This is a genomic window from Desulfosporosinus acididurans, from assembly GCF_001029285.1.
In the GTDB taxonomy this organism is placed as follows: Bacteria; Bacillota; Desulfitobacteriia; order Desulfitobacteriales; family Desulfitobacteriaceae; genus Desulfosporosinus; species Desulfosporosinus acididurans.
The window spans coordinates 1-112,888 of record NZ_LDZY01000016.1; the positions used below are offsets into that span (position 1 = coordinate 1).

A 112,888-nucleotide genomic window follows, 5' to 3' on the forward strand; every position below is an offset into this window, starting at 1 on the left:
AATTGTGGAAGCTTACCGATTTCGTGGTTACAATAAGGGAGCCCGCGGTATTTACATGCGGCTTCTTCATATGGCTCCTCCGGTGCACATGAACATTAAGAAAATCCGACGTTTGATGAACAAATATCGACTTTTCTGTCCTATTCGCAAAGCAAATCCGTACCGGAGAATGGCCAAAGCACTGAAAACCAACAATGTGGCTCCCAACCTACTGAACCGGGAATTTGAAACACACGGCCCCCGCGCTGTTCTGCTGACGGATATTACCTACATAATTAATGGAAAGGCGCCACGGTGCTATATGTCTACTATCATTGACGCCTGTACAAAAGAGTTGCTCGCTTGGGTACTGAGTGAATCTCTCGAAATTGATTTTGTTCTGGAAACTGTGAACCAGCTCGTCAAGAATTATGGTATCTCTTTGACAGCTGAGACCCTGATTAATTCGNATCAAGGGTCACACTACACAAGTATAAAGTTTATCCAACTGATAAAGGACAGTGAACTGAGGCAGTCTATGTCCCGAAAGGCAAATTGTTGGGATAACGCTCCGCAGGAATCCTTTTACGGTCACATGAAAGATGAAATTGACATTTCTCAATGCACAACATTTGAAGGAATTCACCAAGTGATCAATGTCCACTCCGATAACAATACTTCTTTCAGAAAGTTGCTTTAGTTTCTCGTTTTGTGTAAAATTCATTTGGGATGACCTCCGTTATTTTGATTGGATTCTGTTGGCCAACAGCCCTTTCAAATTGTAACGTGAGGTCTTCTTTTTGACAAAGCTCATTTTTTCCTACTACAGGAATGCTCCTCATATCCTCTCTTGAACAGATACAAGGATATAGGTTATGGTTTATGCCTGCAATGGATTTTGCAATACTATGGAATTTCCAATTGCAATACTATGGAATTTTTACTTGCAACTTTCGGTACTTTTATCTTACAACAAACAGTTTGGATATATCTGAAATAAGGAATCTTGACGATAAAGAATATCCAGAGAAGATTGAAGGCATTGAACAATTTGTCTCACAAAATATTGGAAAATGTATAGAATTATCTGATGTTCACCTATATAATCCTGCAAATGGGGTGAATAATTTTAACTTTCTAAAGGTTCAATTAGTAAGATATTTAAGTCTTATAATGCATCCTGGTTTAATTAGTCCAACACACCAGGAACGATGCATGCAAATAGCATATAACGCAAAATTGAATTCTGGATGTTTGTCTCGCCAAGTGGGAGTGGTTGTAACCGATGAGGACTATTCTGTAAAATCTATTGGTTGGAATAGTGTAGCAGAAGGACAAACCCCTTGTAATCTCCGCGATGTATTTTCACTTATTTCTAGAAATAATCTAGATGGATTTAGCAATTTTGAAACTAACGATGAAGACTTTTTCTCGTTTCTTATAACGACGTTGAAAAGTCAAAAAGTAACTGAAGATAGTTTAAACGGAAGAACTTTATCCTATTGCTTTAAAGATGCCTATAATGCCTCTGCGAAAAAAAATCAAGTTCATACTCGTGCTTTACATGCAGAAGAAAATGCGTTTTTACAAATTTCTAAATATGGTGGGTACAGCATAAAAGGTGGGTATCTATTTACAACCGCTAGCCCCTGTGAGCTCTGTGCAAAAAAGGCCTATCAACTAGGGATCAAAGTAATCTTTTTCATAGATCCTTACCCAGGAATTTCGAACAGCCATATACTTAAATGTGGAACTAATAGACCCGAATTGAACTTGTTTTATGGAGCTATTGGAAGAGCCTATCATCAATTTTATACACCGATTGTACCATTAAAGGACGAGTTAGAAATGGTTGCTAACTTAAAGTTTTGATAATTTAGACCAAATATACAATTTAATTGTTAAGAGATTCTTCTATGATGCCAGTAAATACCTAGAGTTTATTATCGTTAAGAAAATCATCCCTCACCGCCCCCCGCCAACTTCAAGAAGAAATAGCTTCCTTGATATAATGGCTAGCTTGTGGTCTTGTGCCAAGAACGTGTTCGAAGAACACAATGCTGTATCAGTGATGAAGGTAGGTCCTTCAAAACGGTTTATAGGAATTGGTTTCAAACAGCCGAAGACTACCCAACAGTGTTGCTCTATAGAATTATTCATCTTGGCTTTCTGCCTAAGCTGGCGGAGGCCTTTTTTGATGGGAAACTGTGATGTGTGGTGTGAATGGGGGAAAAGGTGGAGATAACATCAAAGTCTTACCTATCCTTATTATTTTATGTAAATATAGGAGCAAGCATCAGAGAGAACATTTTTAAGCAAAGTTACAGTGAATTGATTAATAGCTACTATATAAATGGCAAAACTGATTAATTGGTTTGACTTAGACGCAATATTCTAAGTGAATAGCTAGAAAGAGTTAGGGCCGGCTGGGGTGATTAAAGTTTACCTAGGTCGACTATTTTTTAACCTATTATGTATTTCGAAAGTTGATATAAGCCTAAAGGGGACAAATTGCTTTCCGTTTTATCGAGAAAAGTTACGAATTTATACTCAAATATTCCAACATGAGGTAATAAGTAAATGCACAAAACTTTATTGACAAAATAGTTTAGGTCAATTATTATTTACTTAATAAACAAGAAGGTGAATATATGAGTAATGATTCTAACACCATGATGGAAAATACCGATTATTTACTGCGGGTGGTTTGGTCCAAATACCAAGAGTACCTGATTCCTCCGAGCGGTGATTTATCAGTGCATCAGATCTTCTTTTTGCGGTTTCTGGAAAGAAGGCAAATCTGTACTCCCTCAGAAATTTCTCAGGAGTTTGGTATTACCCTTGGAGCGGTTACGGGCTTTGTGGATCGGCTTTATAAACTGGAATTGATTGCCCGTACCCGTAGTGAGGAAGATCGACGTTTGGTCTTGGTGAGTTTGACAGAAAAGGGAAAAAGCCTATTGGAAGAACTTGGCCAGCAAAGAGCTGATAAGACTAAACGGTTGCTAACAGCTCTAGGTGAAAATGAATCAAAACAACTAAATCAAGCTCTGGAAAGGTTGCAAACCGTTTTAACGAAGTTATTGTCTAAGGAGTGATAGGAATGGGAATCAAGAGGTTGGCGATTAGAGGTTCCTTTTCACTGATGACTCGTTATTATTTTCGGCAGTTTGTGAGACAAACCCGGCAAGCGGGGAAGCTCAATCGACAGGTTTTGCGGGAAGTCCTTCGAGCTAATGCCCAGACTGAATATGGTCTGGCCTATAAATTTGCTGGGATAAAGAACGAGGAAGAGTACAAACAGCTTGTGCCGCTGCAAGTCTATTCGGATTACGAGCCCTACCTGGAGAGGATGCTTCTAGGTCATGAGAATATACTCACCGCGGAACCGGTAAAATATTTCGGACTGAGTTCGGGTACCACAGGCAAACAAAAACACATCCCTACAACTGCTAAAACTCAGCGCAAAATGAATATGAGCATGATGTTTCTTCAACAAGGACTGCTGAATCAGGCGTTGCCGGCAGCTAAACGGGCAGACAAAGGTCTGCTGTTAATGAACATGGTACAAGGAGGAACGACACCCGCCGGAATCCCTACGGGTTCCGGGACTTCTGGAGGTGCCAATTCGATGCGTCGGATTTTTCCGTATTTCTGGACTTCACCGCTTGAGGTTTTGCAACTTTCTGATCAGCAGACAGCAACCTATTTGCATTTGTTATTTGCCTTAAAGGAACGCGGTCTTGCCTATATTGGCGCACCCTTTGCCTCTGGCATTGTCCAGCTGTTTGCTGTTCTGGAAGAACGCGGGCCGGAACTAGCTGAGGATATTACCAAAGGGAGAATTTCCCAAACGTTGGTCTTGGAGCCGGAAACCAGAGCGTGCTTAGAACAAGGCTTAAAGCCAGACCCACTCCGGGCAGAGGAAATACTCAGGGAATTGGCCAAGGGGGCTGCGGGCATAGCCTCCAGGCTCTGGCCCCAAATGGTATATCTTAGCTGTGTAACTAGCGGCTCTTTCAGCATTTATCTGGATAAACTGCATTTTTATTGTGGTGATCTGCCTATTTTTTCTGCCGTGTACGGAGCTACGGAGGCATTAATTGGTGTGGCTACCGAAGTTAATAAACCTTACTACGCTGTTACTCCAGGGGTTGCCTATTATGAATTTATTCCTATTGCTGAGGCCGATTTACCGCAACCACGAACCCTTAATCTTGATCAACTGGAAAAGGGCCAAAGCTACGAAATTGTAGTGACGAATTTTTCTGGTTTTTATCGTTACCGAATCGGAGATGTAGTAAAAGTTGTTGATTATTATTTCAACACCCCGTTGCTTGAATTTGGTTACCGCAAGGGACAATTGCTGAATTTGGCTGGTGAAAAGACCTCCGAACGGGCTGTCATCGCTGCGGTACAAGACGCAAGTTTAAGGTTAGGATTGCTGTTAGAGGATTTTACGGTGGTTCAGGATTTGGCAGGCTCTTTAGGAAGCTACCAGTTCTATTTAGAAGTTGCTGATGTTTCGGCAGCAACAGGGAAAGGTGTGAAAATAAGGCAGGCATTGGATGAATGCTTGGCGCAGGCCAACCCACGCTATCTGGCGGCCGTACAAGACAGACGTCTTGCTCCGCTAGGACTAAATCTGGTTGCCAAGGGGACATTTGGGAAAATCCGTAAAATGTTAGTTCAAAGGGGAGCATCAAACAACCAGGTAAAAGTACCTCGGATGGTCCGAGATGACGCTCTAATTAATACACTTAGGCACAATGTAGTTTGTGAAATAAGAGGGATATATCATGAAAGATAAGCAGACAAAACCTTTAGCTATTCTATTCGTGATTCAGTTCCTGGTGATGGTGGGATTTGGTATAGTCATTCCGGTTTTACCCTTTTTTGTGAGTAAGTTGGGGGGCACACCCATTACTCTCGGGGTATTCATGGCGGCCTATTCTATCATGCAGTTTTTCTTTGCTCCTTTTTGGGGGAGATTATCTGATCGTATTGGGCGTAGGCCTGTATTACTCATTGGTTTATGTGGTTATGGGTTCACCTATTTTTTGTTCGGCTTTGCCAGTAATCTTTGGGTGCTAATTTTTATCAGAGCCTTGTCCGGGATGATCTCCTCGGCTACCCTTCCAACGGCGATGGCTTATCTAACAGATATCACTGAAGAGGGACCGGAACGTTCCAAAGGTTTGGGCCTGCTCGGTGCTGCTATGGGATTGGGTATGATCTTTGGACCAGCCATAGGAGGCTGGCTTGGTCAATACGTCTTTACTGCGCCTTTCTTCGTAGCGGGTGGTTTGTCTTTGCTTGTAGTGCCTTTTGCCTGGTTCTTCTTAGAGGAAACCCTAGGCTCGCCAAGGCCAATGGCTCAGCGAGCCCGGTCTAAAATGACCCTGGAAGTAATTAAAGACCCGCTGTTCGTTCTCTTCTGCTTTAACTTTGTGATCACTTTTGCCATGTCGATGTTTGAGGCGACTTTTGCCTGGCTGGTTGCAGCTAAGGTAGGTTTTGGCCCAAAGGAGATTGGAATTGTATTTGGAGTAGCCGGGGTATGCGGGGTGATTATTCAAGGAGGCCTTATGGGTAGGTTAGTAAAGAAATTTGGTGAATCTACCCTGGTAGTCTCCGGCGCCTTTCTATGTGCTTTAGGGCTCATGTTAATAATGAGTTCGGCAACGGGATTAACCATAATACTTGCTACTGTAGTCTACATGGCTGGCACATCTCTAGCTGGACCCACAAGCTCGAGTCTCGTCACTAAGTATGCTACCGAGGGGCAGGGCGTGTCTTTAGGGCTATTCCAGTCTTTCGGAAGTTTAGGCAGAATGTTGGGTCCAATAGTTGGCGGTGCCCTATATGGCCTTTGGATTGGCCTGCCTTATGTCGGTGGGGCAGGGATATTAGTGTTAATCATAATAATGTATGGCAAGCGGATTTTAGGATACTCCGTGAAGCATTCCATTTAGGTGATTCGAAGTTAATTACTGCAAATCATTTTGCATAACTCACGACCCCACCGCCCTCCAGCTAACCTCAAAGACCCGTATAAAGCCTAGCCGCTGGTCATGTGGCGGGGAAAAGAAAATCCTAATAGCTAATGCTACGAGATGCTCTTACCTATCCAAAGGCGCTCACCGAACCGGAAAGCAGATGGCTGAGGGATGCGTCACATCGAGTCTTGCGTCCGGGGTTAAAGGAGCTGCCATTCTAGCCGGAGGGCGGTGGGGAGACGGGAAAAGATTATTTGTTGCAGATTCATATTAGGAGTCGCTTTCCCAAGTAAAATAGTGTGAGTCATATAGATTTAAATAATAAAATAAGTCTAGCAATTATTAAAAGGCGGTGTGAATATGCCATTTTTGAGGTTTAAGGGCTTCGAAAAAAGTATTGTAAAAAAAATATCTCCATTCATAATAGATGAATTTTCTAATATCGTTAGCATTCCAAGGGACATGGTAAAAATAGAACTTCTTCATGTTGAACAAGTAGCAAACTCTCCATTATCTGTGGAAATTTTTATGTTTCAACGACAGCAAAAAGAACATGACGCACTTGCTTCAATGATATATAAAAAGTTATATGAGTATGGCTATAAAAATCCTCATATCTTTTTTGTGATATTAACCCCTTCTCTTTACTATAAAGAAGGTAAGCCGTTGAATGAAATACCAAAAAATTTATTAGCTAACAAAACTTACAATGTTGAGGCCAACAAAACCTTTCATAATCGTTTGACCAGCAAACGTTCCAACGGCAGAGGAAGAAAGTCCGGAGGCCAAGAGAGCAATACCAAAGGCGCCGCTGGATAAGGAACCAAGTAACGGTGAGAGAGACTGATGAGCCCGCTCAATCGAATCAACAACCATTCCGTTCCCCCTGTGTTAGGATAGTTGACGTAGGAGTAATGAGAAAGTATCCTTGAAGGAACACAGGAGGGGAAAACGAAATGAGATATCCCAAAGAGTTGAAAAACTCTATTATTGCAAAGATGTTACCGCCAAACAATCAGTCTCTTAGTCAGATTCAACAAGAGACGGGTGTTCCGGAAGGGACATTGAAGTTGTGACGGAAGGAAATTCGGGGAAAGGGCCTTGCAGCCCCCGCTGGAGAACAACAAACTGAGCAATGGAGCACACGTGACAAGTTCCTTATTGTGGTTGAGACATCCACTCTCAGTGAAATTGAACTAGCCCTCGCACAACGGCGAGAAAAAGAAGTAGAAAAAGAGCTAAAACAAGTTAAAAAAGAACTTCAGAGAAAAGAGTCAGCCTTGGCTGAAACAGCAGCTCTGCTTGTACTAAGAAAAAAAGCCGATGCGATTTGGGGACTAAAGGACGAGGAAGTCTGACCAGCACTGCGAATCGCGACATAATTATTAAGCTGGTAGAAGAAGCCGTCACAAGCGGAGCATCCCAACAGAAGGCTTGTGAAGAAATTGGCATATCTGTTCGAACTCTACAACGTTGGTGTCAGGCCGGAGCCCCTAAAGCCGATCAACGACCCTTTTCAAAACATCCTGAACCAGCAAATAAACTCTCAGCAGACGAATGCGAGGAAATTCTAGACTTAGTCAACCAACCCGAATATCAAAGTCTACCGCCCAGCCAGATTGTCCCGATTCTTGCGGATCAGGGTATCTATATCGCCTCCGAATCAACCTTCTATCGGATCATGCGTCAAGCCGGTGAACAGAATCATCGGGGTCGCAGTAAGCCTCCCTCCAACAAGCCTAAATCCACTCATTGTGCTACTGAACCGAATCGTGTGTGGTCGTGGGATATTACGTATCGTGCGCCCATAACAGGGTGCTAAGAGAATCTGCGTTAGCACGCAGTAGACCAGTACTACAAAGGTCTATTGTCAACCAGCTTACTGAAAGGTGGAAACGCCAATCAGGAAAATAGCATGCTGGTAAAGCCGTAAGTCAGCCGATGGTTAGGCTGCGACTGAACGGGCAAGACAAAAGTTTTGAATGAGGATAAAAGCTATACTGCTTGAACGACAGCTCGAAGGGCCAAAGATGTATCGGCAGCGAAGCAACCATTGAAACGCTGCAAGGGATAGCGCCATGTCTTTATGATACGGAGATATGGCAGTACTACGTATCCCTCCTGCTTGAGTATTCATGAAAGAGCGAAAATCGTATCCGACATCAAGACAAGCTGTTCTCTTAGCACCTAAATGGGGATTGCCTAAAGCAAGCGTTCTTGCCATGGCAACGGAGCATTCGTAGTAGTCTGAGATGGGGAAAGCCCATTACATGGCGAAGGGAGGCAGTCTACCAAAGTTCAGAAACTATGGAGGATGCGAGAGGCATTGAGAAATCCAATAGCGATCATGAACAATCTCAAAAAGCATGCAAAAACCGAGAGCTATGAATACAAAAGGATCTACAGGAGCCTGTATAATGAAGAGCTCTTCTTGTTAGCGTACAACAAAATCTATGCAAAACCGGGCAACCTGACAAAAGGAGCCGACGGACAAACAATCGACGGAATAAGCCTTGAAAGAATTAATGACATAATAAACCAGCTTAGAAACGGAACCTATAAACCAAATCCAGCACGCCGGACGTATATTCTAAAAAAGAACGGAAAGAAACGCCCGCTGGGTATTCCTTCAATTGATGACAAGCTGGTGCAGGAAACAACAAGGATGATTCTTGAGAGCATATGGGAAGATACATTCCTTCATTGTTCCCACGGGTTTAGACCACAAAGAAGCTGTCATACGGCACTACAACAAATTCAAAGTACATTTAACGGGGTAAAATGGTTCGTCGAGGGTGACATTTCTGCTTATTTTGACACAATCGATCATAGCATCTTGGTAAGAATACTGCGTAAGCGAATAAAGGACGAACGATTTATTCAACTCATCTGGAAATTCCTTAAAGCAGGCTATCTGGAAGACATGCAATATCACGTCACTTACAGCGGCACTGCCCAGGGGTCGATCATCAGTCCAATTCTAGCCAATATATACTTGAATGAACTAGACAAACACATGATGGAAATTAAAAAGTCGTTCGATATGGGGAGCGCACGCAGGAGAAATTCTGAGCATCGAAAAGCAGAAGCTCAGAAATACCGTATTAGAAAGACGTACAATCCCACATGGATAACCTTAGATAGAGCAGAAAAGTCTAAAATCCGTAAACAAGTCAAAGCGCTAGAACAGACAATGGTCAATATTCCGTATGCGGATCCATTTGACACTCAATACCGAAGACTCTCCTATGTAAGATATGCTGACGACTTCCTGATAGGAATCATTGGAAGTAAAAACGATGCTCTACGAATAAAAGACAACATAGCAAAGTTCCTATCTGACCAATTGAGTTTGAAGCTATCAGCCGAAAAAACGCTCATAACACACTCGGCTAAACGAGCAAAATTTCTCAGCTTCGACATAACCGTCGCACGTAACAATAATCCCCGACGCAACTCGAAGGGAACCTTGACACGCACTCATAACTACTGCGTCAAGCTGCTTATACCTAAGGAGAGCTGGGTAAAAAAACTACATGCATACGAAGTAATCAAGATCCGACCTCAAACACTAAACGAACCAGAAAAATGGCACCCAATTGCCCGAAATAAAATCGCTAACAAAACGGACCTCGAAATCCTTCAACAATATAACCAAGAAGTTCGAGGGCTCTATAATTATTACAGAATAGCCAACAACGCTTCAGTTCTACATAAATTCAACTATTTTATGTACTACAGTCTGTTAAGGACACTCGCCAAAAAGTATAAGAAGTCAATGAAACAAATCAGAATCAAGTATGACATCGATGGCAAATTGGGTGTTCGGTACAAAGCAAAGAATGTAGAAAGAACCATGCTGTATTATCACGATGGATTCCGTAGAGACAAGTCTGTCAAGGTAAATTACGAAAATGATATTAAAATCGAATACAAATATCCCTTTGGCAGATATAGCCCGGCGTATAAACTTAAGCAAGGCATCTGTGAACTCTGCAAAGCGGTAAACGTCAGAATTTTGATCCATCATGTGCGTAAGTTAAACAGCCTCAGAGCAGATACACCGTGGAATATTCGCATGCTTGAACTAAAGCGGAAAACACTTCCTGTATGTGAGCATTGTTTCGGTCACATCATCCATGCTTCATGATAATTTAATGGTAGATGGAGAGCCGTATACCTTGAGAAAGGTAAGTGCGGTTCGGAGGAAAGTGTTCGGAAACCTGCTCATAGATGAACAAGGCGCCGAATGCTTATCCTACTGCCCGGACCTGCTAAAGGTCTCTACTTTTACTTATACCTTATCCTAGATATCTTTAGCCGTGACATTGTCGGTTGGGAAGTCTGGCTTGAAGAATCGGCAGAACATGCTAGTCAACTCATTCGGCGGGCAGTGATGGCCCAGAATATTACCCAAAAAGAAGGTCCCTTGGTACTCCATTCAGATAATGGAAGTCCGATGAAAGGGTCATCCATGCTGGAAACACTGTATCAATTGGGAATTACGCCTTCTAGGAGTCGTCCGAGGGTTAGCAATGACAATCCATATTCGGAGTCCATTTTTAGAACCTGCAAATACCGTCCAAGCTATCCCATCGGAGGATTCGCAACGCTCAATGAAGCAAGACTATGGGTCAAAGAATTCGTCCATTGGTATAACTACAATCATCACCATAGTGGTATTAAATTTCTAACGCCACACCAGCGTCACAGTGGCCAAGGTGAAGAAATACTTAAGAAGCGACACTTGCTCTATGAGGCTGCAAAGGCTCGACATCCGGAACGCTGGACACGACACACAAGGAACTGGACCTTACCCAACGAAGTATGGCTTAATCCAGAAAAGACCCAGATGGAAGATCATATTGAGTCCAAAACAGATGCGTCATAAGTCAATTTAATGAAGTAATGAGTTAAGTGTCAGGGTACCACGCGGGATACCGGAGGACCGAAGGGCCGAGGATATGCGCGCTGGTATCCCAGTGACACTAGCACACAAATAAGCTGAAGGACCGAAGGGACTTTTTGATCCGCAGATCACAAAAGTTCCTTCTGGCAAGCGCCGAGCGTCTCGTTACCTTCAAGTAGGTCATGATTAGTACATTTAGTCATTTAGTTATTTTGGTCAAATGCGACAACTATCTTGACAACCGCCGACCGGGAGGATGGACAATTCGGCAAGTTGTTCATCATATTGCAGATAGTCATATGAATGGTTACATCAGATTCAGACTCGCACTGACTGAGGATACGCCTACAATAAAACCGTATAACGAAGCCTTATGGGCAGAGCTTGAAGACGCTCGAACCTTGCCAGTCGAGGTTTCTTTGAAGCTTGTTGAAACTCTACATAAACGATGGTCTGTTCTACTAAGGTCGTTATCAAGCACTGAACTTAATCGTCAATTTCGCCATCCAGAGTCCGGAGACTTAAGTATTAAAAAGGCAATTGGATTATATGCTTGGCATGGTAATCATCATTTGGCACATATCACAAATTATAGAAAGAGTATAGGTCTATAAACGCCTTTGGTCGCTTTTGTATTATTCTGGAACCCCGTTAACCCAAAACCCCCTCGCCTCTTGCGCCCCTGCCCTCCGTCAACCCCCCGAACTCCTTCAATTCCGCAGGATGGATGTGGTTGCCCAGGTGGATATGGAGGAAGGTGTGGGCGCATCGTTGCAATGATAGATGACTACAGAAAATAGCAAGGAGTTGCATTCTTTGAAATTGAAAGAGATAAGTGAAGTTATCATTAGAAAGGCTACTAAATCGGATGCTAAGTCATTGATAGATTATCTTGATATAATTGGCGGAGAGTCCGATTTTTTAACTTTTGGACCGGGACAGTTTGGAAGGAGTGTTGAGCAGGAAGAAGAATTCATTCAGTCTGTTTTGACGAAAGAGAATGCCCTCTTTATTGTTGCTGAAGTTGAAGGAAAGCTTGTTGGAAATTTGAATTTTTCTGGTGGGCCTAGGCAAAGAAATGCTCATGTTGGAGAATTTGGAGTAAGTGTCCTCAGGGAATGTTGGGGGAACGGTATCGGTGAAAAACTAATACAATATTTGATTGCATGGAGTAAAGATTCAGGGATAATTAGGAAAATTAATTTAAGGGTTAGGAGCGACAATACACGAGGTATATGCCTTTACAAGAAACTAGGATTTAAAGAAGAAGGAATAGCAAAGAGAGATTTTTTAATTCATGATAGATTCTATGACTCTATAATTATGGGATTGCCAATTGATTAACATTTCGGATTCAGCGAATTCATTATATTACCCCAGCACCCCAGCTACCTTCAACCTCAAACGCCATCCTCCGCGATAACCACCATCTCCCAGCCAAACCCACCGAACTCCTTCAATCCCGCAGGATGGGATGTCCTTACCTCGTGGATAACCGAACAGGAAAGCTGGAGTGATGAGTCAAATGGAGTGGTGAATGAGGGGTAAAATCAGAAAAGACACAAATCGGAGGCTTATATTTATATGACAACGACTGTTGATTATCAGAACCATGTTATAGATTTTAAGATTATTACTGGCCTAGACAGACTTGAAGAAGTTAAACAACTTTTTTTAGAGTATTCTCAGTCGCTCGATATAGACCTTGCTTTCCAAGATTTTGAAACAGAATTTAAAACTTTACCGGGAAAGTATGCACCACCTGACGGGGCTTTAATATTAGCCTTAGTTGACGGTAGAGAAGCAGGGTGCATTGCCTTTCGCAAGATTTCTGAAGGCATATGCGAAATGAAAAGGTTATATGTTAGGGATGAGTATAGATGCCTAGGTATAGGCAAAAAACTTATAACTATAATGCTTGAAGAAGCTAAAAAAATTGGGTATCAATATGTTAGGCTTGATACGCTTCCAACAATGAAAATGGCACAAGCTTTATATATGAAATTCGGGTTTTATGATATTGAGCCTTATGTTTATAACCCAATTAAAGGGACGAGATTTATGGAATTAAAACTAAGGGCCTACTTTGATTATATTGGCTGATACCCAATCCACTCCGCCGACCTACGTCCATTGCTACCCTCACCCCCAAATACCCATAAACCTCAGCCCCCAGTCAAACTACCGAACTCCTTCGATCCCGCAGGATGGGAATGTGGTTGCCTGGTGGATATCGGGAGTGTGAGTTGGATAGCGTCGCTGAGTCCGAGAATGGGTCCCTTATATAGAGAGAGCGGTTGAGTTGAGACGGAGGAATTAAGTAAAAATGAAGAAAGCTTATGCCAAAATTGTTATAGTCATTGTTATTTTGATAGTCGCAGTTTGGTATTGCTATTTTGGCGGTTATAGATTTACTCCTTTGGAGGCAGCACATTTTGATATTGGCGAGAACTCAGTACCTTTTGGAAATGTTGATTTCGGCTGGGGGAAAGTAATCCTATTCAATACGCCAAATGGTCCACGGACTGTATTGGCAATTAGAAGCGGTTTTTTATGGAGAGCGCCAGATGTTTGCACACTTGATAAAGTATCTTCAGATAAGATTAACACAGTTGGTTGGATGAGTTATAATAGCAGCAAAAATCAGGCTACAGTATTAGCGGTGCAAACATCTGATCCTAATGTTGCATTCATTAAAATGGGTTCAGCTAATGAACAAGAGAAAAAAGTAGTAAAAACGGGAACGCCAGTAATCTTTTCTTGGAATAAGCTAATCCAGTACTATGATTTAAAACCCACAGCACTTTCAAAAGATGGTACTCCTCTATATGAATATAGGTATCCGAAGAATACAAATGTTATTAGTAGTAATGATCTAAAATGGTATCCGGTAAATGGGGATAAATAAGACTTTTAGATAAGTCTGAATTCTTTTTTCTATACAAGATCCAATCTCTAAACCTCTCCCTCGGCTAACCCCCAATCCCAAATCCCAGCCTCTCTATAAAACCCCAGACCCCCGTCAACCCACCGAACCCCTTCAATCCCGCAGGATGTGGTTGCCTGGCTGGTTATGGGGGAAGGTGGGGGATGTTTTGCATTCGATAGCTAAGTGTTCTACCATGAACCGGGGACTTACTAAGATGTAGAATAATATGAAAGCATTATTCACAGAAAAATAGGAGGCGGGTGTATGTGAGTTTTTATATTTATTTGATTTCGATATCGTTACTCTATTTATGTATAGGAATCATATTAACTAGAAGAGAATCTAGGAAATCTATTAAGCGAGGTTTTGTGTGCAGCTATTTTTTTACACTGTTAACATTTTTTGTAGCTGTTGATTCCTCTTTTAGAAAATATTCATATCTTGTGGTGATGATCACATCGTTAACTTTGTACAATATCTATTTACTTAAGTTTGGCAAGAACGATTAGAGTTAGTTTGGCCTAAAGAGTGAGAACAAGCAACGTGGAAATGATTGTTTATATAAGAAGTTAAAGTTTTTAACATGTGAGAATAACTTATTATGCCCGTGAAATACCCTCCATGACATAACCCTAGCCCCCCGTCAACCACCGAACTCCTTAAATCCCGCAGGATGGATGTGCTTACCTATTGGATAACCGAACCGGATAGTTGTGGATGGGGAGTCTGATTAGACGGTAAGGAAAACTTGTACATTTGTAAGATATTGCGAAACAAGTAATGAAGATTGTAAGAGGGGGGATGTGTTAATTGACAATAGTTTATATTTTATTATTCTTAGTTATACTATGCTTCTTCATTGCAATTACAGTAACTTGTCTTAATTTTAATAAAGCAGCCAATAATAGTGGCCAAAAAAGAGATGTCATCATTGTACTTGGTTATCCTGCAAAAAAGGGCGGAAGCATATCCCCTATTTTACGTGAACGAATAAATGAAGCGTCAAAGCTATATCATGAAGGAGTTGCAGGAACCATTATTTGCACTGGTGCTGCAGTAGCTAACAACTATATTGAAGCAGATATCATGGCTCAAGCCCTGATTGAATTAGGAGTGCCAGATTACTGTATAATCCGTGAAAAATTGGCTAAAGGTACATATGAGAATTTAGTAAACTCAAGAAAAATTATGCAGGATAGAAAACTTAATACAGCGGTTATAGTATCTTCACCGTGGCATTTACGAAAAGCTAGTTCCTATGCCTTCAAGCTTGAAATTGACCATACAGTAGAAAAATCAAAATTTCCGCATGAATACTTATTGATAGGAATCGGTATGATTTACCTTTATATATACACACAGATGTTTATAAACATTTTAAAGCATTATCAAAGTAGAAAAAACATAAACAGGATATAATGACGAAATATTCAAACATTTAGTATTGAGATAGGGTTCCAAATTTTTGTATCTAATGGCTTGTTCCAGATATTACGTATCACCGCCCGCCAATCATGATCCCAATCCCAAATCCCCATAAACCCCAGCAACCAGTCAAGCTACCGGACTCCTTCAATCCCGCAGGATGGATGGGCTTACTTATTGGATAACTGAACTGGAAAGCTGAGGGATGCGTCACATGAGTGTTGGGTGGATAATTAACCTTCATCTATAATTTAGAACGGGAGGAACCTGCATGAGAGTAAAGCTTCTAATGGCGGCTTTTCTTGTAATGATAATAATTTTAGATGGATGTGCTAATGAACAAACTGCAAGCACCAATACTAATACGCCGAATACAGTAACAGCCAATGCAAACAGAGATAGACAGTCGAAAAATATAACCCTTTCACAGGGGGCGGCGGGAAATACTGATAATGAAATTTTTAGAGAGATGTTAATTACGGCTGTTGATCCATATATTCAACAGTCTGTCACGAAATATTACAAAAAAGATGTATTAGCTCCGCCTTATATGGTGAGGGTCATAGAGGCAAGAAGACCTAGTTCAGATCAGGTTTATGAGGTCAGTTTTGAAGTGGAACCTTATATCGGAGCTCATATTGAAGTAGGCATTGATCATGTCACATTGCGGGTAAGTCCTACTAAAATTGAGGTTATCAACTTTGAGCATATCAAAAGTTTCCCATTGCCAAGCAACTTGTAGTCACATTGAACATAGCGGGTTGAAAATTACAACCCCTATCATTTTATTAAACATTCCAGACACTTCATCTATGCCAAATCACTCACGTCACCCCCAGCTAACCTAAAGAATAAATAGCCATCATAAAAAAAGTTACAGGTGGATAGTGCTGATTGGTGCGGAGGTCTTGAATAGCCAGAGCAAAAGGAGCCCCAACAGCCAATGCCGCGGGCTATCCTTACCTATCCAAAGGCGCTCACCGAACTGGAAAGCTGGAGGGGTGCGTTGGATGTAGTTTTACACATACCGGAACGTTTTGTCGTTTCCGGTTTTATAGTTTATTGTCCGCCTTATGCAGGGAATTGGAACTAATTATGGAAATAACTAATGAGTGTTCTTTATTGAAAATCCGAAGTATTTAATGTTGGGAGGAAGAGTATGGGAATCGAAAATCTTTTATTAAAGCCGGTTGTTTATCAAGTTTCCGGAATGGAGAATGTAACTGTACAGAAGAATATTGGATATTAACCTAAAGGGGGAAGGGGTCACTGATTTAATCAGTGGCATTACCCCCATCAGTTTATTTCAATAAATCGCACAAAGTTTAATCAAGAAAATTAAAATGAGTAGGATGCAACTATTCATTAAATTGATATTTAATGCATAGTTGATAGAGGCTAATTACGCATGTGGTTAGGTCAATATCTCTAATGAGTTAATTCATAGATCAAATAACTATTGATAACGCAATTCGTTTAGTCAACATCAATCGAATCTTATAGAGTTCTGATTTTAGTGCTGAAAACTGATTCATATTTATGGATTATATTCAAGGCTTTATATAAGCTCCTGTAGCTATAGTTTACTCAGATTAGTCCAATCCATACTAGGCATTAGTTTCTAAAGCCTTACAGAGCATTCTAGAGGCTGGCTTTTTAGTCGCTGTTATCGTAAACCCTTGTAAAAGGGTTTACTGGGCTAGTAAATTCCAAACTCGACGATTAACCTAGCAGATGAATAAGTTAGAGTTGGTAATTGATTTTATCCAAAATGTATAATATAAATTCTCGGAATCGGTTAAACACTGATAGCCTAAAAATAGCTAATGCGGACAATTTGGTTTATAAATCCGCATTAGCTATTTTTAGGCTGTTATTAGTATTATCCCCTAGGCGTATTTTATACTCTACTTTACATAATATCTATTATAGGACCCAAATTAATATCTGCATTTGCCTATGATTGCATTTGTTTTGTGTGAATTAATTTTGTAATTGTTTCTTCTATATAAATATAAATCAATAAATCAGATTCTAGCCCCAGTATTTCATTCAGAAAATCTTAAGTGAAATACTGGGGCAATATTCATCATCTTATTCAAACGTCCACACCACAGCTATTTAAATGAGGTATATGAAGTGATTTTAATTTGATATAATATAATTTCAATTTTTACTGTTTCCTGATTGATATTCTCAATCCTGTTTCTCAGCCCTACATTTAGTAGCAACCACGATAACCACATTTATATAATAGCCTAGGCCTTACAGTTCAATCTAGTAAGCATTTAAATAATTCAAATTCAAAAATAGGCTTTTGATTAGAAGCACTTTTGCAATAAATTATCGTCAGAAACTTCAATGAACTCTCCCCCACCACTCCCTAAAATCTGTACTAAACTGATTCTGAACAGTACATTTACTTAAACGTTTGCCTTCTGCCTTCTCTTTCAACCTTTTCGCCCAGTTAACCCAGTTAAATGGATAGATTCACGCCTGTTTTGGAAACATTTACAATCGAACTAGCAGTAACTGAAGGCAACTGTCCTTCCTCTTGAATTTCCAAGTTAATTTGATCTTTAACTTGAGTAATATCCGGATATAATGTAAATCTAGTCACGCCATAATGTTCGAGTTCGGCAAGGATTTCAGAAACTCTGTTAGCAGCAACACAGATCTCAACTAAATTAATTTGATGCAATCCGCAAAAAGATTTAATGGGATAACCCTTCCCTATCAATGAAGGGAAAACTTACAGTAAAAAACCCCTTTTTGCGCCACAATGTGGGGGTTATTTAAAGGGCCAATAACTGCGGCGGGTTTTTTGCTTTCAAGGATTTTGGCATTCGGACCAAAGTAGAGGTCAACAATTTCTTCATCCACATTAGGTATATAGCCTGGCTTAACGAAACTATGGAAGGAAAATGCTTCATTGAGACGAACAGGGTTTAGAATCCAAACTGCGGCATCTGGTCTACCATCATTTGAACTCCGCCCATCCAAAGCAAAGAAAAGACCAGTCAGGGCATCGCGACTCCAATCCATAATTCGGGTTGGAACTCCATAATGCTGCATCATAAAGAGCCAGTGCCAATAAGCAGCCTGACCATTCGGAATTGGAAAAGAGGGTAATTCTTGTACAAAAGGAATAGCATAGGATTTAAACTTCGACAGATAGATAATCTCCATAAGGGGATTGCGCGGACTTCGAGCGATGCTGGGAATTAGGTCCCATCGAATTGGTTTTGTTGGTTGATTTAATTCGTTTTGACCACGGTACCATAGTTCACATCTCCCAGTCATGGGACAGATTTTAGCAAATGCCTTATCTACGGCATTTAAATACTCTTCGACACTTGTAACACGTGTAAAGCAACTAGTAACTGGACCTGTTGGCTGTAGTTCAACTGTCATTTATCCCACCTCCCCTATAAAATATGATGGGAAGTGTATGTTCGGAAACAAGGAATCCTTTCATTCAGTTCGCGATTTTTTCGCATTCCCCGAAATATGCTGCCAATTCAAAACTGCCGAAGTGTTTGCGTAACGCTTCGGCAGTTTATATTTGTCTATTTATCCTTATTTAGCATTTAGCAAAATGGATTTACTTAGCGGCATATTTCGGAAGCGGTTGATGAATCTTTTTCTTCTTTTCGTATCTGTGATACATCCAAAATGCTACGACTGTGAAGAATACTGGCCCTGAAATCATCCAAATCGTTGATTGCAGATCCCCTTGAGTAGCCGGTTGAATAATCGTAAAGAAATTAGCAAAACCAACTGTAAAAGTCACAATAATTGTTACTAACAATGCAGATTTGTAGCTTTTAAATACTACAAAGGGTTTCGCAATATCAGTCTTTTTCTTAAAGGCTGCATAGGCTCCCGAAATGAACATACAGGGGATAGTCATGGCTACATTTGTCATCAACACCAATTTATTAAAGAAAGCTGATGCTGCCTGTCCACCAAACGATACAATAAAGATCATGACAATGACAACGAGGCACTGAATCCACATAGCGTTTAAAGGCATACCATTCTTTACTTCACTCATTTTCCCAGGCCATAATTCGGCAGGTGTCCCTTCAATCATTTGCTTTAGGGGAGCATAAATCAATGTGAAAAACGCTCCGGTCAAGGCCAGAAACATGGATAACCCTACAAGACGAGCGACCCAGGCACCAAGTGTTAGAGCAGATACCTCATTTAGGCCTAAACCATGACCGACCTGATAGCCTAGATTTTGCATTACAATATAGGCAACATTGGCCATATTAACATTATTCGAAGCTAGTACATGATTCCAATTAATAAAAATACCTATTAAGAAGATGCCTAATGAATATGCAATGGCAATAATTATGGCAGAAATGGTAACCGCTTTAGGAAATACTACTTCAGCTTTTTCCGTCCGGTCTACTAATCCTCCTACAGCTTCAATTCCTCCATAGGCAAATAATGCAAAAACAATAAAGGAGAGCATTGCTATTGGAGTTCCGTAAGAGTGGTTCGGTGATTTTATAAAGGACTGAGCAGAAAGAATAGGTTGTGCAAAATGACCGTGATTAGCTGCAAGAACAAATAACGCACCCACTAAAAGAACAATATTTAGCAAGGCGACAGCTGTACCGCCGATAGATGTTACCTTAGTAATTTTGTCCAACCCTTTGGAAGCAATAAAAGTAACAAGAATAATCCAGACCATTCCTAATAAACCTAAAGTTTGTGTAGAACTTAAACCGAATAGAGTCCATGTTGAAGTTGTATCTTTACCGAAGATAGAGTTAGATAAGGGGATCCAGATCGCAGATGCTACATTAACCATCCAAACTACATAAGAAGCATACCACATAAAAGTGCCTATAAAGGCGTACTTGGGTCCAATTGATTCCTCCATCCACGAATAGATTCCGCCCTTTTTGTTTTTAAATGCGGCGCCATATTCCGCTAACATAAAGGCATACGGAAGAAAGAAAGTAATTCCAGACAGTAGATACCAGGGAATAGCACCGTACCCCATTAAGTAAAAGGATCTCGGCATATTCGTGAAACCAAAGACGGACGTGAAAATCATTAAAACTAATGGTAACAAAGTTAACTTACTTGTGGTTTTTTCTTTTGCTGCCATCCTGATATCCCCCTTTGGAATAAATTAATGTAAACTTAATTATAATTATTTCGACAAATAATACAATACCTTTGCGTTAATTTTAAATAATAATATTATTGTATGTTTATTACAAGGACAGATGTTTTCAATTCAGAGATACGTAATATGATTAATTTATAAATCAATTAACTGTGTTATAAAAATGCAATGTAAATATGCTAAATTCAAACGAAATAATTTTTATTGTTTATACCAAACAGATAATTATAATAAAAATAGTATGTAGATCGGTACTTTTACAGTGATGATAGTAATACGTATCTATCAAACTAAAAAGCGACCCAATATGGGCCGCTTTCGGATGCAGTCGGAAGATCCTCCGCAGTAGCGCTGGAACGTACGGCATGGGCGTCTTTTTCACCAAGCTTTGTGAGATAATATGTGATCTCCCCTTCTATATCTTGAGAAATGGGAATTCTTTCAATGATCGTGCGGATCTTCGCGCTGATTTCGCTTATTTTTTCCTATCTTCCGCCTTAAGAAAAATCAATGTATCCAATAAGGTGTTAGGCTCTCTATTTTGTCTTAAAAACCTGATAAAAAAACGCTGCCTTTTCATAAAGACAACGTCTTCTATATAAAAATTTTATAAATTTGTTGATTATAGGATATATTCACGATTTTTTTAGTTGATAAACAGGATCATGGTTTCATAGGCTATCTAATTTATATGCTAAATTCCTTTTTCGACAATATGTTTTACTAAGTCAACAACTCGGCATGAATATCCCCATTCATTATCATACCAAGCCAACACTTTAACCATATGATCACCAAGCATCGTCGTTGACAGTCCGTCTACTATGGCACTGGCCGAATTACCGTTAAAGTCATGAGAAACAAGGGGTAATTCTGTATAGTCTAGATATCCTTTCATGTGGCCCTCTGCAGCTTCCCGCAAGCAAGTATTTACTTCTTTTTTGGTCGTGGGTTTAGTTAGTACAGCAACAAAATCGACCAAGGATACATTCGGTGTAGGTACCCGAACAGCTATACCACTCATCTTACCGGCTAATTCAGGTATAACAAGAGTTACGGCTTTAGCTGCTCCTGTTGTTGTGGGAATCATTGATTGATAAGCGGCGCGAGATCTCCGCCAGTCTTTATGTTTAACATCAACTGTTCGTTGATCGTTAGTAACTGAGTGGGTCGTAGTCATCATTCCTTGTTCAATTCCAAAATTGTCGAGCAAAACTTTCGCAACAGGTGCAAGGCAGTTTGTTGTACAAGAAGCATTAGAAATAATATGATGATTTAATGGATCATAGTTATCTTCGTTAACTCCCATAACAATTGTAATATCTTCGTTTTTTGCTGGAGCAGTAATAACAACCTTTTTAGCCCCGGCAGTCAGGTGTTGGGCAGCTTTGTCACGTTGTTTGAATTTACCTGTACACTCTATAACAATATCTACTCCAAGGTCTCTCCAAGGTAAATTTAGAGGGTTTCTATCGGCTACAATTTGAATTCGTTTTCCATCAATAATTAACGAGTTACCATCTGCTTCAACCGTTTGTGAAAGAGTACCATGAAATGTGTCATACTTAAGTAAATGAGCTAACATATCGGGACTGCCCATATCATTAATGGCTACAATCTCAAAAGGAAGGGCTTGACTAAGGGCAGCACGCAGTGTTAAGCGACCAATTCTACCAAAACCAGTGATTGCTACGCGGAAACTCACTTTTTAACCTCCTCAAATCAGATCGATCTATGTTGATATCACAGAACATAATTCTGCGTATATGATCAAAATTCCTTCTTTGAGGATAATTATTTTCTTATTCTTTTGTATTAAAGCCCTAATAATAGTATTTGAAATTTATATTGATCAACATAAATATACTAATGTGATGAATATTTTCCTAAAAATGTTTTTGAGGTACATATCAAAATCATAAGCTCAGAAGTGGGGCCTTATAATTGGATGAACCTTAATAATTTACGAGCTCGTGGGCCTGGAGTATAAAAATAATTTGATCGTTATCGTTGATGGTGATGGAGTTAAAATTTTATATTTCTGTTTAAATTATTAGAACTAGGTTTTATCAAGCCTGGTTTTAAGAAGTCATTGACTTGAGTGACGATTTTATCAAGAATCGCCGAAGCTAATATTAATGTTATAATCATTGCAAAGCCCAAAAGAATAAGAATCTCCCCTATTCCCTTTGCTTGATGCAACAACGTTGATTTAAAAACAACATATTTGATAATAAAACCATGTAACAAATAAACTGACATTGTACGTGATCCCATTTTTGTAAAAGGCATTTTGAATTGTGGAATTAAGGCCAATATTCCCAGAGAATTCAAAAATGAAATCAAATAAACGACAAATCGATATATCCATGTCCATTGATTAACAATCGTTAAGCTTGAATAGGCATAGCTCCCATAAAACCAACCGGGGTTATTCAGGTTTAATCTATAAATAAATAAAGGAGTTAAACTTAGAAACAATATGCTGATAAATTTTATTGCTGAATGTTGAAGTTTGTTAAACCACTCTCGTTTTGCATAGAAACCAATTAAAAAGAATGGAAAAAAGGTAATTGTTCTAGATAAACTCATAAAATAGCCAATGTGAAAGGTATATCCACTAACTAATGCCAGAACAATTGTCAGTAAAATCGGATGCTTAAGCCTTATAATATAAGGAGTTAACATTTGCCACAAAATTGAACTCATTAAAAACCACATAAGCCAAATTGGAATTAAAAAGTCGATCCTTAAATCTTGCCTTAATGTTATAACGTAAAAAACCCAGAACAATACGTCAAAAATCAGATAAGGAATTATAAGTTGTTTGAAAACTTTTAGAAGGCGCTGATGAAATGAGAGTTTGACCGTTTTTTTATAGAAATATCCTGAAATAATTATAAAAGATGGCATGTGAAAGCTATAAATTGTTAGATAAATATTCATTAGCATTGAGTTCTGGTTAATAAGGGGCTCTATTAAATGTCCAAAAACCACAAAAACAATTAAGATAAATTTTGCATTATCAAAATAAAAATCTCTTTCCAGAATATGTTTGCACAATGTAGTTTCATCCTTTAATAATTTATACCCATTACTATAATCGACATTTCTGAATTAAATCTGTATGCCTGCTGAATTTGAGTTGAAATTGATCCAACTCGAAAAGAAAAAAGTCCAGTATTACTGAACTTTTATACTGAACTTACTATATTTCTCCAGTTTTTAAGCCCCCCCACTTCTATAAGTGGGGGGGTCCCTCGTTAACTTCAGGTGGGGTAGAGTCCTCCTTCGCCGCTAAGTATTCCTATTGGGAAAGGCGGCTCGGCAATAATGTCCACTGGACATTATTGTATCTGAAGCCCCGATGTTCAGCTTTAGCGTAAGCGAGTTCACTATAGAATTGAATAAGTTTTCTTTTTATGGAGGAATTTAAAATAAAAATTGACATTTGAGAATGAGTCTTTGGCAATGATATGTTATTTAGAGCTGATTGCTGCAATTTAAGACATCTTTAATTTTATGCTTAACCATGTTTTTAATGGCTTCTCTTGCGGGTTTAAGATATTGACGTGGGTCAAAGTCAGCCGGATTGACCGCTAAATGTTCACGGACAGAAGCAGTCATGGCAAGGCGAAGATCAGTATCAATGTTTATTTTACATACCCCCATTGTTCCTGCCTTGTGGAGTAATTCCTCAGGTACACCTTGAGCTCCTTTGAGTTCTCCCCCATACTCATTACATTTGGCTACGAACTCTGGCAATACGGTCGATGCTCCATGCAATACCAATGGAAAACCGGGAAGCAGAGCAGTAATCTCTTGGAGGCGTGGAAAATCAAGTTTTGGTTCTCCCTTGAATTTATAGGCTCCGTGACTGGTTCCTATGGCGACAGCCAGGGAATCACAGCCAGTTTGATGGACAAATTCAGCGGCTTGCTGGGGATCAGTGTAACTACTATCCTTAGCACTAACATTTATTGCATCTTCAACTCCGGCAAGTCTTCCCAATTCGGCCTCGACGACAACACCTTTAGCATGGGCATATTCTACAACTTTTTTTGTCAAAGCAATATTTTCGGCAAAAGGCAGCTTCGAGCCATCGATCATGACGGAAGTAAAACCACCATCAACACAAGCCTTGCAAATCTCAAAATCTTCCCCATGGTCTAGGTGCAAGGCGATAGGTAAACCAGTGTCCGCTACAGCGGCTTCTACTAATTTCATTAAGTAAATGTGCTTAGCATATTTTCGAGCTCCTGCCGAAACTTGGAGAATAAGCGGGGCATTTTCTTCCTTAGCTGCATCCACGATTCCTTGAATAATTTCCATATTGTTAACATTAAAAGCTCCGACAGCACATTTTCCATAAACTTTCTTAAACATTTCTGTTGTCGTTACAAGTGGCATTTAATTCCCTCCTATGAAGTTAATTTTTGGGTCAAGATAGTATAATTCAACTTTGTTTTTTTGAGTTCACTCTTGTACTCTTTTTTCCTTAACATCTTCGGCACAAACTAACGATTTCCTGCGTCTCCTTAAGCACAAAACAAAAAACTATACTCTTTTAGCAGAAAAGTATTTAACATAAATTCACTTTCCCCATTTACCAGATCTTCTATTCCTATTTCTTATACTGCTTTAAAGTTTCTAAGCCTTCAAATACTTCATCCATCGGCAAATTTCCTTTTTGAAGTTCAACTGGGTCTTTCTGGGATAATCGTTTATAAAAGGCCATTCCCTGCCTTAAAACAGCATCATTTTGCTCATCCGTTTTTAGCAGATTAAAAAGAACATCCTCTGCCTTCCCATAGTTTTGAATGAGTTCGTAATATTGAAACAACAATAATTTGCTTTCCTTAGGTAAATTATGCCATCCAATTTTCTCGAGGAGTTCATCAACCTTGTTATTCGATTCTGATATGGGATCTTTTTGTTCCATTAAAACATTTAGCATCATATTTAGACTCTTTATGTATAAGTTTTTTGCTCTCAAAGTCTCTCCTTTAAGTTCATATATATCTGCTTGCTGTATTAATAATTCACTGAGCATGAGATGTTTTTCGGAATTAATAGTATTTCCGCTTATCTTATGGATCAAGATATCATAAGGAAGCGCTTCAATTACTTTTATATCCAAGTCAGTAAAATACTTTAATGTATCATTAAGAACTTCTTGACTTTCTTCAGTGTTCTTCTCTGCCTTTAACCCGGCAAGCTTACTGATTGCTGCAGTGAACTCTTTAACCATTTTCATTAAATAATCTTTTTCTTCAAACATTTCTTTACTCCAATTCCCAGAATTTATTTATAGCTACAATTAGTATATCCTTATTTCTTTAAAATTTCTTTAAAGATTTCTGCAGTTTTCCAGGTATAACATATACAAATAAATGAACGAATGATGAATAAGAAATTGTTAAAAATAAGACGATGATCGATACGAATTCATTTCGTTTGATTCAATGTAAAGATTACAAAGGAGGAAATAATTTAATGAACCTCAAGACAGTTGAGCTTACTAGGGGCATACTTGAAGTTGATCCAACGAATATCTCCTGTGAAGAAATCGCAACAATTAATGCCAACTTGCACCGGGGTGCCAGTTTGGTTGACCTAGAATCTAAGGGGGGGAAATTAATATTTACCATTGAAAAAGAACATAAAACTTCAGCGGCCAAAAAGTCCCCTGAATGAACACAAAGAAAAATAAACCAGGTTTTCAGACCCGGTTTATTTTTAAATGGAATAAGAATTTTAAAACAGATTATTTTATAGCCTACCACCAAAAGCCGCCCCAGAAAGGTCGCCAAAATGGTCTAAAGCCAAATCCGAAACCCCATCCCCATGGTCCAAAAAACATTTGTATCACCTCCAACATTATTTCACTCCAATATATGGTAAATGAATATATGTGTTCCATATATTGCTGCTCAATTAAATTGGAAGTATACGCTCTATAAAGTTAAATGGTTACGCAATGTTTTTGACAGATTGCTCCGGTTTTGCAAGAGATAATATGATCCCGAAAATTACGAGAACAAAACCCGCCCAGTGATAAAAGGATAAGGATTCACCAAGAATAAAGATACTTAAAACAATGGTCAGTACTGGTTGCAGGTTGCTTAAAATTGTAGCCTGCCCACTGCCAATAAGATTAATTCCCACGAGATTAAGGAAAAAAGCAAAGCCTGTCACAAAACATCCCATATAAATGATCATTAGAAAATCGAATAATGTAAGATGCCAAGGCTTTGTGGTAAGCTGCCAAACTCCAGGAGGAATAAGCAAGAAGGTGCCAAAGGCAAGAGCGTAGATGGAGGTTACGACTGAGGAGAGTTTTTCCATGATTTTTTGGCCAAGAACATAGAATATTGCCATTGACGAGACATTGATAAAAAGAATAATATCTCCAAGACCTAATTTTAAGGTGAGCAGATGATGTAAGGATCCTTCAGTAAATACAATTAAAAGTCCTAAAAATGAAGTTATAATACCTAAAATCTGTAGTTTATTCAACTTTGCTTTAAATCCAATGACTAAAAGGGTATTGGTTAAGGCGGGAGACGTCGCCGAGATGATTGAAGCATTAGTACCTGATGAGTATTTCATACCGACAATGAACGTTAGATATGCGAGGGTAATGCCGAAAAAACCCAGAACAAAAAGCTGGAACAAATCCTTTCTGCCAGGTCTTGTTGCTGTTTTAACACGTGACCACGTCAGAGGTACGATGATCAGAAGTCCAAGAACTCCCCGCAACGCGGATAAACCTGCGGAAGGAACATGACCGGCAATTAACTTCCCCGCAATGACATTCCCGGCATATAAGATTGAAGAAATAATCAGAACGGAATAAGCCTTAATTCGTATATGGGGAGTACTTCGCCTTGTACCTTGTATAGTGGATGTAGTAGATGCTTCCATTGTTATTTGCCTCGATTAATTTAATTAAGATAAGTTAGGACTCATATATAGTTTTCTCATTACAAGTTGTTTGGATGTTTTGCTTCTGGCATGCTGATTAGTTCATATATTACCATATTTCTTTTCGCTTTCGGAGAGTAAATCATAAAAATATAAGATAATCATATTAAAACAATCACTCCCGTATAAACTTCAACCATAAATTCCCTCTTGTCGTTCAAGCTTCTAACACATACATTAGATTAAATATTATTGTATTTGTGCAGAGGAGAATTAAGATGGGAATTCACGTAATTAAGTCCGGTGAAACCTTAAGTAAAATTGCCAAACACTATGGGGTTTCATTGGATACTATCGTTTCTGCCAATCAAGTTCCGGATAAAGATCGTTTAGTAGTCGGCCAAACTTTAGTTATTCCTACTACTAGTCATCAAATTTTCAGTGCCAAACCTACCATTGATGTCAGCGCGTATTTAGATCCCAGAATCACGGGGAATCTCTCAGGTCAGACGATAGACCGAGTAGGACGTGATCTGACGTATTTAGCAATCTTTAGCCATGCGGTAAATCTGGACGGAAGTCTTAGTCCACTCGATGACCAAGGCCCTATTGCAGCAGCCAAAAGAAACCGGGTTGCTCCTTTATTAGTGCTCACTAATTATGTTGGCGGGCAATTTAGCAGGGATTTGGCAACAGCTATCTTTAATGATGTGAATTTACAAGATTATATCTTAGATCAGGCTCTCTATTTAATGGAAGAAAAAGGATATCAAGGATTGGATTTTGACTTTGAGTATCTGGGCGGAGACAACAGATTAGGATATCTTCATTTTTTGCAGAGAGCGGCTGCCAAAGTAAAACCCCATGGCTATTTTTTGTCGGCCGCTGTGGCACCTAAAGTGAGCGGAGAACAACGAGGAATCTTGTATGAAGGGCATGATTATACGGGAATCGGCCAGATTGTAGATTTTATGTTCATCATGACTTATGAATGGGGTTGGTCAGGTGGTGAGCCCATGGCTGTTTCTCCGATTAATCTTGTGCGAAACGTCATGAACTACGCTGTGAACGTTATACCAAGGAATAAAATTATGATGGGAATTCCCCTATACGGTTACGATTGGATCCTGCCGCATGTACCAGGAAAATGGGCTCGCTCCATTAGTTCCCAACAAGCCTTGAAGTTGGCAATTCAGTATGGAGTTCAGATTCATTTTAATAAAACAGCACAAGCTCCCTGGTTTAAATATCGTGATCTCCAAGGCAGACATCATGAGGTTTGGTTTGAAGATGCCCGCAGCATCCAAAGTAAGTTTGATTTAGTTAAACAGTTGGGAATTCTAGGCTTTTATTATTGGGTATTGGGCCATGAGTTTCCACAGAACTGGTTATTACTCGAAGAAAATTTTACGGTTCGGAAATGGTAAATTTGATTGAAGTATAAAAGCATAGTTAACCAGACAAATAGGAAGGTTAACTATGCTTTTTGAAAATTCTCATTTTTAACTTGCCATTCGTACTCTTAGAATTTACGTTGGCTTTTCATCAATAATTAAGAATACTTGGAAAAAGTATTAATAGAAAAATGCGTAATACAAGCATTGAGCCCTAACCGTTAAAAAAAGATTTCAGGTTCTTTTCGTGAAGAAAACTCTATTTCTAATTCTTCTTTATGTCTTAAATAATTCTCATCGTCATAATACTTAGCATTAGAAGGGCACTTTTTGATACATGCTCCGCACTTAATACAAATGCCGATTAATTTTGCAACGTCTTCAGGATCAATTGAACCCATCGGGCAAACAGAGACACAAAGTTTACATTTAGAACAATCTTCATTTGTTTTGGGGGTAACCTTGCGAATATCTACAGGATTTCCCTCTTTATTTTTCGGCATATAATATTTTCTGTAAGGCTGATTTCCTTTGACATTGACGATAGTAAGCTCCTCAGGCGACGTTATTTTTTTTGCGATTTCATTTGCGAATTCATCTACAATCTTCATATCTTGTTCATCAGGTCGATTTTGGGCAAGAATTTTTGAGAACGAATGCTCACCAATAAAAGCCCCTCCGGCTATTACTTTGAAACCATTATTAGTAAGGATATCTCTTAATTCAATTAAGGAATCATCGTAATTTCTATTTCCATAGAGAACAACCGCAATTGCTATGGCACCATTGCCAATAATAGTATTCAAATAGTTTAATAATACATTCGGAACTCTACCTGCATAGACAGGAACTCCAAGAATCACAATATCGTCTGCAGTAAATGCGATGGGCTTAAATCTTACTTCAGGCAAGGTAAAATCAATGGAATGTGTTTGACGATCAATTTTCTTTGAAATACTCCCTGCTATTCCCGTAACGATCTTTTCAGTAGTGCCTGTAGGACTAAAATAGATGGCGTTGATAACTTGACTCATGGAAACCCCTCCCCGTAAATTAAAAAGTTCTTAGTATATGTCCTTAGAGACAACTATAGTCTATTTGTACGGCGAAAAATGACGAAGTAACAGATTTGGAATAAAAAAAGCTTTTTAACCGGCAATTTGAGTCCACCCAACTCTTTTAAGTTTATCTATAACTTTGAGATTGGTTGTAGTTAATATTATTTGCCTTGAACATGCTAGATCAGTTAAGTATTTAATAATGTTATTCCAGAGGCTCTGGTCATCAGACATTTTTCCAATAGAGAAGATCATAGGAACTTTTGTGTTGTAGTTAAGAGCTAACTGAGCAATCGCCATTCGATATGCAAAATATTCACTCTTTGCCATGTCCAGATCACTTTGAGGTTCCCTTGTTTCTCGCTGATTGAAGAATTCTCTTAAAATCTTTGCCGCTTCATACTTTAAAGCATTACCGTTATTTACTTGCCAGGTGTTCATTGAGGTTTCAAATAAGTTTTGGGCGTCATTAAAGGCTTGCAGCAAACTTTCATAACTCATCCATTCCTTTTTAACAGTCTCGATCTCTTCTTCTAAAGCGACTAAAGAAGGACGCTTTTGCAATAATTTTAAACGCTGTTCTGCCAGTAACCGTTTACTGCTCATCTCAGACAGTTCCTTTTGCCAAGAGGTCAGTGATTCAAGACGATTTTCGTCCGAAATCAGTGCTTCTTTTTCTAATTCAGCTAAAGGTTCCAATTTTTCGAAAAGATCATCTAAGCTTCGATTACTGAGCATAGTCTGCAATTTGGCTGAACACTCACTTAATCTTCTTTCTGCGCGATCTTTTGTTCTTAGTATATGAGCGGCTTTAAAAATTGCAGTTAAGACATCTTCCCGATCGGTTACAGGTATATTCCAGCCGATGAGCTTTTCTTGAAAGCCTATAGTGAAGGAGTGTAATGAATTGGTTTCTATCTTAGAACGTTCAATTAACGTTTGTCGTTTTTTATGAAGATGGGATAACTGAAGCCTTTTACGGTTGCAGCTGTTCCATCCATCAAGCCATGACGAAAAATCGGCGGCATTTGTGATAAAAAATGCTTGATTTAATAATTCATTGTGTGAATGAACGATCTTAAGCAGGGCTTCTTCATTGTCAATTTTATTTTGTAATTGAGTTATTTGCTCCTGAGTTGTCTCAACAATTTTTTTTTGATCACGAAACTTCATGAGCCGATTCTGCAACTCCTTGGAATTTTGAACATGAAACCTCTCATAAAATTGGTTAAGACGAGATTTGAACTTTTCCTCGATACTTTTTCTGCCTAAATGGTTTTTTAAGGTACGATCAATTGGCCTGCTGATTTTAGAGGTTTGCCACTTTTTCAATTGCTTTTCCCATCGTTCAACTCGATATTGATCGTCTTCTGTTATTGCTGCCATTTCTGCAAATTCCTGAAGGTGAGTAATTTCTTCCGAATATTGTAATCGGGTATTTTTCAAAGCTTCTTGAAGGTTAATGGAATTTTGAAGTTGTTCCTGAGCAGAATTTCTTTCTTCACAAAGTCTGCTTATTCGTTCCTTTTCCTCATTTGAACCTTCATAGCCACAGGTTTCTAAAAAGATTTCATGTTTTGTTATCATATCCGTTAGTTTTTGAATGATATGGTCGTAACGGTTTACTCGTGTTTGAAGATCTGCCCACTCAATACATTCTTCACGCAAACTCTCTAGGAAGCCCCAATCAACAATTGAATCGCTGGTCAAGGATGCTAGATCGATTTCAGCACGGCAGATTTCCTCTTCTGAATTCATAATTTCAGTTTGGAGTCGGCGTAATTCTCGATAGTCTGGGTTTTGGTTTAACAATGACAATCGGCCTTGTATTTTAATAGTTGAGTCAATTTTGTTTGCTAGGATTGCTTCGCCTTCTTGGAACTTATTGATCTCAATGACCAGTAACCGTTCTTCCTCCTGTTGACGGCGAGAGTCTTCCCACTCTTGTCTGAGACTATCGTATTTAGCTTTAACCAGGGCCATTTTTCCCTTTTGTTCATTCAATTTCTGCATTGCACCGCCTAAACAAGCTTTTACTTTAAGGGGTGATAGTTCTTCATCGCCGCTCTGACAAAGGTTATCAATGCGCTGGCGTAGTTGATCGAGATCCTCGATGTCTGACCAGTTAACGATTACCCCCAGTTGAAAGGTTTGCAGTTTTATGTCAAATATGTATTCGCCTAATACTGATGAGTCAGTAAACAACACATTCTGTCCCGTAATTTCATCCTTAATCAAAGCTGACGTAGGAATAAAATCGTTGTTATCCTTCAGATAATTCTGACGGATACAACAATGATTATTTTCATCACTACTGAAGACTAACTCTAAGAAACTTATGTTGTTAAATAGTTTCATACTTCCTTGTGGCGTTTGGGGACTAAATAATTTTAACAATAACTCAATCAGTGATTGTTGCTGGGTTTCTTCTTTGAAAAGCAGATAAGCAGGGCTTGCCGGGAATGTCCAAGTGATATTCCCAAGGCCCTTTAACCGGCTGCCTTTGATATGTTCAATTTTCATAACTTATCCTTCCCTGTTCGAGAGCTGCCAGTCCAATTTTTTTAATTAGCTCCCATTGCTCTTGCTCTGCAGGGGTTATCGCTGTAGATTGATAGTCTTTGATTTTTTGAAAATAAATTTGAGATAAGGAAAGATAATTGCACTCTTCCGGTGAAGTCTTAATCGATGATGAGAAATCAGGCGTCATAAAATCCAACCCGAATTGAGGATCCACCTTAGTTTGAGGGGTATCAACTTCGATAAAACGAAATTTCTCAGCGAGCAGCTTTTGTAAGGTATTTATGTCTGCATCCTTCGGTACCGGATTTGAAAAGGTTATCCTAAATAAATGTTGCTCACGTTCTTCAGAACTTGTTTCGGACAATAATTTTGCAATAATGGCTTTATAGTCATGATGAAACTCAAGATATTTCGTAATATATTGCCGTTGGCCTAATTCTCGAAATTCTAGCTCAACGTCATCTTGATCAAGTTTGCCGACGATCACACCGTGGGGTCCTTGCTCGTTAAAATTTCTGGCTTCGAGAACGCCGCTATCTGCCCAAATAGTCTTTCCTGCATTCTGAATTCCGCTAAAGAATGCTAGATACCCTAAAGCCAGATATACCAACCCGCTGGCTGCAATCTGTTCAGGACTAAGGGGAAAACTTTGGGGACTATTTGAGTCAGCTGTCTTAGAGTGAAGAAGCATAATTGGTATAGTGCCATCGTTTTTTACTCGATACTCCTGATTGAGTATAGTTCCGTCTTGTTGATAAGCAGTCCATCCAGCTCCATATACACTGATATTATGACTTTTTAGGTTAAAGCAACTGATTCCACTGGAAAATATCTGGACATTACTAGGCCATACGGCAAGTCGGTACGCTGACGTCGTAACATAAGGGTCTTTTTCGCCTGGAACAATGAAAACACTCGTCGTTTTTAAAGTGCCCAAAGATTTTGCTACCCGTTCAACCGTTGACTTGCGAGCATATTCTTGCTCGAATAAATTTCCGGTTATAAAAAGCAAATCAATCTTTTCAGATTGACAGATTAAAAGCATAGTCTCAAATGTTTTCCACAAATCCTGATTACGTTGTGAAATCCATTCTTCAGGACCTTCCCAACTGGGACTATCAAAGCGACAACCGGAACATTGTAAAAAACGGATTTGCGGAGACATACCTTCACCTCAATCATGTCATTAGAGGAATAATTTAATTGTACTATAGAACGAAACAAATAAACCATAGGCCATTAAGCTCAGATACTATATAGCTTTATACTTCTAACAATACTATTATTATTATCGAAAAAAATCTTCAAGATATTAAGATCATATCCGAAGATTGAAAACGATGTTTTACCCTCTCCTAACAGAAAAGGGTCCCATCAAATAACTTGACAGGACCCCAAAATCAGGAGGATATAATTAAAGTAACCAATTATGGAATATTCATTCATACCGTCCTTACCTATCGGAAGTCTTCACAATGAAAAGAATCCCTATGAGCTCTTACTTAAGAGACTCTGGGATTCATAGTCTGATGTTTATTTCATATAGTGAAACCCAGTTTCACAATTGTAACAAAGGTCGTATGCTTCCATTGCACGTGCTTGTCTGGGATGTAATTCATTGCTGCTATTCGAATAGATTCCTCGTGCCCCTTCTTCCCAACTGTTAAACTTTACGTTTATTTCTTGAGACCGTGTCCATTCAGAACCCCTTTTTCCTTCCTCTCTCCCATGAGTCATCCTAATCACCTCCTTAAGATATTTCCGGTCGTAAGAAGTCGACAAAATGTTTCATATAATAAAACTGCGTTTTATTATATTTACTATTAGTTATATCTTAACATAGTGGGATTTCCTCTTCAAGTAGCTATTGGATTAACATAAATTGTATTTTATATCTCAATTTTAAAGGAACAAATCAAAAAAGTCAATATATTTTGTAAAATCAGAAGATAAATATTTTTATAACAATGCATTTCATATCTTTATCATGGCATTTTAACTCCTATCGTACACCTCAAAAATAACCAGAAATCTTCTGGCTATTTTTGAGCTTACATTGTTTAGCACCGTTTGTGGAATAATCTCAGGAACCATTGCCTAATGCCTTCTTTGAGAGAAGGTTTTGGTTTCGGTTCTGGTTTGCGACCTGTAATTAGCCCAAAACCAAAGTAGTAAAGGTTTTTTTTCATAAAATTTGCATTGCGTTGAAGTCTTTTATACAAACCGGGTTGATTTTTGATTTTTAGTGGGAGGTCTTTGAGTAAAAGCCAATCCTTCTTAAGTTCACTTAGAATTGTGTTGCTGTTGCTTCTCATAGGCTGAGGATTTTCAATACATACTTCTTCAAATCCTGCGTCTGCTAAAGTATTAATCCATTCCTCATATAACAATGGATTTGTGCTGGAACCGAAACAGTCCTCCATTTGTTTTCGAATTGGTAAAGGTAATTCCTTTATTAAAATCATTTCTAGATCTGCCACTCTGCCGTGTGGTTTTAGAACTCGGTACAATTCTTGATAAACTTCTGCTTTCTTTAAAAAGACTGTTATTGACTCAGCCATAATTACATCAAATGAGTTATCTTGATAAGGAAGGTGGTAAACATCAGCAATCTCGAAGGTTACTAAATGAGAAACTCCTTCCTTTTCAGCTCGTTTTTTAGCTTTTTCTATCATTATTGGATTAACATCGATCCCCACGATTTTACAGCCCACGATTTTAGCTGTATGACAGGCTGTGAGACCGCTGCCACATCCAGCATCTAGAACATAGTCTTCAGCCTTCAATTGCAGAGAAAGCAAATTCTGTCTCGTAGCGGGAAAGCCGCCTGGATGGGAACTGCCTATTCCCAGCCAGGCGATAAGTTCAAAGTAATTCATTTCTTCTACTCGTTTACTGCTTCCCAATGGCTCACCCCCTTTATCCATACCTATGTGGTATATTATTCCAAAGGAACTTCTCCTGAAAGTTGTTTGCCAAAGATAGCATAAGAAAAAGCAACTCAAGCTAAAAAGCCTGAGCTGCTTCGAATTGAATAAGAGTGAATAAAGAATACTAATACCTTTATGTTTTAAGAAAATCATAAATCTTAACCTGACGAATGTTGACTTCATTTTCAAGTTAGCAAACACCAAAAGAAGTATCAATAAATGTAAATAATAATTGCAAAATTAAAGTGACATTTTACCTTTTTAAAATGCAATATTAATCCCTATTGTTCTTTTAGCGAGCATGATAAATTTTTGTAAATTCAGCAACTGCCTTGTCAATATTTGCTTCATGTCCCATTTCGTTAAGAGTTTCCCCTACGATTTGTAATGCTTTCACAAACATGTCTTCTGTGGCATTGCCCATATGACCGATGCGAAAGGCTTTCCCTGCTAATGAAGCCAATGCCCCCGCAATGACCATACCTCTCTCAGCCAGTCGTTTACGAAATTCTACATCGTTAACGCCTTCGGGATAAAGGACACAGCTCAACGTCGGTGCAGCAATAGCCTCAGGAGCCAAAGGCTTCATTCCATAAACCATTAAACCAGCTCTTACAGCTTTCCCTAAGGCAGCATGACGACGGTAGCGTTCGTTTAATCCTTCAGCCATAACAAGTTCCATTCCCTTGTTAAAGGCATAAATCATGTTGACAGGCGGGGTAGCATAATATTTGCCTGGGTCTTTCATAATAGGAAGCCAATTTTTGATGTCTGTATAGTATCCATGAACATCAGCTATCGCTTCACGTGCTGCCAGAGCTCTTGGTCCAAAGGCCACGATGGCAAGACCGGGCGGAACGCCAATTGCTTTTTGCGATCCGGTTAAGACAACGTCAATAGTATAAGAGGGATCACCGTAGGTTTTTTGCATATCTTCTTCAATTGCAGCAGCAGCACAGACTCCATCAAGGATAAAAAGTGCGCCGGCCTTCTTAACAGCTGGAACTAATTCATCCAGGTTGGCCATGATACCAGTCGAGGTATCAACGTGAGTCACTGTTACAGCTTTAAAGTCTCCTGAGGCTAATTTCTCTTCAACAACCTCTTTACGGACATGCTGCCCCCATTCAGCTTGAATCGTTTCGACTTGGATGCCAAACGCCTTAGCTAAAGGAATGAAGCGGTCGCCAAAATAGCCGTGACTAATTACGAGCAATTTTTCGCCGGGAGCAACGGTATTAATAATGGCCATCTCCATGGCAAGCGTTCCTGAACCAGCAACAACAAAGACTTCGCCATCCGTGTTAAAAAGCTTTTTCGTTTGGTCTAAGCTATTTTTGAATACTTTGACAAAGCGCGGATCCGTATGAGCGTAGGTTTCACTGGACAATGCATCATAAATTTCATCCACAACGGGTGTTGGCCCAGGAATGAGCAACATTTCCTTATTTCGCATAATATAACCCCTTCTTTCTCTTTATTCAATCATTTTTAGTATTTCCTAATACCTTTACTATAAATACTAATTGCTATAATTTCTCCTTAAATCGTATATTTCCTGCAAACCGTTTCATTTTTTGTTCAAAGACAGACAATTATGTAAATATTGTATTATGCAATAGAATTAAAGTCCCGTCGGACTTGGTGTTGTCCGACGGGATCTTTTAAGCATACTTTAAATAAGCAGATGAGTTAATATCCCATTAGTTTGAGGTTTCTTCAGGTGCGTCTTCCGGAATATCTTCAATTAAAGCGTTTTCGACCAAAGCACTAAGGTGTTCCATTTTCATTCCAAGTTTATAAAATTTATTCATATCATTAAATTGGTCAATACAGTTGTGACAAGGGATACACCCGATCTTTGCCCCGGTAGCCACTAATTGATCAACTTTCGGCTTGGCCTTAATCATCCGCATTTGCTTCGTTGCTGCTACAGCTAAGGCTCCTCCGCCGGCTCCGCAACAGATGTTGTATTTGCCTTCGGGATTCATTTCGCGATAATCCATAACAGTATTCTTAATAACATAACGTTGAGGTTCATAGACGCCTTCTTTACGAACCGTATTACAAGGATCATGCATGGTTACGGGAACCGTGTTTTTCGTTTTATCGAGTTTTAGTTTGCCTTCTTTAATCCAATCGGCATATATTTCAACAATATGCCGTACTGGAATTGGTTTCCCATCCCAGTAGTTGCGCGCAAACTGTCTTGTTGACCGGAAAGCATGGCCGCATTCCGTTACGATAATTTCTTTAGGGTTTAACCTTTGTGCTTCTTCAAAAAGCGGGCGTGATATTTCACAGAATTCATCATCTTTACCGGTAAACAAACAAATGTTGGTAGCATCCCAGCGTTTGGTGCTAATGGTATAGTTCGCCTTAGCTGCATGGAAAACATGCAAAATGGTTTGTAAATCGGCAGGATAGTGTTTAATTTCACGGGCATTAAAGCAAAACATAAAGTCTGCATTGGGTTTATCAAGAGGAATTTTGTAACTCGGATCCTTAAGCTGTGCTTGAAGCAATTCTTCAATCCACTCTAAGGTCTCAATGTAATCGATTTGTTCGACACCCATTTGATTTCCTGTACGAATATGGTCGTCAGCGATAACTTGTAAATGCCCAGGCGGAACCGGTGTCTTGCCGCGAAACGCTCTCGTAATCGCTGCGATGTTGACTCCCATGGGACATTCAACGGTGCACCGTTCACACATAGTGCAATTCCAAACAAATGGATCATTCTCTGCTTCTTCACGCATGCCGAGTGCTACTTTGCGGATAAATTTGCGTGGATCTTGATCTTCATGCAAATCACTGTAAATACAGCCTGCTGTACACATACCACAGGTAAGGCAGTTTGAGAAATCGTATTTTTTCAAGATCCCGGCGATCTCATGACGTAAGGTAGGATCTAAGCTTTTAACTCTAATAGGTTCTCCCACGATTAATTCACCTCCGGCCTATTATTAATATTCACTAGGAAGATCTTTTAATTGAGCCATTGAAAAGACAGGTCCGTCTTTACAGACATATTCAGTGCCAATATTGCAGCGGCCGCAAATTCCCAGTCCGCATTTCATGCGCATTTCTAATGATGTGTAGATGCGTTCAGGCGGAAAATTCAGCTTTTCCAGGACAGGCAAGGTGAATTTAATCATTGCCGGTGGTCCGCATACTACTGCATAGGTATTAACTGACGAGGGAGCTACTTGCTCGGTGATAGATGGGATAAAGCCAACATGCTTTGTCCAGCCTTCAGCCGGACGGTCGATGGTGGTGACAAGATTGATGTTGGGATTATTTTCCCAGGCAGCTAATTCTTCCTTATAGAGCAATAAGCCGGGGTTTCTTGCTCCGTAGATAACCGTTATATCCCCGTAGTCGCCGCGATGGGCTGGATCCAACATATATACAGCTAAGGCGCGAAGGGTTGTAAAGGCAAAGCCGCCGCCGATAATCACAAGATTCTTTCCTTTAAACTCTTCGACAGGATAATAGTTTCCCATCGGTCCCCGGACGCCTACCATGGTCCCTTCTTCCATCAAGTGAAGAGCATTAGACACACAACCAACTTTAGCAACAGAAAATTTCAAAATGCCAGGTTCGGTGGGAGAAGTCGCAATTCCAAAGGGTGCTTCCCCATAGCCAAAGGCGCTGAGTTCTGCGAACTGGCCGGGCATATATTTGAAGTTTTCCTCATCTTGTTTATTAAGAAATTCCAGGGTAAAGGTATTAATATTTCTATCTTCGGTCTCAACTAAATTCTTAGTGAGCTTCATAGTTATTGGAAGATAAGGATTCTGTTCCATTATTCCACCACCAATTCTGCTTTGTTTACGCCATCAATGATCTGACGCATATCCATATTTACAGGGCAGCTGCGAATGCAACGGCCGCAGCCGACGCAGGCGATGTCCCCGTTGTTATGCACAAAATAGTTAAATTTGTGCATCATCCGTTGGCGCCAGCGAGCTTTTTGAGTACTTCGAGGATTATGACCAGATCCGTGCAGAGTAAAGAGCGGCGCCATGCAAGCATCCCAAGTTCTTACGCGGCTCCCGGAATTTTGGCACACTTCTTCAGAAATATCAAAGCAGTGGCAAGTCGGGCAGGAGAAGGAACAGGTATTGCAGCCTAAGCACTTTTCTTGCAGGTTTTCCCAATAAGGGTTGTCAAACATTTTGTCCAGTTTTTCCGTAATTGTGGAAACATCGACTTGACTCGTGGTTTGAGCGCTTTTGACAGCGTCCACTAATGCTTGTTCCTGAGCCGTTAGTTCGGAAAGGCCTAAATCACCCAATAAAGCTTTCCCTTTTTCCGTAATGATTTCGAGGTCATACGAATCTCCTAAATCAATGAGGAAAATGTCTGCACCCTCGCTGCTGGCAGGCGAAAGACCCATCGAAGAACAGAAACAGGTTGGTGCAATAGTTTTACAGGCCATACCAATTACGACGGTGTTATTGCGACGCTCATAGTAGTAAGGATCTTGATATTGATCGTTCTTGAAAACCTTGTCCAGAAGAAGCAGTCCTTTTGCATCACAGGGTCTTACGCCAAAAAGGATCGTTTTCTCGACCTTCAGTTCGTTTTTAACAGTAACATCCTTACCGTTTTTGACATAGGATATAAGTTTTTCATGCTGCGGAAAGAATAACGATTTAGGAGGAAGTTTGGAATTGAGATAGTCTTGTTTAACATCTGAAAAGCTCTTGACCGCTTTGTAGTTCACTCCGCCTGCTTCACTGACCGGAGCAATGAGTCTGTAATCTGAGGACAAAGCATCTACGGATTGACCAAATTTTTCTTTACTTATCTTCATGTCTTCACCTCACTCCTTTACCAAAAACGCTTCAGGGTCATCCCCGCTGTATACATTAAGAGCTGGTTTAACATCTTCGCTGATCCCGGATTCATGTTGGTACATTTCCAGCACATCGCGGCTCATCTTACGATTTAGAGCTCGAATGTCGACTCCCTGGGGACAAGCTCTGCTGCATGTGCCGCAATCAACACAGCGGCCGGCAAGATGGAGTACACGTCCTGCTTGGAAAAACAGATTCTCGGCACGGTTGACTCCGCCTGTTAACCAACGAGGAGTATTGCAATCGACGAAACATTCCTGGCAATAACAGAGTGGGCAGGCATTACGGCAGGAATAGCAGCGAATGCATTTATCCATTTGCTCACCAAAGTAAGCTTCACGTTCACTATCAGATTTCGCTTCCATCTCCAGAACATCGGCAAACAAGACCGCTTGCTCAGGAACTTCTACAGTTCCCCCGAGGTGAATGTCTTCAATGACCGGATTAGGATAACGGCAAGTTTGGCATGTCGCATCCTTTACTTCAGCAAAGGTGAACTCGCCGCTTCCCGACATACCTTTTACTGAAATTTTTCCGTCGGCAATAGTAGCTTCAATAATTTCCCCAAGTTCATTTTCAATCTTTCTCTTATCAACAACCCCTTGACAGGAAACTCCAATAATATATAAATCATCTTTAACTAATTGGTTTTCCTGCAGGAGTACAACTAAAGCTCTGCTGTCACAGCCCTTAGTGATAATAGCTTTCTTTCCCGAAATTTTATAAGAAAAAGCTGCTAAATTGTTTTCACAGGTTTCATCCCAAATGAGTTTGTCGACATCCTGCACTGTCCGTACAAAGCAAGGTGTTGCTTTCAGCGGCAAAGAACCTTTTTCATATCCTATGACTACGTCAACTTTTCCGTCGGCCAGTAATTGGCGGGCCGTTTCTCGGATCTCTTCAGTGACACTACTCATCCGTTCCACCCCCGTCCTTTACTTTAAATACACCGTTATTGGGTCCCAGTGCTGCAACACGCTCCGTTACTCCTTTTACTACTTCAGAGAAGCGAACCCCCTCTGCTGCTGATACCCAGGAGAAACTGACTCGGTCTTCTTCTAAGCCAACATGTTTTAGAAGAGATTTAATTAAAGCGAATTTTCGGCGGGCAACATAATTACCGCTGATATAGTGGCAATCACCAGGGTGACATCCAGAAACGAGGACTCCATCGGCTCCGTTAGCCATAGCTTTTAAGAGATATAAGGGGTTGATTCTCCCAGAACATGGGACGCGGATAGTTCTGATTGTCGCAGGATATTGAAAGCGGCTGACACCGGCAAGATCGGCGCCGGCGTAGCTGCACCAGTTGCATAAAAAGGCGGCAATCTTAGGCTGGTATGTTTTATTATCCGTATCAGATACGTTTACTTGACGTTCTTCCATAAACATCTACCTTTCCTTAGCCTTATTAACGCAGCTCAATTTTAGAAGAAGTTTAACATTTCTACGATTTGCTCATTGGTACATCCTCTAAGATTGATGGCACCGCAGCGACAGCTGGAGGCACATGCTCCACAGCCTTTACACAGTGCATCGTTTACTACGGCAACACGGTTTTCTAAATCAACAGATACGGCCTTAGCTGAACATACGGCTTCACAAGTTCCACAAGCAGTGCACTTGCGTTTATTAACGTAGGCTGTCAAACCTGCGGACTCAACTTGTTCTTTCGATAAGGCTACACCGGCACGTCCGGCAGCTGCTTTAGCCTGGGAGATGACTTCTTCCATATTTTTGGGGCTATGAGCAATACCGGCCATAAAGACACCGTCAGTACTAAAGTCAACAGGTCTTAATTTCATATGTGCTTCTAAGAAGAAGCCTTCGTTATTAAGAGGTACTTTGAACCACTTGGAGAGTTTTTTGCCATCTTCGGGCGCTTTAATAGCAGCCGCCAGGCAAATGACATCCGCTTCGATTTCGATGGGGCGATCGAGAACATGATCCTTAACCGTTACGACGAGGGTTTCCCCTTCTTTGCTCACAACGGGTTTATCGTTTTCACTATAACGGACGAAGAGTATCCCGCTTCTGCGAGCGAGCTCATAGTCTTCTTCAAAATAGCTGTAAGTTCTCATATCCCGATATAGAACGAAGACATTAGCTGATGGATTTTTAGCCTTAACTTTTAAGGCCAATTTAACAGATTTGGTGCAACAAGTACGGCTGCAATAAGGGTTTTCCTCGCAGCGAGAGCCAACGCATTGGATGAACACAAAATTTTGGGCTTTAGCTACGAGATCATCATGCCGAACGAGCGCTTCATCCATTTGAATTTGGGTCATAACACGAGAATCTTGACCGTAGAGATATTCCTTCGGCTGGTATTCTTGGCCGCCGATCGCTATGACGGCAACGCCATGACGAAGTTGTTCACCGTCGTTCAGGGTAGTGGTAAAGTTTCCTAAGAAACCTCCAACATCTTTAATTTCTTTGCCAACATGCAGCGTGATTTTCGGGTGACTGCTGACACGTCCGACCAACTCCGCCAGGAATGCTTTGATATCTTCCCCGCGGAATCCGGTGGAGAAGCGTTTAGCAATACCGCCGAGTTCGGGAGCTTTCTCAACCAAATGAACAACAAACCCTTGATCAGCTAAGGATAAAGCACTGGTCATTCCGGCAACTCCGCCTCCGACGACTAAAGCATCGTGATTCATTTCCATAAATACCGGTTGAACAGGCTGCTGCATTGAAGCACGGACGATAGCCAGACGGGTCAGGTCTTTCGCCTTTTCGGTAGCTTTTTCAGGTTCATTCATGTGGACCCAGGAACATTGGTCACGGATATTGGCCATATCAAACAAATGGGCGTTTAAGCCGGCTTCTTTGAGCGTTTCTTGGAATAATGGTTCGTGAGTCCGTGGACTGCAGGAAGAAACGACAATTCTATTGAGTTTATATTCCTCAATTAATTCCTTCATAGAAGCTTGAGCATCTTGTGAACAAGCGTAGATTTTCTCAGTTGCCATGACAACGGTTGGCAGAGTTTTAGCATACTCTACAACTTCCGGCACATTAACAACACTGCCAATGTTTACTCCGCAATGGCAGATAAAAACTCCTGTCCGGATAACGTCTCCGGCGACTTCTTTCTCAGCAGGATATTCTTTTTCACTGACGAGAGTACCGCGCTCTTGCGACAATAAGGCGGAAGCAGCCCCTGCGGCAGCACTAGCCTGCATTACTGTTTCCGGAATATCACGCGGGCCGCTGAAAGCTCCTGCAGCAAAGATACCTTCTCGTGAAGTATTAACACCTGTGAGAGGTTCCAGCTCAGCAAAGCCAAACTTATTGACTTTTAAATCTAAAGTTTCGGCCAAAGCTTTGGAACTTTCTCCCGGTTCCAGGCCAACAGAAAGAACAACGAGATCGAATTGTTCAGTGGAAATTTGACCGTCTTCATTGGAATAGCGAATGACAGAATCACCCGAACCGTCCTCAGCTTCAGTGACTTCATAAATACGGGAACGGATAAAGCGTACACCTTGATTATTCTTAGCATTATTGTAGTATTTTTCAAAATCTTTGCCCGGTGTTCTCATGTCCATAAAGAAAATTGTGGTATCAACAGGAATATGACTATGTTCCTTGGCGATGACCGCTTCTTTGATGGCATACATACAGCAAACGCCGGAGCAATAATTTTTATTAATCTTAGCATTTCTGGAACCCACACACTGAATCCAAGCAATCTTTTGCGGTTCTTTCTGATCAAAGGGACGGACCAAATGACCGTCAAAAGGTCCGGAGGCACTTAAGAGACGCTCGAATTCCAAGCTGGTAAGGACACTTTTAATTTTGCCGTATCCATAATATTCTAAAGAAGCAGCATCAAAGACTTTAAAGCCGGGGTTCAGGATCATTGAACCAACTTCAATTTCAATTTCCTTGACTTCCATATCATGGTTAATAGCACCAGCCTGACAGGCTTTGAGACACTTTTTGCAAATATCTTTCCCTTTGGCTTTTCCCATAGTTTGATAGAGACATTTCTGAGGATCAATAGCATAGGCATTAGGAAAGGCTTGTGAATACTGTTTATAAATGGCCTTGCGTTTTCCAATGCCTTGATTGAATTCATCATCAACTTTTACTGGGCACACTTCTGCGCAGGATCCGCAGCCGGTACATTTGTCAATATCGACAAAACGTGGCTGCTGTTTAATAGTAACTTTAAAGTTTCCTGCTTCTCCCTCGGTTTTAATCACCTGGGAATTGGTGTAAATGCGAATGTTAAGATGACGTCCGCATTCAACTAACTTAGGAGACAAAATACACATAGAGCAATCATTTGTAGGGAATGTCTTATCTAACATTGGCATAGTTCCACCAATGGCCGACGATTCTTCTACCAAATGAACCAGATATCCCGACTCTGCCAAATCAAGTGCAGATTGAATACCGGCGATCCCAGCGCCTACAATCATCACAGCACCGACTTTATTTTGACTCATTATAACACCTCTTTCATGTTTACTCTTTGCAATAGTTACAACAATCACAAGGGACATTATTACTTAAATTCGCCAAATAATTTAAAATTCCTTTCTTGAAATGCCAAAATATTATAGAAGAATTTAATTATTCAATAAGAATATATGGCTAGTATCATAAAAATAGTTTATCCAATCGTAAGACTACCACTTCTATAAGTGGGAGTGGGTCCCCCCGTACTCTGCTTCGGTGGGGGTAGAGTCCATCCTTCAGCGCGATAGCATTTGTTATGGGTTAGGCGCTTTCGGCGAAAGCGTCCACAGGACACTTTCGTCACCGAAGTCTCGATGTTCAGCTTAGCTGAACGAGTTCACTTTCCAAGGATTGCTGTATTTCTAAGCGCCGAGAATTAGCAATTATGATTTCTTTCCCTAAAGAAAAGGAATAAAGAGAACACTGAGTAACCTCTATGCCCATAAGCCTTTCTATGGCCAAAGCATAAAGTGTCAGTTGAAGGGCATAGCGATCTCTGAGAAGTTGTTCCGGGTCCTTTTCTTCCTTCCTCAGAGAATCTGTTTTGTAGTCTAGAATTTCTGCCCTGATCTCCTGTTCCTGCTTAGTGATCATGACTACATCTATGACTCCTTGAACCAGGATATTCGTTTGAGCTTGTTTCTGAGGTGGAAAAGTTATAGTAAAAGGAAGTTCCTTCAGAACTTGATCAGAACTGAAAAGACGTAACCCGAGGGACGTATGGAGCAGCTGAAGGATTTTCAGAGGTTCAATCGTCTTCTTTTGTTCTGTGGTGATAATTTCCTGCGCTTCGAGTCGATTAAGCAATTCCTTGATCTGGATTGTTTGATCCGCCGCTTCCAGCTTCAGCCAGGCTGAACCCCAATTCTTAAAGGGCAAATGCTGCATTACGGTATGCAGAGCAGTTCCTCGTTCTGCAGCTGTAAAGGAGTGAGACGATTGCAGAAATTTGGGCCTGAGAATCCGGCCTTCCCTTGCCTGAAGGCTGTGGTGTTGAGGAGTCTCATCATCGGCATACCAGTTATGCTGACGTTTTAACTCCGAAACGCTGGTTTTAGCAACCTGGCTTACGGGATGGGGATATTTCCAGCTTAAGCGGCGATTGATCTCTGTATACCATTGTTCAACAGCTATAATCTCATCAGGTATTTTGCTAGCTTCTTCACTGGTTTGGCCAAGGCAATTTTGCTCCTGCCCTTCTGCTTCTTGAGAAAGCATAAGTACTTCTTGGCGGCTCATTTCTTGTTCCGATTCCAGGCTGTGATGATAGACAATTTCCCACGATGAGTTTGCCTCAGGAATAGTTAAAACCGATTGTTCCTGTTCTTTTCCTAAACCAAGTGAAGGATGACGGACTAGAGCCGGAACAATCCAATCGAGAAAGGATTTTGCATTTCTAAGTTGATTATCAGGCAGAGGGACCTCTGGCCAGTCGGAAATTCGCTGCCACTTTAGTAGACTATTATCTAAGTTTTCTACATTCCCGTATAGAAATAGCCGTTCTTTGGCCCGAGTAAGGGCAACATAGAGAATACGCAGTTCTTCGGCTAAGGACTCTTGAGTCAGCCGCTGCTGAACAGCATATTGGATCAAAGAGGGGTAACGTACGTTATTTTCAACGTCAATGATTGGCATGCCCAGGCCTAATTGGGCGTGCAAAAGCAGCTTTCCTTTTAGACTTCGTGAATTAAAGCTTCGCCCTAAGCCCACGACAAAGACTACTGGGAATTCTAGTCCTTTACTGGCATGGACCGTAATTAAGCGAACAACATTTTCATTCTCTCCTAAGGCACGTGCATTCCCCATGTCATGGCCCTGATCCTGAAATCGCTCTAAAAATCTAAGAAAGCGGAATAAGCCCCGGTAACGTGTAGCCTCAAAGCGTTTAGCCCGGTCGTAGAGTACCCGAAGATTAGCTTGACGCTGAACTCCCCCGGGCAATGTTCCTACATAAGCCAAATACCCGCTTTCTTCATAAAGTGACCACAAAAATTCAGACAGCGACAAACGGCGGGACTGAGTACGCCATTCTTGGAGATTTGTCCAGAAATCAGCTGCTTTCTTCTTTAAGCGCGGAGCTGAGGCCAGTATGTCTCGGGCCTTTTCTTTGCGCAGCACTAGAGTATCGTTATACAAACTCAAAATCTGGGTAAACATGGTCAGGTTGTCCTCAGTAAGAGATTCCTCGGCAAAACTTGACCAGGCAGCGAGTGCCAAAGCTTCATAAAAGTCCCCTTCCGGAAGGATCATCCGCAATTTGCCAAGTTCCAGCCCGTTGAGGTCGACAAGGGGCGAACGCAGAACTGCTGCCAAAGGGATATCCAGGTGAGGATTGTCGATAACTTTAAGCAGAGACATAATAATTTCCACTTCATGTGCTGCGAAGTAACCTGTCGACGTCTCAGCATAAACCGGAATGTCTGCCTTTTGAAATTCTTCCACGAATATGGGAGCTACTGCTGAGTAGGAACGCATTAATACAACGATGTCGGAATATTGAACAGAGCGAAAATTTCCTAGATGTTTATCAAAAATCTGGAACTCAGAGTTTTGCACCATTTGTTGAATTCTCTCGCCGACAAAATGTGCTTCAATTCTAGCTTTATCAAATTCCTCCTGGGAAGATTCTTGATTTGTCAATTCCTCAGGGCTTGAACTCAGTTCCAGAGAGGAAGTTTCTCTTGACCAAGAGTCCTTAAGGCTCTTTATATCGATAAGATGAACTTCAATTGGCCCTTCGGCAGTGGGGATTGAATCTTGTCCTTTAACAAAAGAGGCACCAAACCGTAAGGCTGCTTGATCGTCATAAGTAATTTCACCGGAACCATTTGTCATAATTTGACGAAATAGAAAGTTCACGCCGTCGACAATTTCTTGACGGCTTCTAAAATTGCGGTTTAAATCAATCACCATTTTGACAGACGATGCTGTATCAACGTCTAATTCCGGATTCCAATGGGGTAAGTTCGCATACTTGGTCAGAAATAAACCGGGGTCGGCCATGCGAAAACGATAAATACTCTGTTTTACATCCCCAACCATAAAAAGGTTTGGAGAACGATCTTGGCGCGAGACACGTTTTAAAATTTGTTCCTGAACAGGATTAATGTCTTGGTATTCATCCACTAAAACTTCATGGAAATAATCCTGAATTTCCAAGGCAATAACAGTTCCTTTTTCTTCTTCTTCAAGTAAGCTAAGTGCAAAATGCTCAAGGTCTGAGAAATCTACAATGTTGCGCAGCCTTTTAGCCTCCGCATAGTTGCGGGAAAATTCTAAGACTAAACAGCCTATAGTCTGAGCCATTTTTGCCATAGGCTTTAAAGCTTCTAATTGACGCTCATGGGGATATGAAAAAAGTTCGCTCCGAAGTGTTGTTAACTTTTTTTTGGCCTCATCCCGAAGTTTTTTGCATTCTTCTTGCAATTGTTTATCCCCTTTTGAACGAGCAGTCGTTAATTTAGGGAATTTCAGGGATTCTTGTACTTGAATTTCGCTCTTTGTCCATGAATTGGAGCTTACAAGTTTTTTTAAAATCTCCACACGATTGATATCATCTTGTAATGTTTCCGCATATTGGACCGGGCCTTCAGGCTTTTGAGCGATTTGCTCAGCGCTTTTCAGATTGTTTAAGGCTTCCTGAAGAGTGTCAAGAAGTCCTTGACGAATAATTTGTCCCCATTCGCTCTCCATCAGAGTTTCCAGGTTATCCCAGAAATAAGCTTGATCAAGAGCATTAAGCCATCGCAAGGGGCTTGGCTGGCTTTGGGCAAAATCGAAGATATGCAGTATTTGTTCCATAACTGCCAGATCATCTCGGTCTGAACCGAAAGCATCAATAAGTGAGATAAAGTCGGGGTCTTCTTTGTCATACCAAGCTTCAAAGAGATCTTCAATGACATCTTGGCGGAGGAGGGTTATTTCTGCTTCGTCGGCAACTCGAAATGCTGGATCAAGATCCAATTGGTAAAAATATTTTCTGATTAACTCTAAACAAAAAGAATGCAGTGTTGTGATATTGGCTTTTTGCAGCAGAGCACGCTGCTGGAGCAGATGTTCGACTTGACGGATGTCATCCTCCTGGAACAAGGCCTCGTCGATAGCTTTGCCAATTCTCTCCCGCATTTCATTAGCGGCCGCTTTGGTAAAGGTAACGACTAGAAAGCGATCCACATCGACAGGATTGTCTAAATCTGTGATTTGTTTAATGATTCGTTCTACTAACACAGCGGTTTTACCAGAACCGGCAGCGGCAGCTACCAAGAGTTGTCCGCGTAAATTAATCGCCGTACGTTGTTCTGCAGTCCATGAAGGCTTACTCATCATGATCTCCTCCTTCCAACCAATGTAATTCACTTTTTGTTGATAGGTCATTATTCTCCGCTGAAGAGTCGATACGTTTCAGACGATTCCATAGATCTTCTTGGTCTAAGGGACGCAGTTCCCGATATTGATTTTCCGGAAGGAAGGGATCGAAGTGACATACGGGTCGATAGGAGCAATATTGACAGGCGGTGCTTTTGCCTCGGCGATAAGGATTTAAGGAGATTTCGCCTGCAAGAATTTCCTCTCCCCTTTGCCTAAGGGTTTGATAAAGATAACGTTGAAGTATGGCAAATTGGTTTTCGGTGAGAACGTTGGCTCCTTTCCTAAAGGAACCGTCTTTATTTAATCTAAGGCCCAGCAATTCGGATTGCCCTGAGGCAAATGAAGAGTCCATCGCTTCTAAAACCTGGGGGTCAGCTAATAAATAACCGCTGACTTTGACGGCTTTTAGCTTTTTCTCTTCAGCTTCCTCCGGACTGAGGGGAGACTTTTCGTCAAGCTGCGGTTCAAGCACAGGAAAATAGAGAAAACCTGCAGGCAATGGTGACGGGTTGACCGTATTCAATAAAACCTCTGCTCCCTGCAGAGCAACGCTTAGATACGTGAGCAATTGAAGATTAAGGCCGTAGTAAATGGTATCCAGAGCCAAGGTCTGTTCACGGGATTTATAATCAAGGATTCTTAAATAGACTTGTCCATGCAAGAAGGCAGCGTCAACCCGATCAATTTGTCCCGCTAAAACTAAGGAATCTCCTTCGGATAAAGGAACCTCAACTCCGGGAAGTGTTTCATTGGGACCGAATTTGACTTCCAATTGGATGGGAAGGAATACGCCTCGCCGTGCATGCTCTCCCAGTACTCGAACGGCATGATGGACTGTGCGTTTGAGTTTGTGAGTGATATAACGATAACGAGCATTGCTTAAGAGAATTTCGTGTTGTAATTGAGGTGCCAGTTGATCAGCTAACTCCGTGACAAGCGCCCAGGACTCTTCTTTTGTCAATTTTCCCCAATCCAAATCTCTTTCCTGGAGTTGTTGAGCAAAATCATGTAAAAGAGTGTGAAAAAATTCTCCCATATCCGGTCGGGAAAGTTGATACGTTGATCGTTCACGCAGCTTCAGTCCATAATGGGCAAAATGTCCAAAGGGACACTTGGAAAATTGTTCTAAGCGGGAAACACTTGCCTTTAAATGCTTGCCATAGAGGCGGCGTGCAAGTGAACGGGGAATTCGTTGTTCTTGGTTTTTGGCGGTTAGGCTGGACCGAATATAGTTCAGCTTCCGCTGATGATTAGGATCTTGACCCAGCCATCTCTCAGCAGCTTGCCAGAGGGTTGACAGAGGCTCTCCTTGCTGCTGCAGAAGTCGTAACTGATCGGCATAATATTGAAGGGCTGAGTTCCCTTGAGTAATCAATTCTAATGCTTCCTGATTGCCTAAAAAGTTCTCGGAAATTGAAAAAAGATGTTTGAGGCGCAGGATAACAGAGGAAACTGTAAGTGCTTTCCCCTCCTCATCGGTTAGAGGATACGAGACTACTAATTTTTCCCTCGCTCTTGTAAAAGCAGTATAAATAAAAAATTGTTCCTCGTAGATTTGAGCTTTCCCTTTAGGCGCGAGAGAAATTCCCTCTTTTTGTAATTGTTCTCGTTCTTCCGCATCGAGAACTCCTTCAGAAGCAGGTCTGGCCGGAAGAACTCCTTCATTGGCTCCTAAGATGAATTGAATTCGCACCTCAGGATTGCGCGAACGGTCTAAGGAACCAACGAGGACTTGATCAATTCCTGGAGGAATTTGCCCGAGTTCAAGAGCTTCGATTCCTGAGGTGAGAATTAAGAGATATTCCTCAAGGTCCAAGGTTTCGTCACCTAAACCAGATACAATTTCATCGAAGACTTGGATAACAGCGTTCCAGAGCTGCTCCTGAAGCTTGGCTTCACTCAGCTTTCCTTCGCTTAGAGATTTTTCCGCCCACCTCTTTAAGGTTAAGGGGACGTTGAGGTTCTCTAAAAATGAAAACAGTGCTTCTGTAATCTCCCGAACCGTTAAATCTTCTTTTTTCTTTATTGAACCAAGCGTATTGAATAGAGGAATAATTTGCTCATAGATAATTGATCTGCAGGTATTTAACTGAGCTTCGAATTTTTGTTCACGATCAAGTTGTTCTTCATTCTGACCCAGCGACCATTGGCGATGATAACGCCAGGGGATATTGTTTCTCCAACGTTCTCCGTGTATTCCATGCTCGAGAATATAGTTTTCCAAACGATCGATATCGTCTCTTTGCAGCGGGAAAAAGTCAGTCTTCAAGCAGCGAAAGAGCGGTTCGTACGCCCAATTACTAGAAACAACTTCAAGGATCGAGAGAACTAATTCGATGAAAGGATGATGAAGGATAGTGTGTTTATGATCAATATAAAAGGGAATCTCGTAAGATGTAAAGGCTTGAGAGATTAACTCCTGATACCCCGGAAGATCACGTGTCATAACGGACATGTCTTTCCAAAACATTCCTTCATCTCGAGCGTAGCGTCGTAATTCTCTGGCAATCCCTTCGACTTCTGCCCGTCGATTGACTGCGGAAATTATTTGAATTCCGGGTGAATCTATAGCGGGAGCAGGTGCTTGATTATAGGGAATCATAGGATAGGTAGAATAATGCTTCTCTAAATAATCGAGCCAAGGATGGTTAAAGCGTTTTGCTGTTTTAAGTATTGTCGGAGGCAGAACCTGAACTCCAGTTTCCAGGGCCAATCGCTGCAATGCTTGATAAGTTTGCCAGGGGCCTGTAAAAAACTCTTCCCCTATTTTTAACGCGCTTTCTTCCAGATCCCTTTCCTTCGCGATAATGTCCGGGTCAAGCGGAATTGTAATCACAATATCAGCGGCCGTCATAAGCAGGCGTTTTAAAACCTCAAGCTCCTGAGGAGTATAGCCATTGAAACCGTCGATCCAAACTTGGGCTCCCTGAACAAGAGGCGCAATGGGAATCTTGGCGGCTAATAGGGAAAGCTCATCATCAGGATCCCTTACATCTTGTCCAAGAGATGCTTGAAATTCTTCGTAGATTAAGGCTAAATCATGGAGTTTATTTTCCAATATCTCTTGATTGCTTTTAACATAACGCAAATCATAAGGGGTAATTCGATAGGTTTTAAATTCCCCGATCGTTTGTGCCAGAAGGTCAGCCATTCCGGGTCGAGTTGCCGAACGGGCAAAGGCTTTAAGTTCCAGACGATGCTTTAAAAGAATTCGCCGCAAAAGCATTCGTTTGCCAGTAGCCCCAATTAGAATCTTCTGTCCTCCGCCAGTTTCTGCAAAAACTCGCCAGCCCATGCGCCGAAAACTTAAGACCAGAGCCCGCAGGCTTCCACCCAAATCCGGTGTATTGGCCAGGGCCACTTCCATCTGATAGCTCGCCTGTTCGGGCACAAGCAGGATTATTGGATTTCCCCATGGTTGGTTCCGAAGTTCCCGGCGGATTTCCTCTAAGCAAAGAGTACTTTTGCCACTGCCTGCTCGGCCAATTACCAATCGGAGGCTCAAATTAATTGCTCCTTTCCAATGAAAAACATGTCTGAAATTTGGATTGCCAAATCCTTTTTAAATCTCTATATGCCGTACTTGAGAAATCTCACTTAACAGTGCTGCGCCAACAGATGGCTGATAAGAAGGTTGAAGCAATTGCAGGTTAGAAAACTCTTCATAAATAGTCAATAAAAATGTGGGCTCAATAAATTCCCAAATATGGGTAATACCTCCAACAAGCCCTAGGTCAATACCTTGAGTTTTCCGGAGCAGTGCTCTGGTAACGAGCCCTAAATCTCTTCCTGCTTGGGCAAATATTGCTTCTGCGACAGCATCCTGGTTCCGAGCCGCCTCTACAACTATAGGAACTAAAGCTGCAATATCTTTATTTGTGCGTTCTGCTTGATTCAGCCAGTCAACAATTTCACGCACTTGTTTTAGCTGCAAATGATTTGACACTATTGATTCTAAAATACTTTTAGGCCCGTAGCCATCACAGGATGCAACCATAGCTGCAAGCGCCTTACGTCCAATATCATAGCCGCTGCCCTGGTCACCTATTAAATGCCCCCAGCCCCCAATGCGAAAGACCTTTCCCTCGTCATTAACTCCGAGGGCCACAGTTCCGGTTCCAACAGCCAAAACATTTCCGAAAAATCTCCCTCTTACAGACATTAAGGCGCCAAAAGCATCATTCTCCATAACAATAGGAATATCACGAAAAGATAATCCTCGTACTTCCTCTAATTTTAGTAATTCATCTCTTAAACCATTCGCCATAATATTCCAGTCCTCAGCGGTGTCAATACCCGCAAGGCTAATTCCGATACCTTCTAAAGAACCCTCTTTCAGAGCATCGCGAATTCCGTTCACGATATTGTTTACAGCTTGAGTTCTGCCAACAACGTGATAGTTACTTGAAGGGTTGAGCTGAGAACAAAGTATTTTTCCGGTTGAATCAAGGGCTACAACTTCTGTCTTACTGCCTCCGCCGTCCACTCCGATTCTTATTCCCATGTTAGCACTTCCTATTCTATGGTAAATCAAGCATCTATTTCGGCAATCCAATTCTTTGTACTGTCCTAGAAGCATACTACAATAATAGGTTATCTAAATTATAGCACGTGTCAACGACATCAGAATGTTCCCATACTAAATTTCGCAGCAAAGGCAGCAGAACAACGGATAACCGGTCTTCTCCTGCCTTTGCTGCGAAATCGAATATGATCACGTGCTTGGAGTGAGTAGGTATGAGATAAGATTTTGAAAGAGTATGCATGGTTCAAGATATTTACCCATAGGATAATAAAGCAATTGGGGGTGTAAACGGTGCTTTTTTTGTTATTAACTCGAAGAAGACTAATTATGCTTTGCTTATTTATCACTATTATGGGAGTTATCATCTTCACCACAGCGACTTCACTAACAGCCCCTTCTTTGGTACGTATTCCAGGAACCTATTACATGGCTCATACACAGGAAAAAGTAGTTGCCTTAACTTTTGATGATGGTCCTGATCCCATTGACACGCCACAAGTCTTGGAAATACTTAAGGAAAAAGAAGTCAGAGCAACATTTTTTGTTTTAGGGCAAGCTGTTAAGGATAATCCAAGGTTATTAAAGCGTTTAGCCAATGAAGGTCATGAAATCGGAAATCATAGTTATGACCATGATTATAAACAACAACGCCTTTTGAAAGAGATTAGTCAAACGGACGACGAAGTTTATGCGGCAACGGGTATCCATACTTATTTTTATCGCCCGCCTGGAGGTTTTCTGTCAAAGGCGCAACTGGAAAGTATTAAAAAGAATGGCCATGTCGTTGCTCTCTGGAGTGTCGATAGTAAAGACTGGCGCAATCCTGGAGTTAATCAAATTGTTAAAAATGTTATGAATAATGTTTTCCCGGGAGCAATTATCCTTATGCACGATGGCGGTTATCATCGAACTCAAACTGTTAAAGCCCTGGGATTAATTATTGATTCTCTTAAAAGAGAAGGTTATCGAATCGTTACCTTAAGTGAACTAAAAAAATTTGATACAGAACGTAATTCTGAACTTAATTCGGAACTAAAGTAAACAATTATGAACCTAAGTTAGAGATACTTTTGGACTTTGGATTATAGATGGATAATTGGTTTTTGCCATTGCGTTTTGAACAATAGAGGGCATCGTCGGCAAGTTTGATGAGTTCTTCCGCTGTCAAGGCATGCAGCGGATAAACAGCCAGTCCCACCGATATTGTTGTTTGCAGCAAAGGATTATCTTCCATAATTTTGATGCGGGTAGTTTCAAGCAACCTTTCAGCAATACTGATTGCTGCTTCGAGAGGTGTCTTAGGCAAGAGAATGACAAATTCATCTCCTGCATACCGCACCACAGCATCCCCTTCCCTTACGGTTTCTAGTAAGAGTTTAGCCAGGAAACGCAAAAATTGATCCCCGACAGGATGCCCAAACTGGTCATTAATTCTCTTGAAATTGTCGCAATCAATAAAAAGAAGGGAAACCTTTCCCTTAGCAGTCTGGGCATGATTAATAGCGCGTTCTGTTAAATCGGTAAGAGAGCGAGAATTTAAAAGACCTGTTAAGCTGTCCGTTTCAGACAGGCAACGAACATGTTCGTATAAGCGGGCGTTCGCTAAAGCGACACTCACTTGGTTGGCAAAAATCTGGGCCAATTGAAGATCATCTTTGCTAAAGGTATTTAAACTCAGAGTATAGATCCAAAGAACTCCAAAAGTTTTTTCTTCTAATTTAAGGGGAATTCCCATGACAGATTCGTCATCATAGGGAGTACCTGGAATGTGTATAGACCTTGGATCATGTTCAGCATCTCCGGAAAGGACAGCTTCACCTGTTGCTGCTACCCAGCCTACCAAGCCAAAACCTACTCGGGGGTGGTTATTGAGAATACTGGTTAGTACATCAGGGTCACTTTGACTTTCACGAGCACTAATTACCCGCAGCGATTTTTCTTCATCTTCCATTAAGTAAATTGTACAGCCGTCTGCCTTAAATAAGGAAAAGGTTTGATCAACTACTTGATTCGTTAGTTCACACAAATCAAGTGTTTTCGTTAAAGAGGTCGATATATCGGATAATGCTGACATCTCTGTTTCGTGCCGCTGAATTTGACGAATTGCATCGATCTCTCGATTAACAGCAATACCAATAAAGAGATAAACCAATGTATAGAGAAGCCATTGCAGGAGTGTTAGACGATGTGTATGTTCATATAAAATAAGGAACGTTAATCCGGAGGCGAGAACGATTTGAATTAACAAAAATTCCCACGGAAAATACAGAGCAACTAGAGCTGTGATGAGGAAAAAAAAGGATACTAAAGAGATGCTTTGATCACCTAGGAGCATAATTATCAGTGTAAGACCAAACATGAAACAAATCATGGCCAAAGCCCAAATTTTATTCGGTCTCCATTTCTTCTCGCTTATCACCGTTTGCCACCTCTGTTCTATAACTGATCAAGAGACATCTTATTTTGTTTTATATGTTACTTCTACTTCTCTTTACGTTACCATAAATCCTGCACCAAAAGGGTTATATCATTTTTATTCATTTTTTAAAAATCCCCTGCCGAGAACTTCCCCGGCATTGGATACAATCATAAATGCTTCTGGGTCAACATCACGCACTGCTTGTTTTAAGCGGCCTAGTTCCGGAAGACTGACTACACAGATAATAACATTTTTAGGCTCGTTAGAATAAGCACCGCGGCCGCTTAAAAAAGTTGCTCCTCTGCCTAAGTCCACCATAATTCGATCGACCAAAGCTTCCGGTTGATCGGAAATAATCGTTATTGATTTCGAAGGAACGCCGCTTTGGATTATGTCGAGGACCCGCCCGTAGACAAAAAGATTGACTAAGGTATAGAGAGCTCTATTTGAGCCTAAGATTGCCCAGGAAACCAAAATTATCAGGCTATTGATCGCTAAAGCAGACGTTCCCATGGGCACTCCATATCTTCGATGGATAACCTTAGAAACAATATCCGTGCCTCCCAGACTTCCACCAAAACGAAACACAATACTTGAGGAAATTCCTGAAAACACACCGCCGTAGACTGCCCCAAGAAAGATATCGTTTATCGGCACTGGATGGATACCTTTAAAGAGATCAAGGAAGATAGAAAAAATGACTAATCCCCAAATGGTTTTGAAAATAAAATCTTTATTTATTTCCCTCCATCCTAAAATGAACAGCGGAACATTTAATAGGAATGTCATTAAGCCAATAGGGAGTTTTAATGTGTAAAGCAGCAACAGTGCTATGCCGCCGACCCCTCCACCGCCAAGCCCAGAAGGGACGACAAAGGCTTGAATTCCATATGCGGCAATAATTGCCCCGGCAGCTATTGCCAAAATGCCGCCAATAGATTTCGTACGTTTCGTTAACTTCATGCCTTACCTCCATGAATCCAACCTCCACTGTTTCGCGAATCGCCCGGGGAGGTTGGAAATTAGTAATATTATACAGACATTTGAAGATAAGGTAAAGCTGAAGGAACTTTATAGCAGTGGTGAAAATAAACGAGCAAAGGACTCTTTAAGACGTTCGGAATATGGACGAGTTTGGAACGCTTCGAGATTAATACTTCGAGATTCACTCAAATCATTTTCGAAGTCCTTAACTAAGAGCATCGTTAATTTCTGATCATACATAAACGCGGAGATTTCAAAGTCAAGGGAAAAGCTACGCACATCCATATTAGCAGACCCTACAGATGCTAAAGTTTCATCAATGAGAAGAACTTTAGCGTGAAGAATTCCTTTCATATACTTATAGATTTTAACGCCTGCTTCGAGCAGTTCTTCAAGATAGGAGTTCATAGCCCAGTAAGTCACTTTGTGTTCCGGAACTCCTTGGATAATGATTTGAACATCTATTCCTGAGAGGGCTGCAGTCTTGAGCCCCATGATTAGACTTTCATCAGGGATAAAATAGGGTGTCTCGATTTTTATGCTCCGCTTAGCCATCGTTATCGCGACGAAAAAACCTTGCAGAATGGATGCCCAATTAGAATCCGGGCCGCTGGCGCCAATCTGAATAGGAAGTATATCAGGGATTTCAACCTTAGGAAAGTAGTTTTCACCCCTTATCTCCTGATGAGTTACAGTATTCCAGTCGTTTAAAAAGATACTTTGCAGGGTATGGACGGATTCTCCAAATAATTTGAGGTGAGTATCTCTCCAAAATCCAAGTTTCGGGTCACGCGAAAGATATTCGTCTCCAATATTGAGCCCCCCCATGTACCCTACATACCCGTCAATGATAACAATTTTTCGGTGGTAACGTAAATTAAGCCTTGGAGTTAAAAAGGGAAAGCGTAATGGAAAATACCATTGAGCTTGGATTCCGGCTTGTCTCATGGTAGTCATGAAGTTTCCAGCCAGGAAAAGGCTCCCCACTCCGTCAAGGAGAACGCGTACTTCCACTCCTTCAGAAACTTTATGGGAAAGGATTTTTAAGACGTCGGCACCTATTTCATCATCTTTGAAAATGTAATAGCTCAAATGGATGTGATGGGCGGCATTTTCTAACGATTGAAGCAAAGCAGCAAATTTCTCTCGGCCATTGACGAGTACGTCAACTTTGTTATGCATCTTTAAGCGGGCATAACCACTATACATAAGGAGGTTAGCTAATTTAAGGTCTAAATTGTTATCTGGAGAAAAAGTTGAGTATTCATTCTTTGGAATGGGATCGTATTCATTGATTCTTTGCTTTAACCTATTTGTCCGTTGTGCCTTATTCCGAAAGAGTTTATTACGTTGCTTTTGAGAAAATAGAATATAAAGAAGAAAACCCAGGATCGGCAGGAGACTTAGAATAAACAACCAAGTTACAGTTTTTCCTGGATCTTTATTTTCAAGAATAATCACTGTTCCCAAGAGCAATACTTGAACGCCTACTAATAATGCGACCCATAACATGTTTCCACCGCCCAGTTATAGTTTTCAGCGAGTGCCTTATTTGTTTACTACATTTCGTATTATGTGCACTCGATGGACTTTTTAACTAGGAAATGGAAATCTATCACGATGAGCATAACTCTCTTCGGGAATTGCCCCTATTGATATAGTTTAAGTCTCATTTTTATCTTTAATCAGTTTATCAATCCGCTGTTTTGCTTCAGGAGACAATGTGTCCATTAAATAATTACGTGGTCTTCTCTGTATTTCCCGATATTCCAGCTTTGTTCTTTCATAAGTCTCTTCGATCTCGGCCTTTAGTTCCCTGGCAGATAATAAGACACATCCTTCTCCTCTGATAATAATCTGCTGTAAACCGTCTGATGTTGCAACAGTTATATTATATTTTTTCTGATTATCATGAGCGAATTTTTCAATATACTGGTCTGCAGTTTGTGCCTCCCTTGTATAAACCAGATGAATATTATGATAGTCGATAATTTCTTCAAGATGCCCCTGAACGAGGTAAGCGTCGAACACAACAATAATTTGGCATTTTCGAATGCCTTGATAATTGCTTAGACTCTCCAGTAATTTCATTCTGGCACCGTCCATATTGCTATCCGCAAGTTCTTTGAGCTCAGGCCAGGCATGGATTACATTATATCCATCAACAAGAAGATACTCTTCTTTGTTTACCTTCTCACTGCTTACAGAGACAAAGTCTTCGTAATAACTTTCGCGGGCTGTTTTGCGTTTTTTCCAGGCAGACTTCTTTCCTTGGTTCGCATAGAAAGTATTATTGATAATTTGATCAATCTCATCCAAACTAATCCACTTTTCTTCTGAGTATGAGACACGGTTTGGGGCTATCTCTCCGGCCAAATCCTCTTTTTTCTGAAAATAGCTTTCAACATGCATGTGATCCTTTACGCTATCCCAATCCACCAAAAAGCCCGAGCCATGTGTACAAAATACAGAACCTGTAGGATTATTAACATCTCTTTCCGAATCATAGCCGATACTTGCAATGATCTCATCTGCATTGTGGCATCGTTCATACCCTTTTAGGCTGCAAAAGAGCCTGCCAAGACCTTTAGTATAGGCGATAATTTCTTTCTGATAATTTCTCATGGTAAGAACAGGGGCACTCCCCACAAGAATCGACATCTCCCCATTTGTCTGCGATATTTCGCATGTACCATGCATTTTCTCGATGTCCGTCATAGCTCTTCCTACCATTTTCACAGGGAGTTCCAGCTCAAAGGCATAATAAGGCTCCAATAATATAGATTCTGCTTCCTTTAAACCTTGGCGCACTGCACGGTAGGTGGCCTCTCTGAAATCACCGCCTTCTGTATGCTTAGTGTGTGCTCTGCCTGAGACTAAAGTGATTTTCATATCTGTGATTGTTGATCCTGTTAAAATTCCTTTGTGCGCTTTTTCTTCCAGATGGGTTAATATAAGCCTTTGCCAGTTTTTACTTAAGGTATCCTCACTGCATTTTGCTCCAAACTTAAGACCACTTCCCGGTTCACCGGGCTCCAATAAAAGGTGAACCTCCGCATAATGGCGCAATGGTTCAAAATGTCCTACCCCTTCAACGACATTGGCAATCGTTTCTTTATAGACAATCCTTCCGGCATCAAAGGTCACTGGGATACCAAAACGGCTTTGGATAAGGTTCTGCAAAATTTCAATTTGCACTTCTCCCATGATCTGGGCCTGAATTTCTTGTAATTGTTCATTCCAGACAATATGAAGTTCAGGCTCTTCTTCTTCAATCTGACGCAGTTTGGGTATCATTACTCTCGGGTCACAGCCCTCTGGAAGTATAATCTGATAAAACAACACGGGTTCCAAAACCGGTGTATTTGAAGCTTCTTCTATCCCTAAACCTTCTCCCGGTTTCGTTTGGCTGAGCCCCGTAACCGCTAAAACGGAACCTGCTTCTATTTCATTTACTGCCTCAAATTTTTGTCCAGAATAGACACGAATTTGATTTACTTTCTCTTCCCAAAGCCCATTCTTCAAGATATCTTTTACCTTAAGTCTTCCGCCAATAAGTTTCATGTGCGTGAGACGGTTACCCTGTTCGTCTCTGGTTATTTTGAATATTTTAGCTCCGAACTGACTGGGATAGAAAGGTACTATGGCATTGTCAGCAATGCCCTGCATAAATTGCTCAACACCTTCTAATTTTAAGGCTGAACCGAAAAAGCAGGGAAAGACGTTTCGCTCCTTTATTGCATTTTTGATCTGTGCCGTTTCAATGTGTTCTGTTTCCAGATATTCTTCCATCATTGTTTCATTACACATGGCCAGTTGATCATAAAAGCGGTTTGTCTTAACATGTTCAAATTCAATGCATCCATCATTCAATTGCTTTTTTATCTCTAACATCAATTTGTCCTTATCCGTCCCATTCTGGTCCATCTTATTGACGAATAAAAAGACAGGTATCTGGTACATGTTGAGAAGCCGCCACAACGTTTTCGTATGCCCCTGTACCCCGTCGGCGCCACTTATCACTAAAATGGCATAATCCAACACCTGAAGCGTTCTCTCCATTTCAGCTGAAAAATCTACATGCCCTGGGGTATCCAGTAACGTAATCTGAGTTTCTTCTATCTCAAATATGGCCTGCTTCGAAAAAATAGTGATTCCCCTTGCTCGTTCAAGCTCAAAGGTATCTAAATAAGCATTTTTATGATCTACTCGTCCTAATTTGCCAATTTTACCGCTCAGATAAAGGATGGCTTCTGATAATGTCGTCTTGCCCGCATCCACATGTGCTAATATCCCAATGACTAATTTATTCATTATCTATGTTCAAATCCTTTATTCATCTGATTCAATCTCAAAGCATCGGATATAAATTTTTAAGTCGATTCTTTAGATATTATGATACCAGTAAGTTTTGATTTTAACAATTTCCTATATTATTATTTACATTATAAGTAAAAGCTTTAAGATTTCTCTTTAATATTGTCTAATTAAAAATGATAGTTATACTTCATCATATTTTGAACATATATTAAAAAAACTCGACAATAATGCCGAGTTCAAATTAATCCACGCGAAATCCAACAAAGGATAAATTTCAAGTGTCAATTAAGCCTGTTTCCCTGAAGAAAAATTTTTCTTAACAGTTACGGCACGAGAGCCAACTGGGAGAACCGCACGACCATAAAGTGGATTTAGAACTCCGGCCGCTGAGGCATACCAGGCACAAGCTGCCGTAATTAATCCAAAAATACCGCCAGGAACACTTGAAGAAATAATGCCAAATTCGGCTAAATCCAATAAAACAAAGGCAATTTCCACGAAGGTAAATACTGCTAGTAAAGCATTATTAATTCTGAAAGTCCCTATCCACATATAGAACGTAAAAATGGTGAACCCTGTTAAATATACTCCAAGAGCCATATGACCAGAAGCACCAAAATTGAGGATCTTAAGTGTCTCTAATATGACAGTGGCTGCCAAACCCATCCAAAATGCTCCATAAGTTGTGAAAGCCACTGCCCCAAACGTATTGTTCTTTTTAAACTCCCACATTCCGGCAAGTATTTGGGCTAAACCACCGTAAAATAGTGCCAGAGGGACAAATAATGTACCGAGTTCCGCTGGCACTAGCTTCGCATTTGACAGACTAAGAATGAATGTTGTAAGTGCAAAACCGGCTAAACCAAGTGGTCCTGGGTCGGCTATTGAACTTTCTCGGATCTCCATGATCTCTGCCATTAATCATCGACTCCCCTTTACTCATGTTTATAAGTTCAGTGACGTTGGAAATGCTAAATTGTTATAAGTCCAACAAATAACTCTCCAGGTGTTTCACCTCCTATCATCCGCTAGTTTCTTTGATCATATAGTAAGGCCTTACACCTAATTATATGAACATTCTAAATTTTCATGATATTAGTATACCAATTACTAACATTTTCGTCAAGGTGATCTCAAACTTGAAGTATTTGTTCTTTTTCACATTTTTTGGGTTGGGATCACTGAACAGATTCTAGAATAAAATATCAACAGGCCAGTGACCTCATACCATGTTTCACTGTTTCAGGAGTTTGTCGTTTGGGTCATAAGAAGGAATTTTAAAATCTTCATGTTCATAAAAAACGAGATGCGCTGGCGAGATGAGTAAAATCTTCTCTGCCAGCGCATTTGTTTTTTGCGAAATCTTAAAATAAGTTCCTGCTTTACATTGCGTTTTTATAGATTTGAATGACTTGATCGAGGGTTGCAGTTCGTGGATTCGTTAATTGACAAGCATCCTGCTTGGCATTACCTGCCATAAGGGCAAAGTCTTCTTCTTTAACTCCCAGTTCTGCTAATCCTGTAGGAATACCAACATCTCGCGAAAGCGTTGCTATAGTGCTGAAACATTTCTCGGCAGCTTCTCTGGCTGAAAGCCCGGTAATATTTTCTCCCATGGCCTCAGCAATCTCTGCATAACGCTCGACATTGCCAATCATGTTAAAACGTGAGACGTGTGGCAAAAGGATGGCGTTGCAAACACCATGCGGCAAATTATAGAATCCTCCTAATTGGTGGGCCATAGCATGAACATAACCTAAACTGGCATTATTAAATGCCATTCCAGCTAATAATTGAGCGTAAGCCATTTGTTCACGAGCTTCGAAATCTTCCCCATTGGCCACGGCACGACGCAAATACTTGCTAATTAATCTAAAGGCCATTAAAGCCGCCGAATCCGTTACAGGTGTAGCTATTGTGGAAACATAGGCCTCTACTGCATGGGTAAGCGCATCCATTCCGGTTGCAGCGGTTAAACTGGGTGGTTGTTTCATCATTAATAAAGGATCGTTAATGGAAACATTAGGTGTTACATGCCAATCAACAATAGCCATTTTAATGTGTCTGGCTAAATCTGTAATAATGCAGAATCTTGTCATTTCTGCCGCCGTTCCTGCGGTGGTATTAATGGCAATCATTGGGGCCATCGGTAAAGGAGATTTATCCACGCCTTCATAATCATTAATTCTGCCGCCATTTCCGGCAACCAATCCAATACCCTTAGCACAGTCATGGGAAGAGCCTCCACCCACCGAAACAATAAGGTTGCAGCCTTCTTTAGTGTAAATATCCAATCCATCATGAACATTTTTGTCGGTTGGATTTGGTTCAGCCCCCCCGTAAATAACAACTTCGAGGCCTTCTTTACTGATAATATCAGCAATTTCTTGAGCCATACCGATCTTTTCCAGGAATGCATCGGTAACTAAGAAGACTTTTTTACCGCCCAATAATTTTGCTTGTTTTCCGGTTTCTTGTACTGCTCCTGCTCCCATAAGGTTTACTGTTGGCATGAAATACCCATAGACTTGATGAATGATTCCCATGTTTTTAACCTCCATTTTCATATTAGTTTTAGTATTTGATTTTCAACGCTGAATATGAGCCAGAATTTAATTCCCGGATTCTTGACGAATAATATAGCAATTTCTGTGCCAGAACTATCTGAAAATTTAGTTATTTGTTTCACATGTCCTATTTTATTGAATTTCTTCAGCTAAAGTCGAAAATCAAGCTGCGCTGGAGGACGGAGGTTATTCTTAAAAAGATAGATAAAAGCAGTAAAACGATAATCTTTACGTTTAAATTTATTTTTAAAATATATGTTAACTCGCTATAATGGACTATTTTGGAACACTTTGTTTTGAACAAACGCTTTAAATTGGAACACTTTTAAATAATAACGTTAATAGTTCCGAATAATTTAGGGTTAATTTATTGATTTTCGTAAATCAATAAATTAACCCTTCGCCGGTTACCTTAACAACCAAATTGTTCATATAGTTTAATCTGTACCCCGAACTATCTTGACAAAGTAAATTAACGCAGCCATAACTCTGTTGGAGTTGAAAAACATTCTCCAAGGGCATCCCAAGGACATGGCAGATAATTATTCTGTTCACACCGGCATGAGCAACAATTAAAATTGTGTTTCCTGCAGATTCCGCCAGCCGCTCAAACGCCGGAAGGACTCGTTTGGAACAGTCACTAAAGCTTTCACCCCGGGGCGGGACAAAATTTGCAATAGTTTGACCACGTTCTGCGAATTTCTTAGGGAACCTTGTTCTAATTTCCGAGAAAGTTTTCCCCTCCCAATCACCCATGTTCACTTCCCGGAACTCCGGACAAAGGATAGGAACCGCTGTGCTAAGAATTGCGATGATTTCCGCTGTTTGCTGCGCCCTCATTAAATCGCTGCAAAAAATATTATCGAATGACAAGTGACTAAACATATCCTTTAGTAATGAAGCCTGCTTTAAACCAAGGGGACTTAAGGGCAGATCAGTTTGACCAATATAACGTTTTTCACTCCCTAGGCCGATATCACCATGTCTGACCAAGTAAATTAATTTTTGCTTCATGTCTCTCCAGGATCATCTACTTTAAGGTCTGATCCATCTCCCTTTGAACTTTAATCAACTCGCTGAGAATACTAACGGCAATTTCTTCCGGAGTTTCTGCTCCTATTTTCAGACCAATCGGAGAATGAAGATTTTGCAGTAAATCGGCCGGAACTCCTTCTTCCTCTAATTCAGTTTTTAAAGCTTTAACTCTTTTGCGGCTGCCAATCATGCCCAAATATGCTGCCGGCTGGCGAATCACTTTTTCCAGACATACTTTATCATAGCGATGTCCTCTTGTGACAATTACCACAAAAGTTTGGGGAGTGATTGTGATTCTGTCTAAGGCTTGTGCAAAATCAGCGCAAATCACATTGTCTGCCTCTTTAAAGCGAATAGAATTGGCAAAAGCCGGACGATCATCGATGACTGTAATCTCATACCCTACTATTTTAGCCATAATGACCAGGGGGAGCGCAATATGACCACCACCTAAAATCAACAATTGCACAATTGTTCTTTGCGGTTCAATGAGCAACCGAAAGGATGGTTTGCTCATGGATGTTTCGCAAGGCTCAAACTCAGAATTCAAACTAATTAATAACGGCCGGCACCGTTTAGCGCAGATTTTGCCGCTTTCTTGGGCCACTCGATTTAAGCCATCTAAATGAAGATCACCGCTGACTTCGCCGTTTGCCTTAATAACTAGTTTGCTTCCTATCAAATGTTCAGGAGCTGATTCGATTAGTGTAACGAGAATCGGATTCTGATTTCCTTCCTCGAGTGCCGCTAAATAGTCTTTGTAAAGTTTAAATTGTCCGGCGAAGTTATGAGAACCTAAATAATCAATGAATAATCCCATGATTCCCCCGCAAACCATTCCTTCATCCTGGGCAATATCAGCAGTCATATTTAAATAATGCACCTTAGAAGTGCGTGCTGCTATGACATTGAGAGCCTCCCTCCTGGCTTCAGCCTCACCGCATCCGCCGCCAATGGTACCGACGATTGTTCCGTCAGGAAAAACTAACATTTTAGCTCCGGGCTTACGAGGAGTTGAGCCAAGGACACTGATGATTGTAACCATAGCAACTTCAGTATTTTCCTCTAGGGCAATTTTAAGTCTGTAGATTATTTCATTTTCCATTGTTTCCTACCCCTCTAGATTAACTTAATAGTTCAGATAAAGGCATGTTAATAATTTTCTCAATCTTTGTCTTAATCCACTCGGCATCCAAATATCGTCGTTGTATTTTCTCAAGTGCATCGGGGTCGTTTTGGTGTTGCTCCAAGGGGCCGGCAAATCTGTCTTTAAGAGAAACAATCTGCTCGTCTTTAACAAACTTATCAGCCAAATAGACGACTTCTTTTTCCGATATGGTCTGTTCAATGTTTGTACAAATGTCGGTGTGTTCGGCCACTATTTTTGCGACCATTGGGTAATTCATGAGCATGCTCGATCCAACTTGTGCGTGGTGCGGTTGACCCTTGGCCAGGTCATGCAATAAGGCTGCAGCCTTAATTAAGTCAAGGTTTATGCGGCATCCTGAACTTCTTAAACAACTTCCGATAACGCAGCAAAGAGCGGCTACTTGCTTACTGTGTTTAATGACTTTCAAGGGAGTTTCAGTCTTTTTGATAATCTCATAACATTCCTCTTCGGAAGGCAGCAGGGTATCACCAATGTAATCAAGCAGTTTACAATAGTCCTCCGGTGTATCCATGTCAAGCAAAACACCCGAGTCTTCAACCTGAACTTCGACGGCATCATCATCATACTGCTCTAACATCGCTCTCAGTCCGCCCGGTTTATTCCATTTTAGAATGTCGTTAACATAGCAGCTGGGAATTAGAGGAGGATGACCCCTCTCGCCTTGAAACGACGGGTAAACTATACTTTCCTGCTTAGAAAAGAAAGTGTCTTCCATCATTTCAAGAGTGTGACGTTTAATTAGGGGATTATCGGCAGGTAAAAGAAAAAAACCAGCCGTCTCAGAAGTGAGACTTTTAACTCCGGCCTGGACCGAAGAAAACATCCCTTCGGAATAATTGGTGTTCACGATAATTCGAACCCCTAAATTTTCCAAAAGGGGAAACAGTTCATTCCCGCGATGCCCAACGACAACTCGAATATCCTTGAAACCATTGTCCAAAAAACTATGAACAGCTTGTTCTATGACAGTAATCCCTCCCAAAGGCAACAATGGTTTAAATTGTTTCATGCGAAACGAGTATCCGGCAGCAACAATAATTGCTGTCAGTATCCCCCTCTCTGGCCTGGATTCTGTTCCAGTCAAGGCTGGTCACTCCTCCTTCGGTCTTGAATCTGTCGCTTAGCTCTGCTTTTAGGGGCTCTTACCCCGGGAGTTTCGCTAAAATTGAGGTTAACCTGCAAACTGTTGGTTTGCAGTCCGGTCTTTAGGTTGGGGATTTTGGCAAGGGATTGTAGAAGCGACTGTTCTACGTCCTCTGCGACAGGCTTCCTCAAGAGAATATTTATGTTTAAGCGATTTTGCTTAGCCACTTCAGTAAGCGTAACCTCGAAGTCAATAATATCCCCAAATTCAAAGAGAACCTCGTCAAAATCGGAAATCGTCAAGTAGTCCCTCTCATTCAGAAAAACCCGATCTCTGGATTTTAATCGTTCCAATCGTTTCAGGACTGTGTTACAGGAGCAAGGGCCAGGTATAAATCTGGAAATGTCGCCGGTTCGGTAACGAACTAGGGGCATAGCTGATCTGGTCAGTGTCGTAAAGACGATTTCCCCTGGCCGCCCGTCTATCACAGGGGTTCCTGTCAGGGGATCGATAATTTCAAAATATAGGTCTGCTTCCCTCAGATGATAACCACAGAAGCCCTCACATTCAATCCCGCCGCCTAAACCCATCTCAGTCATACCATAATGATTAAACACCTGACACCCCCAATATTTTTGCAGTTCTTTGACAACAGTTAAGGGTACATAATCGGTACTCAGCAAGACGCTTTTGATGTTTAGAGAAGATGATTCGTCCCTTGAAGCAATAAATCTTGCTAAATTCAGGACTTGAGCAGGTATCCCGACCAGAACATTGATTTCTTCCCGTTTTATTTGTTCAAAGGTTACTTCCGGATCAATAACCATTCCATGAATGTTCCCTATTACGCCTGCCCTTGCTAAACCCAAATGCAGTAAGTTACCGACACTTCCAGTCGTTTCACCCGGAAGCAAAATCAAGACTCTGTCCCCTGGTTCAACCAAGGTGAACATGCCATGATGAAAAAAGTCGATGGTCAATTCTTGATCAGGTTCGCTAAAGAAGAGACGTTTGGGTTTTCCTGTTGTACCGGAAGTCTGGAGGGTAACGATTCTGCTGATGTCATCTTGGGAAACACATAAGAAATCCAGGGGATAATTTTTGAGGTCTTCAGACGTGGTAAAAGGCAGTTTATTTATGTCTGCTAAACAGGAGATCTTACTATCCAAGCCCTTATAGAGACGGCGGTAAAATCTGCTGCCAGCGCTTACCCAAGCAATAGTTTCCTGCAGTTTGTTCAACTGATAATTCTCGATCAGCTTTCGCGTCAGTCTTCCCGAACGATTACCGATAATTTTCTCTTGTACCCATGGTTCAAGCGGGGTAACATTTATGGCCAAGATTTATCTCCCCTTGCGGTAAAGTGAGCGCCCATTTTTAGCGGTGAGATTATAAGCACAAAAGGGAATTAACTTGCCTTCAGGGCTTACAACATGGATACAGCAATTCTTTAAGCGTTCAAGATCCAGATTCCAAACATCTTGAAAAGCCATACCGCTGAGGGAAAAAGCATACGTTTTAAGTTGTTGAATTAAATTGTCCCAGGAGTCGCCTGGATTATCCTTTACGGTTTGAACTTTGAACAACTCAGGACCTGACCACTGGCGGGCTACGAAGGTCCTGGTTTTTCTGGCCAGCTCATCCGCTCGTTCTGGTCTCTCACAGCAGGAATTGTTCAAGATCGGCTTCAAACTACCGTCAGCTCTGCGCGTAAAGCTGCCGCTGAAAGAACAGCGTCCATTGTGGGGCTTCAGATTTTCAGCTTTAATCAGCCCTTCTGTCTGCTTCTCAATGGCTTGAATAACTTCCGGCAGTGTAATCCGATCTTCGTCCAGCGGTTCTTGGGGAATTCTGCCGAAATAGCTTACAGGTTGGAAATGAACCCCTCTGACGGCAGGATGATTTTTTAAGGCGAACTTTATGATTCCGCCGATATTATCAGTGTTTATTCCCGGTATGAGAGTCGGTACTAAGACAACTCCGATTCCGTGTTCAGCACAGTTTTCAATGGCTTTCACTTTCAGATCGTAAAGCTGCCGTCCTCTGATTGCCTGATATATTTGATCCTCTGTACCATCAAATTGCAAAAAAACCGAGCTAAGGCCGGCTATCTTTAAGCGGCTTAAATATGGGGAATCCTCGGCCAGCCGTAAGCCATTCGTGTTAATCTGGATAAAGTTAAAACCTAATCTCCTGCCCATTTCTATGATTTCCGGCAAATCGTCCCGGAGAGTCGGTTCGCCGCCGGATAACTGGATATTCACCGGGCCACTGGCGGCAAGGACGTTTTTATACCACCCTTCAATCACTTTCAGCGAAGGTTCGTCAAGCTCCGTTCCGGCATTGGCAAAACAGAAGCGGCAGTTTAGATTGCAGCGCTGGGTAACTTCAAGCAGGGCCGTACAAGTTGTCTTATAATGGTCTGCGCACAAACCGCAGTCAAAGGGGCATCCCTTATCAACTTGTGTAAAACATTCCTTGGGCGGAGTAGGAATTGTAGGCCTGACCCAGGAGGCCCATTGAGGACTTCCATGCCAAATCAAGGTTCGATACTCACCATGTTCGGGGCAGCGTTTTACGAGATAAACATTCTCACCCTGAACCTCTCTTTGTGCCGGAATCTTGCGCAAACATTCCGGACATAAACTTTCAGTAGTGGAAGTTAAACTTCCCTCCCTAACCTTCATACGCTCTAATCCCTCTCTTACTGGAACTGGTATCCCTTATGGGCAATCAGTTGGAAATAGCCCATCTTTGCTTTTTTGACCGCTTCCTGGATAGAGTTAGGATCAACGAAACTTAAACACGAAGCAGATTTAAGCCAAAAATTTGTCATCGATCCATGAGTCATTATTAGATCAACCGTCAGTTGGATCAATAAATTTGTATGGTCACTCCAGTCAACAATATGAAAGTCAAATTTATTAAGCATATTCAGCAGCTCGTCCTTGGTCAACGCCCTTCTGATGCAGGACTCGATGCCGAGTTCTCGAAGGTCCTTCAATCCATCAGGATTCCGGGCATAAACATCATTAATGATCAGCCAGCCGCCCTGCTTGAGCACCCGGAAAATTTCTTTCAGGACCTGATTTGGCTCTTCCATTACGGATAAGGTACACTCGGCGAATACCCCGTCAAGGTCGTCTGGCAGAAAGGGCAGCTCCTCTCCCCGACCCCGAATCAGGTTTAAGTCAGGATTTCTCCTTTTTCCGACCTCCAATAATACCTCCGAGGGGTCAATCCCAAGGGCTTGGAGCTGATATTCGGAGATCAAACGTTCAACCGTTGCACCACTGCCGGACCCCACGTCTAAGACTTTGGCACCAGGAAGAAAGTTACAGCGCTTTACTCCCAGGTCGGTTAGGAAAAAGCCGCCCGGACGTAAAGTATCTCCTGCAGCCTGCCGAAGAGCGTCACCTTCATAGACTTTAAAAACATTGTTATTCATACAGTTTTGAGTCCTCCGTCTGAGTCGCCAACTTCCGGCTTTTTACTAATACTCTTCGTCTGACTCTGTGTCTTCAGAATTAGCCGCTCTTATCTCTTGAACCTTATTAAAAGTTGCTGCAACAATATTGCCGCAGCGTACCGGATACTCATTCCCCTCGTCCAAGGACTGGTCTAAAATCCCTTCACATTCGATACTGCCATGGACGTCTTCAAACCAGTTCATTAATTCCTTGAGCATAGCGTTGATTTTAAGGTGCCCTGATTCGCCGGGACTGCCCTTGCCGGCAGATAAGCCAATCAAGCACGCTCCACCGGTAAGCGCTCCGCAGGTTTTTCCCGACCTTCCAATTCCTCCGCACAAACCATGCATCGCTTTGATAAGATCGGGGTTTTCCTTTCCGAGATCATCTAACCCCAAAATCAAAATAATTTGACTGCAGCAAAACCCTTGAGCTGCCAGTTGAAACATCCGAAAGGCGTCGGCCGGCATCATCCATCCCCCTTTACTTATCTTCCAGGCTTTGCTCGACTTCAAACATCTTGCCTAAGGCCAGTTCCTCGGTAATCAGGACCAGACCACAGTTAAGACATTTAAGTTCTTGAACCTCGAAATCATTGCCTAAATAAGATGCCTTAACCAAACCCCGTTCCAGTTCGCCGCCGCATTTTCCGCACTTCCAAGGCAGTTTTTCCGTTTGTTTTGGTGTATTACTCATGAGCTCCCTCCACGATTTCCATGCGATGGCTGTAAGCATTGTAGACAATAAAACCTTGTTCCTGAGGTTCGTATTCAACCCAATAAGTTACCCTGAGGGGACGGTAATGGGCCAAACTGTGGCCATTATCGGGATTCGTAAACTTTCTTCCTGTCCGCTCCGCATACCCAATAACCTGTTGGATATCCTCAATAAGAATATGACGGTCTTCCATTATCCCCCAAACTCTGTCATTGATTTGAAGGTTTATACTCATATAGGCTTCCTCCTGATCCGACGGAGTTTCTTGCCACAGCGTATGCAGCAGTTTACGTTTCAATTTGGCCCGATTTTCATGGCGGTAGGAAAAACCAACACTTGGTTTGACGGCAGCCTGCTCAAGATCGTCTGAAAAAATCAGATCTAATAAATGCCATGTTCGTTTGCCTTTAGAGGCAAACCGATCTCTGCACATAGCGCAGTAGGCAACATAATCCACATCGGACTCACTGATTCGATCTTCGACAATCTTCTGCGCTAATTCCCGGTTAGCAAAGGACATCAGCCCTCCGTAACCGCAGCATTTAGTCCGCTCTCTGCTGTAAGGCAATTCCTCAATGTCATACTTTAGTTTCTGTAGAATTTTTCGGACAGCATTATGGATGGACGGTTCATGTCTCGTTGTACAAGCATCTTGGACTGCCACTCTTCCTCCGCTGAGCATGTCTTCTTGTCCGGGAAGTTCCATGTCAGCCATCAACTCCCACAAAGAGACGATGTTCGGAAACTTTGTTTGGAACATACTGTGACAGGTGGAACAGGCTGTGATGATCTGGGGCTTGCCCAGCCGTTCCCATTCAGCAGCTAAGACTTCCCAATTTCTTCGGAACAGGTCTTGCTCACCCGCCCAGTCAGCCGGCGCACCGCAGCAGCCAAGCATTAAACCTACGCCTCCGGTAAGCTTTTCCATCAACAATTTATAAACATTTTCTACGTGCTCAGGAGACGAAGCGCTCAATTGGCACCCGGGAAAAAAGACGTAGCTGCTGGAATTACAGCCTGGCTGATGCCTGGCTAAGGCAAACTTATCACTGTTGCTGAAAGCCATGTCCCGCAAAGCAAAATCATGAGCTGAAGGCGGCATTTTTCCTTTGCCGATCATGGTTACCCGGCTTGCTTTGCAAACTTCTCCCAGATCTAATCCCTGCGGACAAACCTCAGCACATAACCCGCACAAACTGCAGGAGTTGATCATTTTATTGGCATGCCGCATCCCCATGACGATGGAATTATTATTATAAATTTGGCGCAGATACTTTTTAGGATAACTTCCGTAGCTTTCAATATATTTGCAGGCCTTGATACATTCCAGACACTGACAATTCAAACATCTGGAAGCCTCCTGAACAGCTTCTTCAACAGTGAACCCTGCCTGTTCATTACTCATAGACACTGCCGGCAACGGTTCAATTCCTTGAGTGTTAACAAACAGTTTACTCTCATAAGAACCTTCGCCTTCACGGGAAGCCGTTAAGGAAACCCCTTGTAAATAGCGGTCTATAGAAATTGCTGCTTTACGTCCGTCAGCGACAGACCTTATCGGTGAGTCATTATCCGCTAGGGTTCCCCCAAAAATACCTTTAATCGCTGTTGCACCGGTAACTGGGTCAAGGTCATAATTATTTCCGAGAAGTTCAACCGCGTCAGCTGATTGCTTCGCCAGGCCAAGATACAGGGCAGCAAATTTCTCCTGAAGATCGGCTAAATCTAAGCGGGTAATTTCCCTATTTAGTTCGATCTGAACCTTAAGTCGGGATAAAACGGAAAGTTCCTCGACAATAACTTCCGGGGACAATTGGTTTTTAGGAAAATCCCAGAGGCTGCCGCCAATTCGATCTGCTTTATCGAACAAGGTAACTTTATATCCTTTTTTAGCCAAATCATAAGCCACCGTCAGGCCTCTCAGTCCAGAACCTACTACCGCTACAGTTTGACTTTTTTCCGGAATCATCCCAGCTTTCGGCGAGTTACTGGATTGATTTTGTACACAAAACCTTTCTAATGCTGCTATTGAAATAGGTGATCCAACATCTCTGCGTTTACAAACGTCCTCACAGGGGTGATCACAAATCCGACCTATAATTCCGGGAAAGGGCTGTTTTTTTTGCAATGTTGCCAGAGCGCTTTTTAAATCCTTTTTTTGTATGTCGGACATTAGCTTGCGGGCATCGACATGGATTGGGCAACCCGCCGTACAGGCCGGAGGGTTTTCTTGGGTACACTTATCTTCCAGCAGTTTTAATTCCTCTTGTTCCATAAGCAACACCCGATTTCCTTAGTTATGGATGCAAACATAAACGGGTATACTGGGGCTTCTTAGCCCTGATAAAGCAGGGAACCTGCCATCACTAAGCATGTTCAGGTTCCCATACCTTGCTTCGGTGGGGGTAGAGTACACTCTTAACCTTTAGCCTGAAGGCCGGCAAGTACTTTTTCCGGACGGGCGGGTAAATGCGTTACCCGAACACCACAGGCATTATAGATAGCATTAATAATAGAAGCATGGGGTGAGGTCAAAGGCAGTTCTCCTGAACCTGCGGCGCCAAAGGGGCCATTGGGGCGATAAGTTTCAACATAGAGAAGTTCAATATCATCAGGAACATCCTTGATAAAAGGCAGACCCGCACCGATGAGATCAGAGTGTTTCTTCAGGTCTTCAAAATCTTCGCTCAGAGCCAGGCCAAGGCCTTGAACTAACCCGCCGTAAAGCTGCCCATCCACAACCAGCTTATTGGCAATCTTGCCGACATCGGCAACCATTGTCATCTTGACAACGTTTGTTTTGCCGGTTGTAATATCGACTTCAACTTGTGATAAGAAGGCTCCGTACATATAGACAGCAAAGGGATTGCCTTGTCCTGTCTCCACATTACACTCTGAGGCAGGAGCAGTCCAGGCGCCTTGGAAGAACACCGGCAGATTTTCGGCAATCATTTCTTCATAAGTTCGAAAGGTTCCGTCCTCTTTCTTAATCCCTTGCAGCAGCGCTTCACATGCAACCCGAGTGGCATTTCCGACTAAGACTTGTGAACGGCTTCCTCCAGCAGGCCCACTGTTGGGGGTTCTCTCCATATCATTCATCACAAGCTTAATGTTTTCCGGTTTAATTCCCAAGGGACGCAGAGCTTCATGGGCTGTGGCCAGTGATCCCATATCAGCTCCCTGACCGTGATCTTCCCAGGACGTGTAAACCGTTACACCGGTTGCCGTTAGTTCCACATTCACTGCAGCACTGTCTGCCCCGTCTAAGCCTGACCCATAGACTCCAATCGAGATGCCAATTCCGCGTTTTTTATTGGGTTCTGCTGGCGGCTGTTTAGCCCATTCTTTTGCTTGATCGTATTTAGGTTTAAGTTTATCCATAATCTCAACTAAACAATACACATCAGGTTCACAGCCGGTAGGTGTTGTATCACCGGGCCGATAGACATTTTTATAGCGCAGGTCAAAAGGATCCATACCCAGCTTTTCGGCAAGTTCATCCAGCAAAACTTCAGACGAGAAAAGGCTTTGCGGTGAGCCATACCCTCTGAAGGCTGAACCCCAGGCATGGTTGGTGCAAACCGTTCGGCCAAAGCCGCGGATGTTGGGAATATTGTAACCACTGCCAATGAATTGGGAGCCTCTTATGGTAAGCAGATCGCCAAATTCGGAATATGGGCCGTGATCTACGGACCAATCAGATTCCATGGCAATTAATTTGCCCTCTTTAGTTGCTCCATATTTAAGATTAATAAAGAAGGGGGAACGTTTTCCGGTGTAGGTCATCTGCTGATAATAATCAAACTCCAGGTATACGGGCTTGCCTGTGGCAACTGCCGCAACTCCTAACAAAGCTTCGATGGTTGGGCTGAACTTATAGCCGAAAGTTCCGCCGGCGTTGTTTTGAACTAATATCAGTTTTTCAGACTCAATTCCTATGCCCGCACAAATCATAGCCTGATGGAGATGGATTCCGATACTTTTCGAATGGATGATTAGTTTACCATCTTCATCGAAAAAGGCGTAGCCGACATCGGGCTCAATGGGCATATGGGGCTGACGTCCAACATAAAAGTCGTCTTCCACAACGACATCTGCTTTTTCCAGCAGAGGTGCGGTATCTTCACCCTTAACAACCTTCGTTTCAAAATAGATATTTGGGGTTCCAGGATGAATCTCGATGGCATCGTCAGCCATGGCCGCCGGAGCACTCATATATTCCGGCAGCAATTCCAGGTCCACTTTAACCTTTTCCACTGCGGCTTGAGCATGTTCCGCAGTATCGGCTGCAACGATAGCTATCGCATCACCAAATTGGAACACTTTTTTATCGCAAAGGATCGGGCGGTCCCAGCCGTCACCTTTATTCGTCGGAAAAGTAATTAAACCCGTAATTTTGTTTTTGCCCACGACATCTTTGGCTGTAATAACTCTGTAGACACCAGGCATTTTTTCTGCTTCCGAAGTATCTATAGAAAGAATATTGGCATGAGAAACTTTGGCCTGAACCAGTTTCAGCTGCAAGGTTCCGCACGGCAATTTGTGTCCGGCGTCAGCGCCAAAATCCCAAGTCCCGGTAACCTTAGCCAATGCAGACGGACGAATATAGTTACTACCCCAAATTCGGCCGTCTTCAGGTAATTTGCACCATAACTCTTCCGTGGTAACTTCTCCCCTCATTAAACGAGCGGCATCCATAACTGCGTCTACTAAAGGCTTATACCCTGTGCAGCGGCAGGCATTTCGATGCTTTTGAAACCAATCCCGAACGTCCTCTCTTGAAGGGTTTGTATTTTCTTCCAAGAGCTGCTTAGCCGATACAATAAATCCGGGGCTGCAGAAGCCACATTGAGCAGCACCGTGAATCATCCAGGACAGTTGTAAAGGATGCAAATGTTCTTTAGTCCCTACGCCTTCAATAGTTGTGATTTCCGCATGATCGGGAATTCGTTTCATTTTTGTAACACAGGAGCGAATAACCTTTCCATCCACGATCACGGAACAGGCGCCGCATTGTGCTTTGCCGCATCCGATTTTAGTTCCAGTCATATGCAGTTGTCCACGCAATACATTTGCCAGGGTAGCTTCCCCATCGACAATTAAAACTTGAGAGCTTCCGTTAATAATTAAGTTCTTTTTAAGCAATTTTTTCTCTCCTTTATGGTTAATTAAACCTAAAAATTATATTCCATCCATTTCCACCAATATTCATCCGTATTCTACCAGTAAGTTTTTCCCTCCAAAACAACGCTTAGTCAACTGAAAATTTCCTCCCACCCCTTTTTTCTTAAAATGAGAACTTTTAATAATTTTTGTGTAACTTTAGTGTTTTTGTTCCTTTACACTAGGTTTAATTGCAAGATTTGTGCCAATAATTTTGTGAATTTATAACTACCTTATTTTAATGAAAATTCCGGCTTGATCTCATATAAAGAATACGATACCATAAAAGACAACCAGTATTCTTTCCCTCCGCCGCCTTATAACTTCTGAAAGTTTTAGTTTAACTCCATGGTGCGTGGCTTTAAGCCCTCCTTTCCCTAGCACAAATTGGAGGTTTTCACAATGGAAAAAATCAAGGTTCAAGATTCTGTTGGCGCTGTCTTAATTCATGACATGACTCAAATTATTCCTGGTGTCACAAAAGGTCCGCGATTTCGCAAGGGACATGTCGTCCGTGAAGAAGATATCCCTATTCTGCTGAGCATGGGAAAGGAACACATTTATGTTTGGGATCAAAATCCCGGTCTGATTCATGAGAATGAAGCAGCAGACCGACTTGCTAAAGCGGCTTGCGGACCGGGACTCACCCTTGACGAACCCAAAGAAGGAAAAATCACATTCACCGCCGCCCACGACGGACTCCTTTATATCTCTGAAGACGGTATTCTAGCCTTAAATTCCTTGGAATACATTATCCTTGCTACGCTTCACAATCATCGTCCTGTCAAAAAAGGCACTAAGGTTGCCGGTACTCGTGTTGTTCCTCTGATGATTGACGAGAAGGTGATCCTAGAAGCTGAACGAATTGCCAAAACGTTTTCAACCCCGCTCCTTGAAGTTCGTCCTTTGAAATCATTCAAAGTGGGCATTGTCACTACAGGCAATGAAATCTATCATGGAAGAATCCAAGATAAGTTTGGCCCTGTCCTCCGTGCCAAAGTCGAAGCTTGGGGCTCTGAAGTACTGAAGCAAACTTTTGCCAGCGATGATATCTCTCTGATTCAAAACTCTATCCAAGATCATTTAGATCAGGGTGCGGACATGATCCTGGTCAGCGGCGGTATGTCGGTAGATCCGGATGATGTAACACCCACAGCCATCAAAGAAATGGGCGCGGAGCTCATCTCCTATGGTGCTCCTGTTTTGCCCGGCGCCATGTTTTTAGTGGCCTATATTAATGATGTTCCGATTCTGGGATTACCTGGATGTGTTATGTATTCTAAGACGACTGCATTTGACCTGTTTGCTCCACGTCTGCTGACTGGAGAGCGGCTGTCACGCCGTGATATCGTCAAGGCAGGTCATGGCGGGCTTTGTCTTGACTGTCCTGTCTGTTCTTACCCTCATTGTTCCTTCGGCAAGTGAATAAGTCGTGCACATAATCTGTCAAGAACTTCAAAGCCCAACCTTCTGAAATTCTAAGTTGGGCTTTTGAGGTTTCATAAAGGCTATGTCATTCAGTTTTCACCATATTATTATTACAAAATAATTTATTTTTATTAAAATTAATAAAACTTAAGTTCAAATGGTCTTAATATAATAGTTTGAAAAATAAAAATGTTCCATTTCTGATCTTAGTGTTCATTATTAGTGTTCCAAAATGGAACGTTTTAATTAGTATTGCATAGTTGTTTGTTTAGAATATTTGTGTTATTCTGTCAAGATAAGATCCTCATCAACTTTAATGCTAGAGAGAGGGGAAAGAGTATGAGCAACCATTGGAATCGTTTCATCAATGGGGAGAGCGTCGAATCGGAAGTAACTCCTTCCATCTATCGTTCCTGGCAGCGAAGTATTGAATTTCAAGTTGATCATAGGCTAATTACGAATCAGGATATTCTCTCAAAGCCCCGTCTTACAGAGCGTCGTGAAGCCCAAGAATCATTAATCCGAGCCGGCGAAACAGTTTTGCCTTATATCTTCAGTTTGTTGGGAAGCAATAAATATACAGTATTGCTTTGTGACAACGAGGGATATATTATCGAAGCTACCGGCGATGATTCTTTTATGAGTAAAGCCCAAAAAGTATATCTAAGTCCCGGAGCCAGTTGGCGTGAAGAAATAAGAGGAACCAACGCCATCGGAACTGCACTCCGAGATAATGCCCCCATCTCTGTTTTTGGTTGGGAACATTTTGTACGTGACAATCATTTTTTGGCATGCTGGGCAGCCCCAATTCAAAACACAGCAGGAGCACCTCTCGGCGTTTTTGATATTAGCGGTGAAGTCGCTGAAGATCGTGAAAAAATCCTCAGAATTGCTCGGATGGGGGCAAGCATGATCGAAAAAAATCTACAGCTTCTTGAGTTACAAGATCAACTGGAATTTTATCAAGAAGGTGCAAAGTTAGCCTCATCACTTTTAAATCAGGGATTTCTAGCTATTGATCGAAACGGGATCATTACAAACATCAACACTTTAGGGGCTGCACTTCTCGGGCGCAAACAAGAGGAAATTATCGGACAGCTTGCCGCAGATATTTTTAGTTCACCCAAAGGTTGGATGTTAAGCGGGCGTTCCTTAAACCTGAAAATAAAAAATAGCTACGGAAATGAGATATCTTCCCATCTGAAACAGGTTATTAATGATAAAGGCTATTCGTTAGGTGCAGTAGGGACTCTTCAAGTTACAACAGAATCATCTGCTGTGACCAATAACACCTTATGGATTGGGCATGGTGAGAATACTCAGCGAACCTTGGCAAGGGCTTCCAAAGTTGCTGCCACTCACTCATCCGTACTAATTCACGGAGAAAGTGGAACCGGAAAAGAAATTATCGCCCAGACAATCCATCAACTTAGCCCACGACGAGATGGGCCCTTTATTGCTCTAAATTGTGCTTCACTGTCTTCTTCACTTGTTGAAAGTGAGCTTTTTGGGTATGTCGAAGGCGCCTTCACCGGAGCACGCCGTGGTGGAAATCCCGGAAAATTTGAATTAGCGGACAAGGGAACCATTTTCTTGGATGAAATCGGCGATATGCCCTTAAATGTACAGGTAGCCCTACTTCGCGCACTTCAGGAAAAAGAAGTCTGCCGAATCGGAGATACGAAAACAAAGAAAATTGACGTACGAGTTATTGCAGCATCACACAAAGATCTTTCCGCTCTTGTGGCAAGTAAGCGTTTTCGACTTGACTTGTACTATCGTTTGAAAGTTGTGACTTTAGATTTACCTCCGCTGCGCGAACGGGTGGAAGATATTAGAGATTTAGTCCCCCATTTCATTCACAAAGCCAGTACGTCCTTTGGAATTCAAGTCATCGGAATTCAAGAAGAAGTATATCCTTACTTGCTGGCCCAAAAATGGCCGGGTAATGTCCGTGAACTCGAGAATTGCATTGAAAGTATGGTTGCACTCGCCGAAGGTCCCATTTTAACCGTTGCAGATCTACCCGATGAATTTAAACAAACTGGCACACAAACTGAACCTGAACCTTTACTTGAGCAACAGACTAAACATGCAATCCTCTATGCACTTACTCAAACCAAAGGAAAAATAGCTCCGGCTGCCAAACTTCTCGGTATTGGAAGGAATACCCTCTACCGAAGGATGAAAGAAATGAATATACACATATAAGAAGTTCTTCTTCAGTTGAAAATAACAACAATTGATTACAAAAACATCCCAGAGACCTGGTATCTCTAGGATGTTTTTGTAATTTTGCCCACTTATTCAATTAGTGAATCGTATCAGTGTTTTTGGAAGTGACACGAAACAATTTGTATCCAACACTTGGTACATTGTAATTACGGATAAGATTCAAGTGATTGGAACCATTGTATTTTGTTACGTTCGTAGAGCGATTGTTCATTAAACGATAACCTCCTATTGCAAATTATTGTTAAAGTTATATAGCAAAATATACTTATATACTTTCTCAATAACTTTAAATATAGTATGGTAAGTTTTATGAATTTTTAGAGTAATGGAGGCCAACAAATTTTGGTTCAGCCCCTTGTATTAGCCATTAATATATTAATGTCATCTAATCTATTAAATAATTTGCTATAGTTATCTAATAACGCTTTCTCTTTAACTCTTAATCCAGAGTTATAAAAAATTATATTGCCATTTCCTTCGTTTGTGGAGTTCATTTCTTCCAAAGTTCGTTTTAAGTTTCTCACAGTTCCTATGTTTCCATCAATTATATTAGTATTTGATGGTAGTACTTTCCTGAACATATCTTTATAAAAAGAAAAATGAGTGCAACCTAAAACTATAGTTTCATAGTTGCTTAAATCAAATTTTGATAATTGTTCTTGAAGGTAAGGTAATACTTTTTCTTCACTAAACTCAAATCCTTCGGAAAATTGGACTAACCCTGAAAGTGATAATAAATCAACAATATGTTCATTATCTAATTTTGTAATAAGATTTTGTAGTTTGTCTTCCTTTAGAGTCAAAGCGGTGGCTGTTACCAAAATCCGTTTCGTTACATCTTTATTTTTCTCAAAGGCTGGTTTTACAGCAGGCTCCATTCCTATAATTGGAATATCAAATTTAGACCTCAAATCATCGATTGCCACACTTGTAGCAGTATTACAGGCAATAACTATTGCTTTAACTCCTTGTTGGGCAATAAATTCTATAGCATTAAGAACATATTGTTTAACTTCGTCTTTCGGCTTCGGCCCATACGGAACATTTAATGTATCCGCATAGTATAAATAATCCTCATTGGGCAACATTTTAAGTGCCTCATATAATACTGTAATACCTCCCACCCCAGAATCAAAAAAACCTATTTTCATCTCTAGCCTCCAAAATAACGATTATTGGTCTCATATCCGTTCTATTCCAGGATCTGTACTGACCTGTATTGGCATTCACCATACTTTATCAGTGTGTGCCCAAGGTATCGTTAATCTTAATACTCACCGTTAGCGATTTGACGGCTGGTATCATCTATTTCTTCGGTTCGATATCCGGAATGCAGACCCCACATAAAGGCTAATAGACTAACAATAGCAAAAACGATTGTATCGTAAGGAGCAGGAATGATGTTCTTGCCTCCAAATGATTTACTGCCAGCGTATGAAAAGACTATAATGAAGACTAAATACACGGCGAGCCACAGACCAGAACGGATATGACGGGACCGAAAATTTCCTTTGCAGTAATAATAGAAATAAATCAAAAGACCGACGACGACAGATCCCAGGGCGTAGCCGGTATTGGGCCAACCGGTCCAGTAAACGATTAGCCCGGCAACGATAAAGGCCAGAGGGGATAGAACAGATAAGCCAAAAATGTTGATGGGTCGCGGAATTTCCGGGGCTGTGCGTCGAAGGACGCTGGTAGCTACGGGTCCCAGAAGGTAACTGATTACTCCTGTAACCGAAACGAAAGCGATAATTTTATTCCAGGAAGAAAAAGGAAGGAGAGTAAGCAGGCCGACGATGAGGTTAAAGTATAAAGCATTAACAGGGATGCGCCATTTGGGATGGATTTTGCTAAATAGTTTAGGCATGTAGCCATTTTCTGCCATAGCATAAATTCCTCGAGCGGTAGACGCAGTGTAGACCAGGCCTGTTCCCGCCGGAGAGATCATTGCATCGGCTTGCAGGACAATCGCTAACCAGCCGATGTTGACGGCTGCGGCCAGCTGAGCGAAAGGAGCATCCAAACTCAAAGAAGACCAGCCTTTGCTCAACATTGCAGGAGTGAGACTTCCTACGAAAGCTATTTCCAATAAAACATAAATACCGACACAGATAAGAACCGTCAGGATAAGGGCAAGCGGCAGATCTCGCTTTGGATTACGGGATTCCCCCGCTAATTCCACCGGCTGACGGAAGCCCTGGAGGGAGAAAATGATCCCCGAACTACCGACCGCCATCAAGGTCGAGGAAAATCCACTGGGGAAAAATCCCCCATGACTGGTAAAGTTGCTGCTATGAAAACCAAAAGCCATGATTAAGACAGCCGTTAGAACAGGAATAACAAATTTGATCCAGGTAATACTTGTATTAACACGAGCAAAGAGTTTTACACCAAAGTAATTGAGAATGAAAAAAAGCACCGTTAGAAGAATGGAGACTAAAAGACCGCTCAGAGTAAGCAATCCTGTATTAGTATTATAGAGAATATGTACAAAATTATTGGCATATTGGGTGATCGCTTCAGCCTCAGCAGGTGGAGTAGCAACCCAGCTTAACCATCCTCCCCACCCTATGATAAAGCTGACCAGGCTTCCATGAGAATATTGTGGGTATCGGACTGTGCCTCCAGCTTCCGGAAGCATCCCCCCTAACTCAGCATAAACTAGGGCCATGAGAATGACGGCTATACCACCCACAATCCAGGAGATTATGGCTGAGGGCCCGGCAACTGCTGCCGCAGCTTGAGAGGCTAGGAGCCAGCCAGAACCGATAATGCCGCCTACTCCGGCAAATGTTAAATCTAAAAGAGATAAATCACGTTTTAATTTTGATTGTTGCATTTTGCAAAACATCCTCCTCAAGCTTGATCCAATCGTAAGACTCCCACTTCTATAAGCTGGAATAATTCATTGGGATGGATAGAAAATCTTAGTACAAGAGCTATTAGTGATCATTTTTAATATTTTGCGTATTTCACCTTCTTATAAACATTTTTCGAATATTTTTTCATGATTTACACTGATAATAACAAATTATATTATAATTTATAAATTTTAAAGTTTAAAGCTTAACCAGTATAACCCAATCGTTGGATATTGGCAAAACTTATAGAAACATCCCCCATCAAAAGATGATTTGGGATTAAGCAAATCGAAGAACAATGCAGATTTAATACGCATAACTAATTATGATAAAAGTACCTCTGAATAATGAGCTTGTTAGGAGAATATTCGCTGTAAATACCCCATTATGGTGCTATATATTCTGGTATTAAAGGATTAATATTATTAACAGTTATATAAACAATCGCTGAATTCTTAGGAAGCGGGGGAACCATATAAGGGCTATTGATTTAGCCCAATGGGGTGAATCACAGCGTGTGACGGGTTATTTCTTTCGACCCGAATCCGACAGCTAACCTCGCAGGCGTTGAAAGGAGGGGGAAAACAAACCATACCAGCTGGTTTGTTTACATACTTTTATACACTGACCCCAAATGGGGTTTTTCTTTTGGTATTAATCAGACAGAGCTAAACTATAAAGTGATATGAAAGGATAGATAATGGAAAAGGAATTGCATTTCTGTAAAGAACGACCATTAACTATTGCGGGTATGCTCGTAACCATCGGTGTTGTTTATGGTGATATTGGTACATCACCCTTATATGTAATGAAGGCGTTAATTGAAGGAAACGGACAATTAAATTCAATAACCAACGAGTTTATATACGGTTCCATTTCCCTTATTTTCTGGACTATTACCTTACTTACTACTATTAAGTACGTCCTTATCACACTTAGAGCAGACAATCATGGGGAAGGTGGCATCCTCGCACTATATTCACTAATCCGAAGAAGACGTGCTTGGTTTATTGTCCCGGCTATGATTGGGGCAGCAGCCCTTTTAGCAGACGGTATTTTAACTCCGGCAGTTACCGTCACAAGTGCAGTAGAAGGATTAAAATGGATTCCCGCCTATACTAATAATTTTGGTTCAAATCAATCCACCGTAATTATAATTACCATTTTTATTCTTTGCGTTCTATTCCTCCTGCAACGTTCCGGGACCGAGATATTAGGACGATTATTCGGACCAATTATGCTTTTATGGTTTCTTATGCTGGCCGTTCTGGGCATAATTCATATTTCAGGGAACCTGAATATACTGAAATCACTATCTCCATACTATGGAATTAAATTGTTGTTTAGTGATCAAAACAAAGCTGGGTTTGCGATCTTGGGCAGCGTATTCTTGGCCACTACAGGTGCTGAAGCATTGTATTCCGATCTAGGGCACGTTGGACGGAAAAACATTTACGGAACTTGGCCTTTCGTTAAAATCTGCCTGCTTCTGAACTATTTCGGGCAAGGGGCTTGGGTGCTGCAGATTAAAGATAACCCTGGAATGCAGCATATGTTTGATTTTAATCCTTTTTTTGGTCTGATTCCGGAAAACTTTCGTATTATTGGTGTCATTTTAGCAACTCTTGCAGCGATTATTGCTTCTCAAGCTTTAATTAGTGGATCCTATACACTCGTTTCAGAAGCAATTAAATTAGATTTATTGCCGAGATTAAAGATTCATTATCCGGCTTTGTCAAAAGGTCAAATGTACATTCCAATCGTCAATCACCTTTTGATGCTTTCTTGTATCGGAGTGGTTCTATACTTCCAAACTTCTTCACACATGGAAGCAGCCTATGGATTAGCAATTACAATTACGATGTTGATGACTACAATCTTGTTGTTCAATTGGCTTATTAAGAAAAGGGTATCCCGGTTGCTCTCACTTCTCGTGCCCATTATTTTTGGTACAATAGAAACTTGTTTTTTCCTTTCAAGTGCAGCGAAGTTTTTTCGCGGCGGTTTTATAACAGTGTTTATTGCTGCCCTAATTTTAATACAAATGATTTTATGGTATAAAGCGACTATTTTTGAAAAAATGGTGATAAAAGAAGTTTCACTGAAAGATTATATTGATAAACTTGGAATGCTTAGAAATGATGAACATTTTCCGATATATGCTACGAACCTGGTTTATTTAACCAATAAGTCCAAACCAGGAAAAGTAGACAAGGAAATTATTTACTCGATTTTGGATAAAAGGCCAAAAAGAGCAGAAGTTTATTGGTTTATCAATGTTCAGGTCACCGATGAACCGAGGTCTATGACCTATACTGTTGAAAACTTTGGCACCGATTATGTTTTTAAGATTCAACTTCGTTTAGGATTTAGGGTTGAACAAAAAGTGAGCAGGTATTTAAGACAAATTGTAACCGATCTTATGAAGTCACACGAAATAAAAGAACAATTGCAATTATATGCTACAAATGATATCAATCGTAACATTGGGGATTTCTGTTTTGTTTTAGTACGCGAAGAACTGGCTAATGATAACAGCCTACCTTTATATAAACAACTTATTATGCAATTTAAACTTCGCTTAAAGAAAATTACAGTTTCTCCCGTAAGTTGGTTTGGACTGGAACATACTGATGTGAAGGTTGAGCATGTTCCTTTACGTTTAGGAACCCCCAAGCAAATTAAGCTTAAAAGAGAATCCAGATAAACAAAATTTGAGTTTTATGACTAATTTCTTATATTGATCCTCAGTCTATTCTAAATTTAATATGCTACCCAAAAGCACAGGCAAAACTTGCCTGTGCTTTTGGGTAGGTTAACTTTTCGATAAGAAAGCTTTAATCAATCTAACTACTCCCACTTGTAAAAGTGGGAGTAGTTCTGAGTACACACGAATTTCAATCGATAAATTTAAAGTATTTTACTTAAAAACAATTTTGTTCTTTCTTCCTTAGGGTTGTTAAAAATTTCATTAGGGGTATTTTCTTCAACTATCACTCCATCATCCATAAATAAAACCCGATCACCGACTTCACGGGCAAAGCCCATTTCATGTGTTACCACTGCCATCGTCATTCCCTCACGAGCTAGATCTTTCATGACAGCGAGTACTTCTCCGACCATTTCCGGGTCTAACGCTGAGGTAGGTTCATCAAATAACATGACTATTGGATTCATTGCCAAAGCCCTGGCAATAGCCACTCTCTGTTGTTGCCCTCCTGAAAGTTGATCTGGATAAGCTCCGGCTTTCTCCTTTAAGCCCACTTTTTCCAATAAAGTAAATGCTCTTTTCTCAGCTTCTTGTTGAGAAACTTTCAAAACTTTGCGCGGTCCGATCGTTATATTTTCCAGTACTGATAAGTGATGGAATAAGTTAAATCTCTGGAATACCATGCCAACTTCTTTACGAACATGACTTAAATTTGTTTTGCTGTGGGTTATTTCTCTATTATTTACAAATATTTGTCCATCTGAGACTTTTTCCAAACCATTCAAGCAACGTAAAAAAGTACTTTTACCTGATCCTGAAGGACCAATGATCACAACTACTTCTTGTGGTTTAATCTCTAAAGAAATATCATGTAGAACCCTATGCTGACCAAAATGTTTGGTAATATTATTAACGTTTATCAATTTGCCACCTTCTTTCTAAATATCCCGAGAGAGCTGTTAGCAGAAGGATAATGATTAAATAGACGGCGGCAATAGCTGTCCAAATTTGTAAAGAGGCAAAGTTTGTGGAAATTATAATCTGTCCGCTTCGGGTAAGTTCAGTCACAGATATAGCCGATAACAAAGACGTATCTTTAATCGTCTGGATAAATTGGTTGACTAGAGGCGGCACCATGCGTTTGAATGCTTGAGGCAAAATTATAAATCTCATCGTCTGAGGTCCGGTCATACCAATACTTAAAGCGGCCTCTGACTGGCCGCGATCCACAGCTAAAATTCCTGCACGAATAATTTCTGTAATATAGGCGCCTTCATTTAATGCCAAGGCTATAATTCCAGCAATTGGTGTAAAATACGGATCAAACCATTTATGCATCGGTAAAATCATAGGGATAGCGAAATAAATATAAAATATTTCTACTAGAAGAGGCAAACCTCGGAAGATATGCACATAAATTTCACCTATCCGACGTAATATCGCAAAACGGGATAATTTTAACAGGGCAAAAGCAAGGCCCAAAACAGTAGCCAAAATAATTGACGCTATAGAATACCAAACGGTTAATTGAGCCCCTTTTATCAACTGGGGCATAGCTGCTGATACTATCTGAAAAAAGTTCACTTATGCCTCATTTCCTCCCTGACGATTTTAAATGAGCGCAGCATTAGCTGCGCTCAACGCATTTGATTTTCAACTAACCATTTTGAAGTCGTTTATTTTTTTATTAAGCCATTGTTATCTGATTTGAAATAATCTCGGTAAATTTTTTCGTATTGTCCGTTCGCTATTAATTTATCCAATCCATCATTAATTTTTTGTAAGAGTTGAGAGTTTTGTTTAGTAACCGCTATACCATAATCTTCTCCTGTCAGAAGGCTGCCTACTACTTTAACATTGCTGTGCCCAGTATTAATGTAATTTAAGTTAACAGGATTATCGAAGACAACCGCTTGGGCTCCGCCATTTTGCAATTCATTATAAGCATCATCAATATTGTTAAATCGCTTAATTTTAATTCCCTGATCTTTAGAAAGCATAATATCAGCTGTCGTTCCTAATTTAACAGCCACCGTCTTGCCCTTGAGGTCGGCAAGGCCTTTGATCGTACTATCATTTTTAACTAAGATTGACAGTCCCGAATGATAATAGGGTTTAGAAAAGTTGACTTGCTGCTCACGAGCCGACGTAATAGTCATGCCGGCTACAGCAACGTCAATCGTTCCGGTTTGAATAGCAGGGATCAGACCTTGGAAATCCATAGTTTGAATAGGATCAGCAATTTTTAAATTCTCTTGAGCAGCGATGGCTTTGATCAAGTCGATATCAAAGCCAGTGACCTTACCATCCTTCATCATCTCAAATGGGGGAAATGTAACATCGGCACCTAACTTAATGACTTCCTGTTGACTTGCACTTTTGCCGGCTGAACTAGACGTACTAGTCGTGCCTGTTGTACCACAACCAACAAGTAATGCCCCTGCCATGATAGCTGCCATTAATACCTTTACTTTGCGCAAAAAAAACTCCTCCTTTATGTTTCTCCATTATTTAAAATATGTTTTCGTATCTGCCACTCTTTTTAGACTATCTTTAAACATTTCTCATCGTTTTGATAGCTTAAAGAATTGCAACCTGATTTATATATTATTTCGTTCTACTTTTATAATTCCCTTCTGTATTTTATTAATTATACATTATACATGCAGCAAAACATGTATAATGTATACACGTTTTGCTTGGTTGCTGTTATATCATTAACTAGAAATTTTCGTTTTTAGTTATTTTTATATCATTTTACTCGATTTATCCTATTTTTTGCATTATATAGTCTATTTCGATTATCGTAAGAAGCTGCTCCGACGTGGATCTCAACTGCACGTGGTCGGTCTCACTTAAGCCGCTGATTATTTTGGAGAAAATCTTGCCAAGGATCACTGCTGTTGATCCTCCGAAGTGCCTCCGCCATATTGACATCGTTAGGTGCTACCGTATCCAGTTCGTCCCAACTAATGGGAATGGACACCCCTGCCCCGGTCCTCGCTCTCAGCGAATAAGGAGCAATGCTGGTAGCACCTCGGCCATTGCGAATCCAGTCGATAAAGATTTTGTTAGTACGCTTGGCCTTTCTCACATTGCTTGTATAGCGGTCAGGCCATTTCTGCTCCATCACTTGGGCCACACGTTTAGCAAAATCGCGAAACGTATCCCAGGCAACAGCAGGTTTTAAAGGTACGACCACATGATACCCTTTACCGCCGCTGGTCTTAAGATAAGAGTTCAGAGAAAGCTCGGCAAGAATAGTCTTTACGTCCCGCACACCTTGGCGCACCCTGCTTAGATCCATCCCTTCATCAGGATCTAAATCAAAGACCATCATATCGGGCTTTTCCAGCTCGTCGACGCGGCTTCCCCAGGTATGAAATTCCAGCGTACCCATTTGGGCTTCGGCGATCAGCCCCGATCTATCATCTATATAGAAGTAATCTTCTGTTTCGCCGTCACTGGTGAATACAGGGATGGTGACAATCCCTTTACTGCCCGGACCGGGATGCTTTTTATAAAAGCAAGTCTGGGAGATGCCCTTGGGACAGCGAACAATGCTGAGGATCCTGCGGCTCACATAGGGCAGCATTCGTTCCGCAACTTGGGCGTAATACCGGATTATGTCCATCTTGGTAATTTCTGAATCAGCGAAGATCACCTTGCCCGGATTACTAATATTGATTCCTTCAATAACGATACAGTCGACGTTTGTTTCCATGACTCTCTCCATTTTGTTGCCAGATGAGGGGTGGTGTATTTCATCACTTGCTTTTTCTCTTTTAATATCCCTAGGATTCTTATCGTTCCGCAGGCCTTTGAAACTGGCCTGTCTTAAGAGATGGTCTGAGGTCCATTCGGCAAATTTAATTTCCGCGATCAGCTCAGGTTCAAGCCAGTTGATTTTTTCCTGGGATCTAGGCTTGGGCGCGATTTGGAATGAAGGCTCCTTTCTCTTTAGACCCGCAAACTGTTCTTCCAGATATTCCTTGTCTGCTTCGCTCAGGCCAGTGCCGGCACGTCCGGCATAGACTAATTCCCCGTCTTCATAGATGCCCAGGAGCAGGGAGCTTACCCCGCTTGTTTTTCTCTCGGAAAGTATATATCCACCAATCACAAATTCCTGCCTTTGCTCGCATTTGAGTTTGATCCAGTCACTGTTTCTTGCCCCGCTATAATTGGAGTCAGCTTTTTTGCCTACAATTCCTTCCATGCCTGCCTCACAGGCAGCGCGAAAACTTTCCTTGCCGTTTTCCCGCACATGACGGCTGTAGTAGAGGTTTCTGGGGGAATCCTTCAGCAACGCTTCCAGCTTTTCCTTTCTGTCAATCAGGCGCTGTCCCCGCAGGTCCAAACCATCCAGCGCTAAAAGGTCAAAGATAATATAGGTTAAGTTTTTGTCCAGGGGATTTTTAAAATAGTTCTGGAGTGCCTGAAAATCAGTCTTGCCCGCTGCGTTCGTGATAACCATTTCACCGTCCAGAATCATCGCTCTGCCGCCAGCCCATTCCACGAGGGAACAGGCGACTTCCCTGAAACGTTTCGTAAAATCATTGCCGTTTCTAGTGATAAGCCGAACGCTGCTCCTTTCAATATATGCCAGTATTCTGTAGCCATCGTATTTTAATTCGTAAAGCCAATCCTCACCCTTTGGAACTGAGTTGACTAATTGGGCAAGCTGCACCCCGGTATTACTGAAGGGGTTCCTCGTACTCTTATCGCCTTCTCCTTCTTTAATCTCCGTCATAGTGCGTCCGGTTCTGATGCTGGTGATAAATTGGCAGATCTTGTCGGAGGCTTTGGCATACTCATCTTTTTCCTTAAGTAACAGCCAGTTTTCCTGTTTCTCGCCTGTTTTCCCTTTTAGACGCACCAGAGCCCACTTCCCTATAAGCCTGCAGCCTTGCAGAACAAACTTCAGCGTTCCTGTACGAAGTCCGTCTGCAACATCCCCATAGGGCTCCCAGAGCCCTTCATCCCAGATCATAACTACTCCCCCGCCATATTCTCCTTTGGGAATCGTCCCCTCAAAGTTCCTGTATTCCAACGGATGCTCCTCCACCCGTATGGCGAGTCTCTTGTCACGGGGATCGAAGGAAGGGCCCTTGGGCACTGCCCAACTTAAGAGAGCTCCGTCCCATTCCAGACGGAAATCATAGTGATCTCTGCGGGCTATATGGTGTTGGACAACAAACCTCAGGCCCTCTTGGGACAATTCTGTTTTCCCTTCAGGTTCTTGGGTTCTTGTAAAGTTCCTATTTTGGTTATAGTTGTTGAGATTTGCCGTCATACAGTTATCCAGTAATTCCTTCTCTTTGTTATTTCTTCTTTTTGTTATTATTTCCAATTGAATTATAAGTATCCTGTAATTCATTTTGTTATTTACTCTGATATGATTAGTTAATTTTTGAAATTTCCAGACAAAAAAATCCCCTCACAATGGAGAGGAAGATAGAGCCTTCTCAAGGATTAAGAATTCGTGAAAAAGATATATAAATAACTGATTAAACAGCCATACTCCTCTGAGAGGTGCACCTAACCTCTTCTCACAACTTAAAATAGGAACATTTGGATGCTCTACATCCGTGAGGATGACGTGAACTTTGGGTACAAACAATAGCTTTACTAGGTACCGGCAAAAGAACATTAAAATACTCTTTGACTATGTTAATCGCTTCACTCAATCCGGTTCTAACGAAGTTCTTACAGCAGCAAGGACCGGTTTCCTCAGCAATCCTAGATACGATTCTTGCGGCAGCTCTCATGGTCATTGCCGTTTCTTGGCCTTTAGGACAAGCTGCACCTAATAAGACACTAAAACAGGCACCAATAGCCGGAACAATGCCACAAACTCCCGTCAGCCCGCAATAACCTCCAATGGCTTGTTTCTTCGTTCGATTCAAGGCTTCCACAATTTGTTCATTTGTAATCCTGATCGTCCCTTCATTCTTAAGCGCGGTCATTAAGGCTCCCGCTGCAATCCAAGCATTTTCACAACCAAGCATAGGTATGTTATCCTGAGCCATCAGAAATTCAGCGATTTCCAAAGGGTTTGCCGAGTCAGTATTCATAAGGCAGTCTTTGACAGCAATATAAAGGCCTTTTCCGTGACATTCATCGCAGACATAGTGATCGTTGGGACAGGAAATGTTGGCTATTTCAGGTTTACCACATTGAATGCAGCTCAGTTCCCGACCTGAATCGAAGTATTCTAAGGGGCTACCGCAAATTTGGCAGTTCTCGGTTTTAGTTTTGTTGTGCTGACCAGCACTGGAAGAACTTCCTCAGCAATCGCTGGAATCTGCGAATACTGGATTAACCGAATTAACAAGATCAATCATAATGATCCTCCCCTATTTTTGATCAAGCTTTATTTCCGATTCGTTCTCATATCTAGTATCTAATACATTCCGCCTTGTGTTAACCTAAACCAACTACAACACGATATTGAGGCTTAACAGCCCGCGGAATTCTTATTACTCATTCAGAATTGCAGTACAATGGGGACATCTTGTAGCCTTGAGGTTGATTTCGGTAATACAATAAGGACAAGTTTTAGTTTTTGGCGGTTCATCTTCAACATCTTTCTTCTTAGTAAAACGATTAACTTGCTTAATAACAATGAAAATGGAAAAGGCGATAATTAAGAAATCAATAATATTATTAATAAACGTACCGTAGTTTATAGTTGCCACTCCGGCCTTCTTGGCCTCATCAATTGTCTTAAAATGTCCACTCCCAAGCACTATAAACAAATTAGAAAAGTCCACTTTACCCAGAAGAATACCAAGCAGAGGCATGATGATATCACTGACCAGAGAAGTTACGATTTTACCGAATGCGCCCCCGATAATCACACCAATCGCCAAATCAATGACATTTCCTTTAAGAGAAAACTCTTTAAATTCCTTCCACATTTTCCGTTATCCTCCCTCTAGTCCAATCTTACTCAAAGTATAATTACAGCTTCCTCAGATCTTCTAAAACCTGCTCTACATGACCCTTAACTTTAACTTTAGGGTAGATTTTCCGGATGACTCCATCTTGATCAATTAGGAAAGTCGTGCGTACGATTCCCATACTCTTTTTACCATACATAGTCTTTTCCTTCCAAACATCATAAGCCTGAATGATCTCTAAATTCGGATCACTAACCAGGATAAAAGGAAGTTGATACTTTTCAATAAATTTGTGATGACTTCCCATGGGGTCTTTACTCACACCAATTACCACAGTGTCATTATTGCTTAAATCTATGTAATGGTCACGAAAATCACAAGCTTCGGAAGTACATCCGGATGTCATATCTTTGGGATAAAAATAAAGGATTATCTTCTTACCGCGAAGTTCTGATAGTTTTACGGGCTGGCCCTGACTCCCTTCAGCAAGAAAATTAGGCGCAATATCTCCCATTTGGAGCATCTTTATCAATCCTTTCTGAATCTGGAAGTAATCTCTTGTATAGAATGTAAATCATCTAACGATAAAACTCAAATCACTAGTCAGTTATCTAAATATGAATATACCCGAAAATTCTCCAATAATTATGTATTTCCTGCGAATCCTAGGTCTAAAAATTATAAAACTCTAAAATTTAGCAAGAAAATACCTCTGTCCTCTGACAGATTATAAATATCATATTGCTTACATGAGGTGTTTTGTAGACTTTCAGTCATATAACACTCAACTTCAATAATCTGCACATTTTGTAAATTAGCGAAGTTGAGCAATCAGATATATATTCATAATACAAATTAACAGTAAAACACTGCCAAGGCTTAATTTTTGGCAGTGTTTTACTTATCCCATCATTTTTGTAGTCTGGCCTGCCACAATTACCGTGCGTTGATCGCGGTTACAAATCAGCGAGCAGTTCCTTGGCACAGGCCAGATAATAGTGACGCCCATTTGCGCTTTGTTCTTGGCGGGCAAGACTGATAAGGCCTTGAGCTTTAAACTTTAGCGCCAATTTATTGGTACTATCTGCGGTAATAATAATATCGGCAAGTTCAAGGGCCCATTGAGCTTCTTCGTTGTCCAGGGCTTGACTGATGGCAGATAAGACAGACTCTATGCCCCCCATGAGAGCAAGGGTCTTCTCAGCACGAGTCCGAATTGGCAAAGGATTGAGCCTAGTAGGATTACCATCAAACCAACCCACATAACCGGCATAGATTCCTCGCACAGACCATGCAACTGTGCCGTAAAATTCGCCAAGATAAGGAAGGTTGGCCCACTTTTCAGGCAGTTTGACGGCCTCTGCCACCTCATCCATAGTCATACCTTGATTCATACATCTAAGGGTTTCTGTGAGAACATAATCAATAGCATCACGAAAGTTAGTTAAAGTATCTGTAACATCATTAGCACCGATGATTGGACGTGTGTGACCAGGCAAAAGATAATTAGCCTGATAAGCAATCAGCTTATCCAACGTGTCTACCCAGGCACTGATATCTCGATACTGGCTGCCTCGGATGGGATAAAGATTGGGCCAGCAACCATAGTAATTATCACCACAGCAAAGTACTTTTTGAACCGGCAGCCAGATAAGTATCTGATCATCAGTTTCCCCCGGGGCTGCCGTAAGTTCAAGAGCGATTCCATCAATATCACGTATGATCTTTTCCTCACTATAAACAGTCGTTGGCGGCAAGAAAGCCCTTCGGCCCTTGCCTTGAACTATACCTTCACGAACGCCGATGCCTTCAGAAATGGCTTCTTCATCGCTGAGTTCATAGCCAAATTGTCTGATGCCACGCTGATTGAGCACGTCCTGCAGGGCATCTATTCGCCCAAGAACCGGCTTAGAAGGTGCAAAGGCAATAATCTCCGGGTTAGAGTCGCTAAAAACACCGGCACCTCCAAGATGATCCGGGTGGCCATGAGTGTAGATGATCGTTTTAACCGGCTTCTCAGTATGCTCGGCAATTATGGCTTTAAGGGCTTCTGCGCGATAGTCGCAGTCAAGAGTATCAATTAGAATGACGGTGTTTTTCCCTATAATAAAACTCGCATTGCTGATGCCATAGCCCATAACATGATAGACAACACCGGGTATTATTTCTGTGACTTGGCATGGGTAGGCTGTTGCTGAAAATTCTTTTAATAATTGTTCACCATCTGGTCGTAACATTACTTGCACCTCTTATTTTATCGATTCAGGACTGATTTAGTTTAACACGTGGACAGCTGTAATGCGACCTGAATTTTATTCAATCGTAAGGCCCCCACTTTTTGTTAGTGGGAGTTGTTTCCATACCTTACTTCAGTGTGGGTAAAGTCCAACCTTCAGCGAGATAGCATTTTATTATGGGCTAATTATATTCCTTTGACAACATTAAAACTGTACCGTGTACAGCAAAATTTTTCACCTCGCGAATAATCGTATGCCCTCCTCCAAGGTAAGAGTCAAGGTTATAGTGAATAAAAATATCGTTGCTGGATCGCAATAGAGAGTAATTAAGGTTTTACTCTACAAAGCCAGATCATGTGATCGTAATTTGATCCCCAATAATCTTTTACTACTTTATGGGGTTCTCCAAATTTCCTTAGCCATCGTTTCTGAGCATTTTTATAGCCACTGTCTAAACAAAACCATTCAATACCTTGTTTCGACAGGTGTTTTAGCATAGTATTAATCAATTCTGAGCCTACGCCTTGACCTTGGTAAGGCGGCAAAATGAATAAACTTCCTAATTCACCAATATCGTTGAGCTGGTTTTCGGTACACTTTTTGATATCTTCACCACATGAACCAAAGGAAATCGTGCCAATAACAGTTCCATTTAGTATAGCGATCATGAAACATAAGGGGTAATTAGATTTATCCAGTGAAGACTTAAGTAATTGTTTCTTATGGGCAATTTCTCTGTGAATATCCTCTTGGCGGTGCCCGAGTCCCTCATTATTAAACGCATCAGGAATTGTTGTCTCAAAAACAAGTGATGCCCCTCTTATCTCAGCTTGTGTAAGAATACTTATCACTAATCCATTTATCATCAACAAACACCCTCTTACAAAATAATCAAACTAATGGTTGTCTCCAAATTTAAGACCTCGTATGAACCATGCCCCAATCTCTCTGCCAAACTATACAATAAAATACCAACACACTACAAGGCTAAAATGCAAAACCATTTTTACTCAGCATTAAGTGAGTTACTTAATCGCACAACTCACAGAAAAGCCGGAGCAGCTGAACTAACTAGAAATATGGAAAAAACCAATATATTCATTTGGATTGTACATAAAATAATAAGCAGAACATACCAGTGTACATCTTTTGTTCTTGGAGATATTAATTTCCAGACACAAATATTCTTTTTATTTTCCAGAATTCTTTACATAATAATTTCAAAACGGAGGGAAAACAATTTGAAAATCATTGGTTCTCAAGTTTTTCAAGGCAAAAATATTTACTCTCATAAAAAATGTATCCGATTGAACTTGGATTTGGAAGGATACAGTGAAATCCCAACGAAAGATATTAAAGATTTTAACAAGACTTTAAAACATATGCTTCCAGAGCTTTCAAAACACCGATGTGGAATTGATGAAGATCAAGGTTTTTATAAGCGGCTTGAAGAAGGAACGTACTTAGCCCATGTATCGGAACATATAATCATAGCCCTCCACAATATGCTTGGTTTAGATGTTAAGTATGGGAAAGCCCGCGAGTTATCAGGAGATCGCTATTATGTTATTTATCAATATGAATATGCCAAAACAGGTTTAGAAGCTGGAAGATTGGCCATTGACCTTATAAATTCCTTAATTGCCGGAGAATCTCTTAACATCGATTTACGGTTTAATCTTTTAAAACAACTTTTAAAAACGGAACAGTTAGGGGAAAGTACATTAGCCATTTGCGAGGAAGCAAAAAAACGTGGTATTCCCATTTTAAGATTAGGCGAAGATCGTATGGTGCAATTAGGTTATGGAAAGTACGCAAAACGAATTCGAGAAACGTTAAATCAGGATATAAAGGAAACTACCGCAACATATCCTGGAAGCAAACGGAATTTGGCTGCACAAATGATCGACCAACTATTCAATGACAGACCGACCTCTATTCCCTTAGTCGCCATAACCGGCACCAATGGTAAAACCACCACCACAAGACTTATCGCACATATACTCTCAATTGCCGGCTATACAGTCGGGATGACAACTACAGATGGAATATATATTAATAAAAGATGCATTTTTAAAGGTGATACAACAGGCCCCCAAAGTGCACTTGCTATACTGAAGAATAAAGATATTGACGCAGCAGTTTTAGAAACGGCTCGCGGAGGAATTATTCGGGAGGGTTTGGCATATGACCTTGCCGACGTTGGAGTAATTACAAATATAACCGAGGATCATCTTGGAATTGACGAAGTTCACACGTTGGACGATTTGGCAAAGGTTAAAGCTTTGGTGGGTGAAGCCGTGAAGAAAGACGGCTTTACCGTGATTAATGGGGATGACAAAATGAGTTTGACTATTATGACGAGATTCAAGAGTCAACTAATCATTTTTTCTCTTCATAAGGATAACAAAGCTCTTCAGACAAATTTAAAAAATGGTGGTTATGGTATCTATAGAGACCAAGATAAATTAGTAGTCCAAAAGGGATCTTCTTCCGTGGTTCTCATGGACATCAAGGATATTGGCATAAGTATGAAAGGTATTCTGATCTATAACGTTCAGAATGCTATGGCTTCCTGTGCAGCCGCAATAGGGCTTGGCATCGATTTAGCTGCAATTAAACTGGGGTTATCCTCATTTAACCATGAGCAAAATCCCGGTCGATTTAATATGTATTTTGCAAATAACAAACGAGTGATTTTAGATTATGGTCATAATAAAGACGGATATTCTTCCGTATTAGAGGGCCTAAAACGAATGAAGTATAAACGTCTCTTTGGCGTAATCGGAGTACCGGGAGATAGAATCGATAAAGATATAATTGACGTGGGTAAATGTGCCGGTGAGAACTTCGATTATATTATTATCAAAGAAGATATAGATAAACGAGGAAGAATAAAGGGCGAAGTTGCTGATCTTCTGGAAAGAGGAGTTCTAGCAACCAACTTCCCTAAACAGAATGTCCTGAAAATTTTAGAGGAAACTGAAGCCTTTAAAGCGGCTTTAGAACGAGCCGAGCCAGAAGATATTATTATTGTTTTCTTCGAAAAATCGGAGCCGCTAATAGACATTATAGAAAGTATGTCGGATAAAATTGAAGCCTTATCTGCTAAATGATAATAAAATGCTGAATCCTATTCATTGGATTCAGCATTTTATTATTACTCTCCCTTCAACGCAGTTCATTCAAAGGTATATTGGACAAATTTATGATGGCTATTTAATGAAGAATTTGAGGAATAGTTATGGCAACTGTGTGGATAGAATTATTTCCATACCCTTTAGCATTCCAAGGTGCTGCTTTTGGTTGTACATTTCCGTTGCTATCATGTGCTCGAGCAAGCACGAAATAATGACCTGGATTTGTAATATTCCAAGCATATTCCCAAAAAGTCCATGTATATTGTCCATGTTCAGGACTGGTTAATTTGGCGACATTCCAGCTCATCCCGTTGTCTACGCTTATTTCAACGTTACTAATCGTACCCTTACCAGTCCACGCTAATCCCCTGACGGAATGTTGACCTGGATGGATAATTTCTCCCTTCGAAGGCCAGGTGATAATAGAGTTGACTTTCATTTCCGTTACCGGTACAGCGTTCGAATAATCTCCTTCATTTGTTAGATAGACATAATCAATTGCCTGGAAAGGACCTTTAAAAGGATTCGATACAAAACCAATCTGTGTAACCCATTTAACATGTGCCATTCCATACCAACCAGGCACAATTAAACGGAGGGGAAAACCATGTTTGTACGGTATTGGTTCATCATTCATTTTTAAGGCTAAAAGGCATTCTCCTAATAAAGTTTTGTCCAGAGGCAGGCTGCGTTCAAAATTTACGGGAGTATCCATATCCGGTCGAATTCCTGAATCTGCTCCTGTAAAAACAATCTCGACAGCGGTATCCTTAGGCTTTATCTGGTCAAGGAGAAATGTTAGCGGAACTCCCGTCCATTTTGCGTTCCCAACGGCACCGAGTTTCCACTGTTCTCCAGGTACAGGAGGTTCAAACATAGCTCTTTTATTGCCTGAGCATTCAATGGTTACAAATTTATCGACCTGGGGCATTTGCTTAAGTTGTTCATAATTAAAATAAAGCGGTCTAGATACTTCTCCGCCAATAGATAATCTCCAGGAGTGCATATCAATGGTTGGATAAGTTAAGTGGCTTCGCGTATAAAACAATTCATTAGGGGTAACCCAAGTTAAAACATTGTTAATCGGCGACTCCAAATTTTCCGGCATTACCTGACGGGGTATCAGACCGGGTTTGTCATTAATGCTTCTTGGCAAATCCTGATTCACGTTAAATACCTCTTTCTAATTTGATAATTGACATTATAATGATCAAGTCTGTCATAAATAATTCATAGGTTTGAATTTGCCATAAATTCTATTGAATTATTTCTTTAATTTCGGCCAAATTATTTATAAAGATATTAAGATTTATCAAGGAGAGTTAGCAATGAAAAACAAAGATTATTCTGTAGCGGATCTATCACAAGAAGACCTTAAAAAAGTCCAAAAAGCAGAACAAGAGATAAACCAAGGAACAGATAGTTCCAAAATATTAATTGCTTATGATAAGAAGAGTACTAGTATATAGTATTTGATTCCTAGAATTGAGAACCACAGGGCTGCAAATTAGCAGCCCCTTTTATACTGAATCAATTTCTTCGCGTTACATGAAGTTAATAAACACTATTAAGCTGAAAGGTACTATAATGAAAGGTACTATTTCTGTGGGTGCAGGAATGGTTTCAAAGCAGGAACTTGAAAGTCATCTTGGGATCAATGTACAGTCTCTATGTTTTCCTTCAGGAAAATTTAATAAAACCACCCTAGCTTTAATGCCAAAGGTTGGATATAAACTGGGCTTTACAACGAAATCCGGTAGGGTACATTTAGGTGATAACATATTGACATTGAAGCGCGAGCGAATTTATGGAGGTATGCCTCTGGCATCATTTCAAAGCCTTTTCCCGTAAGCTAAGTTATCACTGATTCTCACTTTTATTTTGAATAAATAAGATCTAGATCTTGAAGGTGGACTGCATAACAATGACATTACATATCTTGTCATCTTTGGGATTATAATTATTACTATGAAATTATAAATTGGAAACCTTATAAACTGAAGGGATTACTTAACTAAATGGATTATCCCCTCGCCCTCTTGTCTATGTAATAAAGGATTTCTGGAAAGAAAAAGTTTCTAAAAATATTAGGGGGTGTGATTTTTTTGAAAAAAAAAGATCTTTACAAAATCGAAGACGATGTTAAAGTAGTTACTGAATTATGTCAGCTTAAAGATTTAGATTGTGAGATCAAAATCGTTAACCAATTAGATCAGTTTAAAGACGAGTAAATTACGTTCCTTTCTAGTTATTGAGAAGAATCTTATCAATCTCTCATCATCTAACGGTGAGGGATTTTCATTTATCGAACTAGCAGAATGTATTTTGTTACTATTTAGATTAAGGTTACAACATCAGTATGTAGCAGACTGTTTTTTGCCAATGATTATCTCCTAGCTATTTTGTTTTTTTAGGTACTATGGGCGTATAATCATGTTAATTTAGTGACTTTCTTCTCAGCTGATTTTAAGCAATTGTGCTTATAATTTTCTCTGGACGGTTGGGATGGTAGATACCGACTATAAATCCTAAAAGGATGTGGATAAATGGATTCTTTTTCATTTCGCATTTTAGTCGTCGATGATGAGCCTTCGATTCGACAAATGTTAGACTTAGGTTTACGAAAAGCGGGTTATGTTGTGAAAACTGCAGCTAATGGGCAAATCGCATTAGAACTTATTCCCGAATTTGACCCACATCTAATTATTTTAGATTTAATGATGCCTATCATGGATGGAAATGATTTATGTCAGGCCGTTCCGGAAATTAGTCAGGCTCCTATGATTATGCTGACTGCTAAGAACTCAGCAAAGGATATTGTTGTCGGCTTAAGGCAAGGAGCCAATGATTACCTGACCAAACCTTTTCATTTTGAGGAACTATTAGCAAGAATTGAAGTTCAGTTACGAAACCGCTACCCAGAGTTGACTGGAAAACATACTATAGGTGCTTTTTGCTTGGATGAAGCACACCATTCTATTACGTTTAACAATTGTCAGCTCTCCCTTTCCCCTACTGAATATAAACTATTATCCTATTTGCTTTGGAACCCTGGTCAAATACTTAGCAAGAACTCCATCCTAACTCACGTTTGGGGATACGACTTTGACGGTGAAGACAATATTGTCGAAGTATATATCCGTTACCTTCGTGACAAACTTGGCGACAAGGAACACAAATTAATTCAAACTGTGCGTGGTGCAGGCTATCGCCTGGTTCCTCCGCTGAAGCATTAAAATTCTTAAATATAATCTTCTCAAAGGAGGGAAGGTGTTAGAATGCAGGATGAAAGTAATAAAACAGATTGGAAAAATTCTCTGACTACTAAACTATTAGTAAGGTTTTGGTTGAGCCTTTTACTGGTATCACTAATTATGGGAGTGATTCAATATCAGGCTTTAAATTCGTTTTTGATGAGAGGAGAAACCCAGGATCTACAGACTCAGATAGGTTCATTTAATGTAAATCAACTAAAATTATGGCTGGATCATGAACAGCAATTTCCCAAGGCTTGGCAGAGCCTTAGTCCTGGTGTTGTCATTGGTTTCTTTTCACCGGAGAAAAAACTTGAAGGAATATTCAGTCGTGAGGTAGTCAAGACTAAAAATCCTTACGTTTTAGAAAAGTCTTTTTTTCGAAAACAAATTAGCAAAGATAAGCTTCGAACGAATGTAATTTTAACGTCCCCAAAGGGCATCCGCTACAGAGTTATCACTGGGCCAATCTACCTAAATCAAGAAACTGGTGCCAGTGTAACAGGACAGATGTCAAAACAAGTTTCAACCAATATATTAATCGGTTATGCAACTCTATCTGCCCCTCTAACACAGATCAACAATATACTCTACCACCAATTTCAGGTTTTCCTTATCAGCACGCTGTTTATTCTCGTGTTTGGAGGACTTTTGACGTTGTATATTCTAAAAAAACCTCTGTTACCTTTATCACGCATGTCCGAAATCTCAGGAAAAATAGCTGCTGGCAATTACGCCTTAAGAATACCCGAGGAACCGGCAGCATCAGAAATTGTGCATCTGAGATCTGTTTTAAATCAAATGCTTGATACTCTTAATCAATCTTTAACGACTGAAACAGAAGCCAAAGAACAAATGGCGAGGTTTATTGGTGACGCTTCCCATGAATTGAGAACACCTTTGACGTCTATCCGAGGATTTCTGGAAATCTTGTTGCGCGACCCAGAAACAGACTCAGAAACATTAGCTGCAGCCCATAAATCAATGCTCACTGAAACTGAGAGATTAATTCACCTTACCAAGGATTTATTGACTCTCAATCGTTTAGCAAACCAAATCGATAATGATCCGCTAGTTAAACCAGAAACAATTGTTCAAGATGTTCTTCCGGAAGTTTTGCCCCTATTGAATTCACTATTAGGAGATCGCACCTTAGATATCCATGGTGACGAAATATCCCTTCCTGTTGAACCAGGAGAACTTAAGCAAATTCTCTATAACCTAGTTCATAATGCTATTCAGCATACTTCTGTCAATGGAAAGATTTCGATAAAAACTGAAACAAATGATAAGGCAAGATATCTTTATGTTTCAGATAACGGTGAGGGAATCGCCCCTCAGGATCTTCCCTATATATTTGAGCGTTTATATCGAGGCAGCAGATCAAGAGAGAGAAAAGGCGGTAGTGGTGCAGGCTTAGGATTGGCTATCGTCCATGAATTCATAAATTTACGAAGGGGAAAAATCGATGTCGAAAGTAAGTTGGGAAAAGGTACGACGTTCATAATTTCTTTCCCCAAAGAGTGAATAAAGGAGAACCGTACTCAAGTGTACGGTTCTTAAAAACATCAGGTTGATGATGACGTTGATGTTGAAGGTGAATTTGAAGCAGGAGTTGTCGTTGAGGACGACGTATTCAAATCTCCATTAATTTTCTGAAGATCTGCTAAAATCTTTTGATAAACGCTGATTCTGTTTTGAATGTCTGCTTGAACCTTGCTTAAGTCTGAAGTAACTGCCGAGGAGTTACTAGCTTTATTATCAGTTTTAAGTTGTGTCCAATCCCCTTTAGCAGTTTGAGCAGCTCCCTGGGCAGTGGCTATATCATCCTGCATGGGAATCATGTCATTAAGGGCAGCTAATAAAGCATTGTAGTTCTTACTTTGACGATCTGTTTTGATTTGCGCATGCATCGTTTGTCTCAAAGTTTTAATTTGATCCAGCAGTTGTTTATCTTGAACCTGAAGTTGGCGAATCGGAGCCAAATTTTGCTGAAATTGCTCTGCATTTTGTAAATGCAAAATTTCATTTTGAAGCTTCTGTTTTCTGGCAGCCGCTTGGTCAGCGGAAGTCATTGTAGTTCCTGTTGAGGTATTTTGACTTTGAGAAGTTGTAGGCAGAGACGATTGGGTAGTATCAGCAAGGACGGGAAGAGAAAAACTAAAGATTGAAGATGCTATCAAAGAACAAGCTAACAATTTACTTGATTTTCGCATAGGTAAATTAATTCTCCTTTATTGAATATATTTTAATTATTGAATATTGATTTCTAGTTCGTACTTTTTACTACTATTCATTACAAATTTCCTAGACTTCTATTGAGGGCGTTAAGAGATTTATCCAGATTTTTGAGATTTTCATTGATTTGAGCATTAACTTCTTGCTTTCCCTTAGCCGCTTTGATGTCGATGGACTTAACCTGCTGCTGACTCGTCATAAGGTTAGGGGCAGCTGCTTCTTGTTTATTAGCTGTTGAAGTCGCATTTGGAGTACCCGCAGCGGAACTTGAAGACTGAGTACCACATCCGGTGAGTACTAATAATGTCGACAGAATCGCCAAGGAAACAGAAATTGCTTTTCGGCGAAATCGTTTCATCTATGCGCCTCCTTTCTTGTCAAACATATCGTTTACATTGCTTATTCTAAGGAATAAAACTGAGAATTTGCTGAGAAATTCTAAAGCTGCTTACAAGTTCGATGGGTCTTCCCTCATACAAATTCCAATCTAGATTTATCAAACTTCATTTAAATGACTTAGAAAAAGACATAGCATTGAGTAGGATATATCTCGGAGTTTGCGTGACTTAAACAAAAGGGATAATATTTATCTAGCAAACATTTATTCTATATCGAGCATTAATTCAATATCGAGATAGGGTAAGTTTGTTACAATTTTCAGTACAAACCGCAGGTTAAGCGATTTTCTACATATTCAAGACTTTCTAATGGAGGCAATATGGATAGCTCTGGAATTCCCAAATCCTCACACCAAAGGATACAATCACGACCCAAAAAGAAACCTTTTGCGGTCTACCATTACAAACGAAAAAAAAGATTACTCCCCCACCCCATTGCGTGGCCTTTCCGTTTACTCACCTTATTTCTGTTCCTCTTTATGGGGTTTCTTTATTGCCCGCTTCAACCTTTTGAGACAATTCGTAATTTCTGGGTAGAAAGTGCTATGACATCAATGAGCCATCAGTATTTGGCAAAATGGTTTTTTAGCGATGCCAAGATTCAAAAAATACTGGACAGTGATCAAGCTCAAGATTTGGGAAACTCCGATTCAACCCTGATCAATGCACGCAGTACCAACAAGAATAATAGTACCGAGCTCATTAACATTAGTCAGAATGGCTTTAGTGGATACTTACTAAAGATCAATAATCCTGGTCGCGTCAGGGTGGCAGTAACACATTATCTCGGCAAAATCGGAGAGAGAGCAGAGGATATTGCCTACGAAACTGGTGCTGCAGCGGTAATTAATGGCGGAGCTTTTAGTGATCCCCAGGGCAACGGAAGCGGTGGGCACCCACAGGGTATCCTCATCTCGCGCGGTAGACTTCTATACAAAGACCCTGGCGTTTCAACCTACGATATCATAGGCTTGAATCAAAGAAATGTCCTTGTACTAGGTCATTATACCTTAGCTAACGTCAAACGGATGGGGATACGTGATGCAGTGACATTCGGACCTTTTCTTGTCGTCAATGGTAAACCTGCCATAACCCATGGAGATGGGGCATGGGGAATTGCTCCTAGAACGGCCATTGGGCAAACAAAAGATGGCACAATCTTAATGCTGGTCATCGATGGACGCCAGGTTGGGTCACTAGGGGCCACTCTGAAAGACGTTCAGAATATCATGCTCAAATATGGTGCCTATAACGTAGCCAATCTCGACGGAGGGGCCTCAACCGTCCTCTATTATCATGGCTACATTGTAAATCACCCATCTAGTCCATACGGCGAACGCCATGCGCCATCATTTTTTATCGTAAAATAGTTTAGGTTAAATATTTAGCAAAACATATTTTCCATATTGTACCAACTCCTTAAACAATGCATATTATGTAATAACTTTAAACTAAGGAGGAAATGAAAATGGCATTTGGTGCTGTTGATGGAGTTTGTACCCCTAATTTTATGCCTGGTATCGCAATCGTTGTCGTAATTATTCTTTTGCTTATCGCAATGGGTATCGTATTCTAAATTTTAATTGAAAGGAGAAATTATATGTACGGTTATGGTCATTTCCCTAACATTTCACCAGTTGGCGCTCCTCCACACATCGGACCTATCACAACCTGTTGTCGACCAATCTGTCCCCCTGTTACAGGATGCGTCGGTGTAGGAATTATTGCTATTGCCACTTTAATTCTTATCGCTTTAGGCGTTATTTTCTAAATACAATGGCTACCATCCTTCGAGATGGTAGCTGTTATCTACTTAAACAGAAAAAGAAGATTAAAATTGCTGCCATTTTTTCTAAATGGCAGCAATTTTCTGGTTCGTAAGCATCGGTCAACTTTCGGAGACAACGTAAATTGAATAATATGGAATCGTAGGAAATATCCATCCACTAAAATTATTAATTGAGGTGAGAAAATTGGTTCATCCCCGAACAAATGTTGTCCCTATATACGGTCATTATCCGCATCAAGTACGCTGGTATCCGGTGAATTATACAGGCGGCTACGAACCAGCTTGGTGGGAACGTTACGAAGAACAGTTTGAACCACGATGGATTAAAGAAATGGAAAAACGTATGGGGTTTATTCCAGGCAGAGAACCTATTTGGTGGGAACTTTTCGAAGAACAATTTGAACCAGCTTGGCTTCAGCGTTTGGAACGTCGAATGGGTATCCCACAGCCATTTGATCCTCGTTATGATAATCCTTATAAAGGATACTAATTTAGATAGTTTTTTTGTAATCAGGGGCCAGAGTACGGGGGACCCACTCCCACTTATGAAGTGGGAGTCTTACGATTGGATAAAAAGGTCCTTTTTTCATACCACCGTTTGTGATAAATAATCTGGTGATTAAAAGTAAAACCAGAGCATTATTTTGCGTTGCTCTGGTTTACTATATTTTCGTTTGCCGCTTTTAAACCTTTCCTAACGATTCATATCTTATTAACTTAAGCCAATTTGTGACCTCTTCCGATGTGAAAGTGCCATTTACAGCTAAACCGGGCAAAGTTATGGATTTTAAACATTCCCTAGCTATATCATTTTCAATTTGGCAAAATCCGCCGCCTCCATGAGTACAAAAGGGAATTACCGTTTTACCTGTAAAATCATGTTGTTTGAGGAAACTCATAACTGGTGGGGCTAATGTTTTAAACCAGTTAGGTGTACCTATAAATATTGTTTGGTAACCATCTATTGATTCATTTCCAAATATGAGCTTAGGACAAAATCTACGAGAAATTTCATTTCTTACTTCTTTAGCGGCTGTATTATAGTCGAAGGAATAATTCTTTTCCGGAATTAACTCTCTAAGAGTACCGCCGGTTTGTTTTGCTATTTCTACTGCTAGATTTCTGGTGTGTTGGAAAAGCGAATAATAAACAATCAGTATATCGTTCATATTTACTTTCCTTTCGTAAAATCATGAAACTCTAGTTTTTCATTTTCCCACAAGTGGGAATGGTTTTCATCCCTTGCTTCAGTGCGTTTAATCCAATTATTATTTATTTTATATTTGCAGTATAGATTCGGACCGCCTCTTTAAGAAATGCTGCGGCCCCAGGTTTTTTCTTGTCGTAATAAGCTTTGAATCTCTCATCGGCCACATACATTTGAGTTACTCCTAGATGCGCCTCTTTACTATAACTGCTCCAAAAATAACTTAGCCACTGACGGTGCAAATCCGCTGCTTTTTGGGCTAATTCGCCCGCAGGATCACCAGTTTCAAATGCAGCATAAAGAATCTCAAGAACTTCTTTTTCCAGCCGAGTGACCTCGTCATATTGTTCCGGTGTCATATTGAGCATCTTTTGCTTGGAATTATTAACTGCATCATTACCGTATTTTGCACGGATTTCCTTGCCATACTTCTCTTCATTATCATCTACTAACTTCTGTTTGAAGCCTTCAAACTTTTCCTTATCGGACATTGTACTACTCCCCTCTTTTACGGCAATAGATTTATCAACATTTATAATCAATAAATCTAATTGTTTTCGCTTCTCAAGTAGTTTTCCACGGTGTTCTCTCAGTGCTCTCATTTCATCAAAGTCAGGGGAAGAGACTATTTCCTTAATTGTTTCCAAACTAAGATCCAGTTCTCGATAAAAGAGAATTTGCTGTAAACGATCCACCTCTGCTTGACCATATATTCGATATCCCGAGGAGTTAATTCTGGTCGGCTTTAAAATTCCAATCTCATCGTAATACCTTATGGTTCTTGGACTAATACCCGATATCTGCCCTAATTTTTGTACTGTATATTCCATGTTCTCACCTCCCGATGAGATAACTGTAAACCTTTACGTTACGGCAATGTCAACACGTTTTTGCAACTATTCTGTTGAATATCAAATCGTTAGCTTACTGTTGAGGAACTTGAATAGATTTACTTCTCCACTAATGGTTGCACCTTAAAAATAACGGAATCGGTGTACCAGATCAACATTCTCCCATACAATATCTATATACTATATAAAGAAATATCCTCCAGACTTTTAGCTAGAGGAGTTCTTGTCAGTAAAGTTTAGTAGTTTAATAAACCTTACATTTATACTATTATTTTTTGTCACACGATTTATTCAATATCTTTTCAATAAATAATCTTGTTAGCTCGGGGTCAAACTGCAACCCAGCGTTGCTTCTGAGTTCTTCTATTACCATTGTTTCAGAAAGAGCACTCCGGTAACTTCGTTCACTGGTCATCGCATCATAAGCATCTGCAAGTGAAATGATTCTGGCAAATTTCGGAATAGTCTCACCCTTTAAGCCTTTTGGATAACCTGTGCCATCCCATCGTTCATGATGGGCGAGTATACAATCTGCAATATCCAACATGTAATTCGACGAATTTAGTATCCTATAGCCAATTTCGGGATGCCGTTCTATTTCAATTCGTTCCTGTTTTGTAAGCCTTCCCGGTTTATTAAGTATACCTTCTTCAATGGCAATTTTTCCAATATCATGAAGTAAGCCTACTACTTTAATTTTATTTATTTCAATTTCTGATAACCCCATGGCAACCCCAATGCTTTGGCATAGTTCACTTACTCTTTTAGAATGTTGTTCTTCTCTTGGACTTTTTTCATGCAAGGTATTTATAATTGTTGTTATTGTATCTCGAATATTATTTTGATTGTCCAAGATTTTATTTTTATACATATAATCTTCAGCGACTTTCAGCGTTTTAAAAATATCTTCACTTGGTTCTTTCTTTGTTGCCCACCCAAAAGAAATGCTGATACAAATAGTATTCACTTGTTCGTCTGAACATTGATTCTTAATTCTTTGAACAATCGCTCCCGCTTCATCCGAGTTAGTTCGTGGTAGAAGAAATATAAACTCATCTCCTCCCCAACGGGCTACTATATCATCCGTTCTACATGCTTTCCGAATGACACCGGCGACTTTCAGTAAAAGTTCATCCCCTTTTTCATGTCCGAAAGTATCATTCACAAGCTTCAGGCCATTGACATCCCCCATAATTATCGAGAGAGGAAGATTCCTTTCAGAATCTAATCGTCTTATTTCTTCCTCGTAAAATCGACGATTATAAAGACCTGTCAATTTGTCATGATAGCTTAAATATCTAATTTCATCTTCCTTTTTGATCCTATTGTAAATTTCCTCTTCAAGCATAATATTAAACTGTTTTAGATCTGCTGTTGTCTCCTCTAGTTGTTGATTTAGTTCCATTACTCTTTTATGCAAGTTTCTATTTTCATCAATGAGTTCTTTGATTTCACGCGAATTTAAGTCTCTATAATAATTATAGTCCTTGCTTTTAAAGACTAGCATGGCAGCAGTTTGGTTCAGGTGTCCAATAAATAACTCTCCATAAGAAGAAAATCCGACGTTTGGTATATCATTAAAAATTTTTCTATACTCTGTAAGCAAACCTTTCTTTTCTAATTCAAGTGTTCGCTTAATGCATTGGAAATTTATGATCCCTTCAATCTTATCTGCTTTAATATTATTTAGGGAAGTCTTTGTATCCTCAATAATATTAGTTGATTCGAGTAATCGAACTTCCATTCCTTCGAGAATGCTGCAATCAAATTTAATATTTGTCCCTCTCGTTTCGCGAGGACTTCTTACTAAGATTTCTTTTTCTCCAATAACCAACCCAACAGGATGGGTCAAAAAATACTTAGTTGCTTCTTCAATAGATTTTACACCTATTGCATCCGCATACGCTAAAATCGCAGGTTTGTGATTGAATTCTATGACTTCTCTAGTTTCTTCATTAACTTTATCTGCGATAAGAACATGATCTAAGGCCTTGAAGCTTTGAGTTTTAATAATATTGAATTCAGCATATGGACTCATTCTAAGAAGAAGAAGAACCGCTGAATCGGTATAAGCCTTGCCGTTTGCACAGACATGTGTTTTGACATACTTGAGATCATCCCCAGCAGAACCGCCAATAAAATAAACATTTGTTCTATCGCCAATTTTATCCATAATCTTTTCTTGTTTCATACTTAGCCCATCAATTAAGACAATTCCAACATACTCTCTAGGGTTCATTGCAGATGAACTTAAATTAAAGTATTTTTCAAAGGATTTAAATGCTCCTTCAACGCATAATTTATTTTGAAGATGTTCAATTACTTCCACTTTTGCATCCGAAATAATCTTTGAATTAAAAGCCATCGCAACTACAGAGTTTTTTAAAAATTTCCCATTTACTATTTCACCTGCAGTGGAGCATCCAATCACTATACAATCGTCAAAGGCTTCTTGCATACAAGCGCTTAATTTATTGTAATCAAAGCTGGAAGAGCCAAAGAATATCAAAAGTTTTACTTTAAAATTTAATAACTGTCGTTTAATTTCGGATACAGCTTCGCTTATAGTCGTTTGAGTAGAATAGACCGGCTTAATATTAATTAACTCTTCTTCCATAGTATTAATATTTAATTCTTTAGCAATTTTAAGCAATCTTTCAATGATTATTGGATCATCTATCGATGAATTGTCATATTGATTAGGATTAATTCCTTTTAAGATAAATTTGGCTTTTGTCATTTCTGCAATTGCGGGATTACCTCTTGATCTTTGAAAAATAATCTCATCAATTATCTGTTTGATTTTACCGCTCAAAATTTCACCATCTTTTTATAAAACATTAATTGTCTTCTAGTGCGCACAACATAATCGGAATAATATACCAATCATACCATTTTTGATTACTTAATATAAAAACTTTAGGAATATTTTAATTTATCATTTTACAATGACTTGAATATCACAAATTTTATCTAATTGTTTCGATATAATTTTTATAATTCCTCTAATTTTTTAGTTAGCCCTTACAATAATTATTAAGCTCATTAATTCCAATAGAAACATTATGGCCTCCAAGAAAATACAGTGGCCTCGTTTCAAGATGTAAGTTTCCTCGAAAGCAAGGCCATTTTTTCTCGTTCCTGCGAGCCTAATGTAATATAATAATTGATATATAAATATTTTCAACTTTAGCGTAACACTTATCTTTCTCGTTTTAGCTATGGCCTATAGACCGGTGGTTTAATTAAATAATCCTTGATTTTGCCGTATTCGAGATAGTTATCATAGATTTTCATTTCTTCTTCCATAAAGGAAATAAACAAATCTCTAATTTTGGGCGATGTGCTATGAATGAAGGCCATGGTATGAACCGGCAAAAAGGCTTGGATACCCCTTAAAATCCGCCTGTAAATATGCCTGTCCGATATCAGCTCAGCATTTACCGTCTCTTGGGTTTGTTTGGGCGGCCGAAGGGGTAAAGTAATGCCATAATTCAAAAGCTCTTTTTCTAACAACTCGGTATGCTTAGCAAGAGTTTTGTTGCCTAAATTAAGGACTAATTTCAAATCATCATCTTTGACAAAGTTATGTAAAAGATTAGTAATATAGATAACGTTATATCTCTGCATCAAATGATTCCAGAGATGATAAACCTCGCTGACATTTATGGTAGTTTGTTTATCCCTAAGAAACTCGTTCATTTCGGAGATATCTTTAATATACTTTAATATCTTCATAATCTAAACCTCAATTTTTTTACTTTTATGGACGGTAGACAGGCGGTTGATTTAAATAGCCTTTTAATTTACCGTATTCGACCAACATTTCTTGTAATTCTATAGTCAAGAGCAAGTGATTTTTTAGTCCTTTCCTGACGTCAGGAGTGGTACTTTGCATAAAGCCGATACCAAGAATAGGGAAAAATGCGGCAATAACTTCATAAAACATTAGAAAAATGTCTCTATCGTTGACAGCCTCGATTTGAACTGTCGAACTTACGTCTGCCGGCGGTCTTATAGGAAAAGGCAAATCGTAATCCCGCATTAAAGCTTCCATATCGTTAATCCCCAGAAAAAGGCCATCCTTGACCTTGTTTTTTATTATCTTCAAATCATTGTCTTCAATCATATGTTCAAAAATCTGGATGCTTTCTAAGGCATCTAACTTGGTGACTAACACATCCCATATATAAAAAACTTCAATTACATTAATTATTCTTTGCTTTTCCCGGGAGGATTTACCGATTTCAGCTATCTTTTGGACTTTATCCATAATATCTACCATTTTCAACCCTGCCTTTTTTATCTCTCTCACTAGTTTATAATTTCTCATATATGGTTTTTTATACAACACCTTGGAATATTTGGGGCTAAGCTTTTGATCGAGATATTTTTTATAGATACTCTAATATGAATTCTTGTTCTCTTTATCTTTCAAAAAATAGAATCTTTACCTCTGCTCTTATTTTGGATTAAAGAATAAAATATTATATTTTGGAAACTGTAAAATTAAAGTTAAAGGAGCATTCCTGTAGTAGGAAAAAATGAGCTTTGTCAAAAAGAAGACCTCACGTTACAATTTGAAAGGACTGTTGGCCAACAGAATCCAATCAAAATAACGGAGGTCATCCCAAATGAATTTTACACAAAACGAGAAACTAAAGCAACTTTCTGAAAGAAGTATTGTTATCGGAGTGGACATCGCCAGCGAGCTTCATTACGCCAGGGCTTTCGACTGGCGAGGAGTAGAGCTGGGCAAAGTATTCAAGTTTGAAAACAGTGCTGAAGGATTCAGGGATTTCTATGCATGGATTGAACGTTTAAAAGGTCAAGCACAAAAGGACTGCATAGTGGTAGGCGCAGAGCCAACCGGCCATTACTGGTTCGGCCTGGCATCATATCTAAAAGAGCAAAGCATTAAGCTAGTCCTCGTAAACCCATTCCATGTAAAGCGTAGTAAGGAGCTTGATGACAACCACCCCAGCAAAACGGATGCTAAGGACCCCAAAACAATTGCTAAGCTGGTCATCGAGGGGAGATACAATGAGCCCTATATCCCGGAGGGGATCTATGCAGAACTGCGAATAGCGATGGCTTGCAGAATGCGCATCCAAAAGGAAATGAGCAGTATAAAAAATCGCATTCAGAGGTGGCTGAAAATCTACTTTCCCGAGCATGAAACGGTGTTTGGAAAGTTTGATGCGACAAGTAGCATGCTGGTTCTGCAAGTTGCCCCGCAACCTAGGGAT

The 112,888-nt window shown here is 40.6% G+C and carries 91 protein-coding genes, 4 pseudogenes and 1 riboswitch; of the genes and pseudogenes, 33 read left to right on the forward strand and 62 right to left on the reverse strand.

The features are described from left to right. Positions 1 to 55: 55 nt before the first annotated feature. The 6 genes and pseudogenes from DEAC_RS18625 to DEAC_RS24320 all read left to right on the forward strand — a co-directional run. A pseudogene (locus DEAC_RS18625) lies at positions 56 to 574 on the forward strand (DDE-type integrase/transposase/recombinase); the annotation flags it as partial. Positions 575 to 870: 296 nt separating this feature from the next. After that, complete coding sequence (locus DEAC_RS18630) at positions 871 to 1,851, forward strand: cytidine/deoxycytidylate deaminase family protein (protein ID WP_200903163.1); 981 nt, start codon at positions 871 to 873, stop codon at positions 1,849 to 1,851. Between the two features lie 779 nt (positions 1,852 to 2,630). Beyond that, positions 2,631 to 3,077 carry a MarR family winged helix-turn-helix transcriptional regulator gene (locus tag DEAC_RS18635; protein ID WP_047811598.1) on the forward strand — a complete coding sequence of 149 codons (447 nt, stop codon included), beginning with the start codon at positions 2,631 to 2,633 and terminating at the stop codon, positions 3,075 to 3,077. Between the two features lie 5 nt (positions 3,078 to 3,082). Next, the gene (locus DEAC_RS18640; protein WP_047811599.1) at positions 3,083 to 4,789 is read left to right on the forward strand and encodes a GH3 auxin-responsive promoter family protein; all 1,707 of its coding nucleotides are present in this window, start codon (positions 3,083 to 3,085) and stop codon (positions 4,787 to 4,789) included. Then, positions 4,779 to 5,954, forward strand: coding sequence for an MFS transporter (locus DEAC_RS18645; RefSeq protein ID WP_047811600.1), 1,176 nt, complete (start codon positions 4,779 to 4,781; stop codon positions 5,952 to 5,954). Before DEAC_RS18640 ends, DEAC_RS18645 begins: the two co-directional genes overlap by 11 nt. Before the next feature lie 384 nt (positions 5,955 to 6,338). Next, positions 6,339 to 6,629: pseudogene (locus tag DEAC_RS24320) on the forward strand (DUF1904 family protein); the annotation flags it as partial. A gap of 57 nt (positions 6,630 to 6,686) precedes the next feature. Here the strand turns inward: DEAC_RS24320 and DEAC_RS22960 are convergent. Continuing rightward, positions 6,687 to 6,860, reverse strand: a pseudogene (locus DEAC_RS22960) (divalent metal cation transporter); the annotation flags it as partial. Positions 6,861 to 7,141: 281 nt separating this feature from the next. On the opposite strand from DEAC_RS22960, the gene DEAC_RS23770 reads away from it, so the two are divergent. Continuing rightward, positions 7,142 to 7,336, forward strand: coding sequence for a hypothetical protein (locus DEAC_RS23770; protein WP_053006512.1), 195 nt, complete (start codon positions 7,142 to 7,144; stop codon positions 7,334 to 7,336). Then, on the forward strand, positions 7,309 to 7,800 hold the full coding sequence (locus DEAC_RS18660; protein WP_083996308.1) for a helix-turn-helix domain-containing protein: 492 nt from the start codon (positions 7,309 to 7,311) through the stop codon (positions 7,798 to 7,800). Before DEAC_RS23770 ends, DEAC_RS18660 begins: the two co-directional genes overlap by 28 nt. A 123-nt stretch (positions 7,801 to 7,923) precedes the next feature. Here DEAC_RS18660 and DEAC_RS23370 read toward each other — a convergent pair whose 3' ends face one another. Then, the gene (locus tag DEAC_RS23370) at positions 7,924 to 8,202 is read right to left on the reverse strand and encodes a hypothetical protein (protein ID WP_152671445.1); all 279 of its coding nucleotides are present in this window, start codon (positions 8,200 to 8,202) and stop codon (positions 7,924 to 7,926) included. Positions 8,203 to 8,409: 207 nt separating this feature from the next. On the opposite strand from DEAC_RS23370, the gene DEAC_RS18665 reads away from it, so the two are divergent. The 9 genes and pseudogenes from DEAC_RS18665 (at position 8,410) to DEAC_RS23665 (ending at position 16,334) form a co-directional block, all read left to right on the forward strand. Next, on the forward strand, positions 8,410 to 10,128 hold the full coding sequence (locus DEAC_RS18665; RefSeq protein ID WP_242847208.1) for a reverse transcriptase domain-containing protein: 1,719 nt from the start codon (positions 8,410 to 8,412) through the stop codon (positions 10,126 to 10,128). Between the two features lie 126 nt (positions 10,129 to 10,254). Beyond that, a pseudogene (locus tag DEAC_RS18670) lies at positions 10,255 to 10,869 on the forward strand (transposase); the annotation flags it as partial. Positions 10,870 to 11,069: 200 nt separating this feature from the next. Next, positions 11,070 to 11,501 (forward strand): YfiT family bacillithiol transferase, encoded by a 432-nt coding sequence (locus tag DEAC_RS18675; RefSeq protein WP_083996312.1) that lies wholly within the window; start codon positions 11,070 to 11,072, stop codon positions 11,499 to 11,501. 193 nt (positions 11,502 to 11,694) lie between these two features. Further along, a complete protein-coding gene (locus tag DEAC_RS18680; protein ID WP_427846281.1) occupies positions 11,695 to 12,231 on the forward strand; it encodes a GNAT family N-acetyltransferase in 537 nt (178 codons plus the stop codon). A 240-nt stretch (positions 12,232 to 12,471) separates the two neighbouring features. After that, on the forward strand, positions 12,472 to 12,990 hold the full coding sequence (locus tag DEAC_RS18685; protein WP_047811602.1) for a GNAT family N-acetyltransferase: 519 nt from the start codon (positions 12,472 to 12,474) through the stop codon (positions 12,988 to 12,990). A gap of 223 nt (positions 12,991 to 13,213) precedes the next feature. Beyond that, positions 13,214 to 13,795: a hypothetical protein gene (locus DEAC_RS18690; RefSeq protein WP_047811603.1), complete on the forward strand. Its 582-nt coding sequence runs from the start codon at positions 13,214 to 13,216 to the stop codon at positions 13,793 to 13,795. Positions 13,796 to 14,626: 831 nt separating this feature from the next. Continuing rightward, the gene (locus DEAC_RS18695; RefSeq protein ID WP_053006513.1) at positions 14,627 to 15,235 is read left to right on the forward strand and encodes a YdcF family protein; all 609 of its coding nucleotides are present in this window, start codon (positions 14,627 to 14,629) and stop codon (positions 15,233 to 15,235) included. 277 nt (positions 15,236 to 15,512) lie between these two features. Beyond that, positions 15,513 to 15,983, forward strand: coding sequence for a DUF3888 domain-containing protein (locus DEAC_RS18700; RefSeq protein ID WP_047811604.1), 471 nt, complete (start codon positions 15,513 to 15,515; stop codon positions 15,981 to 15,983). Positions 15,984 to 16,184: 201 nt separating this feature from the next. Then, on the forward strand, positions 16,185 to 16,334 hold the full coding sequence (locus DEAC_RS23665; RefSeq protein ID WP_161796477.1) for a hypothetical protein: 150 nt from the start codon (positions 16,185 to 16,187) through the stop codon (positions 16,332 to 16,334). Between the two features lie 1,383 nt (positions 16,335 to 17,717). On the opposite strand, the gene DEAC_RS24325 is transcribed toward DEAC_RS23665, so the two are convergent. The 8 genes from DEAC_RS24325 to DEAC_RS18730 form a co-directional block, all read right to left on the reverse strand. Beyond that, on the reverse strand, positions 17,718 to 17,942 hold the full coding sequence (locus tag DEAC_RS24325; protein ID WP_242847209.1) for a hypothetical protein: 225 nt from the start codon (positions 17,940 to 17,942) through the stop codon (positions 17,718 to 17,720). 35 nt (positions 17,943 to 17,977) lie between these two features. Beyond that, entirely contained in the window at positions 17,978 to 18,655 is a 678-nt protein-coding gene (locus DEAC_RS18705; protein ID WP_242847210.1) for an FRG domain-containing protein, read from the reverse strand. A gap of 190 nt (positions 18,656 to 18,845) precedes the next feature. Then, the gene (yjeM, locus tag DEAC_RS18710; RefSeq protein WP_047811605.1) at positions 18,846 to 20,372 is read right to left on the reverse strand and encodes a glutamate/gamma-aminobutyrate family transporter YjeM; all 1,527 of its coding nucleotides are present in this window, start codon (positions 20,370 to 20,372) and stop codon (positions 18,846 to 18,848) included. A gap of 311 nt (positions 20,373 to 20,683) precedes the next feature. Then, positions 20,684 to 20,872 carry a PEP/pyruvate-binding domain-containing protein gene (locus tag DEAC_RS22965; protein WP_427846282.1) on the reverse strand — a complete coding sequence of 63 codons (189 nt, stop codon included), beginning with the start codon at positions 20,870 to 20,872 and terminating at the stop codon, positions 20,684 to 20,686. Positions 20,873 to 21,087: 215 nt separating this feature from the next. Beyond that, the gene (gene gap / locus DEAC_RS18715; protein WP_047811606.1) at positions 21,088 to 22,098 is read right to left on the reverse strand and encodes a type I glyceraldehyde-3-phosphate dehydrogenase; all 1,011 of its coding nucleotides are present in this window, start codon (positions 22,096 to 22,098) and stop codon (positions 21,088 to 21,090) included. Between the two features lie 320 nt (positions 22,099 to 22,418). Continuing rightward, a complete protein-coding gene (locus DEAC_RS18720; protein ID WP_053006514.1) occupies positions 22,419 to 23,456 on the reverse strand; it encodes an acyltransferase family protein in 1,038 nt (345 codons plus the stop codon). 420 nt (positions 23,457 to 23,876) lie between these two features. Then, positions 23,877 to 24,803 (reverse strand): class II fructose-1,6-bisphosphate aldolase, encoded by a 927-nt coding sequence (gene fba, locus DEAC_RS18725; protein WP_047811607.1) that lies wholly within the window; start codon positions 24,801 to 24,803, stop codon positions 23,877 to 23,879. A gap of 214 nt (positions 24,804 to 25,017) precedes the next feature. After that, positions 25,018 to 25,674, reverse strand: a complete 657-nt coding sequence (locus DEAC_RS18730; RefSeq protein ID WP_047811608.1) for a DUF6483 family protein — start codon at positions 25,672 to 25,674, stop codon at positions 25,018 to 25,020. A gap of 215 nt (positions 25,675 to 25,889) precedes the next feature. Between DEAC_RS18730 and DEAC_RS18735 the strand changes: the two genes are divergently transcribed. After that, positions 25,890 to 26,090: a hypothetical protein gene (locus tag DEAC_RS18735; protein ID WP_047811609.1), complete on the forward strand. Its 201-nt coding sequence runs from the start codon at positions 25,890 to 25,892 to the stop codon at positions 26,088 to 26,090. Positions 26,091 to 26,366: 276 nt separating this feature from the next. On the opposite strand, the gene DEAC_RS18740 is transcribed toward DEAC_RS18735, so the two are convergent. Further along, on the reverse strand, positions 26,367 to 27,320 hold the full coding sequence (locus DEAC_RS18740; protein ID WP_047811610.1) for a DMT family transporter: 954 nt from the start codon (positions 27,318 to 27,320) through the stop codon (positions 26,367 to 26,369). Positions 27,321 to 27,598: 278 nt separating this feature from the next. On the opposite strand from DEAC_RS18740, the gene DEAC_RS18745 reads away from it, so the two are divergent. After that, positions 27,599 to 28,747, forward strand: a complete 1,149-nt coding sequence (locus tag DEAC_RS18745) for a glycoside hydrolase family 18 protein (RefSeq protein WP_047811611.1) — start codon at positions 27,599 to 27,601, stop codon at positions 28,745 to 28,747. Between the two features lie 188 nt (positions 28,748 to 28,935). Here the strand turns inward: DEAC_RS18745 and DEAC_RS18750 are convergent, their stop codons facing one another. From DEAC_RS18750 to DEAC_RS18820, 15 genes are all read right to left on the reverse strand, one after another. Next, entirely contained in the window at positions 28,936 to 29,748 is an 813-nt protein-coding gene (locus DEAC_RS18750) for an EFR1 family ferrodoxin (RefSeq protein WP_047811612.1), read from the reverse strand. A 114-nt stretch (positions 29,749 to 29,862) separates the two neighbouring features. Beyond that, positions 29,863 to 32,295 carry an AAA family ATPase gene (locus DEAC_RS18755; protein ID WP_047811613.1) on the reverse strand — a complete coding sequence of 811 codons (2,433 nt, stop codon included), beginning with the start codon at positions 32,293 to 32,295 and terminating at the stop codon, positions 29,863 to 29,865. Then, positions 32,285 to 33,460, reverse strand: a complete 1,176-nt coding sequence (locus tag DEAC_RS18760; protein ID WP_047811614.1) for a metallophosphoesterase family protein — start codon at positions 33,458 to 33,460, stop codon at positions 32,285 to 32,287. Before DEAC_RS18760 ends, DEAC_RS18755 begins: the two co-directional genes overlap by 11 nt. Positions 33,461 to 33,828: 368 nt before the next feature. Continuing rightward, entirely contained in the window at positions 33,829 to 34,032 is a 204-nt protein-coding gene (locus tag DEAC_RS18765; protein ID WP_047811615.1) for a hypothetical protein, read from the reverse strand. Between the two features lie 323 nt (positions 34,033 to 34,355). Further along, on the reverse strand, positions 34,356 to 35,222 hold the full coding sequence (locus tag DEAC_RS18770) for a class I SAM-dependent methyltransferase (protein WP_047811616.1): 867 nt from the start codon (positions 35,220 to 35,222) through the stop codon (positions 34,356 to 34,358). A 295-nt stretch (positions 35,223 to 35,517) separates the two neighbouring features. Continuing rightward, a complete protein-coding gene (locus tag DEAC_RS18775; RefSeq protein ID WP_047811617.1) occupies positions 35,518 to 36,681 on the reverse strand; it encodes a pyridoxal-phosphate-dependent aminotransferase family protein in 1,164 nt (387 codons plus the stop codon). A gap of 247 nt (positions 36,682 to 36,928) precedes the next feature. Then, entirely contained in the window at positions 36,929 to 38,167 is a 1,239-nt protein-coding gene (locus tag DEAC_RS18780; RefSeq protein ID WP_047811618.1) for a (Fe-S)-binding protein, read from the reverse strand. A 24-nt stretch (positions 38,168 to 38,191) separates the two neighbouring features. Beyond that, a complete protein-coding gene (locus tag DEAC_RS18785; protein WP_047811619.1) occupies positions 38,192 to 39,034 on the reverse strand; it encodes an FAD/NAD(P)-binding protein in 843 nt (280 codons plus the stop codon). Then, entirely contained in the window at positions 39,034 to 40,047 is a 1,014-nt protein-coding gene (locus DEAC_RS18790) for a 4Fe-4S dicluster domain-containing protein (protein WP_047811620.1), read from the reverse strand. Before DEAC_RS18790 ends, DEAC_RS18785 begins: the two co-directional genes overlap by 1 nt. A gap of 9 nt (positions 40,048 to 40,056) precedes the next feature. Beyond that, entirely contained in the window at positions 40,057 to 41,007 is a 951-nt protein-coding gene (locus DEAC_RS18795; protein ID WP_047811621.1) for a 4Fe-4S ferredoxin, read from the reverse strand. Then, complete coding sequence (locus DEAC_RS18800) at positions 41,000 to 41,482, reverse strand: hydrogenase iron-sulfur subunit (protein WP_427846279.1); 483 nt, start codon at positions 41,480 to 41,482, stop codon at positions 41,000 to 41,002. The genes DEAC_RS18795 and DEAC_RS18800 overlap by 8 nt, the downstream gene beginning before the upstream one ends. A 35-nt stretch (positions 41,483 to 41,517) precedes the next feature. After that, positions 41,518 to 44,550, reverse strand: coding sequence for an FAD-dependent oxidoreductase (locus DEAC_RS18805; RefSeq protein ID WP_047811622.1), 3,033 nt, complete (start codon positions 44,548 to 44,550; stop codon positions 41,518 to 41,520). Between the two features lie 331 nt (positions 44,551 to 44,881). Further along, positions 44,882 to 48,886, reverse strand: a complete 4,005-nt coding sequence (addA, locus tag DEAC_RS18810; RefSeq protein WP_047811623.1) for a helicase-exonuclease AddAB subunit AddA — start codon at positions 48,884 to 48,886, stop codon at positions 44,882 to 44,884. Then, complete coding sequence (addB, locus tag DEAC_RS18815; RefSeq protein ID WP_047811624.1) at positions 48,879 to 52,436, reverse strand: helicase-exonuclease AddAB subunit AddB; 3,558 nt, start codon at positions 52,434 to 52,436, stop codon at positions 48,879 to 48,881. Before addB ends, addA begins: the two co-directional genes overlap by 8 nt. Before the next feature lie 57 nt (positions 52,437 to 52,493). After that, entirely contained in the window at positions 52,494 to 53,435 is a 942-nt protein-coding gene (locus tag DEAC_RS18820; protein WP_047811625.1) for a BadF/BadG/BcrA/BcrD ATPase family protein, read from the reverse strand. A 372-nt stretch (positions 53,436 to 53,807) separates the two neighbouring features. Between DEAC_RS18820 and DEAC_RS18825 the strand changes: the two genes are divergently transcribed. Further along, positions 53,808 to 54,497, forward strand: a complete 690-nt coding sequence (locus DEAC_RS18825) for a polysaccharide deacetylase family protein (protein WP_242847211.1) — start codon at positions 53,808 to 53,810, stop codon at positions 54,495 to 54,497. 4 nt (positions 54,498 to 54,501) lie between these two features. Here DEAC_RS18825 and DEAC_RS18830 read toward each other — a convergent pair whose 3' ends face one another. From DEAC_RS18830 to DEAC_RS18905, 16 genes are all read right to left on the reverse strand, one after another. Beyond that, positions 54,502 to 55,875, reverse strand: coding sequence for a GGDEF domain-containing protein (locus tag DEAC_RS18830; protein WP_047811626.1), 1,374 nt, complete (start codon positions 55,873 to 55,875; stop codon positions 54,502 to 54,504). A 114-nt stretch (positions 55,876 to 55,989) separates the two neighbouring features. Then, positions 55,990 to 56,838 carry a YitT family protein gene (locus tag DEAC_RS18835; protein ID WP_047811627.1) on the reverse strand — a complete coding sequence of 283 codons (849 nt, stop codon included), beginning with the start codon at positions 56,836 to 56,838 and terminating at the stop codon, positions 55,990 to 55,992. A 108-nt stretch (positions 56,839 to 56,946) separates the two neighbouring features. Continuing rightward, a complete protein-coding gene (gene cls, locus DEAC_RS18840) occupies positions 56,947 to 58,371 on the reverse strand; it encodes a cardiolipin synthase (RefSeq protein WP_047811628.1) in 1,425 nt (474 codons plus the stop codon). A 150-nt stretch (positions 58,372 to 58,521) separates the two neighbouring features. Next, complete coding sequence (locus tag DEAC_RS18845) at positions 58,522 to 61,173, reverse strand: translation factor GTPase family protein (RefSeq protein ID WP_047811629.1); 2,652 nt, start codon at positions 61,171 to 61,173, stop codon at positions 58,522 to 58,524. Positions 61,174 to 61,464: 291 nt separating this feature from the next. Beyond that, on the reverse strand, positions 61,465 to 62,097 hold the full coding sequence (locus DEAC_RS18850) for an acetate uptake transporter (RefSeq protein WP_047811630.1): 633 nt from the start codon (positions 62,095 to 62,097) through the stop codon (positions 61,465 to 61,467). Between the two features lie 464 nt (positions 62,098 to 62,561). Next, the gene (locus DEAC_RS18855; protein WP_047811631.1) at positions 62,562 to 63,725 is read right to left on the reverse strand and encodes an iron-containing alcohol dehydrogenase; all 1,164 of its coding nucleotides are present in this window, start codon (positions 63,723 to 63,725) and stop codon (positions 62,562 to 62,564) included. Between the two features lie 405 nt (positions 63,726 to 64,130). After that, positions 64,131 to 64,760, reverse strand: coding sequence for an alpha-ribazole phosphatase (cobC, locus tag DEAC_RS18860; RefSeq protein WP_047811632.1), 630 nt, complete (start codon positions 64,758 to 64,760; stop codon positions 64,131 to 64,133). A gap of 16 nt (positions 64,761 to 64,776) precedes the next feature. Then, positions 64,777 to 65,886 (reverse strand): XdhC family protein, encoded by a 1,110-nt coding sequence (locus DEAC_RS18865; protein ID WP_047811633.1) that lies wholly within the window; start codon positions 65,884 to 65,886, stop codon positions 64,777 to 64,779. A 19-nt stretch (positions 65,887 to 65,905) separates the two neighbouring features. Then, entirely contained in the window at positions 65,906 to 67,036 is a 1,131-nt protein-coding gene (locus DEAC_RS18870) for a DVU_1551 family NTP transferase (RefSeq protein ID WP_047811634.1), read from the reverse strand. Next, positions 67,033 to 68,376 (reverse strand): DVU_1553 family AMP-dependent CoA ligase, encoded by a 1,344-nt coding sequence (locus tag DEAC_RS18875; protein WP_047811635.1) that lies wholly within the window; start codon positions 68,374 to 68,376, stop codon positions 67,033 to 67,035. Before DEAC_RS18875 ends, DEAC_RS18870 begins: the two co-directional genes overlap by 4 nt. 3 nt (positions 68,377 to 68,379) lie before the next feature. Next, a complete protein-coding gene (trsS, locus tag DEAC_RS18880) occupies positions 68,380 to 69,723 on the reverse strand; it encodes a radical SAM (seleno)protein TrsS (protein ID WP_047811636.1) in 1,344 nt (447 codons plus the stop codon). Positions 69,724 to 69,740: 17 nt separating this feature from the next. Further along, complete coding sequence (gene trsM / locus DEAC_RS18885) at positions 69,741 to 70,484, reverse strand: DVU_1556 family methyltransferase (protein ID WP_047811637.1); 744 nt, start codon at positions 70,482 to 70,484, stop codon at positions 69,741 to 69,743. A 45-nt stretch (positions 70,485 to 70,529) separates the two neighbouring features. Beyond that, on the reverse strand, positions 70,530 to 70,976 hold the full coding sequence (locus DEAC_RS18890) for a DVU_1555 family C-GCAxxG-C-C protein (RefSeq protein ID WP_047811638.1): 447 nt from the start codon (positions 70,974 to 70,976) through the stop codon (positions 70,530 to 70,532). Positions 70,977 to 70,989: 13 nt separating this feature from the next. Further along, positions 70,990 to 71,202 carry a DVU_1557 family redox protein gene (locus tag DEAC_RS18895; protein ID WP_047811639.1) on the reverse strand — a complete coding sequence of 71 codons (213 nt, stop codon included), beginning with the start codon at positions 71,200 to 71,202 and terminating at the stop codon, positions 70,990 to 70,992. Beyond that, complete coding sequence (locus DEAC_RS18900; RefSeq protein ID WP_047811677.1) at positions 71,195 to 73,498, reverse strand: pyridine nucleotide-disulfide oxidoreductase/dicluster-binding protein; 2,304 nt, start codon at positions 73,496 to 73,498, stop codon at positions 71,195 to 71,197. The genes DEAC_RS18895 and DEAC_RS18900 overlap by 8 nt, the downstream gene beginning before the upstream one ends. Positions 73,499 to 73,641: 143 nt before the next feature. Next, positions 73,642 to 76,368: a molybdopterin-dependent aldehyde oxidoreductase gene (locus tag DEAC_RS18905; RefSeq protein WP_047811640.1), complete on the reverse strand. Its 2,727-nt coding sequence runs from the start codon at positions 76,366 to 76,368 to the stop codon at positions 73,642 to 73,644. A gap of 420 nt (positions 76,369 to 76,788) precedes the next feature. On the opposite strand from DEAC_RS18905, the gene DEAC_RS18910 reads away from it, so the two are divergent. Together DEAC_RS18910 and DEAC_RS18915 are read left to right on the forward strand one after the other, a co-directional pair. Beyond that, positions 76,789 to 77,811: a molybdopterin-binding protein gene (locus DEAC_RS18910; RefSeq protein WP_047811641.1), complete on the forward strand. Its 1,023-nt coding sequence runs from the start codon at positions 76,789 to 76,791 to the stop codon at positions 77,809 to 77,811. A 342-nt stretch (positions 77,812 to 78,153) separates the two neighbouring features. Next, positions 78,154 to 80,025, forward strand: coding sequence for a sigma-54-dependent Fis family transcriptional regulator (locus tag DEAC_RS18915; protein ID WP_047811642.1), 1,872 nt, complete (start codon positions 78,154 to 78,156; stop codon positions 80,023 to 80,025). A gap of 100 nt (positions 80,026 to 80,125) precedes the next feature. Here the strand turns inward: DEAC_RS18915 and DEAC_RS24615 are convergent, their stop codons facing one another. From DEAC_RS24615 to DEAC_RS18925, 3 genes are all read right to left on the reverse strand, one after another. Beyond that, complete coding sequence (locus DEAC_RS24615) at positions 80,126 to 80,260, reverse strand: hypothetical protein (protein ID WP_282433319.1); 135 nt, start codon at positions 80,258 to 80,260, stop codon at positions 80,126 to 80,128. A 136-nt stretch (positions 80,261 to 80,396) separates the two neighbouring features. Next, positions 80,397 to 81,200: a glutamate racemase gene (gene murI, locus DEAC_RS18920; protein ID WP_047811643.1), complete on the reverse strand. Its 804-nt coding sequence runs from the start codon at positions 81,198 to 81,200 to the stop codon at positions 80,397 to 80,399. 116 nt (positions 81,201 to 81,316) lie between these two features. Further along, the gene (locus DEAC_RS18925; RefSeq protein WP_047811644.1) at positions 81,317 to 82,891 is read right to left on the reverse strand and encodes an APC family permease; all 1,575 of its coding nucleotides are present in this window, start codon (positions 82,889 to 82,891) and stop codon (positions 81,317 to 81,319) included. Between the two features lie 457 nt (positions 82,892 to 83,348). After that, positions 83,349 to 83,495, forward strand: a riboswitch (cyclic di-AMP (ydaO/yuaA leader). A gap of 118 nt (positions 83,496 to 83,613) precedes the next feature. Between DEAC_RS18925 and DEAC_RS18930 the strand changes: the two genes are divergently transcribed. Then, on the forward strand, positions 83,614 to 85,620 hold the full coding sequence (locus DEAC_RS18930; protein WP_047811645.1) for a KUP/HAK/KT family potassium transporter: 2,007 nt from the start codon (positions 83,614 to 83,616) through the stop codon (positions 85,618 to 85,620). Positions 85,621 to 85,823: 203 nt separating this feature from the next. Here the strand turns inward: DEAC_RS18930 and DEAC_RS18935 are convergent, their stop codons facing one another. From DEAC_RS18935 to DEAC_RS18975, 9 genes are all read right to left on the reverse strand, one after another. Beyond that, positions 85,824 to 86,546, reverse strand: coding sequence for an amino acid ABC transporter ATP-binding protein (locus tag DEAC_RS18935; protein ID WP_047811646.1), 723 nt, complete (start codon positions 86,544 to 86,546; stop codon positions 85,824 to 85,826). Then, positions 86,533 to 87,207 carry an amino acid ABC transporter permease gene (locus DEAC_RS18940; RefSeq protein WP_047811647.1) on the reverse strand — a complete coding sequence of 225 codons (675 nt, stop codon included), beginning with the start codon at positions 87,205 to 87,207 and terminating at the stop codon, positions 86,533 to 86,535. The genes DEAC_RS18935 and DEAC_RS18940 overlap by 14 nt, the downstream gene beginning before the upstream one ends. 92 nt (positions 87,208 to 87,299) lie before the next feature. Beyond that, a complete protein-coding gene (locus tag DEAC_RS18945; RefSeq protein WP_053006515.1) occupies positions 87,300 to 88,103 on the reverse strand; it encodes a basic amino acid ABC transporter substrate-binding protein in 804 nt (267 codons plus the stop codon). A gap of 371 nt (positions 88,104 to 88,474) precedes the next feature. After that, complete coding sequence (ligD, locus tag DEAC_RS18950; RefSeq protein WP_047811679.1) at positions 88,475 to 90,916, reverse strand: DNA ligase D; 2,442 nt, start codon at positions 90,914 to 90,916, stop codon at positions 88,475 to 88,477. A gap of 256 nt (positions 90,917 to 91,172) precedes the next feature. Next, positions 91,173 to 91,967: a DUF5714 domain-containing protein gene (locus tag DEAC_RS18955; RefSeq protein ID WP_427846280.1), complete on the reverse strand. Its 795-nt coding sequence runs from the start codon at positions 91,965 to 91,967 to the stop codon at positions 91,173 to 91,175. Between the two features lie 135 nt (positions 91,968 to 92,102). Next, positions 92,103 to 92,543: a large conductance mechanosensitive channel protein MscL gene (gene mscL / locus DEAC_RS18960; protein WP_047811649.1), complete on the reverse strand. Its 441-nt coding sequence runs from the start codon at positions 92,541 to 92,543 to the stop codon at positions 92,103 to 92,105. 43 nt (positions 92,544 to 92,586) lie between these two features. Beyond that, positions 92,587 to 93,048, reverse strand: coding sequence for a thioredoxin-dependent thiol peroxidase (gene bcp, locus DEAC_RS18965; protein WP_047811650.1), 462 nt, complete (start codon positions 93,046 to 93,048; stop codon positions 92,587 to 92,589). Positions 93,049 to 93,481: 433 nt separating this feature from the next. Further along, complete coding sequence (locus DEAC_RS18970) at positions 93,482 to 94,762, reverse strand: alkyl/aryl-sulfatase (RefSeq protein ID WP_047811651.1); 1,281 nt, start codon at positions 94,760 to 94,762, stop codon at positions 93,482 to 93,484. Between the two features lie 326 nt (positions 94,763 to 95,088). Further along, complete coding sequence (locus DEAC_RS18975; protein WP_047811652.1) at positions 95,089 to 95,628, reverse strand: GNAT family N-acetyltransferase; 540 nt, start codon at positions 95,626 to 95,628, stop codon at positions 95,089 to 95,091. 375 nt (positions 95,629 to 96,003) lie between these two features. Here DEAC_RS18975 and DEAC_RS18980 point away from each other — a divergent pair, with 375 nt between their 5' ends. Then, positions 96,004 to 97,878: a cyanophycin synthetase family protein gene (locus tag DEAC_RS18980; RefSeq protein WP_047811653.1), complete on the forward strand. Its 1,875-nt coding sequence runs from the start codon at positions 96,004 to 96,006 to the stop codon at positions 97,876 to 97,878. A gap of 103 nt (positions 97,879 to 97,981) precedes the next feature. Here the strand turns inward: DEAC_RS18980 and DEAC_RS18985 are convergent, their stop codons facing one another. After that, positions 97,982 to 99,070: a sulfite oxidase gene (locus DEAC_RS18985; protein ID WP_047811654.1), complete on the reverse strand. Its 1,089-nt coding sequence runs from the start codon at positions 99,068 to 99,070 to the stop codon at positions 97,982 to 97,984. 160 nt (positions 99,071 to 99,230) lie between these two features. Between DEAC_RS18985 and DEAC_RS23670 the strand changes: the two genes are divergently transcribed. The 5 genes from DEAC_RS23670 to DEAC_RS19000 all read left to right on the forward strand — a co-directional run bounded on the left by DEAC_RS23670 (position 99,231) and on the right by DEAC_RS19000 (position 102,683). Further along, the gene (locus DEAC_RS23670) at positions 99,231 to 99,371 is read left to right on the forward strand and encodes a hypothetical protein (RefSeq protein ID WP_161796478.1); all 141 of its coding nucleotides are present in this window, start codon (positions 99,231 to 99,233) and stop codon (positions 99,369 to 99,371) included. A 118-nt stretch (positions 99,372 to 99,489) separates the two neighbouring features. After that, positions 99,490 to 99,753, forward strand: a complete 264-nt coding sequence (locus tag DEAC_RS18990; protein WP_047811655.1) for a polysaccharide deacetylase family protein — start codon at positions 99,490 to 99,492, stop codon at positions 99,751 to 99,753. A gap of 254 nt (positions 99,754 to 100,007) precedes the next feature. Then, positions 100,008 to 100,133 (forward strand): hypothetical protein, encoded by a 126-nt coding sequence (locus tag DEAC_RS24625; RefSeq protein ID WP_282434464.1) that lies wholly within the window; start codon positions 100,008 to 100,010, stop codon positions 100,131 to 100,133. 315 nt (positions 100,134 to 100,448) lie between these two features. Continuing rightward, complete coding sequence (locus DEAC_RS18995) at positions 100,449 to 101,138, forward strand: response regulator transcription factor (RefSeq protein WP_047811656.1); 690 nt, start codon at positions 100,449 to 100,451, stop codon at positions 101,136 to 101,138. 42 nt (positions 101,139 to 101,180) lie between these two features. Continuing rightward, positions 101,181 to 102,683, forward strand: a complete 1,503-nt coding sequence (locus DEAC_RS19000) for a sensor histidine kinase (protein ID WP_047811657.1) — start codon at positions 101,181 to 101,183, stop codon at positions 102,681 to 102,683. A 41-nt stretch (positions 102,684 to 102,724) separates the two neighbouring features. On the opposite strand, the gene DEAC_RS19005 is transcribed toward DEAC_RS19000, so the two are convergent. Together DEAC_RS19005 and DEAC_RS19010 are read right to left on the reverse strand one after the other, a co-directional pair. Further along, the gene (locus DEAC_RS19005) at positions 102,725 to 103,372 is read right to left on the reverse strand and encodes a hypothetical protein (RefSeq protein WP_047811658.1); all 648 of its coding nucleotides are present in this window, start codon (positions 103,370 to 103,372) and stop codon (positions 102,725 to 102,727) included. An 80-nt stretch (positions 103,373 to 103,452) separates the two neighbouring features. After that, entirely contained in the window at positions 103,453 to 103,752 is a 300-nt protein-coding gene (locus DEAC_RS19010; RefSeq protein WP_047811659.1) for a hypothetical protein, read from the reverse strand. 585 nt (positions 103,753 to 104,337) lie between these two features. On the opposite strand from DEAC_RS19010, the gene DEAC_RS19015 reads away from it, so the two are divergent. The 3 genes from DEAC_RS19015 (at position 104,338) to DEAC_RS19025 (ending at position 106,071) form a co-directional block, all read left to right on the forward strand. Continuing rightward, positions 104,338 to 105,162, forward strand: coding sequence for a phosphodiester glycosidase family protein (locus DEAC_RS19015; RefSeq protein WP_242847213.1), 825 nt, complete (start codon positions 104,338 to 104,340; stop codon positions 105,160 to 105,162). A 230-nt stretch (positions 105,163 to 105,392) separates the two neighbouring features. Continuing rightward, positions 105,393 to 105,563, forward strand: a complete 171-nt coding sequence (locus tag DEAC_RS23970; protein WP_200903164.1) for a hypothetical protein — start codon at positions 105,393 to 105,395, stop codon at positions 105,561 to 105,563. 193 nt (positions 105,564 to 105,756) lie between these two features. After that, on the forward strand, positions 105,757 to 106,071 hold the full coding sequence (locus DEAC_RS19025) for a hypothetical protein (protein ID WP_242847214.1): 315 nt from the start codon (positions 105,757 to 105,759) through the stop codon (positions 106,069 to 106,071). Positions 106,072 to 106,264: 193 nt separating this feature from the next. Here the strand turns inward: DEAC_RS19025 and DEAC_RS19030 are convergent, their stop codons facing one another. The 5 genes from DEAC_RS19030 to DEAC_RS19055 all read right to left on the reverse strand — a co-directional run bounded on the left by DEAC_RS19030 (position 106,265) and on the right by DEAC_RS19055 (position 111,954). Beyond that, positions 106,265 to 106,750, reverse strand: coding sequence for a flavodoxin (locus tag DEAC_RS19030; protein ID WP_047811662.1), 486 nt, complete (start codon positions 106,748 to 106,750; stop codon positions 106,265 to 106,267). 103 nt (positions 106,751 to 106,853) lie between these two features. Then, complete coding sequence (locus DEAC_RS19035) at positions 106,854 to 107,618, reverse strand: MerR family transcriptional regulator (RefSeq protein ID WP_047811663.1); 765 nt, start codon at positions 107,616 to 107,618, stop codon at positions 106,854 to 106,856. A gap of 289 nt (positions 107,619 to 107,907) precedes the next feature. Then, positions 107,908 to 110,454: an FIST N-terminal domain-containing protein gene (locus tag DEAC_RS24330; protein ID WP_242847215.1), complete on the reverse strand. Its 2,547-nt coding sequence runs from the start codon at positions 110,452 to 110,454 to the stop codon at positions 107,908 to 107,910. 404 nt (positions 110,455 to 110,858) lie between these two features. After that, complete coding sequence (locus tag DEAC_RS19050; protein WP_047811664.1) at positions 110,859 to 111,377, reverse strand: DUF3231 family protein; 519 nt, start codon at positions 111,375 to 111,377, stop codon at positions 110,859 to 110,861. A gap of 25 nt (positions 111,378 to 111,402) precedes the next feature. Next, complete coding sequence (locus DEAC_RS19055) at positions 111,403 to 111,954, reverse strand: DUF3231 family protein (protein ID WP_242847216.1); 552 nt, start codon at positions 111,952 to 111,954, stop codon at positions 111,403 to 111,405. A 319-nt stretch (positions 111,955 to 112,273) separates the two neighbouring features. Between DEAC_RS19055 and DEAC_RS19060 the strand changes: the two genes are divergently transcribed. Continuing rightward, on the forward strand, positions 112,274 to 112,888 hold a 615-nt coding region (locus tag DEAC_RS19060; RefSeq protein ID WP_047811665.1), incomplete at its 3' end, for an IS110 family transposase.

Bases quoted from the DNA above. Each gene is read 5' to 3' on its own strand.
- DEAC_RS18630 (WP_200903163.1), top strand. From the start codon at position 871: ATGGATTTTGCAATACTATGGAATTTCCAATTGCAATACTATGGAATT.
- DEAC_RS18635 (WP_047811598.1), top strand. From the start codon at position 2,631: ATGAGTAATGATTCTAACACCATGATGGAAAATACCGATTATTTACTG.
- DEAC_RS18640 (WP_047811599.1), top strand. From the start codon at position 3,083: ATGGGAATCAAGAGGTTGGCGATTAGAGGTTCCTTTTCACTGATGACT.
- DEAC_RS18645 (WP_047811600.1), top strand. From the start codon at position 4,779: ATGAAAGATAAGCAGACAAAACCTTTAGCTATTCTATTCGTGATTCAG.
- DEAC_RS23370 (WP_152671445.1), bottom strand. From the start codon at position 8,202: ATGGCAAGAACGCTTGCTTTAGGCAATCCCCATTTAGGTGCTAAGAGA.
- DEAC_RS18675 (WP_083996312.1), top strand. From the start codon at position 11,070: ATGATTAGTACATTTAGTCATTTAGTTATTTTGGTCAAATGCGACAAC.
- DEAC_RS18685 (WP_047811602.1), top strand. From the start codon at position 12,472: ATGACAACGACTGTTGATTATCAGAACCATGTTATAGATTTTAAGATT.
- DEAC_RS18690 (WP_047811603.1), top strand. From the start codon at position 13,214: ATGAAGAAAGCTTATGCCAAAATTGTTATAGTCATTGTTATTTTGATA.
- DEAC_RS18700 (WP_047811604.1), top strand. From the start codon at position 15,513: ATGAGAGTAAAGCTTCTAATGGCGGCTTTTCTTGTAATGATAATAATT.
- DEAC_RS23665 (WP_161796477.1), top strand. From the start codon at position 16,185: ATGCCGCGGGCTATCCTTACCTATCCAAAGGCGCTCACCGAACTGGAA.
- DEAC_RS18705 (WP_242847210.1), bottom strand. From the start codon at position 18,655: ATGACAGTTGAACTACAGCCAACAGGTCCAGTTACTAGTTGCTTTACA.
- yjeM (WP_047811605.1), bottom strand. From the start codon at position 20,372: ATGGCAGCAAAAGAAAAAACCACAAGTAAGTTAACTTTGTTACCATTA.
- fba (WP_047811607.1), bottom strand. From the start codon at position 24,803: ATGCCACTTGTAACGACAACAGAAATGTTTAAGAAAGTTTATGGAAAA.
- DEAC_RS18730 (WP_047811608.1), bottom strand. From the start codon at position 25,674: ATGTTTGAAGAAAAAGATTATTTAATGAAAATGGTTAAAGAGTTCACT.
- DEAC_RS18735 (WP_047811609.1), top strand. From the start codon at position 25,890: ATGAACCTCAAGACAGTTGAGCTTACTAGGGGCATACTTGAAGTTGAT.
- DEAC_RS18740 (WP_047811610.1), bottom strand. From the start codon at position 27,320: ATGGAAGCATCTACTACATCCACTATACAAGGTACAAGGCGAAGTACT.
- DEAC_RS18745 (WP_047811611.1), top strand. From the start codon at position 27,599: ATGGGAATTCACGTAATTAAGTCCGGTGAAACCTTAAGTAAAATTGCC.
- DEAC_RS18750 (WP_047811612.1), bottom strand. From the start codon at position 29,748: ATGAGTCAAGTTATCAACGCCATCTATTTTAGTCCTACAGGCACTACT.
- DEAC_RS18755 (WP_047811613.1), bottom strand. From the start codon at position 32,295: ATGAAAATTGAACATATCAAAGGCAGCCGGTTAAAGGGCCTTGGGAAT.
- DEAC_RS18760 (WP_047811614.1), bottom strand. From the start codon at position 33,460: ATGTCTCCGCAAATCCGTTTTTTACAATGTTCCGGTTGTCGCTTTGAT.
- DEAC_RS18765 (WP_047811615.1), bottom strand. From the start codon at position 34,032: ATGACTCATGGGAGAGAGGAAGGAAAAAGGGGTTCTGAATGGACACGG.
- DEAC_RS18770 (WP_047811616.1), bottom strand. From the start codon at position 35,222: ATGGATAAAGGGGGTGAGCCATTGGGAAGCAGTAAACGAGTAGAAGAA.
- DEAC_RS18775 (WP_047811617.1), bottom strand. From the start codon at position 36,681: ATGCGAAATAAGGAAATGTTGCTCATTCCTGGGCCAACACCCGTTGTG.
- DEAC_RS18785 (WP_047811619.1), bottom strand. From the start codon at position 39,034: ATGGAACAGAATCCTTATCTTCCAATAACTATGAAGCTCACTAAGAAT.
- DEAC_RS18790 (WP_047811620.1), bottom strand. From the start codon at position 40,047: ATGAAGATAAGTAAAGAAAAATTTGGTCAATCCGTAGATGCTTTGTCC.
- DEAC_RS18795 (WP_047811621.1), bottom strand. From the start codon at position 41,007: ATGAGTAGTGTCACTGAAGAGATCCGAGAAACGGCCCGCCAATTACTG.
- DEAC_RS18800 (WP_427846279.1), bottom strand. From the start codon at position 41,482: ATGTTTATGGAAGAACGTCAAGTAAACGTATCTGATACGGATAATAAA.
- DEAC_RS18805 (WP_047811622.1), bottom strand. From the start codon at position 44,550: ATGAGTCAAAATAAAGTCGGTGCTGTGATGATTGTAGGCGCTGGGATC.
- addA (WP_047811623.1), bottom strand. From the start codon at position 48,886: ATGAGTAAGCCTTCATGGACTGCAGAACAACGTACGGCGATTAATTTA.
- DEAC_RS18820 (WP_047811625.1), bottom strand. From the start codon at position 53,435: ATGGGAATAAGAATCGGAGTGGACGGCGGAGGCAGTAAGACAGAAGTT.
- DEAC_RS18825 (WP_242847211.1), top strand. From the start codon at position 53,808: ATGGGAGTTATCATCTTCACCACAGCGACTTCACTAACAGCCCCTTCT.
- DEAC_RS18835 (WP_047811627.1), bottom strand. From the start codon at position 56,838: ATGAAGTTAACGAAACGTACGAAATCTATTGGCGGCATTTTGGCAATA.
- cls (WP_047811628.1), bottom strand. From the start codon at position 58,371: ATGTTATGGGTCGCATTATTAGTAGGCGTTCAAGTATTGCTCTTGGGA.
- DEAC_RS18845 (WP_047811629.1), bottom strand. From the start codon at position 61,173: ATGAATAAATTAGTCATTGGGATATTAGCACATGTGGATGCGGGCAAG.
- DEAC_RS18850 (WP_047811630.1), bottom strand. From the start codon at position 62,097: ATGGCAGAGATCATGGAGATCCGAGAAAGTTCAATAGCCGACCCAGGA.
- DEAC_RS18855 (WP_047811631.1), bottom strand. From the start codon at position 63,725: ATGGGAATCATTCATCAAGTCTATGGGTATTTCATGCCAACAGTAAAC.
- cobC (WP_047811632.1), bottom strand. From the start codon at position 64,760: ATGAAGCAAAAATTAATTTACTTGGTCAGACATGGTGATATCGGCCTA.
- DEAC_RS18865 (WP_047811633.1), bottom strand. From the start codon at position 65,886: ATGGAAAATGAAATAATCTACAGACTTAAAATTGCCCTAGAGGAAAAT.
- trsS (WP_047811636.1), bottom strand. From the start codon at position 69,723: ATGAAGGTTAGGGAGGGAAGTTTAACTTCCACTACTGAAAGTTTATGT.
- trsM (WP_047811637.1), bottom strand. From the start codon at position 70,484: ATGAATAACAATGTTTTTAAAGTCTATGAAGGTGACGCTCTTCGGCAG.
- DEAC_RS18890 (WP_047811638.1), bottom strand. From the start codon at position 70,976: ATGCCGGCCGACGCCTTTCGGATGTTTCAACTGGCAGCTCAAGGGTTT.
- DEAC_RS18895 (WP_047811639.1), bottom strand. From the start codon at position 71,202: ATGAGTAATACACCAAAACAAACGGAAAAACTGCCTTGGAAGTGCGGA.
- DEAC_RS18900 (WP_047811677.1), bottom strand. From the start codon at position 73,498: ATGGAACAAGAGGAATTAAAACTGCTGGAAGATAAGTGTACCCAAGAA.
- DEAC_RS18910 (WP_047811641.1), top strand. From the start codon at position 76,789: ATGGAAAAAATCAAGGTTCAAGATTCTGTTGGCGCTGTCTTAATTCAT.
- DEAC_RS18915 (WP_047811642.1), top strand. From the start codon at position 78,154: ATGAGCAACCATTGGAATCGTTTCATCAATGGGGAGAGCGTCGAATCG.
- DEAC_RS24615 (WP_282433319.1), bottom strand. From the start codon at position 80,260: ATGAACAATCGCTCTACGAACGTAACAAAATACAATGGTTCCAATCAC.
- murI (WP_047811643.1), bottom strand. From the start codon at position 81,200: ATGAAAATAGGTTTTTTTGATTCTGGGGTGGGAGGTATTACAGTATTA.
- DEAC_RS18925 (WP_047811644.1), bottom strand. From the start codon at position 82,891: ATGCAACAATCAAAATTAAAACGTGATTTATCTCTTTTAGATTTAACA.
- DEAC_RS18930 (WP_047811645.1), top strand. From the start codon at position 83,614: ATGGAAAAGGAATTGCATTTCTGTAAAGAACGACCATTAACTATTGCG.
- ligD (WP_047811679.1), bottom strand. From the start codon at position 90,916: ATGACGGCAAATCTCAACAACTATAACCAAAATAGGAACTTTACAAGA.
- mscL (WP_047811649.1), bottom strand. From the start codon at position 92,543: ATGTGGAAGGAATTTAAAGAGTTTTCTCTTAAAGGAAATGTCATTGAT.
- bcp (WP_047811650.1), bottom strand. From the start codon at position 93,048: ATGCTCCAAATGGGAGATATTGCGCCTAATTTTCTTGCTGAAGGGAGT.
- DEAC_RS18970 (WP_047811651.1), bottom strand. From the start codon at position 94,762: ATGTTACGACCAGATGGTGAACAATTATTAAAAGAATTTTCAGCAACA.
- DEAC_RS18975 (WP_047811652.1), bottom strand. From the start codon at position 95,628: ATGATAAATGGATTAGTGATAAGTATTCTTACACAAGCTGAGATAAGA.
- DEAC_RS23670 (WP_161796478.1), top strand. From the start codon at position 99,231: ATGAAAAACAAAGATTATTCTGTAGCGGATCTATCACAAGAAGACCTT.
- DEAC_RS18990 (WP_047811655.1), top strand. From the start codon at position 99,490: ATGAAAGGTACTATTTCTGTGGGTGCAGGAATGGTTTCAAAGCAGGAA.
- DEAC_RS18995 (WP_047811656.1), top strand. From the start codon at position 100,449: ATGGATTCTTTTTCATTTCGCATTTTAGTCGTCGATGATGAGCCTTCG.
- DEAC_RS19000 (WP_047811657.1), top strand. From the start codon at position 101,181: ATGCAGGATGAAAGTAATAAAACAGATTGGAAAAATTCTCTGACTACT.
- DEAC_RS19005 (WP_047811658.1), bottom strand. From the start codon at position 103,372: ATGCGAAAATCAAGTAAATTGTTAGCTTGTTCTTTGATAGCATCTTCA.
- DEAC_RS19010 (WP_047811659.1), bottom strand. From the start codon at position 103,752: ATGAAACGATTTCGCCGAAAAGCAATTTCTGTTTCCTTGGCGATTCTG.
- DEAC_RS19015 (WP_242847213.1), top strand. From the start codon at position 104,338: ATGACATCAATGAGCCATCAGTATTTGGCAAAATGGTTTTTTAGCGAT.
- DEAC_RS23970 (WP_200903164.1), top strand. From the start codon at position 105,393: ATGTACGGTTATGGTCATTTCCCTAACATTTCACCAGTTGGCGCTCCT.
- DEAC_RS19030 (WP_047811662.1), bottom strand. From the start codon at position 106,750: ATGAACGATATACTGATTGTTTATTATTCGCTTTTCCAACACACCAGA.
- DEAC_RS19035 (WP_047811663.1), bottom strand. From the start codon at position 107,618: ATGGAATATACAGTACAAAAATTAGGGCAGATATCGGGTATTAGTCCA.
- DEAC_RS19050 (WP_047811664.1), bottom strand. From the start codon at position 111,377: ATGAAGATATTAAAGTATATTAAAGATATCTCCGAAATGAACGAGTTT.